This is a genomic window from Amphritea sp. GJ51-11, assembly GCF_055808735.1.
In genome coordinates, this window is the sequence record NZ_CM147881.1 from 3081942 (window position 1) to 3197284 (window position 115343).

General features: G+C 48.9%; 103 protein-coding genes, 1 tRNA gene and 2 pseudogenes (2 of these 106 cut by a window edge). 40 read left to right on the plus strand and 66 right to left on the minus strand.

Annotated features, from left to right (window positions below):
• On the plus strand, positions 1-94 hold the end of the coding sequence (locus tag AC0L4K_RS13770; protein ID WP_417226267.1) for a pirin family protein. The gene continues 587 nt to the left of window position 1, outside the view; only the last 94 of its 681 coding nucleotides appear in the window; its start codon lies off the left edge, out of view; its stop codon occupies positions 92-94.
• Between the two features lie 778 nt (positions 95-872).
• Here AC0L4K_RS13770 and hrpB read toward each other — a convergent pair.
• From hrpB to AC0L4K_RS13785, 3 genes are all read right to left on the minus strand, one after another.
• On the minus strand, positions 873-3395 hold the full coding sequence (gene hrpB, locus AC0L4K_RS13775) for an ATP-dependent helicase HrpB (RefSeq protein WP_473266715.1): 2523 nt from the start codon (positions 3393-3395) through the stop codon (positions 873-875).
• A 112-nt stretch (positions 3396-3507) separates the two neighbouring features.
• The gene (locus AC0L4K_RS13780) at positions 3508-4479 is read right to left on the minus strand and encodes a hypothetical protein (RefSeq protein ID WP_473266717.1); all 972 of its coding nucleotides are present in this window, start codon (positions 4477-4479) and stop codon (positions 3508-3510) included.
• Positions 4480-4573: 94 nt separating this feature from the next.
• Positions 4574-4987 (minus strand): phnA protein, encoded by a 414-nt coding sequence (locus tag AC0L4K_RS13785; RefSeq protein ID WP_417226272.1) that lies wholly within the window; start codon positions 4985-4987, stop codon positions 4574-4576.
• 527 nt (positions 4988-5514) lie between these two features.
• Between AC0L4K_RS13785 and AC0L4K_RS13790 the strand changes: the two genes are divergently transcribed.
• From AC0L4K_RS13790 to AC0L4K_RS13805, 4 genes are all read left to right on the plus strand, one after another.
• Entirely contained in the window at positions 5515-7044 is a 1530-nt protein-coding gene (locus tag AC0L4K_RS13790; protein WP_473266719.1) for an alanine/glycine:cation symporter family protein, read from the plus strand.
• Between the two features lie 204 nt (positions 7045-7248).
• Complete coding sequence (locus tag AC0L4K_RS13795; RefSeq protein WP_473266721.1) at positions 7249-8019, plus strand: substrate-binding periplasmic protein; 771 nt, start codon at positions 7249-7251, stop codon at positions 8017-8019.
• A 107-nt stretch (positions 8020-8126) separates the two neighbouring features.
• A complete protein-coding gene (locus AC0L4K_RS13800) occupies positions 8127-10499 on the plus strand; it encodes an AraC family transcriptional regulator (protein WP_473266723.1) in 2373 nt (790 codons plus the stop codon).
• Between the two features lie 23 nt (positions 10500-10522).
• The gene (locus AC0L4K_RS13805; RefSeq protein WP_473266724.1) at positions 10523-11260 is read left to right on the plus strand and encodes a hypothetical protein; all 738 of its coding nucleotides are present in this window, start codon (positions 10523-10525) and stop codon (positions 11258-11260) included.
• A 37-nt stretch (positions 11261-11297) separates the two neighbouring features.
• On the opposite strand, the gene AC0L4K_RS13810 is transcribed toward AC0L4K_RS13805, so the two are convergent.
• Positions 11298-12689 carry a sensor domain-containing diguanylate cyclase gene (locus AC0L4K_RS13810; protein WP_473266726.1) on the minus strand — a complete coding sequence of 464 codons (1392 nt, stop codon included), beginning with the start codon at positions 12687-12689 and terminating at the stop codon, positions 11298-11300.
• Positions 12690-13041: 352 nt separating this feature from the next.
• Here AC0L4K_RS13810 and AC0L4K_RS13815 point away from each other — a divergent pair, with 352 nt between their 5' ends.
• Positions 13042-14091: an ATP-binding response regulator gene (locus AC0L4K_RS13815; protein WP_473266728.1), complete on the plus strand. Its 1050-nt coding sequence runs from the start codon at positions 13042-13044 to the stop codon at positions 14089-14091.
• A 214-nt stretch (positions 14092-14305) separates the two neighbouring features.
• Here AC0L4K_RS13815 and AC0L4K_RS13820 read toward each other — a convergent pair whose 3' ends face one another.
• From AC0L4K_RS13820 to AC0L4K_RS13850, 7 genes are all read right to left on the minus strand, one after another.
• Positions 14306-14533: a hypothetical protein gene (locus AC0L4K_RS13820; protein WP_473266730.1), complete on the minus strand. Its 228-nt coding sequence runs from the start codon at positions 14531-14533 to the stop codon at positions 14306-14308.
• 126 nt (positions 14534-14659) lie between these two features.
• Positions 14660-19486, minus strand: a complete 4827-nt coding sequence (locus AC0L4K_RS13825) for an NAD-glutamate dehydrogenase (RefSeq protein ID WP_473266731.1) — start codon at positions 19484-19486, stop codon at positions 14660-14662.
• A gap of 317 nt (positions 19487-19803) precedes the next feature.
• Entirely contained in the window at positions 19804-21108 is a 1305-nt protein-coding gene (locus AC0L4K_RS13830; protein WP_417226287.1) for a TRAP transporter large permease, read from the minus strand.
• Positions 21108-21626, minus strand: coding sequence for a TRAP transporter small permease (locus tag AC0L4K_RS13835; protein WP_417226289.1), 519 nt, complete (start codon positions 21624-21626; stop codon positions 21108-21110). The genes AC0L4K_RS13830 and AC0L4K_RS13835 overlap by 1 nt, the downstream gene beginning before the upstream one ends.
• Positions 21627-21684: 58 nt before the next feature.
• Positions 21685-22665: a TRAP transporter substrate-binding protein gene (locus tag AC0L4K_RS13840; protein ID WP_417226291.1), complete on the minus strand. Its 981-nt coding sequence runs from the start codon at positions 22663-22665 to the stop codon at positions 21685-21687.
• Positions 22666-22874: 209 nt separating this feature from the next.
• Entirely contained in the window at positions 22875-24230 is a 1356-nt protein-coding gene (locus AC0L4K_RS13845; RefSeq protein WP_417226293.1) for a sigma-54-dependent transcriptional regulator, read from the minus strand.
• Positions 24227-26170, minus strand: a complete 1944-nt coding sequence (locus AC0L4K_RS13850; RefSeq protein WP_417226295.1) for an ATP-binding protein — start codon at positions 26168-26170, stop codon at positions 24227-24229. The genes AC0L4K_RS13845 and AC0L4K_RS13850 overlap by 4 nt, the downstream gene beginning before the upstream one ends.
• A gap of 163 nt (positions 26171-26333) precedes the next feature.
• Here AC0L4K_RS13850 and AC0L4K_RS13855 point away from each other — a divergent pair, with 163 nt between their 5' ends.
• Entirely contained in the window at positions 26334-27395 is a 1062-nt protein-coding gene (locus tag AC0L4K_RS13855; protein ID WP_473266735.1) for a TRAP transporter substrate-binding protein, read from the plus strand.
• A gap of 5 nt (positions 27396-27400) precedes the next feature.
• Positions 27401-29023: a sensor histidine kinase gene (locus AC0L4K_RS13860; RefSeq protein WP_473266737.1), complete on the plus strand. Its 1623-nt coding sequence runs from the start codon at positions 27401-27403 to the stop codon at positions 29021-29023.
• A gap of 61 nt (positions 29024-29084) precedes the next feature.
• On the opposite strand, the gene AC0L4K_RS13865 is transcribed toward AC0L4K_RS13860, so the two are convergent.
• The 6 genes and pseudogenes from AC0L4K_RS13865 to AC0L4K_RS13890 all read right to left on the minus strand — a co-directional run bounded on the left by AC0L4K_RS13865 (position 29085) and on the right by AC0L4K_RS13890 (position 35406).
• Positions 29085-30017, minus strand: coding sequence for an HDOD domain-containing protein (locus AC0L4K_RS13865; RefSeq protein ID WP_473266738.1), 933 nt, complete (start codon positions 30015-30017; stop codon positions 29085-29087).
• Between the two features lie 44 nt (positions 30018-30061).
• Positions 30062-31491: pseudogene (cysG, locus tag AC0L4K_RS13870) on the minus strand (siroheme synthase CysG).
• A 140-nt stretch (positions 31492-31631) separates the two neighbouring features.
• Complete coding sequence (locus AC0L4K_RS13875) at positions 31632-32396, minus strand: phosphoadenylyl-sulfate reductase (RefSeq protein ID WP_417226305.1); 765 nt, start codon at positions 32394-32396, stop codon at positions 31632-31634.
• Positions 32397-32414: 18 nt separating this feature from the next.
• Complete coding sequence (locus tag AC0L4K_RS13880) at positions 32415-32894, minus strand: DUF934 domain-containing protein (protein ID WP_417226307.1); 480 nt, start codon at positions 32892-32894, stop codon at positions 32415-32417.
• Complete coding sequence (locus tag AC0L4K_RS13885; protein WP_417226309.1) at positions 32878-34539, minus strand: nitrite/sulfite reductase; 1662 nt, start codon at positions 34537-34539, stop codon at positions 32878-32880. Before AC0L4K_RS13885 ends, AC0L4K_RS13880 begins: the two co-directional genes overlap by 17 nt.
• Before the next feature lie 81 nt (positions 34540-34620).
• Positions 34621-35406 carry a sulfite exporter TauE/SafE family protein gene (locus AC0L4K_RS13890; protein ID WP_417226311.1) on the minus strand — a complete coding sequence of 262 codons (786 nt, stop codon included), beginning with the start codon at positions 35404-35406 and terminating at the stop codon, positions 34621-34623.
• 386 nt (positions 35407-35792) lie between these two features.
• Here AC0L4K_RS13890 and cysD point away from each other — a divergent pair, with 386 nt between their 5' ends.
• From cysD to AC0L4K_RS13935, 9 genes are all read left to right on the plus strand, one after another.
• Positions 35793-36710: a sulfate adenylyltransferase subunit CysD gene (cysD, locus tag AC0L4K_RS13895; protein WP_417226313.1), complete on the plus strand. Its 918-nt coding sequence runs from the start codon at positions 35793-35795 to the stop codon at positions 36708-36710.
• A gap of 140 nt (positions 36711-36850) precedes the next feature.
• Entirely contained in the window at positions 36851-38551 is a 1701-nt protein-coding gene (gene cysN / locus AC0L4K_RS13900) for a sulfate adenylyltransferase subunit CysN (RefSeq protein WP_417226315.1), read from the plus strand.
• A 302-nt stretch (positions 38552-38853) separates the two neighbouring features.
• Positions 38854-39435, plus strand: coding sequence for an electron transport complex subunit RsxA (gene rsxA, locus AC0L4K_RS13905; RefSeq protein WP_215951799.1), 582 nt, complete (start codon positions 38854-38856; stop codon positions 39433-39435).
• A 9-nt stretch (positions 39436-39444) separates the two neighbouring features.
• Positions 39445-40041: an electron transport complex subunit RsxB gene (rsxB, locus tag AC0L4K_RS13910; protein WP_473266741.1), complete on the plus strand. Its 597-nt coding sequence runs from the start codon at positions 39445-39447 to the stop codon at positions 40039-40041.
• Complete coding sequence (gene rsxC, locus AC0L4K_RS13915; protein ID WP_473266742.1) at positions 40038-43001, plus strand: electron transport complex subunit RsxC; 2964 nt, start codon at positions 40038-40040, stop codon at positions 42999-43001. Before rsxB ends, rsxC begins: the two co-directional genes overlap by 4 nt.
• A gap of 150 nt (positions 43002-43151) precedes the next feature.
• Positions 43152-44195 (plus strand): electron transport complex subunit RsxD, encoded by a 1044-nt coding sequence (gene rsxD, locus AC0L4K_RS13920; protein ID WP_417226321.1) that lies wholly within the window; start codon positions 43152-43154, stop codon positions 44193-44195.
• Complete coding sequence (gene rsxG / locus AC0L4K_RS13925; protein ID WP_417226323.1) at positions 44195-44848, plus strand: electron transport complex subunit RsxG; 654 nt, start codon at positions 44195-44197, stop codon at positions 44846-44848. Before rsxD ends, rsxG begins: the two co-directional genes overlap by 1 nt.
• Before the next feature lies 1 nt (position 44849).
• On the plus strand, positions 44850-45566 hold the full coding sequence (locus tag AC0L4K_RS13930) for an electron transport complex subunit E (RefSeq protein WP_473266743.1): 717 nt from the start codon (positions 44850-44852) through the stop codon (positions 45564-45566).
• Positions 45567-45835: 269 nt separating this feature from the next.
• A complete protein-coding gene (locus AC0L4K_RS13935; RefSeq protein WP_289847218.1) occupies positions 45836-45958 on the plus strand; it encodes a hypothetical protein in 123 nt (40 codons plus the stop codon).
• A 151-nt stretch (positions 45959-46109) separates the two neighbouring features.
• Here AC0L4K_RS13935 and AC0L4K_RS13940 read toward each other — a convergent pair whose 3' ends face one another.
• Complete coding sequence (locus AC0L4K_RS13940) at positions 46110-46409, minus strand: DUF6172 family protein (protein WP_473266745.1); 300 nt, start codon at positions 46407-46409, stop codon at positions 46110-46112.
• Between the two features lie 100 nt (positions 46410-46509).
• Complete coding sequence (locus tag AC0L4K_RS13945; RefSeq protein WP_417226329.1) at positions 46510-46866, minus strand: hypothetical protein; 357 nt, start codon at positions 46864-46866, stop codon at positions 46510-46512.
• A gap of 239 nt (positions 46867-47105) precedes the next feature.
• On the opposite strand from AC0L4K_RS13945, the gene nth reads away from it, so the two are divergent.
• Entirely contained in the window at positions 47106-47738 is a 633-nt protein-coding gene (gene nth, locus AC0L4K_RS13950; protein ID WP_473266747.1) for an endonuclease III, read from the plus strand.
• A gap of 39 nt (positions 47739-47777) precedes the next feature.
• Here the strand turns inward: nth and AC0L4K_RS13955 are convergent, their stop codons facing one another.
• From AC0L4K_RS13955 to nrdA, 9 genes and pseudogenes are all read right to left on the minus strand, one after another.
• Complete coding sequence (locus AC0L4K_RS13955) at positions 47778-48125, minus strand: hypothetical protein (RefSeq protein WP_473266749.1); 348 nt, start codon at positions 48123-48125, stop codon at positions 47778-47780.
• A 524-nt stretch (positions 48126-48649) separates the two neighbouring features.
• Entirely contained in the window at positions 48650-50182 is a 1533-nt protein-coding gene (gene tnpC / locus AC0L4K_RS13960) for an IS66 family transposase (protein ID WP_473266751.1), read from the minus strand.
• 51 nt (positions 50183-50233) lie between these two features.
• Complete coding sequence (gene tnpB / locus AC0L4K_RS13965; protein WP_473266752.1) at positions 50234-50581, minus strand: IS66 family insertion sequence element accessory protein TnpB; 348 nt, start codon at positions 50579-50581, stop codon at positions 50234-50236.
• A complete protein-coding gene (gene tnpA / locus AC0L4K_RS13970; RefSeq protein ID WP_473266753.1) occupies positions 50578-50964 on the minus strand; it encodes an IS66-like element accessory protein TnpA in 387 nt (128 codons plus the stop codon). The genes tnpB and tnpA overlap by 4 nt, the downstream gene beginning before the upstream one ends.
• A 524-nt stretch (positions 50965-51488) precedes the next feature.
• The gene (locus AC0L4K_RS13975) at positions 51489-51752 is read right to left on the minus strand and encodes a VF530 family protein (RefSeq protein ID WP_473266755.1); all 264 of its coding nucleotides are present in this window, start codon (positions 51750-51752) and stop codon (positions 51489-51491) included.
• A complete protein-coding gene (locus tag AC0L4K_RS13980; protein ID WP_417226336.1) occupies positions 51749-51889 on the minus strand; it encodes a DUF2986 domain-containing protein in 141 nt (46 codons plus the stop codon). Before AC0L4K_RS13980 ends, AC0L4K_RS13975 begins: the two co-directional genes overlap by 4 nt.
• Positions 51890-52676: 787 nt before the next feature.
• The gene (yfaE, locus tag AC0L4K_RS13985) at positions 52677-52943 is read right to left on the minus strand and encodes a class I ribonucleotide reductase maintenance protein YfaE (protein ID WP_417226338.1); all 267 of its coding nucleotides are present in this window, start codon (positions 52941-52943) and stop codon (positions 52677-52679) included.
• A 10-nt stretch (positions 52944-52953) separates the two neighbouring features.
• Positions 52954-54083 (minus strand): annotated as a pseudogene (gene nrdB / locus AC0L4K_RS13990) (class Ia ribonucleoside-diphosphate reductase subunit beta).
• 96 nt (positions 54084-54179) lie between these two features.
• Positions 54180-56444: a class 1a ribonucleoside-diphosphate reductase subunit alpha gene (gene nrdA / locus AC0L4K_RS13995; RefSeq protein WP_473266757.1), complete on the minus strand. Its 2265-nt coding sequence runs from the start codon at positions 56442-56444 to the stop codon at positions 54180-54182.
• 442 nt (positions 56445-56886) lie between these two features.
• On the opposite strand from nrdA, the gene AC0L4K_RS14000 reads away from it, so the two are divergent.
• From AC0L4K_RS14000 to AC0L4K_RS14025, 6 genes are all read left to right on the plus strand, one after another.
• Positions 56887-56970: transfer RNA gene (locus tag AC0L4K_RS14000), tRNA-Tyr, on the plus strand.
• Between the two features lie 778 nt (positions 56971-57748).
• Positions 57749-57991, plus strand: coding sequence for a TIGR02647 family protein (locus AC0L4K_RS14005; RefSeq protein ID WP_417226344.1), 243 nt, complete (start codon positions 57749-57751; stop codon positions 57989-57991).
• Positions 57992-57998: 7 nt separating this feature from the next.
• The gene (locus AC0L4K_RS14010) at positions 57999-58661 is read left to right on the plus strand and encodes a TIGR02466 family protein (RefSeq protein WP_473266759.1); all 663 of its coding nucleotides are present in this window, start codon (positions 57999-58001) and stop codon (positions 58659-58661) included.
• 16 nt (positions 58662-58677) lie between these two features.
• On the plus strand, positions 58678-59319 hold the full coding sequence (locus tag AC0L4K_RS14015; protein ID WP_473266761.1) for an SGNH/GDSL hydrolase family protein: 642 nt from the start codon (positions 58678-58680) through the stop codon (positions 59317-59319).
• A gap of 66 nt (positions 59320-59385) precedes the next feature.
• On the plus strand, positions 59386-59895 hold the full coding sequence (locus AC0L4K_RS14020; RefSeq protein ID WP_473266763.1) for a disulfide bond formation protein B: 510 nt from the start codon (positions 59386-59388) through the stop codon (positions 59893-59895).
• A gap of 333 nt (positions 59896-60228) precedes the next feature.
• Positions 60229-60429 (plus strand): DUF2788 domain-containing protein, encoded by a 201-nt coding sequence (locus tag AC0L4K_RS14025; protein ID WP_417226352.1) that lies wholly within the window; start codon positions 60229-60231, stop codon positions 60427-60429.
• Between the two features lie 62 nt (positions 60430-60491).
• Here the strand turns inward: AC0L4K_RS14025 and AC0L4K_RS14030 are convergent, their stop codons facing one another.
• The gene (locus AC0L4K_RS14030) at positions 60492-60992 is read right to left on the minus strand and encodes a HugZ family pyridoxamine 5'-phosphate oxidase (RefSeq protein WP_473266764.1); all 501 of its coding nucleotides are present in this window, start codon (positions 60990-60992) and stop codon (positions 60492-60494) included.
• A gap of 113 nt (positions 60993-61105) precedes the next feature.
• Between AC0L4K_RS14030 and kdsA the strand changes: the two genes are divergently transcribed.
• The 3 genes from kdsA to AC0L4K_RS14045 all read left to right on the plus strand — a co-directional run bounded on the left by kdsA (position 61106) and on the right by AC0L4K_RS14045 (position 65517).
• Positions 61106-61951: a 3-deoxy-8-phosphooctulonate synthase gene (kdsA, locus tag AC0L4K_RS14035; protein WP_417226356.1), complete on the plus strand. Its 846-nt coding sequence runs from the start codon at positions 61106-61108 to the stop codon at positions 61949-61951.
• Between the two features lie 155 nt (positions 61952-62106).
• Positions 62107-64101 carry an SUMF1/EgtB/PvdO family nonheme iron enzyme gene (locus AC0L4K_RS14040; protein ID WP_473266765.1) on the plus strand — a complete coding sequence of 665 codons (1995 nt, stop codon included), beginning with the start codon at positions 62107-62109 and terminating at the stop codon, positions 64099-64101.
• A 3-nt stretch (positions 64102-64104) separates the two neighbouring features.
• Positions 64105-65517 (plus strand): DUF4139 domain-containing protein, encoded by a 1413-nt coding sequence (locus AC0L4K_RS14045; protein WP_473266767.1) that lies wholly within the window; start codon positions 64105-64107, stop codon positions 65515-65517.
• Between the two features lie 131 nt (positions 65518-65648).
• On the opposite strand, the gene AC0L4K_RS14050 is transcribed toward AC0L4K_RS14045, so the two are convergent.
• The gene (locus tag AC0L4K_RS14050) at positions 65649-66122 is read right to left on the minus strand and encodes a tetratricopeptide repeat protein (protein WP_473266768.1); all 474 of its coding nucleotides are present in this window, start codon (positions 66120-66122) and stop codon (positions 65649-65651) included.
• Between the two features lie 362 nt (positions 66123-66484).
• Between AC0L4K_RS14050 and cysK the strand changes: the two genes are divergently transcribed.
• Positions 66485-67453, plus strand: coding sequence for a cysteine synthase A (cysK, locus tag AC0L4K_RS14055; protein WP_417226364.1), 969 nt, complete (start codon positions 66485-66487; stop codon positions 67451-67453).
• An 84-nt stretch (positions 67454-67537) separates the two neighbouring features.
• Here the strand turns inward: cysK and AC0L4K_RS14060 are convergent, their stop codons facing one another.
• The 5 genes from AC0L4K_RS14060 to AC0L4K_RS14080 all read right to left on the minus strand — a co-directional run bounded on the left by AC0L4K_RS14060 (position 67538) and on the right by AC0L4K_RS14080 (position 71542).
• Positions 67538-67735: a hypothetical protein gene (locus tag AC0L4K_RS14060; protein ID WP_417226365.1), complete on the minus strand. Its 198-nt coding sequence runs from the start codon at positions 67733-67735 to the stop codon at positions 67538-67540.
• Between the two features lie 200 nt (positions 67736-67935).
• Positions 67936-68859: a Dyp-type peroxidase gene (locus AC0L4K_RS14065; RefSeq protein ID WP_473266770.1), complete on the minus strand. Its 924-nt coding sequence runs from the start codon at positions 68857-68859 to the stop codon at positions 67936-67938.
• 118 nt (positions 68860-68977) lie between these two features.
• Positions 68978-69358, minus strand: coding sequence for an MmcQ/YjbR family DNA-binding protein (locus AC0L4K_RS14070; RefSeq protein ID WP_417226369.1), 381 nt, complete (start codon positions 69356-69358; stop codon positions 68978-68980).
• A gap of 10 nt (positions 69359-69368) precedes the next feature.
• A complete protein-coding gene (locus AC0L4K_RS14075; RefSeq protein ID WP_473266771.1) occupies positions 69369-70226 on the minus strand; it encodes a sulfurtransferase in 858 nt (285 codons plus the stop codon).
• 32 nt (positions 70227-70258) lie between these two features.
• On the minus strand, positions 70259-71542 hold the full coding sequence (locus tag AC0L4K_RS14080) for a tryptophan--tRNA ligase (RefSeq protein WP_473266773.1): 1284 nt from the start codon (positions 71540-71542) through the stop codon (positions 70259-70261).
• 157 nt (positions 71543-71699) lie between these two features.
• Here AC0L4K_RS14080 and AC0L4K_RS14085 point away from each other — a divergent pair, with 157 nt between their 5' ends.
• The 3 genes from AC0L4K_RS14085 to yaaA all read left to right on the plus strand — a co-directional run bounded on the left by AC0L4K_RS14085 (position 71700) and on the right by yaaA (position 73279).
• Positions 71700-72035, plus strand: a complete 336-nt coding sequence (locus AC0L4K_RS14085; RefSeq protein ID WP_417226374.1) for a hypothetical protein — start codon at positions 71700-71702, stop codon at positions 72033-72035.
• Between the two features lie 116 nt (positions 72036-72151).
• The gene (locus AC0L4K_RS14090; RefSeq protein ID WP_417226376.1) at positions 72152-72397 is read left to right on the plus strand and encodes a DUF2789 domain-containing protein; all 246 of its coding nucleotides are present in this window, start codon (positions 72152-72154) and stop codon (positions 72395-72397) included.
• A 102-nt stretch (positions 72398-72499) separates the two neighbouring features.
• Entirely contained in the window at positions 72500-73279 is a 780-nt protein-coding gene (yaaA, locus tag AC0L4K_RS14095; protein ID WP_417226378.1) for a peroxide stress protein YaaA, read from the plus strand.
• Positions 73280-73375: 96 nt separating this feature from the next.
• On the opposite strand, the gene AC0L4K_RS14100 is transcribed toward yaaA, so the two are convergent.
• Genes AC0L4K_RS14100 through AC0L4K_RS14115 form a run of 4 tightly spaced genes read right to left on the minus strand, consistent with a single transcriptional unit; the run spans position 73376 to position 77288 of the window.
• A complete protein-coding gene (locus tag AC0L4K_RS14100) occupies positions 73376-74257 on the minus strand; it encodes a Tim44 domain-containing protein (protein WP_417226380.1) in 882 nt (293 codons plus the stop codon).
• A 47-nt stretch (positions 74258-74304) separates the two neighbouring features.
• Positions 74305-75204 carry a DMT family transporter gene (locus tag AC0L4K_RS14105; protein WP_417226382.1) on the minus strand — a complete coding sequence of 300 codons (900 nt, stop codon included), beginning with the start codon at positions 75202-75204 and terminating at the stop codon, positions 74305-74307.
• On the minus strand, positions 75204-76892 hold the full coding sequence (locus AC0L4K_RS14110; protein WP_417226384.1) for a potassium channel family protein: 1689 nt from the start codon (positions 76890-76892) through the stop codon (positions 75204-75206). Before AC0L4K_RS14110 ends, AC0L4K_RS14105 begins: the two co-directional genes overlap by 1 nt.
• A 12-nt stretch (positions 76893-76904) precedes the next feature.
• Positions 76905-77288: a DUF6394 family protein gene (locus AC0L4K_RS14115; protein ID WP_417226386.1), complete on the minus strand. Its 384-nt coding sequence runs from the start codon at positions 77286-77288 to the stop codon at positions 76905-76907.
• Between the two features lie 406 nt (positions 77289-77694).
• Here AC0L4K_RS14115 and AC0L4K_RS14120 point away from each other — a divergent pair, with 406 nt between their 5' ends.
• A complete protein-coding gene (locus AC0L4K_RS14120; RefSeq protein ID WP_473266775.1) occupies positions 77695-80538 on the plus strand; it encodes an insulinase family protein in 2844 nt (947 codons plus the stop codon).
• Here AC0L4K_RS14120 and AC0L4K_RS14125 read toward each other — a convergent pair.
• Both AC0L4K_RS14125 and sbcB read right to left on the minus strand, forming a co-directional pair.
• The gene (locus AC0L4K_RS14125) at positions 80517-81020 is read right to left on the minus strand and encodes a hypothetical protein (RefSeq protein WP_473266776.1); all 504 of its coding nucleotides are present in this window, start codon (positions 81018-81020) and stop codon (positions 80517-80519) included. The two genes, AC0L4K_RS14120 and AC0L4K_RS14125, sit on opposite strands and share 22 nt — an antisense overlap.
• The gene (sbcB, locus tag AC0L4K_RS14130) at positions 81020-82480 is read right to left on the minus strand and encodes an exodeoxyribonuclease I (protein WP_417226391.1); all 1461 of its coding nucleotides are present in this window, start codon (positions 82478-82480) and stop codon (positions 81020-81022) included. Before sbcB ends, AC0L4K_RS14125 begins: the two co-directional genes overlap by 1 nt.
• Positions 82481-82593: 113 nt before the next feature.
• On the opposite strand from sbcB, the gene AC0L4K_RS14135 reads away from it, so the two are divergent.
• The gene (locus AC0L4K_RS14135) at positions 82594-83019 is read left to right on the plus strand and encodes a YchJ family protein (RefSeq protein WP_417226393.1); all 426 of its coding nucleotides are present in this window, start codon (positions 82594-82596) and stop codon (positions 83017-83019) included.
• A 189-nt stretch (positions 83020-83208) separates the two neighbouring features.
• Positions 83209-85875, plus strand: coding sequence for a DUF349 domain-containing protein (locus AC0L4K_RS14140; protein WP_473266778.1), 2667 nt, complete (start codon positions 83209-83211; stop codon positions 85873-85875).
• A gap of 106 nt (positions 85876-85981) precedes the next feature.
• Here AC0L4K_RS14140 and phbB read toward each other — a convergent pair whose 3' ends face one another.
• The 14 genes from phbB to AC0L4K_RS14210 form a co-directional block, all read right to left on the minus strand.
• Positions 85982-86731, minus strand: coding sequence for an acetoacetyl-CoA reductase (gene phbB, locus AC0L4K_RS14145; RefSeq protein ID WP_473266779.1), 750 nt, complete (start codon positions 86729-86731; stop codon positions 85982-85984).
• Between the two features lie 313 nt (positions 86732-87044).
• Positions 87045-88373, minus strand: a complete 1329-nt coding sequence (locus AC0L4K_RS14150; protein WP_473266781.1) for an MATE family efflux transporter — start codon at positions 88371-88373, stop codon at positions 87045-87047.
• Between the two features lie 206 nt (positions 88374-88579).
• Positions 88580-88792 (minus strand): 2-hydroxymuconate tautomerase, encoded by a 213-nt coding sequence (locus tag AC0L4K_RS14155; RefSeq protein ID WP_417226403.1) that lies wholly within the window; start codon positions 88790-88792, stop codon positions 88580-88582.
• Positions 88793-88796: 4 nt separating this feature from the next.
• On the minus strand, positions 88797-89390 hold the full coding sequence (locus AC0L4K_RS14160; RefSeq protein ID WP_473266783.1) for an antibiotic biosynthesis monooxygenase: 594 nt from the start codon (positions 89388-89390) through the stop codon (positions 88797-88799).
• 17 nt (positions 89391-89407) lie between these two features.
• The gene (dmpH, locus tag AC0L4K_RS14165; protein ID WP_473266784.1) at positions 89408-90214 is read right to left on the minus strand and encodes a 2-oxo-3-hexenedioate decarboxylase; all 807 of its coding nucleotides are present in this window, start codon (positions 90212-90214) and stop codon (positions 89408-89410) included.
• Positions 90214-91242, minus strand: coding sequence for a 4-hydroxy-2-oxovalerate aldolase (gene dmpG / locus AC0L4K_RS14170; RefSeq protein WP_473266785.1), 1029 nt, complete (start codon positions 91240-91242; stop codon positions 90214-90216). The genes dmpH and dmpG overlap by 1 nt, the downstream gene beginning before the upstream one ends.
• A gap of 15 nt (positions 91243-91257) precedes the next feature.
• Positions 91258-92169, minus strand: a complete 912-nt coding sequence (locus AC0L4K_RS14175; RefSeq protein WP_473266787.1) for an acetaldehyde dehydrogenase (acetylating) — start codon at positions 92167-92169, stop codon at positions 91258-91260.
• 52 nt (positions 92170-92221) lie between these two features.
• Positions 92222-93007, minus strand: a complete 786-nt coding sequence (gene dmpE, locus AC0L4K_RS14180) for a 2-oxopent-4-enoate hydratase (RefSeq protein ID WP_417227488.1) — start codon at positions 93005-93007, stop codon at positions 92222-92224.
• Positions 93008-93031: 24 nt separating this feature from the next.
• The gene (locus tag AC0L4K_RS14185; protein WP_473266788.1) at positions 93032-94492 is read right to left on the minus strand and encodes a 2-hydroxymuconic semialdehyde dehydrogenase; all 1461 of its coding nucleotides are present in this window, start codon (positions 94490-94492) and stop codon (positions 93032-93034) included.
• 73 nt (positions 94493-94565) lie between these two features.
• On the minus strand, positions 94566-95489 hold the full coding sequence (locus AC0L4K_RS14190; RefSeq protein ID WP_473266790.1) for a catechol 2,3-dioxygenase: 924 nt from the start codon (positions 95487-95489) through the stop codon (positions 94566-94568).
• 38 nt (positions 95490-95527) lie between these two features.
• Positions 95528-95854 carry a 2Fe-2S iron-sulfur cluster-binding protein gene (locus tag AC0L4K_RS14195; RefSeq protein WP_417227493.1) on the minus strand — a complete coding sequence of 109 codons (327 nt, stop codon included), beginning with the start codon at positions 95852-95854 and terminating at the stop codon, positions 95528-95530.
• A 366-nt stretch (positions 95855-96220) separates the two neighbouring features.
• Complete coding sequence (locus AC0L4K_RS14200) at positions 96221-97000, minus strand: DODA-type extradiol aromatic ring-opening family dioxygenase (protein ID WP_473266791.1); 780 nt, start codon at positions 96998-97000, stop codon at positions 96221-96223.
• Between the two features lie 2 nt (positions 97001-97002).
• Positions 97003-97842, minus strand: a complete 840-nt coding sequence (locus AC0L4K_RS14205) for a glutathione S-transferase family protein (protein ID WP_473266793.1) — start codon at positions 97840-97842, stop codon at positions 97003-97005.
• Between the two features lie 174 nt (positions 97843-98016).
• On the minus strand, positions 98017-98442 hold the full coding sequence (locus AC0L4K_RS14210) for a DoxX family protein (protein ID WP_417227496.1): 426 nt from the start codon (positions 98440-98442) through the stop codon (positions 98017-98019).
• 114 nt (positions 98443-98556) lie between these two features.
• Between AC0L4K_RS14210 and AC0L4K_RS14215 the strand changes: the two genes are divergently transcribed.
• The gene (locus AC0L4K_RS14215) at positions 98557-99438 is read left to right on the plus strand and encodes a LysR family transcriptional regulator (RefSeq protein WP_417227498.1); all 882 of its coding nucleotides are present in this window, start codon (positions 98557-98559) and stop codon (positions 99436-99438) included.
• Between the two features lie 68 nt (positions 99439-99506).
• Here the strand turns inward: AC0L4K_RS14215 and AC0L4K_RS14220 are convergent, their stop codons facing one another.
• From AC0L4K_RS14220 to AC0L4K_RS14245, 6 genes are all read right to left on the minus strand, one after another.
• Positions 99507-100568 carry an NADH:ubiquinone reductase (Na(+)-transporting) subunit F gene (locus tag AC0L4K_RS14220; RefSeq protein WP_417227500.1) on the minus strand — a complete coding sequence of 354 codons (1062 nt, stop codon included), beginning with the start codon at positions 100566-100568 and terminating at the stop codon, positions 99507-99509.
• Positions 100569-100629: 61 nt separating this feature from the next.
• Positions 100630-100992 carry a phenol hydroxylase subunit P4 gene (locus AC0L4K_RS14225; RefSeq protein WP_417227502.1) on the minus strand — a complete coding sequence of 121 codons (363 nt, stop codon included), beginning with the start codon at positions 100990-100992 and terminating at the stop codon, positions 100630-100632.
• Positions 100993-101058: 66 nt separating this feature from the next.
• Positions 101059-102561, minus strand: a complete 1503-nt coding sequence (locus AC0L4K_RS14230; protein WP_417227504.1) for an aromatic/alkene/methane monooxygenase hydroxylase/oxygenase subunit alpha — start codon at positions 102559-102561, stop codon at positions 101059-101061.
• 12 nt (positions 102562-102573) lie between these two features.
• A complete protein-coding gene (locus AC0L4K_RS14235; RefSeq protein WP_473266795.1) occupies positions 102574-102843 on the minus strand; it encodes an MmoB/DmpM family protein in 270 nt (89 codons plus the stop codon).
• 30 nt (positions 102844-102873) lie between these two features.
• Positions 102874-103860, minus strand: a complete 987-nt coding sequence (locus AC0L4K_RS14240) for an aromatic/alkene monooxygenase hydroxylase subunit beta (RefSeq protein WP_417227507.1) — start codon at positions 103858-103860, stop codon at positions 102874-102876.
• A 58-nt stretch (positions 103861-103918) separates the two neighbouring features.
• The gene (locus AC0L4K_RS14245) at positions 103919-104218 is read right to left on the minus strand and encodes a phenol hydroxylase subunit (protein WP_417227509.1); all 300 of its coding nucleotides are present in this window, start codon (positions 104216-104218) and stop codon (positions 103919-103921) included.
• A 332-nt stretch (positions 104219-104550) separates the two neighbouring features.
• Between AC0L4K_RS14245 and AC0L4K_RS14250 the strand changes: the two genes are divergently transcribed.
• The 4 genes from AC0L4K_RS14250 (at position 104551) to AC0L4K_RS14265 (ending at position 110050) form a co-directional block, all read left to right on the plus strand.
• Positions 104551-106257 carry a sigma 54-interacting transcriptional regulator gene (locus AC0L4K_RS14250; protein WP_417227511.1) on the plus strand — a complete coding sequence of 569 codons (1707 nt, stop codon included), beginning with the start codon at positions 104551-104553 and terminating at the stop codon, positions 106255-106257.
• Positions 106258-106312: 55 nt separating this feature from the next.
• The gene (locus AC0L4K_RS14255) at positions 106313-107026 is read left to right on the plus strand and encodes a 16S rRNA (uracil(1498)-N(3))-methyltransferase (RefSeq protein WP_417227513.1); all 714 of its coding nucleotides are present in this window, start codon (positions 106313-106315) and stop codon (positions 107024-107026) included.
• A 216-nt stretch (positions 107027-107242) separates the two neighbouring features.
• Positions 107243-108274 carry a Fe(3+) ABC transporter substrate-binding protein gene (locus AC0L4K_RS14260; protein ID WP_473266797.1) on the plus strand — a complete coding sequence of 344 codons (1032 nt, stop codon included), beginning with the start codon at positions 107243-107245 and terminating at the stop codon, positions 108272-108274.
• A gap of 81 nt (positions 108275-108355) precedes the next feature.
• A complete protein-coding gene (locus AC0L4K_RS14265) occupies positions 108356-110050 on the plus strand; it encodes an ABC transporter permease (RefSeq protein WP_417227517.1) in 1695 nt (564 codons plus the stop codon).
• 411 nt (positions 110051-110461) lie between these two features.
• Here AC0L4K_RS14265 and AC0L4K_RS14270 read toward each other — a convergent pair whose 3' ends face one another.
• The 3 genes from AC0L4K_RS14270 to ampD all read right to left on the minus strand — a co-directional run bounded on the left by AC0L4K_RS14270 (position 110462) and on the right by ampD (position 113189).
• Positions 110462-111508: an ABC transporter ATP-binding protein gene (locus tag AC0L4K_RS14270; protein ID WP_473266798.1), complete on the minus strand. Its 1047-nt coding sequence runs from the start codon at positions 111506-111508 to the stop codon at positions 110462-110464.
• Positions 111509-111675: 167 nt separating this feature from the next.
• The gene (locus AC0L4K_RS14275; protein ID WP_473266800.1) at positions 111676-112521 is read right to left on the minus strand and encodes a hypothetical protein; all 846 of its coding nucleotides are present in this window, start codon (positions 112519-112521) and stop codon (positions 111676-111678) included.
• Entirely contained in the window at positions 112518-113189 is a 672-nt protein-coding gene (gene ampD / locus AC0L4K_RS14280) for a 1,6-anhydro-N-acetylmuramyl-L-alanine amidase AmpD (protein ID WP_473269227.1), read from the minus strand. The genes AC0L4K_RS14275 and ampD overlap by 4 nt, the downstream gene beginning before the upstream one ends.
• A gap of 75 nt (positions 113190-113264) precedes the next feature.
• On the opposite strand from ampD, the gene nadC reads away from it, so the two are divergent.
• Entirely contained in the window at positions 113265-114110 is an 846-nt protein-coding gene (gene nadC / locus AC0L4K_RS14285; protein ID WP_473266801.1) for a carboxylating nicotinate-nucleotide diphosphorylase, read from the plus strand.
• A 282-nt stretch (positions 114111-114392) separates the two neighbouring features.
• Here the strand turns inward: nadC and AC0L4K_RS14290 are convergent, their stop codons facing one another.
• A complete protein-coding gene (locus AC0L4K_RS14290; RefSeq protein WP_473266803.1) occupies positions 114393-114752 on the minus strand; it encodes a hypothetical protein in 360 nt (119 codons plus the stop codon).
• 88 nt (positions 114753-114840) lie between these two features.
• Positions 114841-115343 carry the 3' portion of a pilin gene (locus tag AC0L4K_RS14295; RefSeq protein WP_473266805.1) on the minus strand. It continues 7 nt past the right edge of the window, so 503 of the gene's 510 nt are visible here — the last part of the coding sequence; the start codon falls outside the window, past its right edge; its stop codon occupies positions 114841-114843.

Below are 115343 nucleotides of genomic sequence, written 5' to 3' on the forward strand. Positions count from 1 at the left end.
AGAAGCCGGTGATGCAATGCTGTTTGAAGATGAGCCGATGATCTCACTAAGGGGTATCAGTCGAGCCGAAGGTTTTTACTTCACCCTTCCCTGAGCCTTTAACCCCTTCCCCACGGCCACCGCTAATAAGCGCCTACCCCATAGGCCGAATCTCCCCGTGTCTAGCCGTGCCCCATATCCACAAGACAACGCGTTGCCCTCCCTAACAAACGACGATGAAAGTAACAACAACGATCAAATTGTGATCACATAAGACTTAATCTGGTATTCAAACAAAGCGGGCGAGATATCCATGAAAAGTACGATGTCATAAAAACTTTACCAAATTTATTTTGCATTGCACAAAAAATTCGCTATATTGTAGTTGCACTTTGCTTTTTGAGCCACTAATTTGGCTTACTTCGACCCGGCGCCCGCCGGGTCATTTTTTTCCGCACCGCAACAAACAAGCATCAAAAAAGCCTTAAACATCGTTTTTTATGAATATTTAAAGCCCAGATATTCAAACTAGTTTATTTAGTGATCAAATAACGATAAACGCTAGCAAAGCTCAGACACATCCATTACCAATGATTTTCAGCTGACTGATTAGCAAACGACAGTGCTGATGAAGAGGCACGATCGAATTGTTACGCCTCAATAAGCTCACCAAAAGCTCATCTCAAAAAGCCCATTAGCGATTGTCTATGACGACACTTAAGCCAATGAGAAAGCCCCGCGCTGGCGGGGCGACATGAAGCATGTAAGCTCGTTAACACACTCTCTTGGTGACCCCAACGGATTGGGGCTATAACCCTCTATCAGTGCAGAGTAACTACATACTAGTACAGCAAAAACAGGGGTATCTTGAAAATTATTAAAGGCCTCACCGATTATTTGCGAATTTTTCGTTTTATACCGTCCCCCGGGCGGCTCTCTTGAGGGTTGTCAGGCCATTGGTGCTTCGGGTAGCGCCCTTTCATATCTTTTTGGACATCACGATAACTATTCGCCCAAAAACTCGCGAGATCCTGCGTCACGGCTAATGGGCGGCGAGCCGGGGACAGCAAGTGTATTTTTAACGCCACCCCATAACCGATTACCGGCGTATCCGTTGAGCCAAACATCTCCTGTAACTTCACCGCCAACACCGGTGGGTTGTCACTGTAATCAATCGCCGCCGTATGGCCTGAGGGCAGTGTTAATCGCGTCGGTGCCAATTTCTCCAGTTCATTGGGCAGCGGCCAAGGCAGTAACCCCTGTAGGATCGCGGCCAGGTCTAGGCGGGAAAAATGATTTAAATGATTAACAGGATCAAGATAGGGCGCTAACCATTGCTCTAAGCCAGCCAGTAACGCTTGGTCCGATAGATCCGGCCAGGGGCCGCCTGCGGGTTGTGCTTGGTAAAGAAAATTAACCCGCTGCCGCCAACGGTCTATCCCATCACTCCAAGGTAGCAACGCTAATCCCTGTTTGCGAACCTGCTCGATCAGAACCTGATTTTTCTCCGCCAAAGGGATAGTTTGTAATACTTCCCGCCGCACCACTAACACGCCAATACGGCACTGTAATTCACAACACATACGGTTCTGCTGACGATCCCATTCAACCACCGTCTGCTGCTGTACCAATCCCGCTAAGGCGGTCTCAAATAGTGCTTCCAATAGCGGGCTAGCGAGAAAAACACGGTCGGCGCTCTGCCCCTGCATACCGCCACAGTTGGCTACCGCCAGCCAACGATGCTTGGCCAACGGATCAGCATCGTTGAGGCGTACGGCCCGACCACCACTTAACTGATAGTCACGACCGGATGGCCGCCGTGCGGCAATACGATCCGGATAAGCCTGAGCGATCAAGACTCCGACCAGTGCCGATGGCGATAGTCCAGACGAGGATTGAGTCAGGCCCTTTAAATGCTGACAGCAGAGTCGGTAAAACTGCTGACTGAGCTGCCGAGTCCGCTGTAACGCCCCTTTTAGCCGCGCATCGCAGTGACTCTCGCCCTTCAACCAGCTCAGGCGGCGAGCGAAATCTGCATCGCCATTAAGAGGATCACGCTCACTCAGCAGTGCCGCCACATCACAGGCTAGCTGCGCGGCATCGGCTTCCCAGCCCACCAGCAAAAGGTGAGCAAGCCGAGGATGCAGTGGCAGTCGCGCCATCAGTTCGCCGGCGCCGGTCAATTGAAACCCATTATCGGTTGCCGTTAACGCCCGTAAACGCACCAAGAGGTCCCGCGCCTGACTCAACGCCGCGTCGGGTGGTGGATTCAGCCAGCGAAGCTCCGCCGGATCATCCACGCCCCAACGGGCTAATTGCAACGCCAGTGCCGTCAGATCGGTAGACATAATCTCAGGGGTGGCATGGGGCGCTAACTGCTCCTGCTGGGTCTGGGACCAAAGCCGATAGCAACAACCGGGCTGCATCCGCCCTGCCCGGCCTGCACGCTGAATACTCGCGGCCCGTGACACCCGGCACGTATGCAGCCGAGTCATGCCACTAGCAGGATCTAGGCGGGCTTCACGGCTTAAGCCGGCGTCGATAACAACCCGAATACCCTCAATGGTTAAACTGGTTTCGGCGATATTAGTTGCCAAGACCACCTTGCGCTGCCCTCCGGGAGCCGGGGCAATCGCCTGCTGCTGCGCCTGAATACTAAGATCCCCGTAGAGAGGCGCTAATACTATATTGTTAGCCAACTGCCCCGCCAGAGCACTCATTACCCGTCGAATCTCTCGCTGACCGGGCAAAAACACCAACAAACTGCCCGGCTCATCATCCAACGCCTGTAACACCGCCCGGGCAACTTGCTGCTCTAAACCCTGTTCACGACCGACAGCGCCCAGATAGTGAATTTCAACCGGATACATGCGCCCTTGACTACTGATCAGAGGCGCCGTAGGGAGTAATTGTTCAATCACCCGCTTATCCAGTGTCGCCGACATCAGTAATAATTTAAGGGGCTGATCATCGCGGAACAGTTCTCGCCCTTGCAAGGTGAGCGCCAAACCAAAATCCGCATCCAGGCTGCGTTCATGAAACTCATCGAAGATCACCAAACCATAACCCTCAAGGCTAGGATCATCTTGTAACATCCGGGTAAGGATACCTTCGGTGACTACCTCAATACGGGTCTGCGGGCCGACCTTTGAATCCATCCGTACCCGATAGCCTACGGTTTTTCCCACCGTTTCACCCAACTGTTCGGCCATCCGTCCCGCCGCCATACGTGCAGCAAGTCGACGCGGTTCCAACAATAGAATTTTTTGTCCCACCAGCAGTGGATGACGCAACAGTTCTAACGGCACCAGCGTGGTTTTACCAGCCCCTGGTGGCGCTTCAAGCACTACATCATGATGCTCGTTCAAAACGCTATTCAGCTGATCCAGGACATCTGAAACGGGGAGAGTGGTCATCGGTAGAGTGCTTCCGGGTTAGCGATAAACAGAAGCGGCTATTCTAACAGCCAGATATAGAATTTCAGGCAAAAAAACGCCATCAAGAAGATGGCGTTATAACAAGATGGAATTAAGCGATGATATCGGTCGGCTCAACCGCAGCCTGATCACTGTCTATAGTCTGTCCCTCATGGCGAGCACGACCCGACTCATGCGCGTCATGTCGATGTTCGTGCTTGAGTTCATCCTGCCCACTATTGTGTTCTCGCTCACCCGAGGCTTTATGCTCGCCATGATGACTCGGATGATCCTGATGAACCCGATCACTCAGTTGGGCTAGATTCTCTTTCATACTGCTCTGTTCAACATCACTGGCACTGGTAAATCGCAGGTCATGCTCCACCAGCGTTACCAATAGTTTCATCGACACGCTCGAAGCACTCTCGATATAGGTTTCACTACGATTTACCAACCCTTGTAACTGCTCAACAAAGGGAATTAAACCATTTTCAGTAACGGCCGCCGAGGGTTCACCTATCGACTGCACCGACCGATACTGCTCAACCGCGCGGTACTCCATCGACTGCTGCATCGAGAGATCCATCTGTGCCAACTGGGTTGAATCAAACGACAGATCACCGGCTTGCTGCATAGCCGTTTGCAGATCACCATTAAAAAAGTTCGCCGCCAGCGATGATAGATCCTGCACCAAATTAGCAATGGCATCCAGTTCATCCACATCCAGCTCGCCAGCCACGCTAAAACCAAACTCACTGCTTTGTGCTTTATCGATACTATAGCGTTGCTCTTGCTGCCCCTGACTGCTGCGTTGGGCATAGTCAGACTGGTAACGTGTTTCACTGTTAAAGGTTATTTCAACCTGATCGCCATCCTGCGTGGTCAAACTGAGGGTAAAACTATCATCCCGACTAAAGCGCTCTGACAACGAGTAGCTTTGTTGCGTTGCGGCGACGCCATTATTCGCGGCTAGCCCTGACAGTTTTTCAGCGGCGGAAAACGTCGAGACACTGCTCTGTTGAGAGCCAGAAGAATGACTCAATGCTGGATTAATAACGAAAGGAAATGAACTGGGATTAAACATCGCCGGGACCCATTTTATGATTCAATTACTCAGTTATCGCCCGCAAAACTGAAATCTATAATGAAAAAATCATCATCAGCCGTTTCACTATGAATCACCGCCCTGAAAACAGATCGATCTGATCCACCCAAGCCTGCTCCTCAGGTTCGATATACAGCTGATCTAAGAGGGCGGCGGCCCAACTCTGCTGTTTTGCCAGCTGTTGCAACAGCACTACCGAGATCACTTTGACAGGCATCAGCGTGCTCCACATCGACGTAGCAAGAAAGCGCCAATAGCTGGGGTCGATCTTTTTCGGCCGATTTAACTGGGCACTGCAGTTTTCACAAATCATAATACAGTGATCGTAATCAGGCTCTACGGCCTCTGGCGGCACTTCATAAATGCCCAATTTCACACCGTGCGCCTCACAGAGTTCACATTTAGAGCCACAACGGCGTACCAAGTCTTTGCCAAACAGCGACAGACTATGATCCCTTTCTTGATGTTTTGAATGGCCTTTTGACATAACAACACCCTTTATAATCAACTCTCTATCCGGTGCTCACCATAGGCCTAATAAGCTAAAAAGTTAAGCCTGATCAGCCGTATTAAATAGACCTTCAGCCAATGAGCCGATCTGCTTGCCCGATTGGCAAACTCATCGATAAACAGCGCAACACAGCATTTGGCACAGAAGGAGGTAAACAAGGCACGACAGGATATTCCCTCTCCCAGACAACCCCACTAAAGTTTTAAGCATGCAGATAAGCGATGAAAACTCGGCACATCTTGCATCCCTTTATGGCGTTATCGCCAATCGGGGATGCGACACCGGGCTGCATCATAGGGCTATCTTCTAACCAGTGCTCTGGTTATATCCAATACGCCATAGAGAAAATGGATCTTTCTTTCGGCAGTTTTAGCAAGCTATTCGTGCGCAACCTATTTCGCGCCAAACGCCGCTAAAAGCCATCCACCTTAACCCGTGGATAAAACAGCAAGACAATAATTCTAATTTCGTGCACAGCACGCTGCTTTCGGAGATATTTACACATGCAAGCATTTGTCGACTTCACAAACGGCATTATCTGGAGTCCCGCTCTGATCTATCTGTGCCTTGGCGCAGGTCTTTTCTACTCCATCCTGACACGCTTTGTGCAGGTTCGTATGTTCCGTGAAATGTGGGTACTACTGTTTTCAGGCAAAGCCTCTGAAAAAGGTATTTCATCTTTCCAAGCTCTGGCCGTATCACTTTCAGGTCGTGTCGGTACCGGTAACATTGCGGGTGTGGCAGCCGCCATCGGTTTTGGTGGCCCGGGTGCAGTTTTCTGGATGTGGGTCGTTGCCTTCCTCGGCGCGGCAACCGCTTACACTGAATCAACACTGGCTCAGATCTACAAAGAAGAGCACGAAGGCCAATACCGTGGTGGCCCCGCGTTCTACTTTGAAAAAGCGATGGGACAAAAATGGTTTGCATGGATTTTTGCCATCGCTACCATCATGGCTTGTGGTGTATTCCTACCGGGCGTTCAGTCCAACAGTATCGGCAACGCGGTTGAAGCGACCTTTGGTTCGGGCGCAATGATCGACACCGCGATGGGCACCCTGAGCTTTGCGAAGATCCTCACCGGTACCATTGTTGTGCTGATCCTTGGCTTCATCATCTTTGGTGGGGTTAAACGTATTGCCAGCTTCACTCAGATTGTTGTACCTTTCATGGCACTGGCTTACATCATCATCGCTGGCGTTATCGTTTTACTGAACATCGATATGCTGCCAGGCATTATCGGCATGATCTTCCAAGATGCCTTTACACCCATGGCCGGTATGGGCGCAGCCATTGGCTGGGGTGTTAAACGTGGTGTTTACTCCAACGAAGCCGGTCAAGGTACTGGGCCACATGCAGCCGCTGCCGCTGCCGTAGAACACCCGGCACAACAGGGTCTGGTTCAAGCGTTCTCAGTTTACATCGACACACTGTTTGTCTGTTCTGCCACCGCGTTCATGATCCTGATTACCGGTGCATACAACGTACACGGTGCAGGGGATACCTTCTTGGTACAGAACCTCGGAGCGGATATCGCTGCCAACGGCCCACTGTACACACAGAAAGCGATCGAAAGCGTGCTGCCTGGCTTGGGGAATCCATTTATTGCCTTTGCCCTGTTCTTCTTCTCTTTTACCACTATTTTGGCTTACTACTACATCGCCGAAACCAACATCGCCTATATCCAGCGGACAATTAAAATCCCAGGTATGGTTGGTGCACTGAAGCTAGTACTGATGGCTGCAACCTTCTATGGTGCGGTTAAAACAGCCAACCTAGCATGGGGACTCGGTGATATCGGTGTTGGCCTGATGGCCTGGCTGAACATCGCCGGCATCCTGATCATCTTCTTTATGTCTAAACCTGCGCTAAAAGCACTGAATGACTATGAAGCGCAACATAAAGCAGGCGTCGAGCACTACACCTTTAATCCGCTGAAACTCGGTATTAAAAACGCCACTTTCTGGGAAAAACGTTACGAGAAGAAAATGGCCGCGGCTAAAAAAGCGCCGAAGAAAAAAGCTGAAACGGTATAACCCTTTTCATCTCTGACTCATATCGGATGTAAACTAAAGCCCGTGCTGGTAACAGCACGGGCTTTTACGATTAGTCACAAACAGAACCCGTTGCGCCGAAAAAAGACGGTTGCTAGGCAAGGCCCCTCCTCCCTATAATCAGATCGAAACACGCTCATGCTCTCCCAAGCCTAAGCGGCCACTCGACTCTATTTAGGCATCTCTGTGAACTATCCCTCTGTTATTATAAAGATGCTCACCCGGGCGCTACTGCTTATTTTGCTTAGCCCCCTTACTGTTCATGCCGCTTGCCAAACAACCTTCTCCGTTGCCTGGTTGGAATGGAAGCCCTATCAAATGCTAAAAGACCGACAGGTAACCGGCATCGATATTGAGCTACTAAAAGCGATCATGGATAACGCCGGTTGTGCCTATCAACTTAAAAAAATTCCTTGGGAGCGCACTAAACGCTATATTCAATCCGGTGAGCTTGATCTCGCCATTGGCGCATCAAAAACCGCTGACCGGCGCCCATGGGCCTATTTTTCTGAACCTTATCGCTCGGAAACCACGGCTATTTTTGTTCGTAAAGATGAATATTCTATCTGGAACGCGGCAGAAAATTTTACCCAACTGGCCAGCTTAAAACCCCGTGCAGCAGTGATACATGGCGCATTTTATGGTGAAGCGTGGGATCAAATAAAAGACGCCCTGCCCGTCCAACAGCTGAGTAAATATGAACAACTCTTCAAGATGTTGCATAGTCAGCGCACCAATATTGTCCTCAATGATCTGTATAACGGTAAAGAACTGATCAAAGAGTTCGGCTTGCAAGCGCAGATAACGACTTTAGATTGGAACGCCAGTATTGATGAGATACACTTAATGTTCAGTAAAAAAACCGTGCCACAGAAGGATATTGATCTGATCAACCACTCTATTCGACAACTACGGGCATCCGGCGAAATTGACGCCATTATTAGCCGCTACCGTTAAGGCCGCTGTTAACCGGCACGCAGGGACATACTTTAAAAACAGGCTATGTTAATCTTATCGCCTAACAGTACCGTCAAAATACGTCCAGCCATGCCAGATCTACGCGAATGTCCGTAACCACTGCCTCTGCTAAACTTTTAGAACCCGTACTGCAGCTCATCCAACATTTTAGGCTGGATCAAGCACAGATACTCGATATCGCCGCACTCACATCGGCGGAATTAGCCAAGCCAGATGCGCGCTTTCCAACCTCAACCTATGGCCAAATATTACAGGCCCTCGCACAGGCGACCGATAACCCTCGTATCGCCCTAAATTTAGGCGAAGCGACCCAACCGCGAATGCTCGGCTCCATTGGCTTTCTCATGTCATCCGCTGAAACCTTGGGCAAAGCTTACCAAGCCCTAACCGACTACCTTCCGGTGCTGCTTGAGGGCGCACTGATTCAGATGGAACAAACCGTTGATGGCACCCTGCTCTCCCTCGAACTGAATGACCCAGAACTGCCACCGGTTGAATATCTACTGGCTTGCATGATCAATTGGCCGCGTCGCTTAACCGGTCATCAGGTCCCGGTAAGACTGGTGCAACTGGCCTTCCCCGAACCGGAAAACCCACTGCCCTATCAACAGTTTTTTGCGGCCGAGGTGCGTTTTGATGCCCCCCGTAACCAGCTCTTATTTGCCAGTGATTACCTCGCCTTAGGTTGCCTAGACGCCAACCCCGAAATGCACCAGTTACACCGGGAGTTCGCCGATTCACTCTTGAGTAAATCAGCCCAGCAAAGTGCCCTGACCGCGCAGACCCGCAACCTGATCCGCCGCCAACTGGCGGAGGGGCAAGGCTGTGTCAGGCGCGAACAGATCGCCGAGGCGGTCGGCCTCAGCTTACGCACGCTGCAGCGAAAACTCGGGCAGTTGGGCACAAACTTTCAAGATATTTATGATCAAACTCGCCGTGAAGTCTGTCTACAGCTAATTCAGCAGGGCCGTTTAAGTTTTGGGGAGATCACCTTTCAATTAGGTTTTTCCAATCAATCGGCCTTTCAGAAAGCCTTTAAACGTTGGATGGGCGTCGCCCCTAGTCATTACCGGCAGCAGATTAAACCCTTGGCGGTCATCGAAACCTCCTCACTAACAACCTCGGCTAATAGCCAAACCAAATGGCTTGAAGAGAGTAACCATCGGCTGCGAAGTAAACGCATTGAGCAGCGGATCGACCAACTCAGCCGCTTTACGCTGGAACTACTGGAATGGGCGGCACTGCTCGGCGAACAGTTTAACCTCACCGAGCTAGAACAGATGACCCAGCATCAGGTGGCGCGGTTAGCGATCCATCTATGGCCTGCGGAACAACTCGGTTTAATTGATTTAGGCTCCGCCAGCACCGCTGACCGTCCGCATCCACACCGCGATCTAGGTTCGCCGGATGGGCAGAGCCCCTGTCGCTTTAGCCACCCAGAGATTCGCAGCGCCATCTATCAGCGGCTCAATGAAGCAGAAAAATGCCAACTGCACCACCAGTGCGGCAGCACACTATTGGCGCGTATCCCCGCTGACTTTACCCTAGAGCAGATTACACCCGCATTACTGCATCTCAACCGGGCATATCAGCAGACGAACCCCAAGCAGAAAAAACAACTGCGCCGACTCAATATCCGCGCCGCCACCCTCGCCCAGTATGAACAGCAGTTTGGCAGCGCCAGCCGTTATCTGTCTAACGCCTATCGCCTACTCCGTGGGGATCAATACAAGAAGAAGCACCAACTACTGCTACAACGGGCCAAACTGCACCTATTGGCCGGCGAAGTCGTGCTTGCAAATCAATGCCTGCAACAACTGCCGAATGATAAAGTTCAACCGGTGGCGCGGATCAAATCAGCCTTGATGAGCGCCGAGATCTGTCTGCACCGTGATCAGTATGCACAGGCGTTAAACCATCTGCAGGAAAGCCTCAAGCAACTGACTGACACACCTCTACCCGACAACGAAAATGAACAGCTGTTACTGCTATTATCACAACACCAAGCGATCAGCGAATTAATAGGTGAGCGACTCATACCGCCACTAACACCGCTAACCGACGAAACAGATCAACTGCAGCTACAATTGCTAGAAAAAATCAGCCTCATCGCCCGTCGACAGGGCCAGCCTTTGTTGGCCGCCTGCGCCATTGGCCTGATGACCGCACTAAGCTTGCAACAGGGTCGTAGCCACCTGACGGCATTTGCCTTTGTTAGTTACGCCTGGGTGGCCAGTTGGTTCTGCGCCGATGTTCGACTGGCGCAGATGTTCTCGGTGCAAGGGATGCAACTGGCGCATGAGTTTGGTGGTTTAATCGCCACCACAGCCTTACCTTCGAACACCGAGCCCGACACCGATATCGCCACCCATGCGGCGCTCATACAATCCAGTCAGGTACAGCACTGGTTTACCCCCTTCGTCAGACCAAGGAGCCGCTGCAACAGATCGATTCCTTAGCCGAAAAACACGGCCATTGGCTGGTGCAGAGTGAATCTCGGCTACTACAACATCAACTATCGATTCTAACCAGCCGCTCTTTAACTGAGCAGCTAAGCCTCTGTCGTCAGCATTATCAACAGATGCTAACACAGCAGCAGTCCCATCAAGCGGCCCGCTTACAGGCGTCATCATTACTGCTAATGGAGCAACTCAGTGGTCAAAAGCCACTGCCGCAACAGCTCGACTATCAACACGGGTGGCAAGGCTTCAGCTCGATTATGGCCGCCTTCTTGCTCAATCAACAGCACCTATGGCCTGATTTATACGCTTGGGAAGCTCGACTGGAAAATGATCTGCCCGGTTATTTCTGTGTCAGTGAAGCCCTATTTTGCACCGCGATGATGCGACTAATGCTGGCCCAGCAACAACAAGCACTGCTGCCCCGCCGACGGATTGAAGTTGAGCAGATCGAGTCTCGCTTCGAGCTGTGGGCCACCCACTGTCCCGAAAATTTCAATACCCAACGCTTATTACTACAAGCCGAAAAAGCCCGCCTGCTAGATCAAGACCCTTATCCATTATTTGAGCAGGCGATCACCTGTGCAGAACAGCACGGCGTGAATTATCATTCAGCGCTGTGCTATGAGCGCTACGGGGCGTTTTTACAGACGCAACAACAGCAGCGATTGGCACAGTTCTGTCGCGATAAAAGCCGGGATATTTATGCACAATGGGGCGCTCAGGCAAAAGTTGAACAGTTAAATCAGCTTCAGCACTAAGCCTTTGAATCAGCCTTGCATCACCATACGGTTTAATTCAAGCAACACTGACTCGATTGCGCCCCTGATCCTTGGCGGCGTAAAGCGCTTCATCACTGCGAACCATCAAACGATCCAGTGCTTCTTCGCCATCCCAAACAGCAACACCGATGCTCACGGTACATTGAAGGAAGCTGCCCAACAAACTGGGGAATGCATGCTTACTGATAACGCGCCGAATTCGCTCCGCCGTTTCCTCTGCTTGTGCCAGATCAGCAGCCACCAGCAGCACGGCAAACTCCTCCCCACCAACACGCCCGAAGATATCAAACTCTCTGATATTCTCCTGCACTAGCCCGGCAAACTCTGCGAGCACATCATCACCGGCGCTGTGCCCTAAGGAGTCATTGATTTTCTTAAAGTGGTCAAGATCCATCATGAGTAGTGCTAAAGGTGCCTGCTCACGGTGACTACGATTGATCTCATGGTTAGCCCGAAGATAAAACTCCCGCCGATTACTAATATTGGTTAAAAAGTCTTTCGTCGCTAACTCAATCAAATGGGATGAATAAAGTTGACGATTGGCATATTCACGCGCAAGCAACCGCCATGTGAGCCAAGACATCACGATAAAAATCAGTACGACCGGGAGTAGCAATTGAACAAAATACTTCTCGCTGGGAGAGGCCTCATCCCAGTTTAAACTCGCTAGCGCCCTCCCTTTTGAGTTATATAAAGACACCTCAAGAGAGCCAGCATTCTCACTACTGGGTTTCGTGGATAGACGTAAACCAGGCAACAGATAGACATCGCCGACATTCTGAATATTTTCCCTATCAAGGCGATCTGCGAACAACATAAAAGCATCATCACCTCTTTTTTGATCGTCAGACTCATCCAGAAACATACCAATACTAACGAGATAGGGTGAGCCAAAAAACTCGCGATAACCACTCGTAATATGTGGCATATCGTTATCAATCGCAGCCTGTACCAGGGTTTGCAAATCGCTATGTTGCAGTTCAGAAGCGCTGATCGTCACCCGCTCGCCATCCTTAAAGGTCAAGACGGTTTTCATATCGGCGGTGAACACCCAGACGAGGTCGATTCCGTAATTATCCTGTAGGTATTCGCCTATATGATCCTCCGCCCAATCCTCATCACGTTCAACGATCAGCTTTTGATGCGCTTCGTCCCAAAAAGAATATTCTTGCAACACCGTTTGCTGACGCATCGCTTCGATATCAAAGGCTGTTTTGACGCGCAGTTTAAAGTTATCCTCCGTCAGCCCTTCCATACTAACGAAGGTCATAATCACCAAGCCGATAATCGATACGAGGCTGATACCAAACAGAGATAGAATCAGCGGTATCACCGAGCGAGAAGGCAACGAATGAGTCAGTTGATAGTCTTCATCGGGTGAATTCATTAAGCTGCGCGGTTCACTCATTGGAGCTTCCATTGGCATAACAATTGATTAAGTTGATTAGCTGGTACTTAATCAGCGACCTCGTTGTTAAGTACGACTCGCCAGAATAGGTAGATATAGTATGACATAGCATTAGCTATTAACCCACGCTGCGCTATAACCGTTATGGTGACTTTTGGGCAGGCTCAAAAGCAGCCACTGTCACAATACTGCCGCGAGAAAAGCCGAAAGAGTGATATACAATGACGCGCTCAAATAGAAGCGAGCTAAACTTAACCGTCTGTTTAGCGGAAACTGGCTGCTTTTTCTAGCACATTACTCACCTTTACTGGCAAAATAGCCGTTCACGCAAAGCACTAATATGTAGTAATTTATGACTCCATGGAAAGTATTGGTCGTTGACGACGAAGAAGGTATTCACGGTATTACCCGCATGATTTTCCGCGGGTATGAATTTGAGCAGCGGCCAATTGAATTGATCAGCGCCAAGAGTGGTTACGAAGCGCGCACACAATTAGCCGCGCACCCGGATATTGCCCTAGCACTACTCGATGTTGTGATGGAGAACGATGACGAAGGATTACAACTGGTCGAATATATCCGCAACCAGCTCAATAATCAGGATATCCGGGTCATCCTACGGACCGGACACCCCGGTTATGCCCCCGAATCACAGGTCATCGTCAATTATGATATCAACGATTATTTAAGCAAAGCAGAGCTGTCAGCCTCCCGTCTGTTGACCTCAGTGGTTGTGGCGCTGAGATCGTTTCGTGATATCAAGAATGCCCGCACTCAAGCCACCCAAGACAATCTTTCTAGCGCCCCCGATGAGCAACGTCTTGCAACAATATCACAACAGTTAAATCAACAGGTGCGGCCACTACTCAAACAGAGCCAACGATTACAGCAGATGGATCTCAACCCGGTGGCTAATGATTTAGCCGTGGGCCTGCATGCCCATCATCAGCGGCTGGATAATAGCATCACCATGCTCAACCCCGGCACATCAGTCACTCAAGCCGACACAGTAGCCTTAGCACCGTTGATGGATGAGATACTGCATACTTTTTTACCCCAGAGTCGCCAAGATGGCTGGCTATTAGATTACAAACTCGATACCGCGCTAGCCGCAGAGATTCACTGTGATTCTATCCTTATAAGGCAGATACTCATTAGCGCGATTGAACTGGCGATTCTGCAAGCCAACGGTGCCGACCTGAAACTCAGCCTGCAACCAGCCGCGCAGCAAGGGCAACTACTCATCAGCGTCAGCTTAAACGATGGTCAGCCCGTGTTTCCATCGAGCCACTGGTCACAATGTTTGCAAAACCACCTGCAACGCTTGTGTCAGCAACTGCAGGGACGCTTAAGCGAGCCAGATGAGCGCGGTACCATTAACTGCCAAGTAACGTTGCTTTAGTGCGTCAACGATTGAGTAGGCCGAAGATTAAGTACGCCAAAAGCGTCAGACGATATTCTCAATCGCATAGCAAACGCTAACCGACGGCCTTCAGTGACCGACCTTAGATGGCGGAAGACCGGGCCTTAAAACAGACCCCGCCCTCCTGGTGCTCCTGTACCGATGGCCCCTCAGGCAACCGAGGTTGATCGGCAAAAATATCGGCAACGACAGGCTAGTTGTCAGACAACATATACACCGTTGCTTCTTGTCGTTGGGTATCGACCCAGCGCTCAACATCATTTCGGGTGCGACCAAAGAAGACCACCCGAGACATCGGTTTGAGTGTGCCGTTACCACTAATTTCATGACGATAAACCCACCAGCTATCGGCGGCCATCTGTTTGATATTAAGTGCGTATTGCAGCGTGTTTATCGCTAAAAGCGCGTTAGCATTTTTCATAATTCTGCACGTTTATTATTAATATTATTCGCTTGTTGCCAAGCCTGTGGGTATTAACTCAGTTTTACTCATATTTCATACTTAATAGTAGCAGAGGGCTAACAGTAGCCCCCTGCCCATTTAGTATTACTGCGCCTGAGCCAGCTCTAACAGTTCACGGATTGCCACGGTAATAATCGCGAAATCCTGCTGTGCACTGCCTCGCACTTCGTTCAGCAGCGACTGCCACCGATCTAACAGACGATCATTACTGCTCAGCCAACGTTCAACTAGCGCATCACCATCTAACTCAGCGTCGGATGCCGTCCCATCGGCGGCCATCAACACACTGACTGTAATCGCTTGCTGATGGCTGGTCAGATCTTCACGGAAGCCATCCCGTGCCATCGACTCCCAATGGTTACTCGCCGCAAGCTCTTTCACTTGCTCATCAAACCATTGCAACTGCAGCCGCTCACCCAGATCAAAGTGAATCTGTGCAACCTGCTGTGGTGATTTACCAGTCTGTTCGGCTGACCGAATAACACTGAGTAACGCGTAGAGGCTGTCGGCACCGGCAACAATCGCCGCCAGATCGCCAGGCACACCTGCGCCCGTGAGTTGATCATGCTTGTGCTGCCAGAGGTTAAGCGGTTCACCTTTGAGCAACTGCGATAGCTGACCGCTCAGCGTCGCGACACCCTCACTAAACTTATCCACCGCACCGGTGACATCCAAAGGCCGTTGATAGCGCAGGAACCACTGGGTGGCACGCCGTATTAAACGAATAACATCCGCCATCATCTGCTGTTGTAGCGCCGAATCCACTTGGTTATCCAAGGATTCAATCTGGTGCCACAGGGCATCGATATTAAACACATCTCGGGCGATCACAAAGGCCGCCGCGACATCACCAAAACCAGCACCGCTAATTTGACAGAGCCGATCCGCAAAGGTGATCCCCATGCTATTGATCATGCCATTGGCAATTTGGGTGGCGATAATTTCAGAACGCAGTCGGTGCTGCGAGATCTCAAGGCCAAACTCATTCACCAGCCGTTGCGGGAAGGCCGAGACCGCCTCACGACTCAAGTAGCTATCCTCGGTAATCCAGGATTCGCTCAACGCCTCTTTCAGCTCCGCTTTCACATAGGAGATCAATACCGAAAGTTCTGGCCGGGTTAATCCCTCTTGGGCTTGTTTACGGTGCTGCAGTAGCTCATCGGAAGGCATGAACTCGAGTTCTCGATCCAGCTTACCCGAGGCCTCGAGACGATGGATCAAACGAATGTATTCATCCATCGAACGACGCGCATGGCTATGGCCGATACTGATCGCCTGTGCCTGCTTATAGTTATTCTGCAACACCAGATCACCGACTTCATCGGTCATCTCACGCAGCAAGGCGTTACGCTGCTTGACGGTCATATCACCGTTAGCAACCACCTCATTCAGCAGTATCTTGATGTTTACCTCATGGTCGGAACAATCCACACCACCGGCATTATCAATAAAGTCGGTATTGGATTTACCGCCATTAGCACAGAACTCTATCCGACCTAATTGAGTAAAACCAAGGTTACCGCCTTCGCCTAACACCCGACAACGCAGCTGATTGCCATTGATACGCAGGCCATCATTGGCCTTATCACCCACCTCGGCATGACTCTCATGGGAGGCTTTCACATAGGTGCCAATCCCACCATTCCAAATCAGATCAACCGGTGCTTTCAACAGCGCGGTAAGCAGGTCATTAGGTGATAAGCGGCTCTCCTGAATATCAAAACGGGCTTGCATCTGCGGGCTGATATCCAACCACTTAGCCCCACGGGAGAAGATTCCACCGCCGGCGGAGATTAGCTCTTTGTTATAGTCTTCCCAGCTAGAACGTGGCAGCTCAAATAGACGCTTACGCTCAATAAAGCTGCTGGCGGCATCCGGGGTCGGATCGATGAAAATATGCAGATGGTTAAAGGCCGCACAGAGCTGAATATGCTCGGACAGCAGCATCCCATTACCGAAAACATCTCCGGCCATATCGCCAATCGCAACCACCGTAAAGTCTTCCGATTGAATATCTTTGCCGAGTTCACGGAAGTGCAATTTAACCGACTCCCATGCGCCCCGTGCCGTGATGCCCATACCTTTATGGTCATAGCCCTGTGAGCCACCGGACGCAAAAGCATCGCCTAACCAAAAACCGCGTTCTTCGGCGATAGCATTAGCAATATCAGAGAAAGTCGCGGTGCCTTTATCGGCCGCCACTACAAAATAGGGATCATCTTCATCATGTCGTACCACTTCAATGGGCGGAACCACTTCGCCGCCCACCAAATTATCGGTGATATCCAGCAACGCCGAGATAAAGATCTGATAACTGGCGATACCTTCCGCCTGAAAAGCTTCACGGCCACCGGTTGTGGGTAACTTTTTCGCGACAAAGCCGCCTTTCGCACCGACCGGCACAATCACCGAGTTTTTCACTTGCTGCGCTTTAACCAGCCCCAGCACCTCGGTACGATAATCTTCTAATCGATCCGACCAACGTAGACCGCCACGGGCAACTTTACCGCCGCGTAAATGCACCCCTTCAACCCGCGCCGAATAGACGAACACTTCAAACATGGGGCGAGGCTGAGGAATACCAGCGATCGCCCGAGGGTTGAGTTTAAAGGCAAAGTAGTCCTTCAACTCACCGGCGGAATCACGCTGAAAATAGCTCGTACGCAGGGTGGCTTTGATTAACTCAAGAAAGCGTCGCAGGATCTGATCTTCATTGAGATTGTCCACCTTCTCTAGAGCTTCGAGAATACTGTTGCTAATACGCTCCACCAGCGCCTCAGCTTTAGGATTGCCCCAACGGCTCGGATCAAAACGCGCCCGAAACAGAGTCACCAGCAACTTAGTCACATGGATATGTCGTGCCAGTGTACCGGCGATATAGGATTGTGAGAAGCCGAACCGAATCTGCTTATTATAACGAGCATAAGCTCGCAGCATCGCCACTTCTCGCCAATTCAGGTTAGCGCCGATGACCAGATGGTTAAACTCATCATTTTCGGCACAACCGCTCCAAATATTAGCGAAGGCCTCATGGAAAACATCTTTCACCTCTTCCAGCACAACCGGTTCAGCCCCCTGACTAATCAGGGTGAAATCATGCATCCAGAACTGCTTGCCATCACTACGGCTCACCGCATAAGGATGCTCACCGATCACCCGCATGCCGAGATTTTCCAGCACCGGGATCACATCCGACAGTACCAACGGCTCATCTGCGTGGAACAATTTAAAACGCAAAACATCTTGGCTCTGCTCCAGCACCCGGTAAAAGCTCATGGTCACCGGGTTAGTATCACTCAAGGCTTCGATACGTTGAATATCGTATACCGCACTCAAAACCGGGAAGTGCTCTCGGTAAGCGCTGGTAAAGGCATGACCATAATAGTTATGCAGTCGATTGCCCCGCTCTTCGCCACAGAGTCCCGTCAGTGCTGAATGCAGTTCATCGCGCCAGTCACGGGAAATATTAATCACATCCGCTTCCAACTGAGACAGATCAAGAGCGTCAGCCGTCTCTGGATCGATACGCAGAACATATTGCACCCGTGCCAGAATAGACTCACTGAAGGTGGTGGTAAATTCAGCCTCATCCGCATGACAAGCCTTTACCAGCAGGTCCTGAACCTGCAGCCGCAACGCCGTGGAAAAAATATCTCGCGGGACATAGTAGAGAAAAGTAATAAATTGATGACAGCGGTCTTTACGCACCAACAGTTTTACTTTGCGGCGATCGTGTAAGCTGAAAATACCCATCGCCGTATCGAGCAGGTCTTGCTCACTGGAGAGAAACAGCTCATCACGGGGCAAATCACTCATGATTTGCAGAAGCTCTTTGCCATTATGACTACGACGCTCAAAACCCGCACGTTTCAACACCGCTTCCGCTTTACGGCGGATCACCGGGATCATCAGCATCGGTTCGGAATACACCGATGAAGTATACAACCCATGGAAACGGCACTTAGCAATGACATTCCCCTGCGCATCAAAACGCTTAATGACCACTCGATCCATATAGGCCGGTCGGTGCACTAAAGAATAATGATAATCTTTCGCAAACATTAGCCGGCTAGGCTCTAAGAGAAAATCCCGCTCATCATCACGTAAATCATCCAGCAGGCTCGAATGCCCCTGGCCGGCATGTTTATGTAATTTTAAGGTGCCTAACTCGCTGCCTTCGCAACGACGCACACGTTCACCTTCGACACTCAGCTCATCGTAACCGAGAAAGGTAAAATGATTATCGAGCATCCAACTTAAAAATGCCTGAGCCTCGACATCATCGGGCTGGGCCGATGCTTGGGATAACTCATCAAGCAAAGTCTGAGCCTGTGTCTGCATCAAGTCGTAATCAGCAACCGCAATACGGACATTCTCGAGTACCAACAACAATGATGTGAGTATCGCTTTCAATTCAACCGGATCGCTGGTGCGGTCAATTTCCAAATAGATAATCGATTCCGCCTGGGCCGCTTCATGATCAGCATCAACAATGCTGACCAATTTGCCCTCATCTCGCTCAACGTGAAGCACCGCGTTATGAACGGTGTGAATGCCCAACCCACGACGGTTCAACTCCATGCGTATAGAGTCAACCAAAAATGGCATATCCCGTTGTACAATCTCGATCACAGTATGTTGTGACCACCAACCAAACTGCTCAAGATCAGGGTTATACACCCGCACTTTCGGCTCGCTGCCTGCAAAGCTTTGCAGGAACTGCCAACAGGACATGGTTGAGCCATAGAGATTATCTAATGAGCGTTCTTTGAGCTCGTCATAGGTCGACGTCTGGTAGTAGTAATGAGCGAAATTGACCGCTGTACTGGCCATCTCTGCTGGGAGTTTTTCGATAACTAAGTCATTCAGCGGCGTAAGCAACACTGATTTATCAGATGAGCGATCAGGCATTTTTAAACCTTCTTATTATTTTATATAAGTTCAGACAGAGAGCTGCCCAGAAGATACTAATACAATATAGCTGACAAGCACTTTTAATAACCCCCTTTCATGCCAATTAAACCTCCTTGTATGCCAAACAGGCTTAATAAGATGGAAACACGGCGAATAAACCACTGACAACACACAGACTCCTCCTCAATAAAAAAACCGGTTGTCACTCTCTTGATGTAAATAGTGGAGGACAACCGCTTTATAGCTCAACGGTGCAGCATAGTGCCGCAGCATTGTTAATCGTCTCTGGCTCTAAGTTTAATTGACTCTAAGCTTCACTGGCTCATAGACATCGGCAAATAGGTAACGATCTGCGGGAACAGATAGATCAATACCACCGCGAACATGATCAGCAGAAAAAACGGCAGTGCCGCACGAGCGACATATAAAATATTCTTACCGGTTAATGCCTGAATAACGAACAGATTGAAACCGACCGGCGGGGTGATTTGCGACATTTCAACCACCAACACGATGTAGATACCAAACCAAAGCAGATCAATACCGGCCTGCTGAACCATTGGCAACACCACCGCCACCGTTAACACCACCACCGAGATACCATCGAGAAAGCAACCCAGAGCAACAAACAGCACCGTCAAATAGATCAACAGCATGCCCGGTGACAACGACATATGCCCAATCCATTCGGCCAAAGCTCGAGGGATACCGAGAAAACCCATCGCCAATGTGAGGAAGTGCGCCCCGGCGAGAATCATCCCAATCATGCAGGAGCTCTTAACCGCGCCAGTCAAACTCGCCCCAAAGCTTTGTGCATTTAATGAACCGGTTACAGCCGCTAAAAAGAGTGCACCAATAACCCCTAACGCCGCCGCTTCAGTTGGGGTGGTAAAACCACCGTATATTGACCCCAGTACAAAGCCAATCAGACACAAAATAGGCAGCAGTAAACGCAGCGCTTTAATCTTTGCCGCCAGTGAAACATGGGTTTTATCATGCGGTGGCAGTTCGTTTTTATTCAGCAACGCCCAAATTACCGTATAGCCCATAAATAGCGTGACCAACAATAATCCCGGCAACGCACCGGCAATAAACAAACGACCAATGGAAACTTCCGCGGCCACACCGTAAACAATCAAAATTATCGACGGAGGAATCAATAGCCCTAAGGTGCCCGACCCCGCCAAGGTGCCGACCGCCATACGGTCGCTATAGCCCTGTGCCTTTAATTCCGGCAGCGTCATGCGGCCGATGGTCGCCGCTGTCGCCGCCGATGAACCAGACACCGCGGCAAAAATGCCACAGCTGAGCACATTAACGTGTAGCAGCTTACCAGGAAGACCGCTTAACCAAGGCGATAGACCTTTGAACAGATCCTCCGACAGTCGGGTGCGAAACAGTATCTCGCCCATCCAAATAAACAGCGGTAGTGCCGTCAATGACCACGAGGTACTGGCGCCCCAAGTAGAGGTCGCAAATAACAGGCCGATCTGATCATTGCCCGATAAAAACAGCCCTAGGATGCCCACCCCGAATAACGCCAGTGAGACCCAAAAACCCAACGCCAGCATAACCAACATAAACACAGCAAGCGTGATGCCTATCACGGTGATATCCATTACACATCCTCCAGTTGCAGTTCATTTTCCTGTACTTGGTAGGACGGGTTTTGACACCTTAATAAGGCGATAACATCATCCACAATAGCGATATTCAACATCAAGATCCCCAACGCAACAGGCACCTGAGGTAACCAGATAGGTACCGATACATAACCGGACGACACCTCTTCAAAAATGTAGGATTCCCATACCATATGAACCGCATAGAAAGACATAAAACTCACCAGCGTCAGCGCCAATAGCAGCACTAACAGTTCCTGATAATATCGGCTCCCTTTGCGCCAGTTCTGAATCACCAACGTCACTCGGATATGCCCCCCTTCACGGAAGGTATAGGCCAAGCCAAAGAAGGTAGCGGCAGCCAGTGCATAGCCTGAAAAATCCTCGGCTGACGGCACAATAAAGCCAAATAACCGAGCGACAATTTGGGCGGTGATAATCAGCGTAATCAGGACAATGCAGCCTCCCGATAGATACCCGGATGCCAGATAAAGCTTGTTCAGTAGAGAACGCATAGTACTCCCCTATTGCCTGGAAGCCCTGCCAGTATGACAGGGCTTGTTGGTCGCAAAATTACTGTTTGAAATTAGCCAAAATAGTTTCGATTTCAGGCGCTTCGGCTTGCCACTCCTCGATCATGGTTGCACCGATCTTATTCAACTCGCTCATTAACTCGGCAGAAGGTTCAGTCACAACAATACCGTTGTCGGCTAGGGTTTTCGTGTCTTCTTTCGCTTTCTCCCGCACACCGACCCAGCCTTTCGCTTCGGCATTCGCCGCCGCAGCTAAAATGACCGCTTGGGTATCTTTATTGAGACGTTTAAACGCACGCTTATTTACCACCACGATGTTCTTTGGAATCCAAGCACGAATATCGGTGTAGTGGCTAAGATAATCCCATGCTTGACCATTCACGCCGGTAGACGGTGAGGTGATCATCGCGTCGATAATGCCGGTACTGAAGGCTTGTGGAATTTCCGGCACCTGAACGGTAGTCGGTGAAGTATTCATCAGATCAGCCAAGCGCGAGGTCGACGGGCTATAGGCGCGCATTTTTGAACCTTCAAGGTCGGCTAATGAGTTGACCGGGGCTTTGGTATAGAGGCTCTGAGCAGGCCATGCCACCGTATACAGCAGCATCATGCCCTCTTTGTTCAGTTGCTTTTCAACTTCGGGCTTAGCCGCTTTCCAGAGTTTTTCAGCGCTATCGAAAGAGGTCGCCAGAAACGGAATATTATCGTGCTTAAACACCGGATGGGTATTACCCATGATGCCAATAAAGACTTCGCCAAGCTGTACCTGACCGGTTTTGACCGCGCGTGGGATTTCTGGGTGTTTGATCAACGAAGCACCGGAATGCACTACAATATCTAACTCACCCCCGGTCTTATTTTTGATCTCTTCAGCAAATTGATAGGCAATCTTTGTCGGCAAGTTTGCATCCCCATAGGGGGTTGGCATATGCCATTGAGATGCGGCTGAGGCCATACTGGCTGAACCCAACATCACGACAGAGGCACAGAGTACAGCGGCTCGCTTAATTACATATTTCATTTTTATTCTCCAAGTACAGGTTAGCTTGCGATAGCAGTGGCATTAACGACCATTAACTAACACTGACTAAAGCAACAGCTATACCAAACAGATAAAAATAAAATAAATAGTTAAAATACAATTAGTTAGATAAACCTAAAACAAGCCAAACAAACACTAATGAGTTACTTTTGACTCAACTAATTTAAAGCCAATGAGTCACTTTTGACTCAATCGCTGATAAAGTCGCTTCGCTCGATAGCGTGTTTCTTCATACGTAGATAGAGCTTCTTCCGTGGGATACCCAGTTTATCGGCAGTTAGCTCCACTTGCCCCTTGTTGGCTTTTAATGCCGCCGTAATTACCTGCTTTTCATAGCAGGCAACCATCTCATCCAACTGACCATCGCTGTCGATAGGGGCCGGTTCATTGTCATCAACAATCCCCAGACCCAAGACCCAGCGTTCCGCCACATTACGCAGTTCACGCACATTCCCCGGCCAAGTCCGCGAAGCGAGCGCTAACAGAAGGGATTCCGGTATCGGCTGACTATCGCGATTAAAACGTTGAGATGCCAGATCGGCAAAATGACTGAACAAAAAGGGAATGTCCTGCTTGCGCTGATCGAGGCTGGGAATATCAATACTGGCAACATTTAAACGGTAATACAGATCTTCTCGAAAAGAGCCTTCATCTGCCGCCACCCGTAGGTCAACCTTCGAGGCGCCGAGCACCCGGATATCCACCTTAATATCCGCATTCCCTCCCAATCGTTGCAGCACTCGCTCTTGCAGCACCCGGATTAAACGCACCTGCAACGAAGCCGGCATACTTTCAATCTCATCGAGAAACAGGGTTCCACCGCTGGCATACTCGATTTTACCAATACGTTTGTTATTCGCCCCGGTAAAAGCGCCGGCTTCATGGCCAAACAACTCACTCTCTATCAGCGTTTCCGCCAGCGCACCGCAGTTAAGCGCAACAAATGGCTTATTGGCTCGCGGGCTGAAGTCATGCAAACAGCGGGCGACCACCTCCTTACCGGTACCCGTCGCACCATTGATGATCAGGTCAACATCCACCTGAGCCAGCTGTATAACGGTTTCCCGCAGCCGCGTGATACTAGCGGTCTGACCAATTAAGCGATTATGAATTTCATGCTGGCCTTCAACCACTTGCCGTAAAGCACGGTTTTCCAACACCAGCTGGCGTTTCTTCCAAGCACGCTGAACAGTATTCAGATGGTGTTGGGGGTCGTCATTCTTTTCCAGAAAATCATAAGCCCCCATTCTAATGGCCTGAATCGCAATAGCGATATCCGAATGGCCACTAAACATGATGACCGGTATTTCGGCATCCACGTCGATTATTCTCTGCAATACCTCAAGCCCACCCATGCTCCCCATCCGCACATCGCAGATCACCACACCGGACCAGCCTAACGAACATTCAGCGATAGCCTCCAAAGGGTTTTCGAAAGCTTGGGCGTTATAGCCCTCTAGCTGCAGCGTCTGAATCATCGATTCACGGACGATCTCTTCATCATCGATAACGATTATCTGGCCATCATAGGTCGATGAGGTCATGACTTACTTCTCCGATATTCGGGTAACTGGATAGAAAATGAGGCACCTTGACGGGGTTCAAGATCGACGCTCAACTTGCCACCAAAACTATTAATGATGTTATAGGAGATCGATAACCCGAGCCCAAGACTCTGCCCCCGACGTTTGGTGGTAAAAAACGGCTCAAAGATCTGCTCCCGCAGCTCACGACTAATACCCGGGCCATTATCACTGACATGGATGGTTAACCAATCATTATGATGCCGACAATCAATATTGATCTGCTTCTCCGGTTGCTCATGTATGGCATCCAAAGCGTTCGTAACCAAGTTCAAAACCACCTGCTCCAACTGGATCGGGTCGGCATTGACCCAGTTTTGCTGGGCTTCAAAGGTAACGTGGATATCGGTTAGCTTTCTGACCTCATCCCCTGCCAACATCAGCAACACATTATCCACCACCTGTTGCAGTTCAACCGCCACCAGATTCTCTTTTTGTGGTCGAGCTAATGACTTCAGCCGGGTAATAATGATCGCCGCACGTTTCTTTAGGTTAGAGATCTGATTGAGGTTTTTCTCGACCTCCTCAAGCTTGCCGGCGTGAAGAAAACGAATGCCGTTGTGGGAGTAATGCCCAATGGCAGATAACGGCTGATTAATCTCATGGGCAATACCCGCCGAGAGCTGACCAAGGGCGGCTAATTTACCCGCCTGAACCAACTCTTCTTGCAGATTAGAGAGCTGATCCCTAAAGCTAACGAGCGAGCCCGCCATTGTGCCAATCTCATCGCCCCCTTTAACAACCACCTGCTGATCAAGATTACCACTCGCAATTGAACGCATACTGGCATCTAAGCTAGTGATTCTGGCCACCATATTTCGGCCAACGTATAACCAAACAATCAAAATAGATAACATTAAGCTCATGGCCACCAACAGCAGCATCCACACGCGACCTTTCTTGATCGTTGCTCGCACATTATTAGCCGAGCTCTGCGCCGCGGCTTCGGTATTCGCGGTCTGCACCGCAATCAGCTGATTTAAATCATCCAGTTCTTGACTGATCGCTAGCAACAACTGTTCACCAGCCTGCCCCGTCAGTCGCTCTTCACGCCTGATGGTGAAAATATTCCCCTCTCCCTGAGCCAACCGCACAATATTGTCCACCGACTGTTTTAGGTTTTGCAGCGCATACAGTTCATTCACGGCCTGCAAATCTTGCTGGATGCGCTTAACAATATCGGCGGAATGCAACTGGGTCGCGATCAGGGAATTAAGGTCTGGCAGGTGTCCCGCGCGATCAACTAAGTTAGTCAGCAAATTGACGTCCGCCTCAATACGGTACAAACGTTGCAAATCAGTATTGATCTCTCGCACCGACGCGTTACCAAAATAGTTTGTTACCGCCCAGCCATCGGGATAATTCTCATTAATACGACTAAACAGGTGCAGCTGCGCATTTTCAGTGACCGTTTTGATATCCGCTAGGAAACTCGCACCTGCCCATCGAAGACGCTGATTTTCCTTTGCTTTGTGCTGCTGTATGGCGAGATTATTGACAACATTCTGATCGAGTTCTGACAGGGTCATCTGCAGCTTTGTTATCTGTTTCAGCAAAGAGCCTTGCCGTTGCGGGTCGGGCGTCACCGCAGCAATCAACGGTAACAAGCCCTTCATCATGGTGATATTGAGATCAAGATCCGCCAAGATTTGTTGACGGCTCACTTCATCCTCTACCGCCAGCAGGGTCGGCGCCATAAGGGTTATTTTGGTGCCGCCCTCCTTTAAATCAGAGATCAGACTGAGGGTCTGGATATTGCCTTCAACCAAACGGCTCAGTTCATCCCCTAAACGGTCAAAGGAGATCCAACTAATAATCGTTGCCAACAGGGTCAGCGCACTCAAGGCACCAAAGGCTAAGAAAAAACGTCCTCGAATACCTAACTTATAACCACTTTTCATAAAAAGGACGCCATAATAAAACGATACTGAATAATAGCTATTTCAGCGGTTAATTAAAAATCCACCTCACCTGCCTAAGACAGTAGGTTATACTCAACCCTTATCATAATAGGCTAGGCGACATGACGCATCGAGCGCCCCCTGTGTATAAAAAACGGCAGATATGAAAACCATTAAACACTACATAGCGGTACTGTTAATCGGTCTAGTCATCAGCGGCATCAGCCGTTTAAGTGTGGCTAACGATACCATCATTATCAAAGCCGTGGGTACTTGGAGCTATTTCCATAACTACCCAAAACATGAAGGGCCTTTTTGGAATCAACATATTGCCGAAGTGTCCGAGGGACAAATTGTTGGTGAGATAAAGCCGCAGGATGAACTCGGTGTACGGGGCTTCGAGATCATGCGTCTGCTAAAGAATGGCGTGTTCGATTTCGCCTTTGGTTTGCCCGCTTACACCATGGAAGAAAGTGAAATATTCGAAGGCGCCGATCTCTCCTCACTGGTGCAGAATATAGCCATCCAACGAAAAGTTGCGAATGCTTACTTCCCGACGTTAGAGCGGGCGTTTTCCGAGAAATACAATGCTAAGTTAATGATGCTCTATCCGTTTCCAAGCCAGATGATCTGGTGTACGGAACCGGTCAACAACATTAAGGATCTGCAAGGGCGGCGCATCAGAGTCTTCTTAAAAACCCTTGCTGACTTCGTTGACGGAGCCGGCGCGATTCCGGTTAGTGTGCCCTATCATGATGTACCTGAAGCACTGGCCAAGCACAAAATCGATTGCGTCATCACCGGCAGCATGTCCGCTTATACTGCCAAACTGTATTCACAAACACCCTATGGTTTTACCCTCAGAGTCGGCTGGGGACTGGCATTCGGAGCCATGAACTTGGATAAGTGGAACCGCTTAAGTCCCCCTCAAAAAGCGTTACTGCAACAGGAGGTTGCCACCCTCACGGACAACATGTGGCAGGAAACCGCGACCGTCGATGACAGCGCGCTGACCTGTTTATCGAGCGGACCTTGCCCGATCGGCGACATGGGTAATATGACGCTCGTTGCTCCTTCCGAAACAGATCTCGCCATTCGTGACCAGATTGCCAAAGACGTTATCTTACCCCGCTGGACGCAGCGCTGTGGCCCGGAATGTGCCGCTAACTGGAACCGCACGGTCGGCAAGGTTATTGGCTTAAGGGCTGAGATTAATGTTCGGTGAGCCGGTTGAATAGATCACCTCTAAGCCAGCGTTTTTATGAACTGTGCAACCAAAAACCGTTGGGGCTACGCCTGCTGACAGCGATTTTGCTTTACAGCTCCGTCATTACGCTGATTGCCACCGCCACCCAACTGTGGCTCGATTATCGCTATGAACGATCGGCCATCGAGGAACGCTTACAACAGATTGAAGCCAGTTCACTTAACAGCCTCGCCAACAGCCTATGGGAGATAAGCCCGACTCAGATTCAGGTGCAATTAGATGGTATCTTGCAGTTGCCCGATGTCCGTTATCTGGAACTCAAATCCCAGTTTGGTGATCAATATACCGCCGGTGATAAACCCCATGTCGGCGCAACCGTCGAGCGGCATTACGCCCTAAACTACACCGATAGCAGCAACGAAGCGGTTAACGTGGGCGATCTGACCCTCATCGTCAGTCTTGATGAAGTGTACCGCCGCCTCGCGGATAAAGTGCTACTGATTCTCGCCTCCCAAGGCATCAAGACCTTTCTGGTATCGATCTTTATTCTGGCCCTGTTTAATCAGTTGGTTACCCGCCACCTCAGTACCATGGCGCAGTACGCCCAACGACTCAAACTCGATCAACTAAATACCCCGCTGGTGCTGAAACGTAAACCACGCCAGCGTGAAGATGAACTGAGCCAGGTCGCCAATTCGATGAACAGCATGCGTCAAGCCATGCTGATTGATATGGGCAAACGGGAGGATGCAGAACGTTCACTGGCCCGCTTAAACGCCGAACTGGAACAGCGTGTACTTGATCGCACCCAAGCGTTAGAACAGAGTAACGAAGAGCTGCGCGCGACACTGGAAAAATTACAAGAAGCCCAGCAGCAACTGGTCGAATCGAAAAAGTTGGCGGCATTAGGTGGTTTAGTCGCCGGGGTCGCCCATGAGATTAATACACCGATTGGCATCGGCTACACCGCCGCCTCCTTTCTTGCCGATCAAGCACAACTGTATCAACAGCAGCATCAAGATAATCCGCTCGCTCAAACGGCGGTCGAAAGTAGTCAATTGATCTGCCAAAATCTAGAACGTGCCGCTCAACTCATCCGTTCATTCAAGCAAGTATCGGTCGATCAGGCCAGCGAGCAACGCCGCCGCTTTGACTTGATTCAATACCTTGATGAAATCCAGCACTCATTGAGACCCAAATTGAAGCAGTCTAACCCTGAGATTAGTGTACAGGGCCCCTCGCTGCTGATGCTCAACAGTTATCCAGGCAGTTACTACCAGATTTTTACCAACCTGATACTTAACTCTTTATTACACGGTTTTGATAACCAAACCGGCGGCAAAATATCGATCACCATCACCCCTTATGCCGAGCGGATGATCATTGAATATCGAGATAATGGTGCGGGAATTCCTGACGGCTGGCATACGCGACTTTTTGAGCCCTTTATGACCACCAAACGCAACCAAGGCTGCAGCGGCTTAGGTATGCATATTGTGTATAACTTAGTCAGCCAGCTGCTTCAGGGCCATATACGCAGTCTGCCCGATAACAACGGGGCTCACTTCCAGATAGACCTACCCCTCACTCCGGACCAAACAGTCTTTAACCAACCGCAGAACAACATTGTAGGCGAACACACGTAACACATAAGTTGACGTCAGCAACGAAATAAACAAACTCAACTCGCGCAGAAAGAGCTAGTGGTCAGCGCCACTGACATTGCTCCGACAATGCCGGCAATTGCTCAATCAGACGTTCAAGAGGAAACTCAATCGGCGGCCAACTTGTATGGATACAATGATCTTCTATAGCGCCTTTAAGCTGGGTAGTCGACCAGGCAGGCCATTCTGGATTTTGCATCGTTAAAACACTGAGAGCATCGGCAAATTGAACGATCGTTAGCAACTGCTTAAACGCCACCGATACTGTTTTAAAAGCCCACAGATCATAGTGCTGATGAAACCGTAGCATATTAGTGAGCGTGCGCGGCAGATTCCAACGCTGGGCAACCCGATAGCCCATATCAGCATGATTAAAACCGTAGTGTTGTTGTTCCAGCTCGGACTGTTCATCCGCTGTATTCCAACTCAGAGTATCCCTGCTTTCACCCGCATTCAAGGATATATGCAGGAGTACAAAATGACCGATATCATGGATTAAGCCAGCCATATAGGCCAGATCACTGCTAACATTGAATGCACTGATATTCTCAGCCAAAAAACGGCTGTAGACAGCCACTTCAATCGAGTGACGCCAGTTGAACGGCTCATCCGGCATAATGATATCGGGATCGATAAGACTCAGCTTATCGATCAGCTTGAGGGTATTGAATACACCGATGCGCTCAAGGGCTTTTTCGATATTATAAACCGGCTTGAGCGGCCCACAGGGAACTGTATGGGCGGCACACAGAACTCTAGTCGCCAATAGAGGATCATGTTCAGCCAGCTCAGCAATCTTAGGATAAAAATCAACCGACTCCTGACTCAACTGCTTTAGTTGAGTCGCGACGCGGGGTAATAAAGGCAGTGTATTAATACACTGATCAATAAACTCAGGGCTAAATACTGTCGTTTGTTGCTCCTGCACAATGCCTGCCTCCACGCCATAGACACTCTTATTATAGTTATTATTCACCTATCGTCCGTTTATTCGGCATCATTCAGCATAAACTCAAACCCTTAGACCATCGTGGCATCCGGCAGAATTAAACCGTGATTATGCAAAACCTCCTCGCCAAACCATGCCAGATTGTCATGCAACTGCACTACTTCACCGACGATAATCAACGCGGGCGCCGGCAGTTTCGCCTGTGCCTGTAGCTCCGGCAAACTACTTAAGGTACCGGTTAACACTTGCTGATCCGCACGGGTGCCGTTGGAGATAATCGCCGCCGGCGTCTCTGGCGGTTTACCATGGGCGATTAACTGCTGAAACAGTGAGGGCAACGTGTGCAGCCCCATATAAAATACGATGGTTTGGTTGGGATGCACGAGTTCGTCAAAATTCAGATCGGAGGTGCGGTTTTTCAACTGGCCCGTTACCAATCTGACGGACTGTGCATAGTTACGATGCGTCAGTGGAATACCCGCATAGGTTGAACAGGCACTGGCGGCGGTAATCCCCGGCACCACTTGAAACGGAATATTATGCTGTTTGAGTGTTTCGAGCTCTTCCCCTCCGCGACCAAAGATAAAAGGATCCCCCCCTTCAAGCGCAGCACCCGGCGCCCCTGCAGAGCATGTTTAACGAGTAACTCGTTAATATCATCCTGGGGAACGGCGTGGTTATCACGTCGCTTACCAACAAAGATACGGTCGGCATCTCGACGACACAGATCGACAATGGCGGGCGATACTAACTGATCATAGAGCACCACATCCGCCTGTTGCATCAGCCGGAGCGCTTTAAACGTCAGTAGTTCAGGATCACCCGGGCCACCACCGACCAGATAAACTTCACCGACCTGATGGTCAGGATCAGCCGTCTCTAGTGCAGATTCTAACAACGCTCGGGCCTCTTTATCACGCCCGGCAAACACCTTTTCGGCCACCTGGCCTTGCAAGATTTTTTCCCAAAAGATGCGACGACGATCGACATGACTAAAGGTCTCTTTCACCTGCTGGCGGAACTGCCCCACCAACTTACCCAACCGGCTATAGCCTTGCGGAATCCAGGTTTCCAACTTAGCCCGCAACAAGCGAGCCAACACCGGCGACTCGCCGCCAGAAGAGATACCAATCACGATGGGCGAGCGATCAACGATCGCGGGGAAAATAAAGGTACACAGCGGCTGATTATCAACAACATTAACCGGAATATGCCGTTCAACCGCATCAAAATGAACCCGCTCGTTAAGCTGATCATCATCGGTCGCGGCAATCACCAGATAAGCATCGGTCAATAAACCGCTGTGATATTCCCCAACAATAACCTGACCATTGTGCTGCTCAATCAGCTCAACCAGCTCCGGCTCGACCCGATGCGCCACTACAATCACTCGCGCACCGGCCCGAGTTAACAGACTCGCCTTGCGCAGCGCCACTTGGCCACCCCCAACTAACAGAGCTGTCCGGTCGTTCAGCTTAAAAAATAACGGCAAATAGTCCAATGTGTCGTCCTCAGCAAGCGCGGTAAAATAACCTGATATAAAGATATTAAGGAAATACTGCTATCTAAAATAGCATACAAAAAAGCGATGCAGAAAAGAGCCCGCTAATAGCGGGCTCTTTTAAGTGATACAGGATCAATTTACTTAGGGAGAAAATCCATAATATTGACCGGTTTAGCCTCAACAGAGTGATCCACCGGGGTGCCAGGGTGTAAGCCACACTCCCGGGTTTCAGGGTTCTCCCACCACCAGCGTCCGGCGCGAACATCTTCGCCCTCGGCAACCGCTCGGGTACAGGGGGCACAACCGATACTCGGATAATGCTGATCGTGCAACGCGTTATAAGGCACTTTATTGGCTCGAATATAGGCCCAGATCTCTTTCTCAGTCCAATCCGCTAAGGGGTTAAACTTATCGATGCCGTTGCCTTCATCAAACTCTTTAAAACCGATCTCATCACGGGTCACTGATTGCTCGCGACGCAGGCCGGTGATCCAAGCCTCTCGATTAGCCAGTGCCCGCTTCAACGGTTTAATCTTACGGACAAAACAGCAGCCTTTACGCATCGCCTGACTTTCATAGAAAGCATTGACGCCGTTAGTCTGCACATACTCTTCGACATCGGCCGCGTCAGGATAGTAAACCTGCACCTTCAGATTACCGTAAAGCGCCTGCACATCGGTGAGCAACTTCAGTGTTTCTTCCGGCAAACGACCGGTATCGAGCACAAACATACCAATTTGTGGCGTATGTTTACTAATCAGATCAGTAATCACCACATCTTCCGCGCCAAGGCTGTTGGCAAACACAAGACCGGTATCTGAATACTCCGCCGCGGCCTGCTGTAGTACCGCAATGGTATGGGCAACTTTAGCGTCCAGTTCTGCGGTTAATAACTCACTCATGACTGATATCCTAGTCTGTTACTGGCGGAAAATAGGCCGCTCATCATCGGCACTGCCCTGATAATGGACTGGAATCTCGCCAAATGCGTTGAGAATATCATCGCTGTAGCGATCAGCCGGGATAGCAAAAGCATCGAAGCCACAACGCTGCATATGATCGAGACGATCACGACTGACATCACCTTCGGCACGGATCTGCCCGGTGAAGCCTGCACGACGCAATATCCGCGCAAAACTAAAACCCCGACCATCGGTAAAGGCCGGAAACTCAATCGCCACCAAAGACAAAGCAGTCAGGTGTTGCAACAGTAGATCAAGATCTTGATCACCGTTAATACGCACACCGAGTTTTCCCTTCGCGTTAAGCAATGAGTCGAGGTGCTGTGCAAACAGCTCATAGGGAACAACAATATCTTCGTTGATATGAGCCGTCAGATTATCTTCGTCAACCAGTAACCAGCTGTCTTCAACAACCGCTCGATTAATTAACAGTGGCATAAACTCTCTCCTTAAACGGTGCAACACCTATACGTCGTACGGTCTCGATAAAACGCTCTTCTTCTAGGCGATTTTCTACATACACTTGCAGGATCTTTTCAACAGTATCGGCAACCTCAGCTTGAGGTACTGATTTACCAATAATCTTACCCAGTGAAGCATCTTCGCGAGATGAACCACCGAGGGTGATCTGATAATAATCTTCACCGCCTTTATCAACCCCGAGAATACCAATATGTGCCACGTGGTGATGGGCGCAGGCATTGATACAACCGGACATATTCAGTTTGATATCGCCGATATCATAAAGGTAATCGAGATCATCAAACTTTGCATTGATCTGCTCAGCCACACCCAGTGTGTGGGCATTCGCGAGTGAACAGAAGTCAAAGCCTGGGCAGACGATCATATCGGTCAGGGTGCCAATGTTGGCGCGTGCCAAATTCAGATCACGTAATGACTGCCAGAGGGTGTACAGATCACCGGCGGCCACATGGGCGAAGACTAGGTTCTGATCGTGGGTACTGCGAATCTCACCAAAGTTAAAGGTATCGGCTAGATCTGCCACCGCATCCAACTGCACATCGGTGATATCACCTGGCGGTTTCAGATGAGGTTTTAGCGAAATAACCACCGCCCGATAACCAGCGATCTTATGTTCGCGGGTATTACGTTCATACCAAGCACGGAATTCAAGATTATCGGCCAGCTGATTTTCCAGCACAGACAACCCATCGACCGCATCAACCGCATAAGGATGAGGCTCAAAATAGCCTTTAATTTTGGTGATGTAATCATCAGTCAGCGCTAGCTCGGTTTCGCGAATGATGTCCCATTCGGCTTCAACACGCTTGCTAAACTCTTCAATACCTAACGCATTGACTAAAATTTTGATACGCGCTTTATATTTGTTATCCCGACGACCATTAAGGTTATAAACCCGCAAAATCGCTTCGAGATAGGTCAATAGATCACGCTTGGGCAAAAACTCACGGATCCGTTTACCAATCACCGGGGTACGGCCAAGGCCGCCACCGACTAACACTTCAAATCCCACTTCACCGTCAGCATTTTTAATCAAATGCAGGCCTATGTCGTGAACCTGAGATGCCGCCCGGTCTTCAGGGCCACCGGTCACAGCGATTTTGAACTTACGCGGCAGGTAAGCAAACTCAGGGTGGAAAGTAGTCCACTGACGGATAATTTCACACCAAGGACGTGGATCTTCAATCTCTTCCGGAACAATCCCGGCAAAGTGATCAGTGGTGGTGTTACGTAAACAGTTACCACTGGTTTGGATCGCGTGCATCTGCACTTCAGCCAATTCAGCCAGAATATCCGGCACCTCTTCCAGCTTCGGCCAGTTCAACTGAACATTGGTCCGTGTGGTAAAGTGGGCGTAATTTTTATCATACTTACGGGTGATATCTGCCAGTTTACGCAGCTGTACAGAGTTCATCAGGCCATATGGCACAGCAATCCGCAGCATCGGCGCTTGGCGCTGAATATAGAGGCCATTCATCAGGCGCAGGCCACGGAATTCCTCATCGGGAATTTCACCAGCCAAGAAACGGCGGGTCTGATCGCGGTATTGCTCAACCCGCGCATTGATCAGAGTCTGATCCTGTTCGTTATATTGATACATGTCTATTACCGCCGGCTAACCGGCCCTCACCCTATAAAAATTACAATTCAGAAATTTTATTTAATTCAGACTATCCAGCTATTAGCCAACCAGAACAAAACGCATACCGATGGCTAATAACAGGGTTCCCATAATTGGCTGGATAACCCTAGGAGACAGTTTGCTACCAAAATGGCTGCCCAAAAACACCCCTGGCAATGAACCTATTACCAGACATAAGAGCAGCCAAAGATCGACACTGCCCATACCGTAATGACCCGCACCAGCAATACTGGTTAACACCACCGCGTGAACCAGATCGGTCCCGACCAGTGTCTGCATGGTCATCCGTGGATAAAGCAAAATCAGCATCGCGGTGCCCAAGGCGCCTGCGCCTACTGATGAAAGCGTCACTAAGCCACCTAAGGCAATCCCCACGAGCAATGTCACATAGGGACGATATCGCCGCCCATGTTTCTCAAAACGTGTGCCTTCCAGTTTGACCACTGAGGCACGAATCTTCGCCCGAAAAAACACCGCTACCGAGGTCAACACCAGTGATACACCCAAGGTAATATTCATTAGGTGTTCAATTTGCTCGAGGCCATCTAAACCATCGAGGTAATACAGTGTCAGCAGCGCACCGGGGATACTACCACCGAGCAGTAAAAACACCACCCGCCACTCAACCAATTTTTTCCGGGCATAGGAAACACTGCCGCCTAACTTGGTGATCGCCGCATAGATCAAATCGGTACTGACCGCCGTCACCGGGGGAATACCAAAACCGACAATCAAAATTGGCGTCATCAATGCGCCACCTCCGATTCCCGTTAGACCGACGATAAAACCAACCACTAGGCCGGCAAAGCTGTATGCTATTTCCATCAACGTTCTCAGCTGCCTTACAAAAGTTACCCGTCGTGCTTCAGACGGAATACCGCAAATTCAGAGTGGGCTATAATAGCGACCGCTTCTTATAACGTAAAATAATAATTATTAATTTATTAATTCCTTTTTTGCATAAGCAATATTAGCACACAGTGCTCCACTCCATATCCCCCTCTGGCAAGCTCGGTGTTATACAGGAAACTCCATCTTATTCCAAAAAGTTACTAAAACATTCCAACATATTCTTTTTGATTTTAAAGATAGTTCTGCCATAATGGCCGCCAATATACGGTGCCGCGCGATTGATGCTGTCTAAATCCAATAGGATTTATCATCCCACGCCACCTCGACATTTTTCAGGTATGTAAGAAGAGCTAATCAATATGAGTCAATTGCCGGAACACAGACTGACCCATCTGCGTCAGCTGGAAGCAGAAAGCATCCACATCATTCGCGAAGTTGCATCGGAGTTTGAAAACCCGGTAATGCTTTACTCCGTCGGTAAAGATTCTGCGGTCATGCTGCACCTAGCTCGCAAAGCCTTCTACCCAGGCAAACCGCCGTTTCCCTTGATGCATGTAGATACCACGTGGAAATTTAAAGAGATGATTAGCTTCCGCGATAAGATGGCGGAAGAAGCGGGTATGGATCTGATTGTGCATATCAATCAGGAAGGTGTTGATATGAATATCAGCCCCTTCACCCATGGCTCGAAAAAACATACTGACATTATGAAGACGCAGGGCCTTAAACAGGCACTGAACAAATACAAATTCGATGCGGCCTTTGGTGGCGCGCGTCGCGATGAAGAAAAGTCTCGCGCCAAAGAGCGAGTGTTCTCTTTCCGTGATAAGAATCACCGTTGGGATCCAAAGAACCAGCGTCCAGAATTGTGGAACACCTTTAATACTCGCATTGATAAAGGCGAAAGCATCCGGGTATTCCCACTGTCCAACTGGACCGAGCTGGACATCTGGCAATATATCTATCTTGAAGGCATTCCTATTGTGCCGCTCTACTTTGCTGCAGAACGCCCGATTGTGGTTCGCGATGGCGTAGAAATCATGGTCGATGATGACCGTCTGCCGCTTGAAGAGAACGAAGTGCCTGAAATGAAGATGGTCCGCTTCCGCACCTTAGGTTGTTACCCTCTCACCGGGGCGGTTGAATCATCCGCACAAACCCTACCTGAGATTATTCAGGAGATGTTGTTAACCACCACATCAGAACGTCAAGGTCGGGTTATTGATAACGACGGCGCAGGCTCCATGGAACAGAAAAAGATGGAAGGTTACTTCTAATACGCTTAACCGAGGGTGGTATAGCATCATTTCCCTCAGTTAAGACGGAGGCATAGCTGGCTCATTGAATCTCAGCCGCTATACCCCGTGAATAGATCTTTTACTGCACTGTACAGAATTTAAGAATACGGAACACAATCATGAGTCATCAGTCCGATCTGATCGCCAGCGATATCGAAGCTTATCTGGCACAACATGAAAACAAAGAATTATTGCGCTTTCTCACCTGCGGTAGCGTGGATGACGGCAAATCAACCCTGATTGGCCGCCTACTACACGACTCTAAAATGATCTATGAAGATCAATTAGCCGCCCTGCACTCTGATAATGCCAAAATGGGTAATGCTGGCGAAGAACTCGACCTAGCACTCCTCGTTGATGGCTTGCAGGCCGAGCGCGAGCAAGGCATCACCATCGATGTTGCTTACCGCTACTTCTCGACCGCTACTCGCAAATTCATCATTGCCGACACCCCGGGGCATGAGCAGTACACCCGTAACATGGCAACCGGTGCATCAACCTGTGACCTCGCCATCATCCTGATTGATGCCCGTCATGGTGTGCAGGTGCAAACCAAGCGTCATAGCTTTATCGTTTCTTTGCTGGGCATTAAGCACACCATCGTTGCCGTCAACAAAATGGACTTAGTCGACTTTAGCGAAGCCCGTTATGAAGAGATCAAACAGGATTATCTCGATTTTTCTGCCGATCTTGATCTCAACGATATCCAATTTGTACCGATGTCAGCCCTAAAAGGCGACAACGTCGTTAATCTAAGTAGCGATATGCCTTGGTATAAAGAAGCGCCGCTGATGGAGTATCTGGAAACCATTCAGATCGCTAATGATCAGAACTTCGACGAATTGCGCTTCCCGGTACAGTATGTCAACCGTCCTAACCTCGATTTCCGGGGTTATTGCGGCACACTGGGGTCCGGTATTGTCCGCCCAGGTGATGAAGTGACAGTTCTGCCATCAGGTAAAAGCAGCCGGGTTAAGTCGATTGTGTCATTCGATGGTGAATTGCCAGAAGCGTTTCCGCCGATGTCCGTCACCTTAACATTGGAAGATGAGATCGATATTAGCCGTGGCGATATGATCGTACACAGCAGCGATAACATCAAAGTCGGCAACCGCTTCGATGCCATGCTGGTGTGGATGGCAGAGCAGGAACTGGTGCCGGGTCGTCAATACGATATTAAGCTAGCAACACAAACCGTCGCTGGCGGTGTCAGCAGTATTCGTCACTGTGTCGATGTTAATACGCAACAACAGCATCCGGCGGCAACCCTGAAGCTGAACGAAATCGGCCGTTGTGAGATCACTCTGGAACGTTCAATCGTCACTGATGATTACCGCTCCCACCACACTACCGGCTCTTTTATTGTTATCGACCGCCTGAACAACATCACGGTCGCGGCTGGGATGATTGTCGCCGATTCTGACGCTAATGACCTCAATAATGATGAGATCAGCCACAATGCGAGCATTAGTAAAGCCGAGCGGGAACAGCGTTTTGGGCAAAAAGCGATCACACTAGCGATTCAGGGTGGCACTCAAGAACAGCGCAACACTCTGCTATATACCCTTGAGCGACAGTTGTTCAATCAGGGACGGGCGATCTCTGTCCTGCTGAACGATGGCAGCCTACCTGGAGAGGTTGGCCAAATCGCGGCCCTGTTTAATGATAATGGCCTGCTGGTACTGACCGATGCATCCACTCAACTGCCAGAAGGCTCAATTCAGGTTGATCTCGACAGCGCAGCCCTGAGCGGACAAACATCGATTGCTACGCAAACCCATGTAATTTTGGAGCAGTTACGCGATAACGGCGCTATCTGAGCCAACGCAAAGTGGACTGAATGTTAACCGGGCTAAACATTGTTTAGACCCGGTTTGGTTTTATCCCATGCATTTTACAGATTGCTAAGATCCATTAAGCATTAACGGATTAGCCTGATATAATGCCTCGCCAAAACATTCGGCCCTTTAAGATGCGGTTTTCTATGATGCAGATCCACAAAAGTTGTGACACATCAACCATAAAGCTATACCGGAAAGTCGCTAAAATCGGTAAACTTTAGCACTTTCTAATTTCCAGGCAGCCCCGGTACGCAAATGCCGGCGATGATGTAACGAGTATTATGACTGATTATCTGTTAATTATTATCAGCACTGTTCTTGTGAACAATTTCGTACTGGTTCAGTTTCTTGGCCTCTGTCCCTTTATGGGCGTGTCCAACAAGCTCGAAACAGCGATGGGGATGTCCCTAGCAACGACCTTTGTTCTTACCCTATCATCGGTGTGCAGCTATCTGGTTTATACCTATTTACTTGCCCCGCTTGAAATCACCTATCTGAAAACGATCTCATTTATTCTCGTGATCGCCGTGGTGGTGCAGTTCACTGAAATGGTGGTGCGTAAAACCAGCCCGTTGCTTTACAAATTACTGGGTATCTTTCTCCCTCTGATCACCACCAACTGTGCGGTGCTGGGTGTCGCACTGTTAAACATCAAAAAGATGAACGGCTTTGTCGATTCAATCGTTTATGGTTTTGGTGCCGCAGTGGGCTTTTCCCTCGCCCTGATTCTATTTTCCGCTATGCGGGAGCGCATCACCGTTGCCGATGTCCCCGTTCCTTTTCAGGGAACGGCTATTGGTATGGTCACTGCGGGCCTGATGTCACTCGCCTTCCTCGGTTTTACCGGTCTGGTTCAGTTTTAAGGAGTTACCGTGAGCGCTGTATTAGTCGCCGTGCTGGTATTGTTAGGGCTGGGTCTAGTGTTCGGCATACTGCTGGGCTATTCCTCTATTCGTTTTAAGGTCGAAGGCAACCCGTTGGTTGATCAGGTCGACTCCCTATTGCCCCAAACCCAGTGTGGCCAGTGTGGCCACCCCGGTTGTCGCCCCTATGCGGAAGCGATCGTTAACGGTGAAGCCATTAACAAGTGCCCGCCGGGAGGGCAAAGCACCGTTGAAGCCCTCGCTGACTTGCTGGATGTCGAAGTTTTGCCGCTGGATGCTGAAAATGCAGAAGAGCCGATCAAAAAAGTCGCCTATATCCGTGAAGATGAGTGCATCGGCTGCACCAAATGTATTCAGGCCTGCCCAGTAGACGCCATTCTGGGTGCCGCTAAACAGATGCACACCGTCATTATCTCGGAATGTACCGGCTGCGACCTCTGTGTTGAACCCTGCCCTGTTGATTGTATTGATATGTTACCCCTCGAAACGACCCTCAATAACTGGCAGTGGCCAGCCCCTAAACCCGGTATTGAACTGATCGCCACCGACCGTCAGCCGGGCATTGCGCTGGAGGTTAAGGGATGAAAAATACCATTCGCGTACATCAGTTTCATGGCGGCATTCATCCACCAGAGAACAAGAAACAGTCCACCGGTGCACCCATTACACTGGCACCGTTGCCAACTCGGGTGGTTTTGCCACTACAGCAGCATATCGGTTTACCGGCAGACCCAGTGGTTAATGTCGGCGATCATGTTTTAAAAGGACAGTTAGTTGCCGAGGCGATCGGCCGTATCAGCGCTAATATTCATGCCTCAATTTCTGGCACCGTGGTAGCGATCGAGCCGCACCCTGTCCCCCATATGTCGGGCATGGATGCCGGTTGCCTGATTATCGAATCAGACGGTCAAGATCAATGGATCGAACATCAGGGACTAGCGGATTACACCCAACTGTCCAAGCCTGAACTGATCGAATATATCCGTCGAGCCGGTGTCGCTGGTATGGGTGGCGCAGGCTTTCCAACCGATGTAAAACTACACCTCGGCGATGATCATATCGTCAATACACTGATCATCAACGCCGCCGAGTGTGAACCCTATATTACCGCCGACGATATGCTCATGCGAGAACGGGCAGATGAAATTCTTGGTGGTATTGAGATTATCGCCCATCTGCTTAAACCATTGCATATCATGGTTGGCATCGAGGACAACAAACCTCAAGCGATTCGTGCGCTGCATGCCGCATTGGATAAAAGCCACCTGAATCTCGATATCGTGATTACCCCCACGAAATACCCTTCCGGGGGTGAAAAGCAACTGATCAAACTACTGACTGGCGTTGAAGTGCCTAGCGGAAAGATCCCTGCCGATGTAGGCATTGTCTGTCAGAACGTTGGTACGACGACGGCGGTCTACCGCGCCGTTGCCCATGGTGAGCCGCTGATATCTCGAATTATTACCGTCACCGGTGAGTCCGCGGCCCATAAACAGAACTATGAAGTGCGTATTGGCACCCCGATAGCCGACCTGCTAAACAACGCTGATGTTAATCGCCAAGCTATGCAGCGGCTGATTATCGGCGGACCGATGATGGGCATTACCGTCACCAATGAGCAGATTCCGGTCATCAAAACCACTAACTGCCTGATCGCTGCCAGTATCGATGAGATGCCAGCGCAACCGCCGGCACAAGCCTGTATTCGTTGCGGTATGTGTGAACAGGTTTGCCCAGCAGAACTGCTACCGCAACAGCTTTACTGGTTCGCCAAAGGCAAAGAGTTTGATAAAGCACGTCATCACAACCTATTTGACTGCATCGAGTGTGGTGCGTGCTCCTATGTCTGCCCGAGTAACATACCGCTGGTACAGTATTATCGCTTTGCTAAGGCCGAGATCCGCAAAGAAGATGACGAGCAGCGTAAAGCAGACCATGCACGTATTCGTTTTGAAGCTCGTGTTGCCCGCCTAGAACGAGACAAAATCGAGAAAGAGGAACGCCGCAAACAACGGGCGATCGAAGCGGCTGCGGCTCAAGCAGCGAAGAAGGATGCAGCCCTGAGCAAAACGACTTCATCAACCACGAGTACCGCTGATGCCGGTATCCCTGACCTGAAGCAACTTAAAAGTAATGCGGCAATCGCCCGTACGAAGCTCAAAAAAGCGGAAAAAGCCTTGGCTAACGCCCAAGACAAAGGGCTCGACGGCATTGAAACCCTACAGAACACTCTAAAGCAACTGCAGTTGAAATCAGATCAGGCCGAAAAAGCCTACAGCGAAGCACAAAACGCACCGGCAAAAAGCGCCGCGCCTCCCGTGACCGATCTGAAGCAGTTAAAGAGCAATGCTGCCATCGCCCGAACCAAGCTGAAGAAAGCTGAAAAACTACTGAGTGCCGCGCAATCCAGTGGCGAAGGTGATATTGCAGCACTCGAAGCCCAGGTTAGCGCTCTACAGGAAAAGTCAGCCCAGGCTGAAGCGGCTTACAAAGCAGCCGAAAACGGCACTAACTCAGCGAGTATTGCTATCGACACCTCGGCACTGGACGCTGAAATCACCGCTCTACAAGGTAAGATAACGAAAGCAGAAAACGCCTGGAAAGCAGCGGTTGAAGCCGCCAGTCCAGCCGCCGACAAGATGGCTGCCGGGGTTGATAAGCTGAAAGCTAAATTAATCGGCCTTGAAGCTGAGCGCCAACAAGCTCTCACTTCTGCCGCACCAAGCACGCCCATCGACACATCAGACCTCGAAGCCGAGATCAATACCTTACAAGGTAAAATCGCTAAGGCTGAAAGTGCTTGGAAAGCCGCCGTCGAATCGGCCAGCCCTGCTGCCGATAAAATGGCCGCCGGAGTTGATAAGCTAAAGGTTAAATTAACCGGTCTAGAAGGCGAGCTGCAACAAGCCCGCGCTACGGCACAACCGAGCACAACCATCGACACTTCTGCTCTCGAAGCTGAGATCGCCACTCTGCAAGGCAAAATCGATAAAGCTGAAAACGCTTGGAAAGCGGCCGTGGAATCCGCCAGCCCTGCCGCCGATAAGATGGCCGCCGGCGTTGATAAGCTAAAAGCGAAGCTGAAAGAGCTGCAAGATGAACTCGCGCACACCAGCGGCGCTCAATCTGTACAGTCGGCGCCAGATGCAACACCTGCGGTTATTGACGTTAAAGCGTTGAAACAGCAGGTATCGATTATGCGCACCAAACTCAAGAAAGCGGAAAAGCAGTTAGCAGAACAGCCCGAAGACGGGGACAATAGCGCTCTAATCGCCGAGATCGAAGCACTCAAAGCACGCCACGATGCAGCCAAGGCTTCCTTTGATGCTGCCGAAGCGGAAAAAATTGCGGCGGCAGCGGCACAGGGCATCAATTTGAAACAACTCAAAATTGATGCGGCCATGGCGCGGGCTGCAGTGACGAAAGCGGAACGGGCCTTGAGCAAGGCAGAACCAGACAAGCGACAAACCCTAGAAGCAGAACTGCTCACCGTTCGTGCGGAGGCGGAAAAACTAAACGCCACCCTCGAACGTTTTTCCGACTAACCTCCCCAGACACCGCTGTCGTACAGCACAGTCTGAAGATGTCAGTCAGGAGAGTCAGTTTGGATTTTTTAATCATATTAAACACAGGTTTAGTGAGATCTCCTTAACTAAACCTTCTGTTAAATAAAGCGGCAGACCTGAGTAAACAGAATGGCACTGATCCGAATCACATCACCCCACGCACACCGGGCAGGCAATACCGGTAACGTGATGCTTACCGTGTTGATGGCAACCCTCCCTGGGCTGGCGGCCATGACCTTCTTTTTTGGTTGGGGCACGCTGATCCAAGTACTCTGGGGTTCCCTCTTGGCCGTCGCGCTGGAAGCGATCTGCGTTAAGTTGCGTCAACGCCCCGTCAGCTTTTACCTAACCGACTACAGCGCGATTGTGACCGCCGTACTACTAGGGCTGGCACTGCCACCCTTCGCCCCGTGGTGGGTGATGACGGTGGGCATTATTGTCGCCATTATCATTGCCAAGCAACTCTACGGCGGTATGGGCAGTAATCCCTTTAATCCCGCGATGGTTGCCTATGCATTGCTGCTGGTATCGTTTCCCGTACAGATGACCAGTTGGGCTGGCCCCTTTGTGATGATCGGTGATGGCTGGTCGGTGCTTTCCTTAGGCGATACCTTGGCGGCCATTTTCGGCACCGCGGGGCCCGCCGTCGATGCCCATACTATGGCGACGCCGCTGGATATTATGCGTCACCGTGGTGGTTTTACGACAGAAGAGATGTGGGTTGAAAATGCCTTATTGGCCAATGGTATCGGTGCTTGGCACGCCGTCAGCGCAGCCTACTTTATGGGTGGCGTATTTCTGCTATATAAAAAAATCTTCACCTGGCACACTCCGGTCGCGCTGTTAGGCAGCCTAACCCTACTGTCAACCCTGTCTTTCCTCTTGATGCCTGCCCAGTATCCCGATCCGTTTTTCCACCTGACCACCGGTGCCACCATGCTGGGGGCGTTCTTTATCGCCACCGATCCGGTCACCTCAGCCACTAGTAATAAAGGCAAGCTATGGTTTGGCGTAGGGATAGGCATACTGATATTTATTATTCGCACTTGGGGTAACTACCCCGATGCCGTCGCCTTTGCGATACTACTAATGAACCTCTGTGCCCCCTTTATCGATCAATACACCCAGCCCCGCAGCTATGGTCATGCCAAACCCAACCGGGGGATGAAATAATGGACATGTTAACCGCTATCCGCAACAGCGCACTCGGGCTGAGCATCTTTGCCGTGATCACTTCTGGCGCTATTGCCCTGACACAGATCTCGACCCAAGATCAAATCAAGCTCAATGAACGGGAAGCACGTGCCAAAGCACTGTACCAGATTGTACCCAAAGACAGCATTGAGAATAACCTGCTGGAAGATACCCTCTCGATCAATGAGCCGGCTTTAACCGGCAGCACCGTACCGGTCGATCTATTTCGGGCGCGTCGCAATGGTCAGGTGACCACAGTGATTATCCCCGTCACCGCACCGGATGGTTATACCGGCAATATCGATATGATTGTCGGTATCAATGCCGATGAGTCCGTCGCCGGCGTTAGGGTATTAGCCCATAAAGAAACCCCCGGACTGGGCGACAAAGTCGAGCTGAAAAAATCGACCTGGCTACATGGCTTCGATGGCCAGCGCTATAACGGCGATGACGATCCTTCCTGGGCTGTCAAAAAAGATGGCGGACGCTTCGATCAATTTACCGGCGCAACCATTACCCCCCGAGCCGTGGTTAACGCGACGGCTCGGGCAATTCACTATTTTCGCGAACACAAAACCGCGCTATTAGAAGCCAGATCTAATCTGAATTCAACGCCGGCTGGAGCAGAATAAAATGGCGAATGATTATAAAAAAATCACCCTCGATGGGCTCTGGGATAACAATCCAGCCTTGGTACAACTGCTCGGCCTTTGTCCGCTGCTCGCGGTTACTGGCACCGTTGTTAATGCCATGGGCTTAGGCCTTGCCAGTACCATCGTACTGATCGGATCAAACCTTAGCATCTCGATGTTCCGTAAGCTGATTCCTGAATCCGTACGCTTGCCGGTTTTCGTTATGATTATCGCCTCGTTCGTCACCTGTATTGAGCTGCTCATGCAGGCATACACCTATGAGCTATACACTATTCTCGGCATCTTTATTCCGCTGATCGTCACCAACTGCGCCATTATGGGCCGGGCCGACGCCTTTGCGATTAAAAACCCCGTCGGCGCTTCGCTACTCGATGGCGCCATGATGGGGCTTGGTTTCACCTTGGTATTGATGGTATTGGGGGGGATACGCGAAATTCTTGGCCTAGGGACACTGTTCAGCGATATGCAATTACTATTTGGTCCGGCAGCTGAAAGCTGGAAAATAGTGATTGTCGAAGACTATGTCGGCTTTCTGTTCGCTATCCTACCACCGGGAGCCTTTGTTGGTATGGGATTGCTTATCGCCGTGAAAAATATTATCGATAAGCGCTTAGAAGAAAAACGTAAAGCACCGGCCGCCCCTACGGAACCAAGCGGTGAAACTCGCCGGGTACGGGTAACCGGTAATATCTCTTAGATCCAATGACTTGCTGCGAGCCCTGCAATTCTAGGTCTCGCAGCGAGCAGTGAATGATCCTCACGGCCCGCCCCTTTGCGTGCTATGATGGTCTGTCCTTCCTGCACATCATGACAATCCTTCCTGTGTAGCCTCGGCTAAGTTCAAAAGCTCCATGATTACTCTATCCATTTAACAGACCCGGCACCTCTCTGTGGCGCCTAATCGTTCGGTTAAAACGAGTAATGGTGGTTGTTCTGTAAATATTCAATATTTCCTGGAGCACTAACATGAGCAAAGATAAGAACAGCAAGAAAGAGTCGAAGAAAAAACCACTCATGACCGCCAAAGAGAAAAAAGCGGCGAAACGAGATAAGGGCGAAGCAAGTGGATTATTAGGTGAGCATCGCTAAAGGCAACGGCAAGCCATCATCTGCCACCTGAGTAGCTTTACGCATCACCGATGACAGAGCATTTACTACCCTAGCGATAGCAAAGATAATTGCCATCGAGTAAAGACAAAAAAAGCGACCACTGGGTCGCTTTTTTTAGCTAATTATCGCGTTATTCAGCCTGATCAGGCTTTTCAGTGCGGTAACCGGGTTTAGCCAGAATCTCTAAATAGAACGATTCTTGGTTTTTAGCTTCAACTTCAGAGATCTTTTTCGAGATCTCAGATGAATGAATAACCGAACTAGTGGCTTCATCATCGCCGAAACGGCAATCAAAATCCCAGAAATCAGCATTTTCGGGCAGCGCCTTGTTGCGCTCTCTTTTTAAATATTTTTTAACTTCATGCTTAATCGCATCAACATGCCGCGGAACGGTGAGCTTAGGGTGCGCTAAGTGAAACGTCTTTTTCATTGTAATTCCATAAGGGTGACTGGTATGGGTTCTCAATACCATTTAATCGTGTGGCTAAACGTATCAGCTGAGGTGTAAAGAAGCTGTATTGATGAGACGATCACTGCCGACTCATAAAATCCTCTATAAATAATGCAATCCTTTCACCCAAATGGCCTTCGAATCCATCAAGGCTTTTACCGAACAACGCTAAGTACCGTACAGCTTGAGCATAGCTTAATCTCTTGCCGACCACATTATATTCTATTTCAGGCAGTGTTTTACTGTTTCTCGGCACGATATTCAATCTTATAATATCGCCATCCTGTGATTGGCTATTTAACTGGGCAAAGCGACAGAAAGCATCGACTAAGTTTTTACCATTGGGGCCCAAGCATCCGGGTTCAACCCGATAGATAACCAACAGTTTTTTATCCTCAGCTAACGGCGAAGCACTCACCATATAGACAATCTCCAAGTCAATAAACACCGCTGTTAACTATATCTCAGTCATCCAACTGATAGCTATCATCACAGAGGTATTAGAGCAACGCTGAACGATTTTCATCACCAACACTGATTTGATGCACCCGTTTGATTAAGATTAGCGCAGTATTGGATGCTGACAAGACAACCTTGCCCAAGAGCCGGCGCTTGCCCGAACCCACTCAGCCCGATACCATACGGCTCCCGACAACTGCTAACGAATGTTAATCCATGAACGCTGCCAAACGCTACGAAATATTTGCTCGCCTACGTGAAGCCAATCCACACCCAGTGACCGAGCTTGAATACAGCAGTCCATTCGAGCTATTAGTGGCCGTTACGCTATCAGCTCAAGCAACAGATGTAGGGGTCAATAAAGCCACCCGTAAGCTGTTCCCGGTAGCTAATACACCGTCAGCGATCTACGCATTAGGTGTGGATGGTTTAAAGCAATATATAAAGACCATCGGCCTGTATAACGCCAAAGCCGAGAATATAATCAAAGCCTGTAAAATATTGATCGAGCAACACGACTCCATCGTGCCAGATAATCGGGAAGATCTTGAAGCTTTACCGGGCGTGGGTCGTAAAACCGCTAATGTCGTGCTCAACACCGCCTTCGGGCAGCCAGCAATGGCAGTAGACACCCATATTTTCAGAGTAGCGAATCGCACTAAAATTGCACCGGGCAAAAATGTATTGGAAGTCGAGAAAAAACTCATGCGCTTTGTGCCAAAAGAGTTTCTTATTGATGCCCACCACTGGCTTATTCTACATGGACGCTATACCTGTATCGCGCGTAAACCCCGTTGTGGCTCCTGCCTGATTGAAGACCTGTGTGAATATAAAGAGAAGGCAGAATAACCCTCTCTTTAACCCACTCTCAAAGCAAAACAATATTGATCAGTGTGAACCTTTATACTCCCGTAACTGCGTGATCTCATCCGCACTAAGCCAGTCATCTACCCAAGCACTGACGGCACCATTGGCCGACACCGCTTTACACCAATCATTGTAAGCCTGCACATGTAGCAATGTGATTGCGTAATTGGTGGTTTCATTCAATGTACAGCGTGCCGGAAACCGGCCATTACATTCAAACTGCTGGTTAACCCAGTCAATCGTCTTGCCACTATGCACTTGGGCAGATACTGCTTGAAAAGATTTTTGACTGAGCTGACTCACTCCTTGTGCCGTTGCTTTAATCAGCGCTGGCTGGGTCCCTATTTGAAGCTCTGAAATTGCATCCATAAATCCTCCCTCACCGATAAACCTGACTCACCGGCAATGACTAAACTCTAGTCGCTTTAATGTACATAATAATTGATCTGGATCAGCGCAAATCTAAGCGTCAAGAAGGATTCATTTAGTAGCTATTTAGCCACATCGATACCCGACGGATGCGGCCAACATGGAGCGGTTATACACCGGACTAGTTGTACACATTTTCTGTGGATAAAACTGTTAATAGTATTGGGGCAGATGGCTAAAACGCCCGTGGTTATTGGCCCTGACACAAATCGTACACATAAACGACACACAAATTTAACTTATTATTTTTCAATAAGTTACGTATTTCAACAGGAATTTATAAAACTTTTTAGCGAACTTTAACCCGGCTGGGTAAAAGATTTTATTTTGCTGTGAATTAAATATTGCAATTTAGCTACAGCGCTGCTTTCGCCGTGTATAAAGAGAGTAGTTACTAACTATTTTTATGTAGCAACTTAGCGCCACTTATAGACGAAAATATGTAAGCGTAGACTGCTCACACCCTAGATCGCTTCGGTTACCTGAGAGTCATTGAGATTGATATTCCAAGGCAGCAGACTTTCAATATCTGTGGTCTTGGTATTGTTGATCCGTTTTAGCACGGCTGTCAGGTAAGCCTTTGGGTCGATACCGTTGAGCTTCGCTGTGCCCATGATGCTATAAAGCGCAGCACCATAATGCCCTCCATCCTCAGAACCGGCGAATAGGTGATTCTTCCGCCCCAGCGCTAGTGGGCGAATAGCCCGCTCAGCGGCGTTGTTGTCTATTTCTATACGGCCATCATCAAGATACCGCGTCAGGCTATCCCATTGTTTGCGAGCATAGTTGATCGCTCGTCCCAAAGCCGAGCCTTTAGAGCATTGTCGAAGGGTCTGATCTAACCAGGTATACAGATCATCCATCAAAGGTTTGGCATTTTTCTGCCTATCATATTGCCGTTCATCCGGCGGCTTACCCTTGATCTGTTTTTCAACCTGATACAACGCGTTTATTCGTTCAACGGCTTCCAGCGCAACAGGGCTTTTTGTCGATTCAGCAAGCTCGAAGAACTTTCTGCGGACATGAGCCCAGCAACCCGCTCGCGTGATGCCGGACTGAACGGCAAGGTTATAACCCGCATAAGCATCAGTCTGGATGATCCCGCGATAACCCTTCAAGTGAGCGGCAGGTTCTTTTCCTGACCGGGTGGTACTGTACTGGAACCAAACAGCAGGCGCTGCATCGCCTCCCCAGGGACGATCATCTCGTACGTAGTTCCAGTAGCGCCCCGTTAGGGTTTTGTTATTTCCGGGCTTGAGCGTTGGTGCCGTTGTATCATCCGCATGGAGTTTGTGTGCTGACATCACATGCGTGCGGATGGCCTGCACCAAGGGCTCTAACAGCGCACCGGCACGGCCAACCCAACCCGCTAACGTCGAACGATCCAGTTCGATATCTGAACGCTTGAAGCGTCCTTCCTGACGATAGAGTGGCAAGTGATCTGCGTATTTATCAACGATGACCTGAGCGATCAGTGCAGCCGAGGCGATCCCTTTATCAATGACGCGTTCTTGCGCAGGTGCTTGAGCGATCTGATCGCAAGCACTACAGCCATACTTAGGGCGAACCTGTTGCAGAACCACATACTGTTCCGGCACCACGTGCAGCATCTCAGAGAGGTCTTCCCCGATTAGTTTCATCTTCCCTCCACAGTCAGGACAGTGACAGCTTGCGGGTTCATGACGGCGCTCTTCACGCGGGAGTGATTCGCTAAAGCGTTTACGGCCGCGCGAGGTGGAAGATGACCGCGCAGACACTGTGGAGTTTGGCGATATCTGAGCGATCGCTGTTTCGGTATCTTCGATCAGAAGATCAAGCTGATCAGTACTATCCGTGCGTTCACTGGAACGGCCAAAACGGTTCCGAAGCAGCGCAGCAAGACGTAGCTCAAGATGCTCATTTCGGGTCCGCTCCACCGTCAGATTCTGCTGCATAGAAAGCACTATCTGCTTGAGCAGTTCAGGATCATTGGGCAGGGAATCAGCGGTCATTTTCATGAGGTATATTTTATCAGAATACCCTCTGAAATCCGCGTATTTATTAGATTTTCAAGCAGACAAATGTGGTCGATTAGTACGTTTGGGAGCTCTCCAGTCTATCCCTTCGAGCAGCATAGAGAGCTGCGCAGTCGATAGGTGAATAACGCCATTTTTCGCCTGAGGCCAAACGAATCGGCCCTGTTCAAGACGCTTATAAAACAGGCAGAGTCCTTGACCGTCCCACCAGAGCACTTTGATCCGGTCACCACGCCTTCCTCTGAACACAAAGAGCTGCCCTGAAAAGGGATCTTTATCAATCTGATATTGGACAACACCAGCAAGACCATCAAAGCCTTTGCGCATATCCGTATGACCGGCGATCAGCCAAACACGTGTACCTGAAGGTAACCCCATCATACCAGTGCCCTCAAGATCTGACCGAGCTGGGTATCCGTCGGATTACTCAAATTGAGCTGATGGCCTGAGTTAAACCGGATACTCATAACTGACATAGAGGGCCGTGTCGACTCTGGTGTCTGCGCACATGGTTGGTGATTTGGCGCGTGCTGATCAGTTGAATCATCAACAACAATCATAGGTATCATGGGCGAGTTTGCTTTCTTAACCCAGCGAGCCTCGTTCCGAAACTCTCTAATCCAGTTCGACAACATATTTGCGTTGATGTCATATTCACGCGCAATCGCCGCCTTAGACTCAGGGCCTGTAATCGCTTCATGAACTATCTTGAGTTTCAGTTCGGGGGAATATCGACGTCGTGGCGGTAGTGTGGATTTATGCATGTTACGTTCCCATCTATTTTTAAATGGGAACTTCGCATCTCACTTATTTTCAGGCAACGTGTGAGCAGTCGACGCTTACGAAAATATTTACCTAAATACAAGTGGTAAAACGTACAAATTCACACCAAATACAACCCCAATAAACGGTGAGTTCAAACGCCCCCATGAGCCTTAAACTGGGAAAATGGATGGCCGGTTACATTGCCAATGTAACGAGAGAAAATAGGTAAGCTTGGACTCAATACCAACCAAGCGAAAATTAACGCTGCTTCCAACCCCGTAATAAAGACTCTCAGTCACTATTCACTCGACGGCAACGTGACAAGCATTAAGGTTGGATCGCAGTGCTGGGCAATAAGAATAACGAGGGTTTAAAACGCGTAGACGCCCGGCTCTTACAGAACTAAGCAGAGCGTGCGACAAAGATGAAGGATAATGATATATATCGCGCTGTGCAGATAACAACGCAGCTAAAGGGCCTGTTTATAATCCAACCCTTTTTATAAGGCGTCAATGCTTAACGATTAAGCCTTAGTGCTGGCCCAAACAGTTTTGCCCTTCTGCAACAGAAGCCACAACTGTTCCACCTTTTCTCTGGCCCAGGGCGTCTTACGTAAAAACTTCAGACTCGACTTAATGCTCGGGTCACTCTGAAAGCAGCGAATATTAATCCGTCGCCCTAACTCCTCCCAGCCATATTCAGCTTCGAGATCAGTCACGATCTGTTGCAAGGTAACCCCATGCAGAGGATTATTTTTTTGCGTACCCCCGGTGGTATTCTCGATCATTGTTCAGCATCCTGCGGGTCCATTTTGGCACGCTCATCCTTTGAGATATAACGCGGCTTACCCGATACATGAACTTTTGCATTGGCTTTCTTCGCCCGCTTTTTCAAAATACTGTTTATCTTCTTTTTTCTGTTCATCAATACGGCGCCTGAAATATGATCGGGTACAAAAGTAGTGTCTATTCTACCGAAGTTTAGCTCTCGGTTCAGAAGATCGTTAACTGAAAATGTCTGAAGCGCCTCTAACACGACAGAGACTCAATCTCATCAGCAGGGTCTAGCACCGCTAAATCTTAGCGACTTAGCTTTACATTGCTAACGGTGTATTCCTAGAGGCTTATTCTTACTAGATGCTTATTCCTAGAGGCTTGGCCTTAAGGCTGCACTGTCAACCGACACATCCATGCATTACCGTCAGCACCCACACAACCGTTGCCTATAAACTGTCACTTATTCAAGCTTTTTGTCATGCACAAATTCTGTGGATAACTCAGTGCATTACTTTTTGGTAAGTCGCTGGGAAGGTGATAGTACGGGGCTTCAAGAAAATTGTCTATAAAAGCATCACAACAGAACAACTCTATTTATTTTCAATAAGTTAGGCTCTAGCCCCCCCGCAAGACGGTATAACTTAACAACATTGATACACTATCATCGCTGGCAACTCTAAGCTGTGAAGAACTTTTAAGCCTCGCCTTTTTTAACCTCGCGCTACGCTGGCTAAAATTTGCCTATCCGATAGCATCATATTGTTATCCACTAGTAGCCCTTTAGACTCATTCGGTAAGAAATTTTAGATCATAAAAAGAGAATGGCCGCTATCGCATCGGCGTCGCACGACGCAACTAGCGAGCAGGAAATGATAGTTCTAGCTGATAACTTAAGCTTAAAAAATCAGCGACGAGAATTTAGAGGATTAAATCGATCAATCTTCTAGTAGCTCAATTTCAACATGGGATACCGGTTTACAACAACAGGCAAGAATCTCATCACCTACCGTGTCATACAGTGCATCTTGAACTTCTTCGACCTCGCCTTCGATCAAACGCACCCGGCAGCAACCACAGTAGCCGCCGCGACAGTTATAAGGCGCAGGAATTTCCTGAGCTTCCAACGCGTCCAGCAAGGAGTATTCATACTGATAATAGAAGGTGCTGTGATTATTGACCTTTATTCTCGGTATTCCAGACATGACCTTTTCCTTAGAGGTCGAAACCATCGAAGTCATCTTCACCCATTTCATTATCAATCGCTCCCACTAGATAGGAACTAATTTCGGCTTCCTGAGGTGCAACCTGCACATTGTCACTCACCAGCCACGCATTCATCCAAGGTAGTGGATTTTGCTTCGCTGGGAACATTTCGTTTAGGTTGAGCGCTTTCATCCGCACATTGGTAATATATTCAACGTAATCTGACAAAATACGCGCATTAAGACCGATCATTGAGCCATCTTTAAAGAGATAACCCGCCCACTCTTTCTCTTGCTCAGCCGCTTCACGGAAGATCTCATACACCTGAGGCTCACACTCTTTAGCGATCGTCTTGAACTCAGGGTCGTCGGCACCGGACGCCAACATATTAAGCATAAACTGAGTTCCCGTGAGGTGAAGTGCCTCATCCCGAGCAATCAATTTAATAATTTTGGCGTTACCTTCCATAATGGCCCGTTCAGCAAAGGCGAACGAACAAGCGAAGCTAACGTAGAAGCGAATCGCTTCGAGCACGTTTACCGAGACCAGCGTTAGGTACAGCTTGGTTTTAAGATTATACAGGCTAGTATCGTAGGTTTTGCCATCAATAAGGTGCTCACCCGGCCCCTGTATCATATAGACGTTCACCAATTCGATGAACTCATCATATAAACGAGTCACGCTACGTGCCCGCTTGACGATCTCTTCGTTGGTCACGATCTCGTCAAACACCTCTGACGGTTCGGTCAGGATATTACGGATGATATGGGTATATGAACGACTGTGGATCGTTTCACTGAAAGACCAGGTTTCTAGCCAGGTTTCTAACTCAGGCAGCGATACCACCGGTAGGAACGCAATGTTAGGCGAACGTCCCTGCACAGAATCCAACAGCGTCTGATACTTCAGGTTACTAAGAAAGATATGCTTCTCGTGATCCGGCATCACCATAAAGTCTTTACGGTCAGTCGAAAGATCGACCTCTTCAGGACGCCAAAAAAAGATAGCTGCTTATCGATTAGCTTCTCAATAATTGGGTATTTCTGTTTGTCGTAACGGGCGACATTAACGTTATGGCCAAAAAACATCGGCTCTTTAGTGGCATCGTTGAAAGTCGGATCAAACGTTGAATATAGCATGTCGCGTCATTACTCTTACCCTGATAACAGGGTCAAAACTGATTGCCGGCGGATAACCACCGGGCCTGAAATTGATTAACGTGGAGCCTTACAAGCCTATAGCTTGCAAGCACCACTGTCACAACCGGTCATATCATCATGTTGGTCGGTCGCACCATCACGGGTGTTATGGTAGTAGAGAGTTTTAACACCGTATTTATAAGCGGTTAACAGATCTTGAAGTAACCGTTTCATCGGCACTTTTTCGCCCGGAAACTTAGCAGGATCGTAGTTAGTATTTGCCGAAATAGACTGATCGACAAACTTTTGCATAATGCCTACCAGCTGCAGATAACCTTCGTTATTAGGAATTTGCCACAGAAGTTCGTAATCATCTTTCAGCTCGGCATATTCCGGCACAACCTGCTTCATCACACCATCTTTACTGGCTTTCACACTCACATAACCACGTGGCGGTTCAATACCGTTGGTTGAGTTAGTGATTTGAGAAGAGGTTTCGCAAGGCATCAAGGCGGTCAAGGTACTATTACGCAGGCCAAATTCGCGGATATCTTCACGCAGCGTTTCCCAGAAGTAGTGCAATGGTTCATCACAGAACTCATCAACTTCGCGCTTATAAGTATCGGTCGGCAAGATCCCTTTAGCGTAATTAGTCTCGTGGAATAACTTACAAGGCCCCTGCTCTTTCGCTAACTGATTCGATGCCTTCAACAGGTAATACTGCACAGCTTCAAATGTCTTATGTACCAAACCGTTAGCCGAACCATCAGAGTAACGAACCCCATTTTTAGCGAGGTAGTAAGCAAAGTTAGTAACACCTACGCCTAGCGTACGACGATTCATCGAGGCAATTTTAGCCGCCTTGATCGGGTAGTCCTGATAATCCAGCAGACTATCCAGTGCCCGCACAATCAGATCGGCTAGATTTTCCAATTCATCCAGATTATCCAAAGCGCCAAGGTTAAAGGCAGACAGTGTACACAGGGCGATCTCGCCCTCTGGGTCATTAATATCGTTCAACGGTTTCGTTGGCAACGCAATTTCAAGACAGAGGTTAGACTGCTTAACGGGCGCAACCTTGGCATCAAATGGGCTGTGGGTATTACAGTGATCCACGTTCTGAATATAGATGCGACCGGTAGAGGCGCGTTCTGATGCCAGAATACCAAACAGCTCAATCGCTTTAATGGTCTTCTTACGAATAGATTCATCCTGCTCATACTTCACATACAGACGTTCAAACTCGGCCTGATCGGCAAAGAAGGCATCGTAGAGCCCTGGCACTTCATGGGGACTAAAGAGGGTGATATCGCCCCCCTTAATCAAGCGGGTATACATTAGCTTGTTTAGCTGCACACCATAATCTAGGTGACGCACCCGGTTCTCTTCTACACCCCGGTTGTTTTTCAACACCAGCAGGGATTCAACTTCGAGATGCCAAAGCGGGTAAAACAGCGTTGCCGCACCACCACGAACACCACCCTGTGAACAGGATTTTACCGCCGTTTGGAAATACTTATAAAAAGGAATACAACCGGTGTGGAATGCTTCACCACCACGGATAGGGCTACCGAGTGCACGAATACGGCCGGCGTTGATACCGATCCCAGCCCGCTGGCTAACATACTTAACAATCGCACTGGCAGTGGCATTAATCGAATCGAGTGAGTCACCGGATTCGATCAGCACACAAGAACTGAACTGACGAGTAGGAGTACGCACCCCAGCCATAATCGGCGTTGGCAACGACAGTTTAAACAGTGAGCAGGCATCATAGAAACGACGCACATACTCTAACCGAGTATCTTTCGGATAGTTAGCAAACAGGCAAGCGGCCACCAGCATATAAAGGATCTGAGGGCTCTCATAGATTTCATGGGTGACCCGGTTCTGAACCAGATACTTACCTTCCAGCTGTTTAACGGCAACATAGCTGAAGTTCATATCCCGACCATGATCGAGGTATTCGTTAAGCAAATTAAATTCTGCTTCGCTGTAATCTTCTAATAAGTGCTTATCATAACGACCGGCATCCACCATCTTAGCCACATGGGTTAAAAGGTGGGGAGGCTCAAAACTATCAAAGGCACGCTTACGCAAATGGAAGATAGCCAGACGGGCAGCCAGATACTGATAATCAGGCGCATCCTCTGAGATAAGGTCTGCCGCTGACTTAATCAGGGTTTCATGGATATCAGCGGTTTTAATACCATCGTAAAACTGAATGTGAGCTTTGAGTTCTACTTGTGAAACTGAGACATTCTGCAGGCCATGAGCGGCCCAGATAACGACTCGGTGAATTTTTTCAAGGTCTAGAGTTTCCTGTCGACCATCCCGCTTCGTTACCAATATGTCTTGCATTTCGCGTTCCCAAGTATGAAAAAATAACGTTTACGAAGGCTTCTTAACTGAACCTTTTCGAGTGGCCGGATACGAATAAAGACAGATATACATGTCGAATTTTCCGATCTCCTCAACACCCTACCCAAATCTTGTGTTGATTCCGCCTGTGTCACACTACATGTTGTGCGCACCTAAATAGCAGGCACTAAATATAGTGATAAACAACAAAATTACAACTCTTGATTTTGGCCTTTTATGGGTGTAGTCGACCCGTAAAAATAGGTCAAAAGCCCGTGCCATCGGCATTGTAGAAAACAGCCCTAAAATAAGAAAAATTTTAATTAAAAAGCACATGTTGATTAATTCTAATAATCACAGAAAAGACCTTAGCTAATCTAAAAAAGAATCATCTTTTCGCTTTACAGCAGCGCCACAAATCAATAGTATACGCGCTCTCTGTGGTGGGGTTCCCGAGTGGCCAAAGGGATCAGACTGTAAATCTGACGCGCGAGCTTCGGTGGTTCGAATCCACCCCCCACCACCATCTCATTAAAAATAAATTAGCCTCGTTTATAGCGAGGCTTTTTTATGTCTGCGATTTATGAGAATTAGGGGGTGGGTGAGAGCCGCCGATGTGGTTCGAGCCGAAGTGAGCTTGCGAACGAAGACAACGTTGCGCGCTCTTTGCGCAACGGCCCGAAGGGGAATAATCCCCCCACCACCATCTCATTAAAAATAAATTAGCCTCGTTTATAACGAGGCTTTTTATGTCTAGGATTTATGAGAATTAGGGGATGGGTGAGAGCCGCCGATGTGGTTCAAGTCGAAGTGAGCTTGCGAACGCAGACAACGTTGCACGCTCTTTGTGCAACGGCCCTAAGGGGAATAATCCACCCACCACCATCTCATTAAAAATAAATCAGCCTCGTTTATAGCGAGGCTTCTTTATGTCTGCGATTTATGAGAATTGGTATGGGTGAGAGTCGAACGCAACGAGACAACATTGACGCTTGCGGCAATGGCCCTGCAAGGGTGAGCGATGCTCAGCGAATAATCGCCGATGTGGTTCGAGCGAAGTGAGCTTGCGAACGAAGACAACGTTGCGCGCTCTTTGCGCAACGGCCCGAAAATAACCTGGTGATTTTTCGATCAAGACAACACAAGCCAATCGCAACAAAATTTACCGCGATTCAAGACGCAACCCCTTCCCTAAAACAACACCTCAAATCAATATCTGACAGATTAATTAGCTCTCCCTCTGTACCTCACCGTTATCCTGTGCCAATGTGTGGGAAAAATGTAATAGCACGGAGACTTACATAATGCCTTATACAAACGATATTTTGGAAGAAGTTAACATGCTCATTCGCTTTAGCCAAAGCAGTGATCATCAGGGCCTCAAAGTGCATCACGACGTTGCCGCACCCGCATTAGTGGAAGCGACTCAGCGTCTGTTTGATAAAAAGCTGATCACGCTATTTGATGGTGGCTACCTGACCCCCCTCGGCCATGAAGCAGCAGATCATGCACATGCACTCATGAACATTCTTAATACAGCTGAATAAGACCACTATGCATCAACCGGATGTCCTTATCGAAGATATCAGTGTCTGGGAAACCCAGATGTTTACTGTGCAGAACCCATTACACAGTGATATCCGTGCCCCGCTGCTAGAACTTATCTACCACTTGCGGGATAACCAACAACAGGCGATAGAGAGCGAGGTTGCACCCACGGCAAAACACGCTCTTTATGAAAGCACCCTCGACCTGTTACAGCGTCCAGATGAGGTAATTTCAGAGCTGCGCGAGTTTATTGAAGCAATGCTCGTGACTGTTGCCAGCGCTGTTAATGAACCCTTCTGGCCTGAAGGCGCTCAGGCTAGAGCCGACATTGTCGAATCTTGGTTTCATATTACCGAGGATGGTGGCTACCACGACACCCACGCACACCCTAACTGTTCTTGGTGTGGTATCTATTATATCGACGCCGGAGAGTGTGATATCAATAGCCGCAATGGTATCAACCGTTTTTATGATCCGCGCCACGGTGCAGACCAATACCTTGATGCAGGTACCGCTTATCTCAACGGCACTGGCAGTTGGGATTTTTCACCAATTGAAGGCCAAGTGGTTATTTTCCCCTCCTACCTCAAACATGCCGCAATGCCCTATTTCGGCCAGAAAGATCGTGTGATTATCGCCTTTAATAGCCAGATACACTTTCAGGAATAAACTCGAGGAGCCCCCAATGAAGCAGATTCTGGTGTACGCCGATTCACTCAGCTGGGGGATTATTCCTGATACGCGTCATCGGTTCGACTTTTCACAACGCTGGCCCGGTAAACTCGAACAACGCCTCAATGATCAACATCAGCCAGTCCGTGTTATCGAAGATTGCCTCAACGGGCGCCGAACGGTACTCGAGGATCCATTCAAACCCGGGCGCAATGGTGCCGCCGGTATACAACAAACAATCGAAATAAACACCCCACTCGCATTAGTCATTATCATGCTCGGTAATAATGACTTTCAGAGCCCTCATACCTTTACCGCAGCCGAGGCCGCCCAAGGGGTTGCCACGCTGGTGCAGAATATTCGTCAAGCTCCGATAGAGCCCGGCATGCCAATAGCAGATATTTTAATCTTAGCGCCACCGCCCATTATCCAACCCAAAGGGAGCATCGCAGCTAAATTCAACGGCGCCGAGCACAAATGGGTTGGGTTTAATGACGCGTTACAACAGGTCGCAGCAACGCATAACTGTGATTTTTTTGATACCGGCAGCGTTATTAGCGCGAGCCTTAAGGATGGAATTCACCTCGATCTGGAACAACATCAACAACTGGCGCTATCGCTGCAATCGGTTGTCGAGGTAATATTAAACCGCTAGCTGAACTTCTTTTATAATCTAGCATCAGACCAATAATCTCTCACTTTTTTATGAACAGGATTTTCAATGCTCAACGCTCTCAGCTGTTTTGTACGCAGCCAATGGTACTGGCTAGCCATGATTTTTGGCGGGCTCATCATGGAGGCTGTCGCACTCTATTTCCAATACGGCCTAAACTACGGTCCCTGTGTTCTGTGCATCCATATCCGCATCTGGGTCATGGCCTTTATTATCCTCGGTATTGCGGGGCTACTGTGCCATAAGCGCCGCCCTCTAAGCCTGCTGATTAGCCTGCTAACTGTCATCGTAGCGATAGGCTTCACTGAACGTTCTTGGATGACCTTTGCCATTGAACGCAACCTGATTGATGGCAGTTGCTCCATGGGCTCGGGCTTGCCCGACTGGTTCGCCCTGGATAAATGGTTCCCCGCCATTTTTGAACCCTGGGAACTCTGCGGCTGGACTCCAGAATTACTATTCGGCATCACCATGGCTGAAGCACTAATGGTGGTTGGCCCATTCGCCATTATTGCCACCCTTTTCACTACCTATACCTTATACAAAAAATCAGTCTAACCGGTTGTTGTGCCAACCTAGGCAATAAACCGCGCCGATGAATAACCCACCACGGGGTTATTCATCAGCACTAATCATATTTATTGGATACCCTAAGCCTGCCTGCCATTATGCGAGGAGGTCTGTACGGTAACACAGCAAACACGCATGATGTGTAGTCTGGGCATAAGGCGTTATTTTTTAGCGCTACATCGCTCACTAACAACGGCACGCATAAGCTTAGAGCGAATATATCCAGTCAATCGAACGTTTTTGTACCCATACGATTGCACTCTGCCGGCCTGAATCGGTAGAATCCGGGGCCTTTCTCATTTATCACACAAGGATTTCAGCGTGCGCCTGGCAGAAATTGAAGCGATCTCTCTCAACGTCGGCATCACCATCTTTGCCGCTTACATCTTTTTTATCATCTATGATCTCGCCAAAAAATCGAATGCTGGTAAGTTTGGCACCATCGTGCTGTTCTTTGCATTAGGGCTAGGGCTGGCGGCCTTTTTGGTCAAAACGGTGATTATCTACATGATGGAAGGCTAAAACGATGCCAACCTAAAGCACCCACACCGGCTTATCGAAGCCCCACCAACGAGCCCTTATTGTCAGGGTTGTTTGGCCGTGATCGGTTGTAATTGAAAGCCGGGCAGCTGGACGTTAAATGCCCGACCAAAGCCGATAACTAAACGTCCTTTTAGTGGTTTCAAGCGAAATAACATAAAGTCTGGCAAGCTGCGTAATAGATCTACGGTGGCGCCATGCCTGTGCCGATACCGCTGCATTATCGGTTCATACTCGGGCGCAGTAACCTCGACTACATCAGCGCGACAGTGCAGCGCTAGCCGGTTTCGGGCAAACTGATTACGACTTTGAGCTTCATCCTCAATCAACATAACCCCCACTGCCGATGAATCTATTAAATTTTGTGTATGGCCAGCCAACTGACTAATAAAGATATACAGCTCATCCTCAAACAAAATAAAGGGTGCATAACTGGCTTCTGGTCCGGCCTCCCCCTGCGTAGCCAGCTGGACACTGTAACTCGATTCAAGCAAACGCTTTAACCACTCAAACGCCTCATCGTTCAGCCCCGCTGACTGCGCCATACGCGCCTCCATTAATTATCTGTTTAAACCTACTGACTATAAATATACCCTACAATCAGAGCAGATTGACGTATAATCAAACCCGTATAAAAAACTGATCAGGATTTGTAAATATGCAACAGAAAGTGGTTAAAGCCGGGGATATTTCAATCTCAAACGAGATGCCGATGGTTCTGTTTGGCGGCATGAATGTATTGGAATCAAGAGATCTAGCGATGCAGATCGCAGAACATTATGTTGAAGTCACCCGTCGGCTCAACATCCCCTATGTATTTAAAGCCTCTTTCGACAAAGCTAATCGCTCATCACTGACCTCTTTTCGCGGGCCTGGCCTAGACGAAGGTCTGAAAATCCTACAGGAGATTAAAGAGACCTTTAATGTTCCTTTGATCACCGATGTTCACGAACCCCATCAAGCGGCTCCGGTAGCCGAAGTCTGCGATATTATTCAACTGCCCGCCTTTCTATCCCGTCAAACCGATCTAGTGCAGGCCATGGCGGAAACCGGCGCAGTGATTAATATCAAAAAAGCTCAATTTCTTGCACCACAAGAGATGCGTCACATCCTTAACAAATGTGAAGAGGCCGGCAACAGTAACCTGATTCTGTGTGAACGCGGCAGCAGCTTTGGCTATAACAATCTGGTCGTAGATATGCTCGGCTTTTCTATTATGAAAGAGATGGGGTATCCCATCATGTTTGACGCCACCCATGCATTGCAAATGCCCGGTGGTCGCAGTGACTCCGCCGATGGCCGACGAGCACTGGTCGCGCAGCTTTCCCGAGCCGGCTTAGCCCAAGGGATTGCGGGTCTATTTTTAGAAGCCCACCCTGATCCAACTAAGGCTAAGTGCGATGGCCCCTGCGCCTTGCCATTAGACAAACTAGAGCCTTATCTCGCTCAAATGAAAGCCGTTGATGAACTGATCAAAAGCTTCCCACCGCTGGTTACTGAGTAATCAATAAGGCGGCCCTTTCAGGGCCGCTCAATCCGTTACCTAGGCAAACCGCCAACCCGTTCCTTGTATCTAAATGACAATGACACTTAACTCTTTGTTAGTCATACTCTATTATCGAATAAAACCGCGAGGATTCTCGATTACGGGTGCATGCAATGGCGACTTCACTAGAACCGATTTACGACGGACTCAAACCGGATCAGATCATTGGCCCGGATCATCATCAGTTCAAACTGACCAGCCTGTTACAACCTAACCGGTTTGGCCAACTTTGGTATGCAGAAGATCTATCCACCAGCCGTTCAGTGCCTGTCACACTGCAGATCTTCGACCCCTCGTTATTGAAACATCAGGGTTTTATCGACTCAGCACAAAAGCATATCGTCCTCAGTAAAAAATTCAGACACCCACATCTGGCAGAATATTACGGTATGTTCCGTCATAAAGGGGTGCTGCTATTTTTTGCCATGGAACTGATGGATGGCCTGACACTGGATAAATTGATTAACAGTGGCCAGATTAGCAAACTCAAAGATAATCAAAAGAAAGGCCTGTTACAGCAACTAGCAACCGCGATTGATAATGCCCACGCAGGGGCCGGACAGGCACACAAAGCAATCTGCCCTGAGTCGATCTTTATCAACAAGCAAGGTGGGGTAAAGCTGGCCAATTTTGCCTTTGATGAAGCGATGATCACTACCGGTGAAATGAGCAACACCCCCTCCTCTCATTTAGCCTATCAAGCACCCGAGTCATTTCATCCGACGCCGGTCACAATGAAAGCGGATATTTACGCTTTTGCTTGCATCGCCTATCAACTACTCAGTGGTAAAGCGCCCTTTCTCGTCAGTGATGATGAATCCATTCGGGTACGTAAAGAGCTTAAAAAACCGACCTCCCTCAATGCAGAACAGTGGGCCCTGTTACAAACAGGCTTAACTACCGATCCTGAGAACCGCCCTAGTCAGGCAGGTACATTACTCAAACAGATTCTCGATGCCGCCGACAAACCCAAAGAAGAAGACAATGATGACGAGGAAGCCCCCGCTCCACTGCTAGAACCTGAGGAAAGCAAAGGCCGCCGATGGCGTTTAAGCATGCCCCGTTGGGCAGTGCCTGTTCTCATTTTCGGGTTCGGCTTTTTATTGGGTTTCAGCATCGCCTTCTTTTTAGGCCTTAACAACACCCATAAAGTCGAGCTAGCACTGAATCAAACCCAAGCAGCATTACAGAAAGTCCAAACCGATATTGCCGACCTGCAAAGCACCCTGCGTGTTGAACGGGAACAGCGCTCCCTCGAAACCGATGCCCTTCAAGCAGAACTCAATGAGAAAATCAATGAAGTTAACAGTCTGCATAAAGAGCTATTGAGCGTAAAATTTTCCGACCCGGATAAGCTAACCGTCTTCACCGATCAGTTAGAAGATGGATTTAAAGGCCCGCAGATGATCATTATCCCCCGAGGTAGTTTTACCATGGGTGATCAAAAATTGGTGGGGGATGATAATGAACTACCCGCACATAAGGTGACCATCAGCCACCGGTTCGCCCTCGCACGCAATGAAGTTACCTTTAATGATTACGATTACTATGCTCGATCAATGGGGCGCCCGCTGCCCGACGATGAAGGTTGGGGACGTGGTAACCGCCCAGTGATCAATGTCAGTTGGAAAGATGCCAAAGCCTATGTGCAGTGGCTGGCCCTGTTAACGGGACAACCTTACCGCCTGCCAACTGAAGCCGAATGGGAGTATGTCGCGAGGGCCAATACCGACACCAACTACTGGTGGGGTGACAAATTAGAACCGCAGCGTGCTGTGTGTGGCGAGTGTGGCACCGAATGGGATGGTAAAAAAACCGCACCGGTGGCGTCCTTCCCACCCAATTCATGGGGCATTCATGATATGAACGGTAATGTCGACGAATGGGTCGAGGACTGCTATCAAGATTCCTATTTTGGCGCCCCGGATGACGGCTCAGCCATGATCGATGGTGAGTGTAATTTCCGAGTGATGCGCGGCGGCTCCTGGTTTGATATTGGCAGAGTGATCCGTTCATCCAGCCGCTATCGTTATTTACCGGAAAGCAGCAAAAATAGCTGGGGGTTCCGCATCGCTCTCGACCTGCCTAACAATACAACTGAGGAATAGTTGATGTTTAACCAAACACACGTTAGTGCGGGAGTGGTCGCCACACTGACCCTAAGCACACTATTAACCCAAGCCACAGCCGCTCCCTTGACGGTTGATGCGCAAAAACAGCAGGATCTATCGATCACGCTATACAACCAAAACCTCGGACTGGTCAGGGACGTGCGCGCGTTGCCCCCGATTAATGAGGGCCAAATACTCTATATCCGGGATGTTAGCCACCAGATCATGGGGCAAACCCTACAGGTTGAAAATGCCGGTAAGATTCTCGAACAGAACCTCAATAATCATCTAATCTCAGTACCGGCGCTGCTAAACGCCTATAGCGGTAAAATGATTCAATTAGCACGTTTTAACAGCGTTACCGGCACCGAAACCGTCAGCGCCGCACGTCTGTTAAGTGCCGATGGCAACCAAGCGCTGATCGAACAAAACGGTCATATCGAAACCTTGCCGGTTAACCAACAGGGCTGGCGCTTTATTTTCCCTACCCTACCTGAAGGAATGCAGGCTCGCCCAAGCCTAGAGATTCGTTCCGCAGGCACCACCAAAGCAAGCGATGCCGTGCTGACCTACTTGACCCAGGGGCTAAGCTGGCAGATGGATTATGCACTGATACTCAACAGCACCGGGGACCGACTTAAACTTGATGGCCTTGCTACCCTCAATAACCATACCGGGGTCGATTTTCGCAATACGAAAGTTCTCTTGATGGCAGGCCAAGTTAATCAGACTCAAGCGCCGATGATACGACAAAAAACGGTGATGCTGATGGCCGAATCAATGGCCGATAGCGGCGCACCACAATCTTTTCAAGATTATCAGTTATATCGCTTGCCACAACGCGCCAGCCTACTGAATGGACAAACCAAGCAGGTCAGTTTAATCAGTGCTGATCATGTGAAAGCGAGCAAAAGTTATCACTATCAATTTCAAGTATCCCCATCCTTGGATCGTCAGATCCTTGAGCAGAAACCAGATATCAATATTAGCTTTCTAAATACCCAAAAAGAGGGATTAGGATTTCCTCTTCCTGCGGGCACCGCTCGCGTGTTTAGTCCCGATGCTGACGGGGCACGCCACTTTATTGGCAGTGCCGCCATCGCCAACAGCAGCCAAGGGCAAAAGATTGATCTGCCGATTGGCAAGGCTTTTGATCTAAGTATTAAGCAACAACAAACCCAGTTTAAAAAAACCTATGATAGTTACCTCACCGGTTACCAACTGGCAATCAGTAACAGCAGCGACCAAGCTAAAACCATTGAGATTACCGCGAACTTTCATTATGACTGGAAGGTGAACGAGAGTAATCACCCCTATGACCGCGTTAATGCTAGCCAGTTACGTTGGCAGATCGACGTCCCGGCTGATAGCCAAACGTCCCTCACATTTACCACCGAACTGAAAAAACCTTAAAGCCGATAACCTGAGCCATATCAACAAAACCCTACCGCGATCCGATAGTCTGCCGGATCGCGGTCAATGATGATTAGCATAATACTGTGCCCCAGAGCGTGACCGGCCATAGAGCAAACACCGAATGGTTACTAAGCGCTTCCCGTCTCCAGTTTCTTCAACCACTGAGCCGCTTCAGCGCCTGACTCAGCCTGTTCCAGCTGACCGTGAGTGAAGATATCCACCATGCGCTTAATCGCCAAGACATGACCGCTCTGCGCCGCCTGACGATAATATTTAACCGCTTTAATCGGATCAACGGGATAGGTTTGATAACCCTCTTCAAACACTTTGGCTAACTGATAGGCCGCTTTGCTATCGCCTTTGTCGGCCGCTCGCTCGAGATAGATCAGCCCCTGTATCCGATTGGTCATGCCCTCACCTCGGAAAAACAGTAAATGGCCATAAACCGATAAAGCGCGCACGCTGCCATAATCGGCGGCATAGCGAAACAGCTTCATCACTAACTGGTGTTTTGCGCGGGAGCGTTTCATAAATCGCAAATGGAATAGGCGGAAAGCGACCCACCCCAGCAGTGGAGCAATCAGTGTCATCAATAAACGCATCTGAATACCTTATCTAAATACCTTAGGCGGTAGAGGATAAAAACGACACCATATCAGAATTTGCTAATATTTAAACCGATAAACTCAAAGGTTAAATGAACCGGGCATCAATTATCACCCTACCGACCTGCTGAAAAACAAAGACAACAAAGCAAGCCTAGACCCACGACAAGCCTCAATCCTTATACTTGATATATATCGATTATTGCGCTTAAATCAGTGCCAGTTTGGATATAGAAAAACATTTTTTTATTCCCTAAGGAAATAAGTTTAATCCGATTAATAATCTTTTACGTGCGGTCGACAGGCGCCTACTGACTAAGCGCTGCAGCGGCCGATGATGAGTCGTTACTGGTACCTATATGAAAATATTTGAAGATAACTCCCTGACGATCGGTGAAACCCCACTGGTCCATCTGAACCGCTTAGCTCCCGGCAAAAAAATCTATGCCAAGCTGGAAAGCCGTAACCCTGCGGGTTCAATTAAATGCCGTATTGGTGCCAACATGATCTGGGCCGCCGAAAAAGATGGTTCGCTCAAGCCGGGGATGACACTGGTCGAACCCACCTCAGGCAACACCGGTATCGCGCTAGCCTTTGTAGCAGCGTCTCGTGGTTATCAACTAAAACTCACTATGCCCTCGTCAATGAGTATCGAGCGACGTAAGTTAATGAAAGCACTCGGTGCCGAGATCGTCCTGACTGAACCGGCTAAAGGGATGAAAGGCGCCATTGATAAAGCCCAAGAGATTGTTAGCAGTGATCCGGATAAACACCTGATGCTGCAACAGTTTGAAAATCCAGCCAACCCACAGATCCATGAGCAAACCACAGGCCCGGAGATCTGGAATGATACCGATGGTCAGATCGATATTCTGGTCGCGGGCGTTGGCACCGGCGGTACCATCACCGGTATCTCTCGCTACATTAAACAGCAGCAGGGTAAAGCGATTACCAGTGTGGCCGTTGAGCCCACGGCCTCTCCGATTATTACTCAAGCGATGAACGGCGAAGAACTGAAACCTTCACCGCATAAAATTCAGGGCATTGGCGCAGGCTTCGTGCCGAAGAACCTTGACCTGTCCATCGTTGATCAGGTTGAACAGGTTAGCAACGAAGATGCCATCGAAACGGCCCGTCAATTGATGCTGAAAGAGGGTATTTTGGCCGGTATCTCTTGTGGCGCAGCCCTGAATGCTGCCCTCAAGGTTTCAGAGCAGCCGGGCAATGAAGACAAAATGATCGTGGTTATCCTGCCAGATTCAGGCGAACGCTACCTTTCAACGGTTCTTTTTGAAGGCACTTTCAGCGACAACGAAACCGTACAGTAAACCTTTTTTATCATAAAAAAACCGGGCGATTGCCCGGTTTTTTAGTGGTTATATTTAGCATTTCATCAGCTAAATAACTCCGATTTAAGACACCATTCTGCGAATTTCATCATGACTTGGGAAGGTTGGCAGATGGTCAACAAAGACCTGACCATCACTGAGTTTCTTTACCGTATACCAACGAGCCTTTCGTTCATCACCATCAAAGTGGCCATCCACTTCAAAGTTTTCACCATCAACGCCCAGCACCGCAATCGTTCTTTTTATCGCCTCATTTTGCATAGTCGGCTCCGCTTTTATCATTGCACTTTACTTTTTACAGCACGCGCATTGTGCCTATCTACGTAGACTACACTGTTTGCACTGCCACTTTTTTATCTCCAGATAATCCAGAATATTGCTATCCCTTAAGTGTAGTCTATGGAATCAATTTGACAAACCGATGACACTTTTAGGTCGATGAGGTGATATCAAAAAAAGGCTCAAGCCAACTGTTCTAACCAATCAACAGAGGGAGCGAAAAAAGCCTGCCCAGTTAATGCTTGAGTATAATCCATCAAATGATCATGGTGACCGGCATCGTCGCCCATAATCATACTTTCAAGCATTTTGGTGAAAGGCACCGGAGAACAGCCGTAAGCGATAAACATCAGCCCGCGTTGGTTAAGGTCGCCATAAGGCATACTGTGGCGTAAAATTTCAATCGAGTTGCCATCGTCATCTTTCAATGAGGTACGTTTAGTATGTGCAAAAGCGGCTTTATCGGCACTGGCATACTCAATATTATCCTCTTTGGTGCGACCAAAGATATCTTCCTGCTGTTTAACACTGATCTTATTCCAAGCTTCAAGATCGTGCTCAAAACGCTGCAGATGAATATAGCTACCACCGCTGAAGTCGGGGTCTTCATCGCCAACTACCGCCACACTGATCCGATCATCCCCTTGCGGATTTTCTGTGCCATCAACGAAACCGGTCAGATCACGCATCTCTAAATAGCGAAAACCATGCATCTCTTCTACCAATGAGGCATCCGCGCCTAAACGCTGCATCAACATGACGCTGGCTAAGTAATTAAGATCATGACGTTCAGAACGGATATGCAATAACAGATCGACTGGGGTATAAGGGGCATGAATATCCCCATTACTGAACGCAGGAAAAGCCGTCAATTGAGCCGGGCGCTCCGTTGGGCTGAGTTGATCCCAATACTCACTGCCAATGGCAACCGTGATATGTAAATCGGCATCGGGATATTGCTGTCTAAATTTAACTTCCGTGGCGGGAATTTCCGCTAGCACCTTGCGCACATGCGCCACCGCATCGGCTGAACGAACTACATTTAGAGTAATAAACTGGGCATCGCTGTTTGCCTCAGCAATAACACCTGACTGAAAGCGGGACATAGAAAACTCCATTATGTGGATAACTTTCTCTCAGTATATAAATCTATTAACTAATTGTAAGTACTGGTTTTCAATGGATGCCATAAAACATGACTATGGTATTTATCTTGGCCCAACGTTAGCGATATAAGCGTTCGGGGCCATATTGAAGCTCTAGCGGCAAACGGTCTTTACGGGGCAACCCCTTCACCACCAAACCATAAGAGCGATCGATCATCCGCTGCAACTCACCGGCAGGAATGCTGCCATCGAGTAACACCGTATTCCAATGACGTTTATTCATATGATAACCCGGCAGAACAGCACTAAAGACATCTCTTAACATCTGCGCTTCGGCCGGATCACACTTAAGATTCATACGCCCAATATCGCCATCCATAGACAGTGTGGCAAACATTTTATGACGAACTTTCATGACCGCGATATGGGGATAAAAGGGAAAGTCCTCCCAAGCCTCGGGACGACTTAACATATAGTGACGGGTAGCCTGATAATCCATCTAAGCGTATTCAGCTTCGAGGCTCGGCACCGGTTGCCACCGGCCGCTGTGGATCACGGATCCACTCACTCCAAGAACCAGGGTAAACTTTAGCGCCCACTAAACCAGCGTGTTCCATCGCTAACAGGTTATGACAGGCCGTCACCCCTGAGCCACAATAGTGAACGATCTGTTGCGGCTGATAATCACCCATAAAATGTCGCCACTCCTGCTGTAATACCGCCACCGACTTAAACAGCCCATCGGCCGTTAAGTTTTGCTGCAGTGGCCGGTTAACCGCTCCCGGAATATGTCCGGCAACCGGATCAATAGGTTCCTGCTCTCCACGATAACGCTCGGCACTACGGGCATCGATCAGCATCCCTTTCGCGGGTACATCGGCCACCTGTTGTAACGGCTCGATCATACTTAGATCAGGCACGCCGGAAAAATCGCCCGGTATCACCTCTGCAACCTGATCCGTCACTGGAAAACCTGCAGCCAACCACGCGGGATAGCCACCATCCAATACCGCTACCGCCGCATGGCCAAGCAGACGGATTAACCACCATGCACGCGCGGCCATCGCCCCACCACAATCATCATAAACCACAACCTGAGTGGTTGAATTGACACCGGCACCACGCAGTATCGCTGCTAGCGCGGTAAAATCTGGCAATGGATGACGGCCACTCTGCGCAGTAATGGGGGACGATAGCTCAGTTTCTAAGTCGATAAAAACGGCCGAAGGAATATGACCTTCCCCATAGAACCGTCGACCTTGAGCAGGGTCCATAAGCGATGAACGACAATCCAATACGACCGTTGTCATATCGTTACCATCCAGCCGATCAGCCAACGCTGATACTGATATCAGGGTAGTCAACATGGAACCTTCTCCTTTCAGTCTAACGAGCGTTATTAGCCGAGTAAGCCTGCCAGTTCTTCGCGCAGCAGGTCCAGCTCGTTCTGAGCTTTCTGTTTGGCTTTCTTTTTCAAACCAGCGACTTGCTGTTCTTTTTCGGCTAACAGTGAAGCGGCTTCTTGGGCCTTGTCAGCAGCGTTGTTAACCCGGTCCAGTAATGGTTTCAATTGCATCAGAATTGCGCGACGACGCCCCTCTTCAGCACGGGCGATCTGCTCTGCCGATTGCTCTTTCTCTTGCTTAGCTTCCTGTTGCTGATTCGCAGCGCCCTGCCAGTTTAAGGGTCGAATACCGACAGCAACCCGCGCTTTTTCCAGCATTGGCGAAGCAAACTGGCGGGCTTTGTCCGCGCCCTTCAGTAACTGCTCTTCGACATAACCAAGATCGCCCATGAGACGATTATATTCCTCTCGCGGATGGCTCAGGTAGCTGTCCAAATATTCGAATAGCTCTTTTTTGGCATCGCCCCAGCCAATACCGTTGTCAAACTTAGTCCGCATCAGCGCCTGTTCTGCCGGCGATGCAAAGTTACTGTATAACTGGAAGATGGTGCTGTTATCCGCGTCTTTTGGCTCGCCCGGTTGCAGGGCATCGGTTTTGATCTGTTTAATCAATTTATACAGATCATCCGAGTGACTAAACAACGGAATGGTGTTGTCATAACTCTTAGACATCTTGCGACCATCTAACCCGGGAATCAGTTGAGTTTGCTCATCAACCTGAGCTTCCGGCAGGTTAAACAGCGTGCCATAGGTGTGGTTAAAACGGCCCGCAATATCCCGCGCCATCTCAATATGTTGGATCTGATCTTTACCTACCGGAATAATATCCGCGTTAAACATCAGAATATCGGCGGCCATTAGAATAGGATAACTGAACAACCCCATGGTGATATCGTCATCATCTTGACGTCCGGCTTCACGGTTCACATCAACAGAACCTTTGTAAGCGTGCGCTCGGTTCATCAACCCCTTTGAGGTCATGCACGTGAGAATCCAAGCCAACTCGGTAATTTCAGGAATATCGGTCTGACGGTAAAACGTGGCTTTATCGATATCCAAGCCCAATGCTAGCCAGGTCGCGGCAATTTCACGGGTAGAACGGGCAACCCGCTCTGGATCGTGGCATTTAATCAGTGCATGAAAATCGGCGAGAAAAAAATAGCTGTTATTATTGCTATTCAAGCTCGCTTCGATGGCTGGCTTAATGGCACCTAGATAGTTACCAATATGTGGAGTACCAGAGGTTGTAATCCCTGTCAGAACGGTCTGTTTGGTCATCTGCTTATCTTTTATACTGAAGCTAACGAAAATTGCGCTCTATAATACAAGAAAATTCGCCCTCTGGCCTAGGTAATCGCGGTTGAGATGACGCCTGAGGGTTTTTTCAAACACTGATCGGTGGTACAAATAGCCATCTCTTATGTAAGGAATCACTATGTCATCGCTTATCCCTTCCTCCATTGTACTCGGCTCACTGCTCATAACGCTGTTTCTAATGCTCAAGCGCGCGCCCAATTACCAACCGGGCACGATTGTGAATAACATTATTATGACCGCACTGTGCTTTGTTGGCGGCATGTTAGTTTCTGCGATGTATACCCGTGCGGTTGGCAATGAGAATTCCAATCCTTACATTATCGCCATTCTAGTAGCGATTGGCACCTTTGGCTCATTAGCCATCTATATCAAACTGGATGAAAAACAAAAACGCAGCCAACCTAAGCGCAACGCCCCAAGTAATCCTGCGGAGTTGCCTGACGGCAAGGGCTAGATCAAGCCTTAGCGAGATAACCGCCAAAGGACTTTGACAACGCCACAATGGTGATCAAAACTTGAGACACTGAATTTCAACGGTATGTAAACTGAAATGTTACAACAGAGGTCACAATGGACAGATCAACACATACGATGAATGCCCTGTTTGCCCAGTTGGGAATGCCCAGTGATGATGCCTATATCGATCAATTTATTCGCACGCATACACTGTTCAGCCAAGATGTAAAACTGAGCGAAGCAACTTTCTGGAACGATAGTCAGGCTGACTTTATCAAAGAGTGCCTAGACATCGATTCAGACTGGACTGAAGTGGTAGATGAGCTGAATACTCGGCTACATTCCCAACCCTGCGGCTAAAACTATCATGCTGATTAACAGAACTAATTGGGCCAACTCTTTCCAGAGCTGGCCTTTTTAGTTTAGGATCAAGACATCATCAGACAATGACATGAAAATACTATGCTACTGGTTATCTCACCTGCAAAAAATCTTGATTACGATACCCCGGCCATCAGCGATCGCGCCACACAGCCACAACACCTAGATCAGTCTCAACAACTGATAGAGCAACTGCGGGGTTACTCGGTACAGGATATTGCTGAACTCATGAAGCTCAGCGATAAGCTATCAGCACTCAATGTGGCTCGTTATGAAAGCTGGTCCGAACCCTTCACCCAAGAGAACGCCAAACAGGCACTGCTAGCTTTTAACGGGGATGTTTATAGCGGCCTGAATGCAGCAGACTTCAGCGATGATGATCTGACCTTTACGCAACAGCACCTGCGTATTCTCTCCGGGCTCTATGGGGTGCTCAAACCCTTAGACCTTATGCAGCCTTATCGTTTAGAAATGGGGACTAAGCTAAGTAACCCTCGCGGCAAAGACCTGTATAGTTTCTGGGGCGATATCGTTACCGATGACCTAAACCAAACATTAGCCGCTAACGCTAGCGAACCAGCGGTACTGGTTAACCTCGCGTCTAATGAGTATTTTAAAGCCGTTAAACCTAAATCATTACAGGCTCGTATCATTACGCCGGTGTTTAAAGATTGGAAGAATGGGCAGTTTAAAATCATCAGTTTCTACGCCAAAAAAGCGCGCGGATTGATGTGCCGTTACGCGATCAAAAATAAGCTTGTCGATGCCGAACAGCTAAAGCAGTTTGATTTAGCCGGTTATCAATATGATGAAGCATTATCTAAAAATGATACCTGGGTATTTACTCGCAAAGAAGCCTAGCCGCTAGTTTCCGCCAAAACAAAAAACGCAGCTCATGGCTGCGTTTTTTAGTTAGGCTTGCTGTTAAGCCTTATTGTAAAGCATTGACCTACTCAATCAGGGCTGTTGGATACCAACAATCACCCAATTGGTATCCGCACCATCCATATCCCGGCGCAGGTGCCAGATTTCGCTAAACTCGGTGGTTTCATCACTGTCTTCTTTCAGCCAGCCATAAAAGTTAATCGACGCGACAACATGATCACCGTTATCGATAAAGTTCGCCAACTCTGCCATAACCGAGACAACTTCGGTCTTCTGACCATCCGCTTGCTTTGCCCGCTCCGCTTGCAGTGTTGCCAGCAATTCAGGCGTGGTGTAAGTCTTAATATCATCCCAGTCGCTATTATCCCAAGCATTCTGCAGATGACTAAAGTGACCTTTAGCCCCTTCCAAAAATGCCTGTTCATTAAACCATTCGGGCAGCTGCAGCTCTGTGGCAAAATCCATACCGCTAGCACTGCTGGCCGCAGGCGCGCTTTGGTAGGCAGCCGGTTCTGATGTATCCGCTGTCTCAGTTGCGTCAGCTTCTTGCGCTGCCTGACGATGCTGAGCACCGGCATACTGCGGTTGAGCCGGTTTTTTCATCGCCGAGAAAATTTTCACTGCGGCAAAGATCAGCAAACCGATTAACAGGATATCCATAAATTGAATGCCATCGAAGGCACCACCCATAAACAGCGCACCGAGTAAGCCACCGGCTAACAAACCACCCATCAAGCCACCGAAACCACTGCGACGAGGCTGACCTGCAGCATTTGCACTACTTCCTGTTGGTGCGGCTTTTTGCTGCGTTGGTGCTGCAGGTTGAACGCGTTTAGGGGTTGAATAGGATTTTCCAAAACTAAAACCACCACCAAACCGTTTCGCTTCAGCATCAGGGACGATCAGACCAAAACTGATAATCAGTGCAAAAAATGGAACCAACAGTGTACGCATAGAAACTCCTTCGTTTCGTTTTAATAAACCACTCGGCTAGTTATCAATTATGCCGGTGACTTTTTATCATTATGGTTGCGACCGGTAATGATCGCTAGATAGATGCCGCTGAATATTAGCCCCATACCTATAAAATGGAAAGGTTCCACGGCTTCATTGAGAAAGATAACTGACAGAATTAAACCGAACAGCGGCATTAGATGGATAAACAACCCCGCTTTGGCAGGCCCTAACTGAGCAACCCCGCGATTCCAGAATATATAGGAAAGTATCGATGGACAGATCGCCATGTAGACAATTGCCGAGACCGTCTGTTCATTCCAGCTCGGTCGAGCACCGGCAAAATACTCCCATAACATAAACGGGAAGAGCACGATAACACCAACCACCACGGTAAAACCAAAAAAGGTGAAGCCATCTAATTCAATCGGTTTCAGGCGTAACATCACCGAATAAGCCGACCAACTCAGCACCCCGGCCAAAATCCATAAATCACCGGTATTAAACGAGAACGTGAGCAATACTTCAGGATCGCCTTTGGCCACCAGCATTATCACCCCGGCCAGCGAGATACAGACGCCTAACCACTGGCGACGCACCACCGTCTCGCCCAAAAACAGCGACGTAATCACCAAAATAATAATCGGAATAGCCGATTGCATTAGGGTGGCATTCGTCGCCTGAGTGGTCTGCACCCCTAGGTAGATAAATGAGTTAAAACAAACCACACTCAATACCGATAAAACCACCAGAATCGGCAAGTTAGGCATAATAACTGACCACTTACGTCGTAAACGTGGCAGTACGAAAGGCAGAATAATTAATAGCGCCAAGCCCCAGCGCATAAACGACATTGTCAGGGGAGGAAAATCAGCATGAATACCTCGGGCAGTCACAAAGTTACCGGCCCAAAAAAGCACCGTCATAGTCAATAGGAAATATGGCATTAGATTCGCTTCAACAGTTTGGCCAACAGATTATGACTCGGCTCTTCACCGGTCTGGAGATAAAACAGAATATTGTAATTATTGATACTCCAGCTCATCTGGTTGCTCGCCTCGGCAAGCCCACAGAAGAGTATCTCATCACCTTCTTGCAGCACCATCAATTCACCCGGTAACAGTTTACGCTCACCGTCACGGCTAAACATTAAGGGGAAACAGGGGAGCTGATCTTTGCGATGGCGAGGATCCTTCATCAGATTACTCAGCTTCACTTCGAGCCCTTCCGCGGTAATCGCACAGATCGCCGGGGTTGTCGTCGGGCTTACCGTGATCGACCAGCTATCTAACTCTTCATCCGAGGCGACGCTGCTCATCCGATTTAACAAGGTATGCGCCCAAACATCATCTTGCTGCTTCATCTGTTCAATAAAAGCAGGCAGCAGAGGTGTTTTCAGTTTAGCCAGTATCCGGTTAGCGATAATCCTTCCCGGCTCCATAATAAAATCAGCTTTGGAATTTTGATAAATCAAGGTATTACTATTTAGATTCTGACGTACCACGGTAATCAATTTAGGATTCATTTCCCGGGCCGTCATAATAATCGACAGATTATCCGCATCATTGTGCGTTCCGGCGATAATACCCACGGCATCCATAATACCGGCGCTCTGCAACGTAGTCGCCTCCGTGCCTAAACCGATCACGGTATTGTTATAACCTTTGAGCTGGGTCGCATCATCATCCAACAGCACCAGTTCGACATCCTGCCGAGCAAACTCTTTGTACAGCGCCTTACCAAAGCGCCCTAAGCCGCAAATAATCCACAGACCACTGGCTTTCTTATAAACACTCGATAAGGGTCTATGAAAGGGGTTGACCAGCCAATCATAAACCAAATGGGTATAGGGCGCGTGGGCCGCCAGCGAGAGGTATTCAGCATAATCCTTAAAAGGATCGATAATATGATCGGTGCCGAACGAGGCTAAATTGCGGGCATTCACGTCGGATTCGGTGCGGCTGACAACGATCCGCTGCGGCACTAACAGCTTGCTCGCAATAGAGATCGACAGGTTAACATTGTCATCATTGGTCAATGCTAGCACACCGATGCAGTCGGGATGCTGTAAGCCAGCATCATCCAACGCTTCGGGTAAGGAAGCGTCGGCACATAACCCTGGCACCCTTAATACGAGGCCATCAATTTCCAGCTCATCGATCCGTTCTTGATCAATATCGATGACCACTGAACGAACCCCTCGATCGCAGAGCTTCTTAATAATGGCACTGCCGGTGATACCATAACCACATACGAGATAGAATGGCTCGTTAAAGTGCTTCACTTCATTCGCAAATGAGCGACGTCGTAACATACGGCGAAATACCGGCTCTTGAAACAGAGCCAGTAATGAACCAATACAGTATAACCACGCAATCACCGTGCCGTAGATGGTAACTAAGGTCCACGCTCGTTGTCCCGAGGTAAAGGCATAGGGGATCTCACCAAAACCAATGGTAGACCCCATAAAACTGACGAAGTAGATCGCGTGGAAAAAATCCATGCGCCAAGGGTTACCCTGATCATCCTGACCGGGCACCATGACAAAGCCTAAAATCGACACCGAATAGACAACAATCAGCGTTATCAATGGGTGCCGCAAGCGGCGTAACATCAAATAGAAGATATCGTTCATAACAGCGAACGATTAACGGCGCACGACAATGGTCTCAACCATCAGCAGAATCACCGAGACAATGTTAGCCAGCAATGCGCCACCCGACATCGAAATCACACTGCTAAACATCTCAGGGGTAACACCGTTCGCCGATAACTGAGACCCGTAACCCCATATCATGGCAGCAATAACCAACTGCAGATCAGCAACCAAACTCGTCGCCATCATCAGTGCGCCCAGATGGGTACGATCACCAAACTTCAGTACGGTACAGATGATGCTGATAACGATAGCGGCAAAAAATTCAAACACATTATGATGTGCCGGATCATCGATTTCGCCGATAAAAAAACCGAAGTTCATGGTTAAGGCAAGCACTATAAAGAAAGCGTAAATCACCTTTTCGCGATTCATAGAATCCATCCACCGTGTAAAAAACAGTTATAACAACAAAAACTTACTGAGATGATTGTAAAACATCCTAAGCGAATAAAGAAACAATCGAACCTAGTCAGAAAATCTCTGTCCAATTTGGTTACCGTTGGTATATATAACCAGACAACAATGATATATAACAGAAAGGGCTATAAATAACAGGGCCTTAAGGATAATGATTTTTATGACCGAGGCGAGGCGCATAGCGAATCGACTAAAGCAGTATCGCAAGACGATATAAAGCTTTAGATCTGCAAACGCTATCGAGCGACCCTCTTCGCGTCCCCCTGTTATGCCATTTGCAGGCATCGTAAGGTTGCCATGATTAGATAGACGTTTAGATTGTATTTTTAACGACCGCTTTAACATCCAGAGGCCTGAGTGTATGCGCAACACCCGACATAATAAAAATATCGTTTACAGCCTTTTCTTGCTGCTATTGTTTACCGTCAACACCGCCTACGCTGCCATCCAAAAAAGCCCTACGGACAACCGCGACTACCTTGCTTTCACCTTACCAAATGAGATGAAAGTACTGGTCATTTCAGATCCAACCACCGATAAAGCGGCCGCTTCCGTCAATATTAATGTGGGCTCAAATGCGAATCCAAAAAACCGTCTCGGACTGGCTCACTTTCTTGAACATATGCTCTTCCTAGGCACCAAAACATATCCGCAGGCGGGTAGTTATCAGGAATACATCAGTAATCATGGTGGCAATCACAACGCCTTTACGGCATTCGAGAACACCAACTATTTTTTTGATATTAAAGCCGATCAGCTAGCCCCGGCACTGGATCGCTTCTCACGCTTTTTTGTCGAGCCTTTATTTGCTGAAAAATATGTCGACCGTGAACGCCATGCGGTGAACTCCGAATATCAATCAAAATTACGCGACGACGGTCGGCGGGGATACTCGGCTGGCAAACATCTGATCAACCCTCAGCACAGTATGAGCCAATTTGCTGTGGGTAGCCTAGAGACACTATCAAATAAGGATGGCAAACTCAGAGATGATCTTATCGCCTTCTATGAACGCTACTATTCTGCCAATATGATGTCCGTTGTGGTGTTGGGCAAGGCGCCGGTTTCAGAACTAAAGCAGCTCGTCGAAGAAAAATTTTCAGCGGTTAAAAATCGTCATACCACCCCCTTTCTATCCGCCGTTCCGCTATATACCAACCTGCCGGAACAGCAGAATATTAAAACGCTGAAAGATATCCAACAACTCACGTTAACCTTTCCGATTCAGGCCACCCGCGCCTATTATCGCGAAAAGCCCGCCCACTTTATTACCTCGATGCTTGGCTATGAAGGCAAAGGCAGCCTTTTTTCTGCCCTTAAAGCGAAAGGTTGGGTCAATGGTCTGAGCGCATACCGCGGCACCGATCTACCAGATCAATCCTCAATCGAATTATCAATTTCACTCACAGACGAAGGCCTTGCCCACTATAATCAGGTTATCGAAACCACCTTTGCGGCGATTCAGCTATTAAAACAGCAGGGAATATCTGCGGCCCTTTATCAAGAAGAGCAACAACTCAGCAATATCAGCTTCCGCTTCAAAGAGCAATCAGAGCCGATTCATGAAGTCACCAGGCTGGCACACAATTTACAACTCTACCCTGCCGATGCCGTTATCAGCGCCGACTATTTGATGGAAAAGTTTGAACCGGCCTTAATTAATCAAATTCTAGAGCAGTTAACCCCAGAGAACCTACTCATCACTCTGCAAGCTAAAAACCTCGAAACCGATCAACAAGATCCTTGGTTTAAGGCTGAGTACAGTGTTACGCCAATCTCACCCGAGCGCCTGCAACAGTGGCAAAACCCGTCTATTGACCCGGCCTTACAGGTACGTCAGCTTAACCCCTTTATCGCCGATAATTTCACTCTTAAACCCCTCGAGCATGAACAGTCACGGCCCGAACGAATTCTGCAACGAGATGGCTATTCCCTCTGGCATAAACAGGATGCGACCTTCAAACTGCCAAAAGTAGACTTTTTCTTCTCAATTATTTCAGAACAGGCTAACCAAACGCCGGAGAACGCGGTCATGACCGCACTCTTTACCAAGCTCATCAATGATCAGCTAAATGAAACCTTTTATGATGCTTCGCTGGCGGGCCTAAATACCCAGATCTACCCTCATATGCGGGGTTTGAGTGTTCGTATCTCTGGCTATGATGATAAACAGCAACAGCTGCTGCAACAGGTTATGACTAGCCTGCAACAGGCACAGTTTACTGACGCTAGCTTTGCTCGGCTGAAAGAGAAATATACCCAGGAACTGGAGAACAGCCGTAAAGATAAGCCCTTTAACCAAACTCTCGGCGAAATCTATAACCTACTGCTGCAAAGCTGGAGCACCGATAAAAAACTAGCGGCCCTCAATACGGTCTCCTTACAACGTTTACAAGCCTTTGTGCCGCAGCTACTCGATCAAGTTGAAGTGCGTATGTTGGCACACGGCAACCTGACTGCGGCAGAAGCCTTACAGATGGCCAATACCGTCACCACTGCCCTGCCATCGGCTAAAACCTCGGCCAGCGGTCATGCACTACCGGTTATTCAGTTGCAACAAGAACAGCAACTCACCCAGACGTTACCGTTAGAGCATAATGACTCGGCTATCAGTGTCTATTTCCAAGGTGAGAGTAGCGATATGAAAACCCGGGCTGAATACGCCCTCTTAGCTGAGATGCTATCCGCGCCGTTCTACAGCAGCTTACGCACCGAGCAACAACTCGGTTATGTGGTCTTCGAGACATCCCTGCCGATGCGTAAAGCCCCCGGACTAGCCTTTGTGATTCAATCACCCAATACCAACCCCATCGGACTAGAGCAACAGATCGACCAGTTCATCCAAACCACAGCAACCACCTTGGCCGCCATGGATGAACAGCAACTCGAAGCGTTTAAGCGAAGTGTTATCTCACGCATCAACAAGAAAGAAAATCGCATGTCGGAGCTCAGTGAACGCTACTGGCATGAGATTGATCGGGGAGAACTCAATTTTGATAGTCGGGCGCAATTGACCCGCGCCATTAATGAGCTGACACGGGAAGACTTAGATAAATGTTATCAGCAACTGCCTCTACGACGCCTAACGGTACGTTCCTTCGGAGAACAGCACCGTGACGGCGTTGATCAGCAAGCACTCAGAACCATCTGTGATGCTGATATTAGTAAACTCAAACAAACCCATCAGTTTGTGCCAGAGGCCTGAAGCTGACGATCGATAACCCTGCGCGAGCGGGGTTTCTTTTCCTGTGGCGCCGGCCTAACCTCGATTTCAATGCCTTCACAATCGGCCAAAGAATCATCCAGCGCACATTTTATTTCTAACTGATCACGCGCAATTTGAGCAAAAACCTTATCTTCGCCGGTTAATGGCGGCGGTTTTTGCTCTACGCTAACCACCCGTTCAACCTCAGCCGGTTCACTGTAGGGCACCACTGTCGGGGGCGGCAATTGTCGTTCAGGAATGTCGTAGGGCTTAATTTCAGACATCGGCTCACTATCCACATAACCCCGCCGCCGATACTTATACACGTTTTCGGGATCCACTGGCGAGTCCATATAGCCGTCAGGCTTAACCACGTCATATGCGATCGGATTGATAAGATCCTCTTTTCTGTCAGCCATAACACTCGCGCTGACCACCAAGGTCAACAGGGCGAATGTCTTTGCGCTAACAGAAGAGTTCATCAATACACCTCATCCATCGGATAGATCGCTTCAGCATACAACGCCAATTCTTCAAGAATCTCTTTATGAGAGGCCGATAGATCCGGCTGTTGATATAGTTCATTCAATTGACTAAAGAGCTCTGTCATCGTCAGATGGCCGCCATTATCAGGCCCAAGCAGCCGCAGGTGGCGGAACTCTTCCCAACGGGCCCGTTCCTCTTCATGCAAACTAAAGGGATAGTTACGGGCACGATAGCGCAGAAACATCTCTTCCAACCGGGTATCTTGAAACGCCAAGTCCAGCGTAGCTAATTGATCCGGTGGGGTACTTCTGATGATCTCCATATTCTTCTTATCGGCATCCCCGAAGAACCCGCCACTATAAAGCATATGGTCTGGGTCAAAATCATCTGCAAAATCCGCGGCGGAAAACACCTCGGCCAATTTTTGCTTCAAATCAGAGCTGCTGCGTAACATCGCTAGGTGCGTACGACACAGATCACCCGAGATATTTAACCGTTCTGCCTCTGCTGCGGTTAACATCGACGCCGGAGCAATAATTGGCGATTTATTGGTATGTATCTGTTTTAGTGGAATACGCTGTTCACCTTCGGCCAGATCCTCAACCCGGGTGTAGATTAACCGACGCACTTCATCTACTGGCAAGCTTAGCAAGGGGGTCGGATCACAACGCAGGTCAAAGGCTAACACCGCGTTCTTATTAGTCGGATGTTGGGCAAGGGGAGCGACCACAGCCGCATTACCCCACTCAGAAGGATACATAGATGAGATATGCAGTACCGGCTTCATCGTCATAACATCCAGCAGCCCCTGAATGGTCCGTTTATCACGATTATTCAGCGCATATTGGTATAACTTAGGCTGCCGCTCTTTAACCAAGCGAGCCATCGCAATCGTGGCATACACATCTGCTAAGGCATCATGGGCATTGCCATGATCGATACCATTGGCTTTGGTTAAATCTTCGAGGCGCATACTCGGGCGTCCATCCTCGTATACCGGCCATTCGATACCCTCAGGACGAAGTGCCCGGGTCAATCGCAACATATCGATAATATCCCAACGGGAGCAACCATTCTGATATTCACGCCCGTAGGGGTCGAAAAAATTGCGATACAGTGCATAACGGGTAATTTCATCATCAAAACGAATACTGTTATACCCTACGCCGCAAGTGCCAGGGCGGGCTAACTGTTCGTGTACCATAGCCATAAACTCAGCTTCGCAATAACCTTCTTGTAACGCTTTTTGCGGTGTAATACCGGTGATCAAACAGGCTTGTGGATGGGGCAACAGGTCTTCTGCTGGCTTACAATAAAACATCACCGGCTCTTCGATGATATTCAGCTCCTGATCGGTTCTGATACCGGCAAACTGCAGCGGCCTATCACGTTTTGTGTCCGCGCCCGACGTTTCATAGTCATGCCAGAAAAAGGTGGGTGTTGAGGATGCCGCCATTCTATTCGCCTTTATACCGGATTACCGGCTAATGCTTTTGATCAATAGGTTTAATTTTCGCGCCCCTTATAATAGCCTATCAATAGTTGATTTCTATCTTAGCCGGGGCCCATATGCTTCACGATCATAAAGATACCACGCTTGCCTGCCCTTGTGGCTCAAATAAGCCATTTTCATTCTGCTGTGAAGCGGCCATTGAAGGACATAAACCGGCGCCCACCGCCGAAGCATTGATGCGTTCACGCTATACTGCTTTCGTTCTTGGTGCCGTCGATTATCTCATCAGCACCACCGCGATTGAACACCGCGACCCCGATGATGCCGCACTGATTACAGAACAAATAAAAGCCACCACCTGGACCGGACTGAAGATCCTTAACACCGAGGCGGGACAGCCGGATGATCAAGAAGGTATCGTGGAATTTATAGCCCATTTTGAAACCTCTGAGCAAAAAGCTGATCTTCACGAGCGCTCATTCTTTAGAAAACAGGATAATCACTGGGTTTACGTTGATGGCGAAGTCGAAATAATAAAATAACCATAAATAAATTTTACCTCGATAAACCACTGTGAAGCCCCACAGACAGGCAAACAACCACCGCCGTCGCCGTAAAGAGACGTTATTTCTTTTCTGTCAAGGCTTTTCCTGCACCGCTAAACGCCGGTAGAATACGGCCTTTTGCCACCAGTACCGTTGTTTTTAAGTGGCCCTTGCAGGATCGATGTAATGTTTGCAAAGTTTTTCAAACCCCGTTGGCAGCACAATAAAGCCACTGTTCGCATTCGCGCAGTGCACCGATTAAGCCCTGGTAACACCGAGCACCGTGAAGTGCTTGCTCAGCTTGCCCGGCAGGATCAGAGTGTTGAAGTTCGTTTAGCGGCTGTCGAAAAAATTGCCGCACCCGATCTATTATCCGACATTCTAGCCCATGATGTGGATCCCGATATCCGTCGTAGTGTCGCTAAACGGATCTGCGAAATCATCTTAGACCCCGGCTATACCTACAGCCAGCAACATGAGTGCATTAACTGTCTCCAGGATGAGAATATGCTCGCGCATATTGCCCTGCACAGTGAAAACGCAGAGATCCAGCAACATGCGATACGTCGCATCAACGATCAACAAAGTCTGATTTCAGTCATTCTTAATGGCAACTGTACTCAACTGCGCCAACTCGCAGCAGAAAAGCTCGAGTCTCCAGAACTATTAGAACAAGCCGGTAAAGCGATCCGAGGACGGGATAAAACCGTCTATCGGATTATTCGCAATAAACAGCAGCAACAGCAGGAGCAAGCCCGTCTTAAAGAACAATGGCTGTTGCGTAAAGAAGAACTGCTTTGCAGTCTTGAACAGCTCAGTAGAACCGAGTACTTCCCTCTTTATGGCGCCAAACTGGAAGCCCTTTGTCAGCAATGGGCAGGTCTAAAAGAAGCCAACGATGACAACCAAGAGCAGCGTTATAACACGCTGGTTGAATGTTGCCAGAAAACGGTCAATGCCGAACAGCTAAAATGCCAGCAACAACAGGCAGAACAGCAAAAAGTTCATAGTGAAGCGTTGCAGCAATCAGCGCTGTGCCAAACCTTAGAAGACACCGTTAACCGTTGCGCCAGTCTGATCTCCGGCGAACTCTTTTGCAAAGCTGATCTGGATGCCGAACAAACCTGCTGGGATAACACCATCGAGCAATTACACCGCATCGATGCGCAAAAAGCCCCAATCCTGATCAAGCCGCTGAAACAGCGTTTTGATCACTATCAACAGGCTGGCCGTACATGGTTGCAACAGCAACCAGTCATTGCCGCTTTACTCGATGACGAACAGCCCAATGACGCCGATAAAACCCTCTTGCTGAGCCAGCTTGAACAGCGGAATAAACTCATCAAACAGTTAAATTGGCCTAGCGACATAAAACCGCCCGAAGGGTTACATAGCCTTGGCGGACAACGTGACAACATCCAACAACAGATCAATCGCTTAAAACAGGAACAGCAACATTGTTATCAGGATCTGACTGAACTGCTGAACCAACTCGAACAACAGATCGAAGCCGGGCAAATCAAACATGCCTGCCAACTGGCACAGCAAGCCGACACACAGTTGAACGATATGGGCGGAAATCCTCCCAAATCACTGCAGCAACGCTATAAAGGACTACTGGCGCAACTCAACGAACTGAAAAACTGGCAGGGTTTTGCCGTAAAAGAAAAGAAAGAAGCCTTATGCGAGGCGATGGAAGCCCTAATCGACAGCAGCACCGAGGCACCGCTTCTGGCAAAACAGATCAATTCGCTACAGCTACAATGGAAAGCGCTCGACAGCGATGACCCGCTACACTCACATAAAACCTGGCAGCGCTTTAAAGCCGCATCAGATCAGGCCTATACGCCCTGTGAGCAATATTTTCGACTACAGAAGCAGCAACGTACGGATAACCTCAACAAACGCACCGCGCTGGTGTCAGAGCTTGGCAACTTCCTCCAACAGATCGACTGGCAACAAGCTGACTGGTCTTTGATCGAACAGGTCAGCCGCACCGCTAAGCGAGAATGGAAAGAGTATGCACCGGTAGATCGAACCCCTGGTCGCCAAGTGCAAACCGAGTTTAATGCTCTACTCAAACAGATCGATCAGAAAATTGCGGCCCACCGAGATGAAGTAGCCAATGTGAAGAAAGCCCTGCTTACGCAGGCTGAGCAACTGCTAACAGAAGAAGATCTCAGCACCGCGGCAGCCGACGTGAAGGCCTTGCAGAAGCGTTGGAAGGAAGCAGGCAATACTTTCCATAGCCTCGAACGGGAACTCTGGCCAGCGTTTCGTAAAGCCTGTAACCAGATATTTGAAAACCTCAATAAGAACAAACAGAACGAGCAACAACCAAATCCGACTGGCGTTAAAAACACATCTCTGGCTGACAGCCAAACCTATCCCGCCCTATTACAACGCATCGAATTGTGCGATCAGTTGGAGCACTTTATTCAGGATGGCACTCTCGACCAGTTAGCACTGGATGAGATTGAAGCCGCATGGCATCAGTGTGATGCAGTAGAGGGCGAGTTTGGACCGATGATCAATGCCCGCTACGAGCAATTGCTGGCCTTCATCTCAGACGAAATTGAACTGGAAGATCTGCTTAAAGTTACCGAGAAAGCGCTGCGCCAACTCTGTATCCGACTGGAAATTTTACTCGGATTAGAGTCACCTGAACAGGACCAGACCTTACGCATGGAATATCAGATGGACCGACTGCAAAAGGCCCTAGAGCAACGTCAAACCTCAACCAACAGTAACGATCTTAAACAGTTAGAGCTAGAGTGGCAGTGTCAGCCACTCACCCTGCAACATGAAGCTCTACAGATCCGTTTCTACAGTAACCTTCAGCAGGCTCGTTGAAACCCTGCGTAAATTGTCCTCAAGTGCTCATTAATTGAGCACTTGAAACAAAAAATGAAACACAAAAAAACCCGCAAAAGCGGGTTTTTTATCAGCTGAATACAGCTTATGACATGTGTTGACCACCATTAATGGAGAAGTCAGAACCGGTTACATAGCCACAATCATCGCTAGCCAAGTAAGTAACCGCTTTACCGATCTCAGAAGGCTCACCTAGACGACCGACAGGTACCTGACGAATAATCTTTTCCAGAACTTCTTCAGGAATTTTAGCAACCATCGGTGTCATGACGTAACCAGGAGAAACAGTGTTCACTGTTACGCCTTTAGCGGCCACTTCTTGCGCCAATGCTTTAGTAAAGCCATGAATACCCGCTTTAGCCGCAGAGTAGTTACACTGACCAAACTGACCTTTCTGTGCATTAACAGATGAGATATTGATAACCCGACCCCAGCCTTTATCCAGCATAGGATTGATAACCAAACGGGTCATATGGAACATGGAGTCTAGGTTAGCGGATAATACTTCGTTCCACTGTTCCCAGCTCATTTTACGGAAAGTACCATCACGGGTAATACCCGCATTATTGACCAGAATGTCGACGCTACCGCCGGCGACTTCTTCTACCGTTTTAATACAGGCAGCACATGATTCTTCATCGGTAACATCACCATAGGCAACCAAAATATCATAGCCATCGTTTTTCTGCTCAGCCTGCCAAGCTTTAGCTTTTTCATGGTTACCGCCAGAATTATAACCAGCAACAACTTTTACGCCTGCGTCAGCCAATGCCCGACAGATAGCGGTACCAATACCACCCGTACCTCCTGTTACTAGAGCAATTTTCTGTGTCATGCTCGTGTCCCCTTTGCTTCTTGAGAGTTGATTGTTTCGAGTCGTTGTATAGCGTTGTTATTATTTAGTTATTATTAACACTGCGCGGATAATAGCGTTAACAGCACCGCAGTGTAATATGACTTTGGTTGAGTGATAAACAATTTGATCGCAAACCAAACGAGCAGTATCACCCAAAATCATTCAATATGCAGCCCTATAACAGAGACTTACATAAGCTCTATAACTAAGCTTTGACTTAGCTCAAGAGTTTAGGTTTCGTCTGTTACGGCCTTAAGACAAGATACAACTTATTTTACTGAAGTCAAAGACTTTACAGACGTTTGAGATGTCGCTGCATCCACCAATACGACATTGCTGCAGTGCACATATTCGCAATCACAAAACCGATAAACATCCCTTGTAAATCGGCCAAATAATTACCTAATAGCCCCAACGGCACATAGAGACAAAACAATCGAAACACGCTGATCCGCATCGCTCTAATTGGCTGATGTAAAGCGTTGAAACTGGACGCAGTCAGAAAGGTGACGGCCTGAAAGCCAAACCCAAGCGGCACAATAAGAATCCACAATCCGATTAAGCTAATCACCGATTCATTGTCACTAAACAGCGAGCCAATGCCACCGGCAAAGAGGAGTAATAGTAGATAAACAATGGCTTGCCATAACAGCGCGAACTTCACTGCGGACAGGTAAGCCCCGCGAACACGCTCAATATGACCGCGCCCAAAGTTCTGACTGATAAAGGGTGGCAGGGTCATCGACAGAGCCAAATTCGCCAGTAAGGAGAGTGATTCTAAGCGGCTGCCAACACCAAATGCCGCCACCGCTTCAGGCCCGTGAGTTGCCACAATCGCCGTCATAATAGCCGCGGCAATCGGTGTCATCATATTCGACAGCGCGGCGGGAAAACCGATCTTCATCACCATCAACCAGTGCTGCAGTGCAGCAGAAACCGATTCAATCCGCAGCACCAATAAACCTTTATTAAAATAAAGATTTAATAAAGCAAACACCGCCGTCACACTCCAGGCAATCACACTGGCAATCGCAGCCCCTTGAATCCCTAGCCCAGGCACCGGCCCCCAACCAAAAATCATCAGTGGATCGAGTACCAAGTTAAGCAACGATGAGATTCCCATCAATAAGGCGGGTGTGCGAGTGTCACCGCTGGCCCGTAATGAACTGTTAGACACCATAATCAGGACATAGAAAACCGCCCCAGCAAACCACACCGACATATACTGGTCGATATAGGGAAGTAAATCGTCCCCTGCCCCTAATAAACGAAACAGCGGATCGATCACCTGAATAGCCAACACTGCGATGGTGATCATCAACAAGGTGGTCATTAACAGATTGTCGGTGGTTAGCTGTCGAGCGCCGGATTCGTTGCCCGAACCGATCAGCCTAGCGATGGTTGCAGAAGTACCAATACTCAAGCCGATCGATAGGCTGATCACCGTAAATGAAACAGGAAAGGTAAAACCCAGTGCCGCCAGTTGGTGGGTACCTAGCTGACTGACAAAATAACTATCAACAACATTAAACAGCATCAGGCTAACGATACCGAGCATCATCGGCAGCGTCATTTTAATCAGGGTAGGACGAACATCATCGTTCAGCAGATCGGATTTCACTCAATACCTTTATAGACGGGAGTTATCGAGCCGCCATCATACCATCTCTCGCGGCCCAGTTGAGTGCTGTTGCCGCTAAACGCAAAAACCTCCCGCAGGAGGTTTTATCGATATGATTTTAAGCAACCACAACTTGAATCCATCAACTTCATGACTGACTCAAAGTGTTGATCGAAACCACGGATGCCAACAGCTCATGTTCACAGTTATTTGCCCAGTTTTTTAGCCGACTGGCCCGCAATACCGAAATGCTGTTTAGGCATCTCGTTAATCAATACCCGAACACTTTCAATCGGTGCACCCAGCGAACGCACCAACGCATCACTTACTTCCGCTATCATCCGCTCTTTCTGTTCATCAGAGCGTCCTTCCATCATATTAACCGTCACGATAGGCATGCCGTTTTCCTCTTTCTTAATCGCCCTATTTAGGCCCCTGACGAAACAGCCAGGATTGCAGCAACCGGGTGACGCGGGGCATTACGATATAGGTCAGCAATAACACCTGTAACAGCACAATCACGACTGACCTCAACCATAGATCGAGACTATTAAGGAATGGCCCTAATAGCACATTGATCGCCATCACCAAAGCATATACCACCACCAGCAACACGAACGTCATCTTGTGGGGCGAAGGTTTGCTGACCGGTAGCTCGGGCAGGTCAAACCAAAACTCGAGTCCAGTGCCACGCTGTACTTCAGGCTCACCCTCAATGATTGGCTCAAGTTTTTTGAGCCACGCCCGGCGAACTTCAGAACCTTCCCAGTTTTGACAATTCTGATAATTATCAAACCGATAGATAAGCACGTAGCAGTTGCCCGTAGAAGCCGAGGGGCGCAAAACATTACTGCCCTGATGACCCGGATAGACCGACGCCTCTTCAACGACAGCTGAAACCCAGCGTTCAAAGTCCGCTTCTTTCCCCGGAATCACCTTGCGGGAGATGCTGACGGTGACGGGACCTTCCTGACCCGGTTCGGTCAGTTGTTGCTCAATACCACTTTCGCCCGTCACTGTTCCACCCCAATCAGTTATACAAATTTACCACTGATTGTACCCAAACCCTGATAACGAACACAAAAAGAATCACCTTTGTTCACTTGCACCGCTGCGGTAATCGCACCGATCATGACAAAAGACCCGGCAGGTAGCTCTTCACCACGCTCGCCCAGCATATTCGCCAGCATCGCCACCGATGAGGCCGGATGCCCCAGCACCGCAGCGCCTGCGCCTACTTCAACCACTTCGCCGTTGATCTCCATCACCACGCCAAGGGTTTTCAGATCAAGATCCGCCACATCGGCCATACGACCACCGGTGATAAACCGAGTAGACGATGAGTTATCGGCAATCACCGATTTAAGGTCGAATTTGAAGTCTTTATAACGCGAATCAATCACTTCCACCGCAGGCATCACAAAATCCGTCGCCCGCAGCACATCACCAATATGGATACCGGGTCCTTTCAACGGCGCTTTTGTGACAAACGCCAGCTCCGCTTCAATTTTCGGATGGATCAATTCGTCAATCTTGATTTCACCGCTTTCGGGCACGGTAAAATAGTCGGCTAGAAAGCCGTAACAAGGATGTTCCACTCCCATCTGGGACATTTTCGCCCATGAGGTCAGTCCCATCTTCATACCGACAATCTTATGACCGCGGGCTTCTTTACGACGACGAATCTCCCATTGGATGTCAAACGCATCCTTATAGGTCATCTCTGGATAATCATCGGTAATTTTAGTGACTTCATACGCCTGTAATTCTGCGTTTTCCAGGTGTTCGGCCAGTGCTTCAATCTGCGCGGTGGTCAGCTTATTTTCGTTTACTTCGGACATTAAATTAACCCCTTTTCTTTGGCCATGGTCAGCGCCAAATCTTCAATCATATCTTCCTGCCCACCGACCGTGCCGCGACGGCCCAGCTCCACCAGTAGATCCCGAGCTTGAATGCCATACTTCGCCTCAGCGCGCTTGGCAAACAGTAGGAACGAGGAGTACACACCGGCATAACCCAGAGTTAGTGCATCTCGATCAACCCGAATGGGCTGATCCATCAACGGCACCACTAAGTCTTCCGCCACATCCATAATGCTGTAGAGGTCGATTCCATGATCTGCACCCATTCGATCAAGCACCGCTACCAGTACCTCCAAAGGGGTGTTACCGGCACCGGCCCCTAAGCCAGCCACCGAACCATCGATACGGATCGCACCGGCATCAATCGCCGCGAGTGAATTAGCGATCGCCATCCCCATATTATGATGACCGTGGAAACCGACTTCCGTGGTTGGGTTTAATTCTGCCCGCAGTAGACCGATTTTTTCAGTCACTTCATCCGGCAGCATATACCCAGCGGAATCGGTGCAGTAGATGCAGTTGGCGCCATAGGATTCCATCAGCCGCGCTTGTTCTAAAATCTTTTCTGGGCTGGCCATATGGGCCATCATCAGAAACCCGACCGTGTCCATTTCGAGCTTAGCGGCCAGGCCGATATGCTGCTCGGTAACATCCGCTTCAGTACAGTGGGCCGCGACACGAATGGTGTTCACGCCCATATCGTTGGCCATGCGCAGATGATCAACCGTGCCGATCCCGGGCAACAGCAGCGCTGATACTTTGGCGTTTTTCAGCTTTGGAATCACCGCACCGAGATACTCTTCATCACTGTGGGCCGGGAAACCGTAGTTAACCGATGCGCCACCGAGACCATCACCGTGGGTGACTTCGATCAGCGGCATACCCGCCGCATCTAAACCAGTTGCCACGGCAACCATCTGTTCCAGTGAGATCTGATGACGTTTAGCATGCATACCATCTCGCAGGCTCATGTCGTGGAGTACTACTTTTTTACCGTTCAAATTCATCTTCTTTTCCTCCACTTAGCCGCGGGCTGGCAGGGTGATATTGCCGTTGGCCGCTTCTTCAGCAAACATCTCAGCGGTACGCAGTCCGGCGGCAGTCATAATATCCAGATTGCCGGAGTATTTAGGCAGGTAATCACCCAGCCCTTCAACTTCCATAAACATGGACACTCGATTGCCATCAAAGACAGGGCCATTCACCAGACGGTAACCCGGCACATATTTCTGCACCTCTTTGACCATCGCTTGAACCGATGCGGTGATCGCCGCTTGATCGGGCTCACTTTCGGTCAGACAGTGGACAGTATCGCGCATCAACAGCGGTGGCTCGGCTGGGTTAATGATGATGATCGCTTTACCCTGCTTAGCGCCACCCACTTTTTCCACCGCGCTGGCGGTGGTGCGGGTAAACTCATCGATATTTTTACGGGTGCCGGGACCCGCTGATTTAGAGGAGACTGTGGCGATAATTTCGCCATACCCAACCGGTTGGACTTTGGATACCGCCGCGACCATCGGAATTGTCGCTTGGCCACCACAGGTCACCATATTGACGTTCATCTCCAACTCTTTAGCGTGCTGTACCAGATTCACCGGTGGCACACAGAACGGGCCGATCGCAGCGGGTGTTAGATCGATCATGATCACCCCCAGCTCGTTCAGCTTACGGCTGTTCTCTGCATGGACATAAGCCGAGGTGGCATCAAAGGCAACCCGAATATCATCTTCAATAATGTGGGCCAGCAAACCATCAACGCCTTCCGCGGTGGTTTTAATGCCCATCTCTTTGGCCCGTTTTAGACCGTCGGATTCAGGGTCGATACCGACCATCCAAACCGGTTCGATCCAGTCGGAGCGTTTCATTTTCATGAGTAAATCGGTACCAATATTACCCGGCCCAATAATCACTGCTTTTAATTTCTTGCTCATAATTTTTCCCTTAAGCGCTGTTGCTAGGCGCTTCAAGCCATATCATCGGCCGTTAGACAAACCGCACTGAAGCAGAACCGATACCGCCGATACTGACGCTCATATAATCACCTGCTTGCACAGGCTCCAACGGCACCAAGGAGCCTGACAGAATCACTTCACCGGCCTTCAATGGAATACCAAACTGTCCCAGCGTATTCGCCAACCAGGTGACACAGTTCACCGGGCTACCCAGTGCTGCAGCACCGGCGCCGGTTGAGATAATCGAACCATTTTTCTCAACCACCATGCCGCAAGTAGCCAAATCGACTTTACGGGGATCAACCGCCTTATCACCGAGAATAAACAGACCACAAGAAGCGTTATCCGCCACCGTGTCCTGAATTTTGATATTCCAGTTTTCGATACGTGAATCGACCACTTCAAAACAGGGAATCACGCAATCCGTCGCGGCAAGCACATCGGCATTAGTAATTCCCGGCCCAAGCAAGTCTTTTTTCAGGATAAAAGCAATCTCACCCTCGGCTTTTGGCTGCATCAACTGCTGACTGATCGGCATCTCTTGGCCTTCAGAATAAGCCATCGCATCGGTCAGAAAACCAAAATCCGGCTGGCCTACCTTGAGCATGTTCTGCACAGCTTTTGATGTGAGGCCGATCTTTTTACCGATAATCTTTTCCCCGGCCGCGACCCGTCGCTCCATCATGCGCAGTGAGATGTTATAAGCATCTTCAATCGTGATATCTTCAAATCGTTCGGTAAAAGGACGCAGGGTGTGACGCTGTGTCATCGCCTCGTACAACTCATCACCGCACATTAGTATCTGTTCTTTATTCATCATGATTCTCTTGTAGTCAGACAGTTACAGCTTGATGCAGACGTTTTTCAGTTCGGTATAAAATTCCAGCCCGTGAACACCGCCTTCACGACCAATCCCCGACTCTTTAGCACCCCCAAAAGCAGTGCGCAGATCTCTTAGGAACCAACTGTTAACCCAAGCAATTCCCACATCCATCGCTTCTGCCACACGGGAGGCACGGGATGAATTCTCGGTCCAGATCGCTGCCGACAAACCGTATTTAGTATCATTCGCTAGTTCAATGACTTCGTCTTCCGTATCGAATGGACGGATATGGCAGCAAGGGCCAAAAATTTCCTCTTTGACAACCCGGGCGTCATCCGCAAGGCCGGTCCAAATAGTAGGTTCAACCCAAGCTCCCGCATTCAGTTCAGCACCCATCTCTGGTACACCGCCTCCGGTAACAACCGTGGCACCCTCTTCCACCGCAAGGCGGTAATAAGACAATACTTTCTCTTTATGCTCTTGACTGACCAGGGGACCAAAATCCACGTTAGGATCTTCCGGCACACCCAGCTTAAGTTGCTCGACACCCGCTTTTAAACGCTGCACAAACTCATCAAAAATAGGCCGTTCAACATAGATTCGCTCGGTACCCAAACAGACCTGACCGCAGTTCACAAAAGCCGAACGCATGGTGCCCTCAATTGCTTTCTCTATATCACAGTCGGCAAACACAATACCGGGATTCTTACCGCCACACTCCAAGGAAATATTACGCAGCCCAACGGAAGCGGCTCGCATAATGGTTTCGCCGGTACGGGTTTCGCCGGTAAAGGTGATCGCGTTAACATCCGGGTGAGCGGTCAAGAACGCGCCCGCAGAATCAGGGCCAAAGCCGTGCACCACGTTATAAACGCCTTTCGGCACGCCGCATTCGTTCATTACTTCGCCGAGTAATGTTGCCGTTGCGGGTGTTTCTTCCGACGGTTTTACCACCACGGTATTACCACAGGCCAATGCTGGACCGACCTTCCAGGTCATCAACAACAACGGCAGGTTCCATGGGCTGATGACTGCAATCACCCCTTTAGGAGAACGGTGGCCATAGTTAAGCGCACCACGGCCATCCGGTGTATCCAGTTTATAAGCTTCGGTGGGATGGTTTGCTAAGGTTTCGGAGAACGCTTTAAAATTTGCCGCCCCCCGGGGAATATCAATATGAGAAGCGATTTTGTGGGGTTTACCGGTGTCTTTACACTCGGCATCCAGAAACTCATCGAAACGCTCATTGATGCGATCAGCCACTTTGTCTAGCAAGGTAATTCGCTGGGCTTGGGTCATTTTGCCCCAAGGGCCTTTCATTGCGGCTTTGGCCGCCGCCACTGCGGCAGCCACTTCAGGCTCACCCGCTTCATGTACTTGACCCAGTAGACTGTTATCCACCGGGTTACGATTTTCAAAGGTTTTACCGCTGGCGCTGGTAACAAATTCGCCATTAATAAAGTTCTTAAATTGTTTCATTCTTAAGCCTCGGTGAAGATAACAATAGCTAACAAATCAAGCTGCCCGGCCACCAGCCGAGCAGCGCTGCTAATCAGGTTAATACACTCAGGAAGCGCTCATTCAGCACTCGGTCATGGTAGAAAATCGCCTTACCCAGATCTTCAGCTTTCCAGGTGACCGCCTCATGATCGGGATAGTGATAATCACCACCACAGAACACCTCATTACGATTACCCGATGGATCAAAGAAATAAATAGTCTGACCGTGAGTCAAACCGTGACGAGTCGGACCAATATCGATAGGGGTTTCGGTCATTGAGATCAGATCAGCCGCGCGTAACACTGATTCCCAAGTTTCTAGGTAGAAAGAGGCGTGGTGGAATTTATCCGGCTCTGGACAATCAATAAAAGCAACATCGTGAGCTTTCATGCCGACGGTGAGGAAAACGGCAACGCGATTTTGTTCGGGATCGACCACCTGTTCAGCCAGATCAAAGCCCAATACATCACGAAACAACGCATAGGTCTCCTCGATATTAGGCCCATACAGCAAACAGTGATCAAAGCGGGTGGCTTTCATCCCTTTCAAGTCGCGCGGCCAAGCCTCAGGATTAACCTTCGAAACCCCCCATTTACCGGGCTGCTCTTTCTCGGCAAATAGCTCAAAATGGTGGCCAGTTGGCGCTACAAAACGGATACGGCGACCGCAGCCATTTAACTCACCTGCGGCGATATGCTCCACTTCACAACCATAAGCGACCAGATCGGCCTCTAGCTGTTCAAGCACCTCGTTGTTAAGCACTTTGAAGCCCATCAGGTCCATACCTGGATGATCTGCTTCACGCAGAACAACCGAGAACTTATCAATTTCGGTCCAAGCTTTCAGGTAAACACGTCCTTGAGTGTCCCGCTCAACTTCGATCAAACCTAACAGGTCACGGTAATGTTTCAGCGCTTCTTCAATATCCAGTACCCGTATCTGCACATGACCGGGACGCATTACACCTTTTCTCATATTTTCCTCTGCACTTCTTATCAACTTTTATTATTTAGCTAACGGTCGTTCTCTGTGACCTTATCAGCCGCTTTACAATGATCAGATTCAATTTCTAGATCGGTTCTCGGGAAAACTCGACAAGCAAGAACAAACCCCTGCTGCAGCTCTTCCTCTGACACATGGACTTTACTCATCCGCTTGGTCTCATACTCTCCGCTGAGAATACGGATTTTGCAGACACCACAGCCCCCGCCTCGACAACCAATATTAATAGCAGCAGCATTGCGACGCTCCATTCCTATCAATAAGGCTTGATCCTCCCGACAACTGAAACATTGATCACGATTAACAACATGGATCTGATGCATAAGCGAGTCAGCCATAAGCATCTCCACTCGGTTCATTCGGTTGTACCACTATAAACATAGCAAGCACTGAGCCAGCATCAAACAAAACAACCTAAGTCATTGTTTATAAATACATTTATCATTCACATCAGAAAATAACGAAGTCATTGATACTGCAACAAGTCATCAAATGATCAATACCAGCCAAAACGAGTGATCATTTAAGCAATTGAACATCACCTCATGTCCAATAGATCACAGCGGCTGAACAAGCCAATAACAGGATTCGGTCACGATTAAATCGGCGATTAAACCTAAACCGATGAAATTGACGCTTCTCATAAGCATCAAAAAAGCCTGAACAGAGTCAGGCTTTTGAGAGAGGATTAACATCAAACAATGTTATTGCCAGAGGTAGGATTCCATTGATAGCGCACTATATAAAATAGGGCTTTGCAACAGGGTTAAACGGTCGGTTACACAACTAGCCCCCATGGCAATCAGCAGCGGTAGATAATGATCGGCTGACGGATGAGCTCTAGCAAACGTTTCCGTTTCAAGCTGCGGCTGACAGAGCGCCGAAATCTGCCGCTCACTCACCTGCTGCCGAACCCATGCTTGAAAGCGCACCACATAGTCCGCAGGCGGTGCATCTTCATGTCGCACAATATCGCGCAGATTATGGGTGATGCTGCCCGAAGCAATCACGGCAATATTCTGTTCTCGTAAGGGTGCTAATGACTCACCCAAAGCCACCAACTGCAGCGGTGATAAGCTCGCAGGCAGAGATAATTGAATCACTGGAATATCCGCCTGCGGCAATAAAAACCGCAGCGGCACCCAAGCGCCGTGATCCAAACCACGCTGGTGATTAAGGGATACCTTGATACCCGCACCACCTAGGCAGTCAGCCACTTGGCCCGCAATCGCCGCGCTACCGGGAGCCGGGTATTGCAGTTGATACAGAGCCGCCGGAAAGCCACCAAAATCATGAATGGTGTCAGGCTGCGACGACGTGGTCACTTCGGCCTCAGCGGTTATCCAATGAGGAGAGATAATGACCACGGCGTTAAGCTGTTCAAATTGCGCAGTCAGCTGCATCAGCTGCGCGCCTGCTTCGCCGGGGTCTAATGCCCACATTGGCGAGCCATGACTAATAAACATAACCGGTGCTGTAGACATTGTTAGCGATCCTGTAAATAACGATACCAGCTAAGCTGAGGCCCAGCGGGGACAAAACCCTGTGGGTTTAAAGCCTTGATCGAATAGTAACCCGACTTAATATGATCAATTCGAGTATTTTGACTAAAGGCATCGATCTGTAATAAACGCTCTAAATAAGCCGATAAAGCGGAATAATCGCCGATGCGCTGCCGGTTGGTTTTAAATAAACTAAAATAGACCGGATCGAAACGTACCAAGGTCACAAACAGCCGAATATCACTCTCTGTCAGCTGCTCACCCACGGCAAACTGATGCTCACTAAAGTGCTGTTCTAAACGATCTAGGGTTGCAAACACCCCAGTATACGCCTCTTCATAGGCCTGCTGCGACGAAGCGAACCCCGCCTTATAGACACCATTATTTAAGCTTTCATAGATCCCCTGATTAAATTGATCAATCTGAGAAGCCTGCGCAACCGGTAATAGATCGATCTCAGAACGGTGTAACGGCCGCAGGTCATGGTTGAAAATCCGTAGAATATCGGCCGACTCATTATTCATAATCGCACCGGCGCCCGCATCCCAGAGCACCGGCACTGTGGCCCGCCCGCTATATGCGGGATCAGTAGTGGTATACAGCTGATGAATATAGGTGATGGTTTCCTCCGCTACCGGCGTACTACCGGGAAAGTCTCCAAACTGCCACCCGCTATCGCTCAATACGGGTTCAACCACACTGATCGGGATATAGTGATCCAAACCCAATAGTGATCGCGCAATCAGTGTGCGAGTCGCCCAAGGGCAGATATACGCCACATACAACTTCAACCCTAACGCCTCGACATCATCAACCGCAGTCATCACGCGCGCAGCGCTGGGGCAGCTCTAAAAGCACTACTCTGGCGTACAAACCGCCCTTGAGCATCTTTACTCTGTACCGGATCCCATTTCTTTTGCCATTTGCCGTTAACTAACATCACTCGTCCTCCTTGGAATAGACCCCATAAATCGGGGCCTCGCCATAAACCAGAGTATTTAAACCGCCGCTTTCAAAGACCGTTGAGCCGCTTTGTGTTCATCAAACAACACCCAACGACCATTGCCTAATAAGCCCTGTACCAGTGAAGCAATGATGAGAAAAGCAGGATATTCCCAACCACCACCTTGATTACCAAAGCCCCAACCGTTTGCCCCGTGTACCAACACAATAGAACCGAGTAATACCGGCACCAAGGCCAACGCGATCCAGCGAGCATAAACACCTAACACCAATGCAGTGCCACCGGCAATTTCGATCGCCATGGTCAACGGCCCCATAAAGGCGGGTACACCTAAAGAGGCAAAATAGCCGGCGGTGCCCTCGGGTGAGAACACCAATAGCTTGAGCAAACCATGAGCCAGATACATCACGCCCAGTGCGATGCGAAGCAAGGTGGTTGCGTATTCCTGTTGTGTATTCATCTCTATCTGTTCCTTAAGCAAAACTATGTAATGGATAAGGTGATTTTTGACCACAGAGGAAAAATAAACAATAATCCATTCACTATACTTATTGTTCGGATATATTTAACAGTTATGGATAAGCTCAACCTGATGACCTCCTATATTGCGGTGGCTGAACAAGGCAGCTTTACCGCCGCTGCACGACAACTAGGTAAAACCAAAGCGCTGCTGAGTACTCACGTATCGCAATTAGAAGAGTGGCTTAAAGTTCGCCTGATTACCCGTTCGACCCGCAGCATGAAGCTGACCCCCGAAGGCCAGAGCTACTATGAACAGGCGAAGAAAATAATAGATGATATCGCCACGCTAGAAGCCGAGCTGCAGCATCAAAATCGCACATTAGTCGGACGCCTACGAATTGCCGCCCCCACCACCTTCGGCGAACTTGTGTTGATGCCCTATATCGCGCAGATACTCACAGACAATCCGGAATTAACCATTGAGTTAGTGCTGAATGATCGCTTTACGGACCTGATCGCTGAAGGCTTTGACCTAGGCATTCGTATTGGTCAGATGGACGACTCCAACCTTATCGCCCGCTCCGCCGGATCTTTACAGATGATGCTCTGTGCCAGTCCTGACTATTTAAAACGCTACGGCACGCCGCATCAGCTAACACAGCTGAACAAGCTGCCGTGCGTCTTTGATAGCAACCATCGAGCAGGTGCCAGTTGGCGCTTTCAAACGGACGACGGGTTAATTGAAGTCCGTCCAACATTTGTGGTCCGCGTTAACAGCGCCCTCGCCGCCGCGAATATGGCCCGCAGCGGCACGGTGATCGCTTACTGCCCGGACTTTGCCGTCAATGGGATGCTACAAACCGGGGAACTCGTCCCGGTATTGGCAGACCTCTGCCACAAACAGATACCGGTAAATATTATCTATCCGCACCGCCAACACCTTTCAGCCAAGGTGAAGGCCTTTGCCGATGGCTTGATCAGCTACCTTCATTAAAGCCACACAAGACGGCTCTCTCATTTCAGACCACTGGAACAATGCCGACAATCTGCCTTTTAGAGCCACTAGATGCGCTTAAACAATGCGGATCGATTTTGCTCTTCTGCGCCATCTGCAGCAGTTACAAACCGCTCCATATGGATATCCCGCTCGAATAAGCGTCCCTGCATTAAGGTGGTAATAGCCGCATCGATCATCGGTGGCGGGCCGCACAGATACGCTTTATTACCATCAAAGCGGCCATTAAAGTGGGCCTGTGCCGCTTCATGGACATAGCCGGTAAAGCCCTGCCAGTTATCCTCCGCTTGCGGAGCATTTAAGGCTGGCACATAGGTAAAATTGGCAAACTCTTTTGCCAATTGTTCAAACAAGTGACGGTTATAGAGTTCCCCTACATTGCGCGCGCCCTGCAACAACGTAATCGGACGACGGTCCCCCTCTTCTAACAGATCAAGAATCATTGATTGCGGACTAGAAAGCCCTGAACCACCGGCAATAAAGATCACCCCTTGTTGATCGGATTTACGCACAAAAAACTGGCCATAGGGTCCACTCACATCCAACGTATCCCCCACCGTCAATTGCTCATGGAGATACGCCGTGCCTACACCATCCGGCACCCGCCGCACATGCAACTCTAAGCAAGTGGCATCAGAGGGTTTATTAGCAATCGAAAATGCTCGACTCCCCTCCACTCCAGGAATATTCACATTAATATACTGGCCCGCCTGAAACGCCATCGGTTTATCTAGTTCAAAAAAGATCCCTTTAATCGTCGGAGATAGATCCCTAATATCGATCACCGTCGCGACAAAATCCAACACTGGATGACCAGCGAAGTCATCATCCACGTCAATATCCGCCTCAATCACCATATCGGATTCAGGCATACAGCAACAAACGAGGACTTTACCCTCTTCCCGTTCCATATCCATCAGCGCAAACGGCGAAGCATTACCAAGATCGCTTTCCCCTTCCAACACCTGCACCTTGCAGGTTGCACAGGTGCCATGACCACAAGCAAAAGGCAACCAGACACCTTGCCGCAAGGCGGCATCCAGAATCGTCTGCCCCTCTTCAACTTCAATGACATCACCGGTTGGTTCAACGGTTATTTCATAACTCATAATTTCACCTTGCTATAGGACCACGACAAATAACGTCGGCCCTACCTTAATCTGGCGGCATTTAAACACCGGCGTTTTTATAACCCAACAGTTCAGGGGTCTTAAAACGTATCAACGATTTATGCCCCACGCCCTGCGCCTCAAGACTGACCTCTAACTGCGGTTTAAACGACTCGCCATCGAGCAACCACTCAACGCTGTTCCAGTTGATCTGACTGAATTCGGGATGCTGTCCAAACGCCTCGGGCAGAGTGCTCTCGATCAGTTCACCAAATGTCATAGTCGGCGACAGCAAACACGTTTTGGCCGAACAAAACATCCGATGTTCATCCCACGACAAATAAACCAGCTGATTGCCATGAAAGTTCTCAACCCGGTCTCGTGTTTCACCTGTATAACCAGGATTCAATGAAAAAATTGGCATTGTTATATCCTCTTCTGCTACGGATATGGCCGTGCCATATCCGTTGTTATTGTTATTATTGGAGGCTTACGCGACGCCTTTCCATTTATTCCAACGCACCTCATCCGGCGAACCTTTTATATCCATATTGTCGTGGCCGACATTCATCTTGTAATAATCCTTCAGAATATCGCCAACATCTGGGCCGCCACAGTTGCCTTGAAAAATCTGATGTACGGGTAACCATGCCTGCACATATTTTTCCGGCTCATCGTTAAAGATGTCACAACAACCATCAGAGCAGAAATGATAGCGTTCTCCCTCGTAGACCGTCTCACGCATCGAGTTTTGGTTTGGATTCTCCATATCGGTAAATAACATAGGGATCTGACACACCTGACAAAGCTGTGGTAATCCTGAGGTATAAAAACGTTCGCCCTTAGCTTCCTTCTCTTTCGCCATCTCCCACAGCGGGCGGTAGTATTTATCAAAGGTGTCGGGGTACTGCTCTGACAACCAATCGAGTTCCTCATCCGATGGAATCCAAGTATGGAAACCAGCGGCATGGCCGTAGCTATAGAATGTCCACCACGTCTGATGCGAAACATGATGTTTCTCTTTTTCAATCACATCGGCATATTTCGGCATCCGAATGCCATAGCGGGCCAGATCCTTAAACAGCGCGCCACCGGCGTCTTCAAAATACACCTCCCAGGCTTCCTTCCACGACATCACCTTATTAGGCAACATATAGTCCATCATCATCGCCACTAGGCTTAACAAACGAGTGCCACGCCAAAACCACTTATCCAGCCACTTTTGCACAATCGGCAGATTATCTTCATGCTGTTCCAGCAGGAATTTAATCACTTCCAACCCCAGCGTCATATGCCGAGCCTCATCCGATTGAGCCGAAAAGCCAAACGTTACCGTCGCCATATCACCGTTATGGGCAGCACCCGACATAAAGGGCACAAATAGTAAATTGGTTAACACATATTCAAAGGAAAAGCCGATCGCCAACATAAACTCAAACGGCCCACCCGAACGCGCATCATGAAAGAACGATCGAGGTACCGACAGATACCATACCCGATCCTGCATATGGCTGAATTCTTGGAAACCATCAAAATATTTATTGTAGTGGCTCATCGCATGAATCTGGGTCTGCACATGACGTAACTCATCCAGTGCCTGCATCTGACAAGCAACTCTGGCACCCACACCACTTAATTGACGTCCCACGTGGGCAAAACCCTCGGATGCCTGATATTCCTGCGGCGAAATACCGGTCAGGAACAGTTTAATTGCGTTGACATAACGGGCATCTGTGACATTGAGGTGACCATTATTCTGTGAGAAGGCGTCCAGAATGGCATAGAGTTTCTTTTCTTTCTCAGCCTGATATTTCCAGTACGCATCCATTGTTAAGCGGAACGGATCTTCCCACTTATCCCAATCAGTAATTTTTATTCCTTCAAACGCCTCATAGGGAAACGCCTCTTGTCGGTCTTCGTAGGAAAACTCCCAATCAAGGTCACGGGTTAGTAAGCGATACTTATCTTTTATAGTTAGTTTTTTAGCAGCCATAATGTTTCCCCCTTACTGTTTCCACTCGAGCGCGAACTGATCATCATCTTCATCGACGTTGCCGCCTAAAGTGATTAGATTGAGGTGTAGCTCTTGCACATCCCAATCCCGACCCATTTTTTCTTCTACCACTTCACGTTCAATCACCAACCGCGCCTCCCGCTCAATACGAATCATGGCTGGTTGATGGATAATGGTGGCATCGGGATTACTTTCTTCTATGGCTTCGACAATATAGCGGGACTCATCATTGTCCTGCAGCACGATATATACTTTTGACATGGTATTAACCTTGTTATTTTTATAGGCGGTTTATTGGAACAAACCCGCTTTATTTAAGCGTTTAAGCAGCGCGCCTTCTGCCACATTGAGCGCCTGATCATCGATCATCTCTTGTGCCAACGGTTGCAATGCCTTAAGCGCTTTCTCTTTCCAAGCGGTAATCCAGAGTTCTAAGTGCTGCTGATTAGCGGTCGATTCCGCGGCGGCAATCTTCACCACCGCATCCACCCAGCGGTTCGTCTCTTTATTCCAATTTTGAATAAATTCGGTCAACATGCTGAAATCCTGTCCGCCGTTATCCGCTAGCCATTGATCAAACTGCAGATAGACAAGCTCATAGATCAAGCCATCGAGGACCACATCTTGGGCGACAAACGACTCAAACCAATCTTTGACGCAGATATTCGCCTCACAATAAGCGCGCATGCCCTGCCACACGGCATCACTCATCCAGAAGCCTTTAGCCTCCACCAGCGCATCACCAGAGTTACCATCCAGAATTAGACCGATACGAGACAGGTACTGTGCATTCCCCAGACGATCCATACCGTTAAATAGCAGCGCTTGAGAGATAGCGGTTCCACTGGCGAAGGAGTTGCCATACATATTGTTCAAATTCGCCGCCTGCTCGACATGACGAAGAGGCACTAACAAGCGGATAACCTTCTGCTGAATCGCTTCAGGGATAAGACGAGCCAGATCACGTTTTTCAAAGAAACTGTAATTACTCTCCGCCACTTCTTGCTGTTTGGCGCGGGCTTGAACATAAGAGCCGTAATAAAATTGGCGAGGGTCTTTAAAGGCATACCAATCCTGCATCACAATCGCGGTACGTGTGACATCATTCAACTCATATTCGGGCTGCCACAATGGCTTATAGTGAAAGTTACGTTCGGACGCCACGTCATAGGTGGCTTCTTGATAGCGGGTTGCTGGTTTGTCGCCAAAACGACGTTCGATATGCGCAAAGGTATGGCGCACGGGCTCCAGCATTGCAGTTTTAATCTCAATGGTCATTGGTTTTTATCCCATTCTTTGGATCATTATTGTTATTTTCAAAACATCCGCATAAGTATCAGCGGTTACGAGCCATCAATGTCGCTTCACCGTAGCGCCACTTCTTCATCTCAATATCGACAGCGTCCTGCTGCGCTTGGGTCATAAAGACCACGTTATTGGTCTGACAGAACTGATCAAATACCTTTTGAGGCATAATCAACTCAACAAATAACGCGGGATCACCGATAGCAAAATCAAACTCCACAAAGCGTGCATGCTCCGGGCTTCGCACCCGAACATAGCGGATTAGCTTTTCCCCAGTGTGGCTATCTAAACAATCGTTGCCCCCCTGATCGTCTCGTTGTGTTGTCACCATCTGTGCTCCTTGAAACTTAAATTACTCAAAACAGATAGAGCAAGCGCTATGCCAGACAGAAAAAAACAACAAAAAAAACCGCAATCCCTTGAAATAATTGAATTATTTATCTATTCCCATCAAATACAGTAGATTGTTGACGCGCCCATTTCCCACTTGTTCAAACCAACCAAATGGTTAAAAGTTAATGAAAAAGTTAAATTTTTCTCCGCCGCTAGCGAAGAACAACGCACACCGAAAATTTAGGGTGTTGTTTTTTTAGAAATAGCGCCACAATAAAAGAGTGGCCACCGGCTATCTAAAAATAACTATAATGACCATGTGCAAAAAATATGACCGAACAAAGCCTTGTACTTCCAAACCCGCAAGACCTGCTCAAACAGATTCGCTTTGAAACTGAAGAGGGTAAGATCTGGCTCGATGAGCAACGTATGCTGCTTATTCACTCATCCGTCATGGGCCTACTGCGTAATGAATTAATCCAAACAATGGGGGTTGAGCGCGCTAAAGGGTTCCTAATGCGTTTTGGTTACCATACCGGCTGGCGAGATGCGGAGCTGGCCAAAAAAGTCCGCCCGGATATGAGCGCTGAAGAGGCCTTTATGGTTGGCCCGCAGCTTCATGCCATTAAAGGCATGGTAAAAGTAAAACCTAATTCGCTAGATTTCGACTCCGATAGCGGCCATTTCCATGCAGAGTTTGACTGGTTCAACTCTTATGAGGTGGAAACCCACCTTTCCAATTTCGGCAACTCTGATGTTCCTGTTTGTTGGACACTCATCGGCTATGCCAGTGGCTTTTCAAGTTTCTATATGGGCCGCCAAATTGTTATCAAAGAAACCCAATGTGCAGCCACCGGTGCCCATCACTGCCATATTGAGGGCCGACCCGCAGAGGAGTGGGACGATGCTGATGAGGTGCAAAAATACCTATTACCCGATCCCATTATCGAGCAGTTGCTAGCGCTGCAGGATGAGGTAAGCACCCTGAAAAATCAGGTTCGCAGCTCAGAAAGCGAAGAAGATATACTGTTTAACAGCGTAGGACACTCTGCAGCATTTAAGAATGTCTGCCACCTAATCAAGAAGGCTTCAAAAAGCAAAGTGAGTGTGTTACTTCAAGGAGAAACAGGGGTGGGAAAAGAGATTGTCGCTCGTAGCCTACACGGCTCAAGTGATCGAGCCAGCCAACCCTTTATTGCGGTCAATTGCGCCTGTATTCCACCCGATCTAATCGAAGCTGAATTATTTGGCGTTGAAAAAGGCGCCTATACCGGTGCAAGCCAATCCAGAGAGGGAAAGTTTGAACGGGCTCATCGAGGCACCATTTTTCTCGATGAAGTAATCGAACTATCGCCTCGAGCGCAGGCCTCCCTATTACGGGTATTACAAGAGTCAGAATTTGAGCGAGTGGGAGATACCCACACCCGCCGCATTGATGTCAGAGTGGTGGCTGCCGCTAATGAAGATCTAGAGTTAGCGGTACAGGAAGGGCGCTTTCGAGCCGACCTCTTCTATCGCCTCAATGTCTACCCAATACATATTCCGCCACTGCGCGATCGAACGGAGGACATCCCCCTACTGATCGAGCACTTTCTTAAAAAATACTGCGCTCTGTATAACAAAAAAATTACCGGCGTTTCAGACAAAGCCCTTCAGGGGCTCACCCAATATAAATGGCCGGGTAATATCCGCGAGCTAGAAAATATGATTGAACGGGGTGTCATTCTGGCGGAAAGTAATCATGTCATTGGTTTTGAAAGCTTATTCCCCTCGTTATCTGAGCCCTCCCACCCACTCAACATCATTAATGGCCGGGTTTCATTACATAAAGAAGACTCGCCACAATCGGATCAGCAGCCTGACCCACAAACGGCTGAGCAACTGCTCGTCGACAACTTCAGTCTAGAAGAATTAGAGCAACAACTAATAGACGAAGCAATGGCTCAGGCCAACGGCAATGTGTCAAAGGCAGCCCGTAAGCTAGGCTTAACCCGTCCAGCGCTGGCATATCGACTGCGCAAACGACAAGATAGCTAAGTTAAAAAAGCTGCTTTAGAATGGCGAGCCTAAATTGATGCTACGCTGGGACACCATGAACCTGATTCTGCTTTTTGAAAGTGATTTTACCGCCGTTGATACCGTCGTCATCAGCGATCGACGTTTTCACCACATCAAACAGTTTCACCAACCGGTGCCAGCGCAGTCGCTTAAAGTGGGTTTGCTCAATGGCGAAATTGGCCAAGGCATTGTCCTCAGTCTGACGGAGCAAAGCATCACATTGCAGGTTAAGCTGACTCAGCAACCACCCGCGCCGCTCCCCCTGACTCTACTGCTAGCACTGCCTCGGCCGAAAATGCTTAAGCGCACCCTGCAAACCGTTACCAGTATGGGGGTCAAGCAGATCTACCTGATCAACTCATATAAGGTTGATAAGAGTTACTGGTCGACCCCTCTGTTGCAGACACAATCCCTAACAGAACAGTTACTGCTTGGCCTAGAGCAAGCAGGCGACACCCAAATGCCTGAAGTTCACCTACGCAAACGCTTTAAACCCTTTGTCGAAGATGAGTTACCGGTAATCGTTCAGCACAGCCGCGCACTGGTCGCCCACCCTTATAACGCCGCGATTTGTCCGCCCGCAGAGTCGGTTAAAACAACCCTTGCCGTCGGCCCTGAAGGGGGGTTTATCCCCTATGAAGTGGAAAAACTGCAGGATGTCGGGTTTGCAGCTATTCATATCGGCCCCCGTATCCTCAGGGTCGAAAACGCCGTGCCAGTGTTACTAGCCAAACTATTCCCGGTATGAAACCCTCTACAGCAGAGATTTAGAACTTAATTAATAGCCGTCAAACTGATTTCGGTCAATTTAATTGAGAATCATACGCATTACCATTGACATTAACCCCGCTATAAATAAGAATAGTTCCCATTAGCAATACACAATGACTCGACGCTCTCGAGCGTAACGCATTCGCCGTTACCCGGTAGCTGCATGCGGTCTCATAGATCAGGTATCCCTATAATGCGTAATAATTTGAAAAAACTGGCGTTTCTTACTCTACCTCTCACTCTAGCCGCCACTCATGTGTCTGCCGCTGATGAAGTGAACATCTACTCTTACCGCCAGCAGTTTTTAATTCAACCGATGCTCGATGCCTTTACTGAAGAGACCGGTATCAAAACCAATGTGGTATTTGCGAAAAAAGGCCTGATCGAGCGCTTAGAGCATGAAGGCAAAAACTCACCTGCAGATATCGTACTGACATCAGATATTGGTCCGCTTTACGATGTTGTCGCTAAGGGTCTAACCCAAGCGGTCCACAGTGATGTGTTAGAAGAAAATATCCCAGCTCATTATCGTGATCCTGATGCCCACTGGTTTGGTTTAACCAGCCGCACCCGCTTGATCTACGCTTCGAAAGATCGAGTCAAACCCGGCGAAATTGAAACCTACGAAGATCTCACGGATCCTAAATGGGAAGGCCGTATCTGCACCCGTAGCGGTAAGCACACTTACAACCTGTCACTGATCGGTTCAATGATTATTCACCATGGCGAAGCCGAAGCGGAACAGTGGCTCGAAGGTCTGAAAGCCAACCTCGCTCGCAAACCACAGGGCAACGACCGCGCTCAAGTTAAAGCCGTTAAAGAGGGGGTTTGCGACCTCGCACTGGGTAACTCTTACTACTTTGGCAAGATGCTGACCAATGATAAGCAGCCAGAACAGAAAGAGTGGGCTAATGCCGTTAACCTCGTGTTCCCGAATCAGAAAGACCGCGGTTCACACATGAGCATCTCTGGAGCAGCACTGACAAAATACGCACCGAATAAACAAGCGGCGATCCAACTAATGGAGTTCCTCAGTCAAGCCAAAGCACAATCCATGTATGCTGAAGCTAACTTTGAATTCCCAATTCGCCCAGGCACCAAACGTTCGGCGCTACTCGACGAATATATGGGCGACTTCAAACAGGATAACGTCAGCCTGCAAGAAATTGCCGAACTACGCGCAACCGCCGCACGTATGGTTGATAAAGTAGGTTTTGATAACTAAACCGACACCGACATATTTGGACAATTCGACATCAAAACGGTAGTCTGCGCGCTACCGTTTTTTGTTTAAGAAGACAGCGTTATGCAGGCAGAACAAGCCATCCCAAAAATCAAGCAGCCCCCAACTCTCATGACACCACAAAAAAACTATCTGTTTGGTTGGTACAGTGGCACCTGGGGCACCGCGTTGATGGTGGCACTGCCGATCCTCTCGGTTTTTTATCTTGCTCTGTTTCCCAAAGAAAATATCTGGTCACATCTCGCTGCCACCGTGTTACCGGTCTATGTCACGACGACGCTCGCATTGATGGTCGGCGTAGGCGCACTATCCATTGCGACCGGCGTTTGCGGTGCTTGGCTGGTAACCATGTGCCGCTTTCCTGGACGCAAACTGTTCGAGTGGGCATTGCTACTGCCCTTTGCCGTACCAGCCTATGTGATCGCTTATGTCTACACCGACCTACTGGAATACTCCGGGCCGTTACAGATAGCCCTGCGGGAGCTGTTTGGCTGGCAAACCGCGCGAGATTACTGGTTTCCCGATATTCGTACCCTTGGTGGCGCGATTCTAATGCTATCGATGGTGCTATACCCCTACGTCTATCTATTAACCCGCGCCACATTTTTAGAACAATCGACAACGATTCATGACGCTAGCCGGACTCTCGGCTGCACGCCACTACAAAGCTTCTATCGGGTATCCCTGCCAATTGCCCGCCCCGCAATCGCCGTGGGTTTATCTTTGGTTTCCATGGAAACCATTAATGATTTTGGTACGGTGGATTATTTTGCCGTCAAAAGCATGAGCGCGGGCATCTATGATACCTGGCTAAATATGGGCAACCTCGGCGGCGCAGCGCAGATCGCCAGCCTAATGATGATCTTTGTCGTGGTACTAATTTCACTGGAGCGCCTTGCACGCGCGAAGCAACGGCAATTCAATAGCTCTGATCGCTACAAAACACTCACCGGTTATCGATTAACCGGCTGGCGAGCTTGGGGCGCCACGCTACTCTGCGCGCTACCGGTAATCACAGGCTTTGCTATTCCGGTGTGGGTATTAGCGGGCTATGCACTGAAACATATCGATCAGCTCTGGACGCTTGAGTTTTTCACCTATGCGAGCCATAGCTTTATACTCTCCAGTAGCGCAGCGATACTAACCATTATCATCGCCCTACTTCTGGCTTATTCCAAACGACTGCATCGCAACAAGAGCCTCAAGATAGCCGTGCAGTTTTCAAGCCTCGGCTATGCCATGCCCGGAGCTGTGCTAGCGATTGGTGTCATTATTCCTTTGGCAGCATTCGATAATACCATCGACAATCTGATGGATCAGTTTTTTGGCATTTCCACGGGTCTATTGCTTAGCGGCACCGCTTTTGCTGTTATCTTCGCCTATGTCGTACGCTTTTTAGCGGTTTCCCTCGGGTCGGTAGAATCCAGCTTGAATAAGATTACCGAAAGTATGGATATGGCCTCCCGCTCATTAGGTCTCTCGCCACTGCAAACCCTACTGAAGGTACACCTACCGCTCATTAAAGGCGGTATTCTCACTGCGGCTTTAGTGGTGTTTGTTGATTCAATGAAGGAGCTGCCAGCAACGCTAATTTTGCGGCCCTTTAATTACGACACCTTAGCCACCTACGTTTACCAGTATGCCTCTGACGAAATGCTAGAAGCCTGCTCATTAGCAGCGCTATTGATTGTACTTGTGGGCATTATTCCGGTTATTCTCTTAAGCCGCACCATATCTGGCACCCGCGATATCCACTAAACCCAAACGAGATTAAATAACATCGCTGCCAGAGGCAATCCCAGCAATAACAATGCCCCCCCTGTGGGAGCCCTGTCCCGGGGCGATAAAACCAACCAAAAACCATCGCTGCCAGAGGCCGCTCCCATATTAATAAAGCCTCTGTGGGAGCCCCGTCCCGGGGCGATAAAACCAACCAAAAACCATCGCTGCCAGAGGCAGCTCCCACATTAATAAAGCCTCTGTGGGAGCCCCGTCCCGGGGCGATAAAACCAGCTAAAACCATCGCTGCCGGAGGCAGCTCCCACATTAATAAAGCCCCTGAGGGAGCCCTGTCCTGAGGGCGATAAGACCAACCAAAAACCATCGCTGCCAAAGGCAGTTCCCACATTAATAAAGCCTCTGTGGGAGCCCCGTCCCGGGGCGATAGATTTAGCTAGAAAACGCGATAGGGCGATGTGCAGCGACATGCAACGAAACCTGCGAACCAACTTCGAACATCAGCGGTTCAAATATTTCAGATTCAATTCGCCGGCCTGATGGCAGCAACAGATGATATACCACCGAATGACCCAAAAATTCTTTCTGCTCAACAAGGGCCATCACACTCCCTTTATCCATACTCGGACGGATATCAGCAGGGCGGATAAAGAGAGATAGATGCTTACCTGAAGCCCCACCGAAAGGCTCAGCAAAATCCAGCGTGCCTAGCTCGGTTTTCACTGAGGTTTCATTCAAGCACTCCCCATCAAACAACTCCCCTTTGCCGACAAAGCCTGCCACCAAAGGATTAACTGGCTGATAGTAGAGTTCGGTTGGCGAGCCCCACTGTTGCAGTTGCCCCTGTGCCAGAATCCCCAGCTTATCACTGATCGCAAACGCTTCTTCCTGATCATGGGTCACCATAATTGAGGCGATACCTTGATCTTTAAGAATAGCCCGAACTTCTAAGGCCAGCTGACGACGCAGATCGGTATCCAAATTGGAAAACGGTTCGTCCATCAATAGCAGGTTGGGCTTCGGCGCTAATGCTCGGGCTAGCGCCACCCGCTGCTGCTGACCACCGGATAACTCATGGGGGTAACGGGCAGAAATATCAGGAAGCTCCACCAGCTTCAACAGCTCAGCCACCGAGCGTCTTTTTTCAGCCGCACTGTGTTTCTGCAAGCCAAAAGCAATATTGTCAAACACGCTCAAGTGCGGAAACAGTGCATAATCTTGAAATACAACACCGATACTCCGCTGCTCTGGCGGCTGAGTGAAGGCGGCGGTAGAGATCGCTTGACCATTCTGTAGAATACGCCCAGCTAACACCGGATTGAAACCGGCAATCGCACGTAATACCGTCGTTTTACCGCAACCACTAGGGCCTAGCAGACAGGCAATTTCGCCCGAGTGCAGCTGAAAATTCAGCTGTTCAGCGATCACTGTATCGTCATAGCCACAACTAAGTGAGTTGAGTTCCAGTAGAGGGGTCATACGTTGGGTGCTCGCTATCCTAAATGAAAATGATTCTCGCTTATATCTGGTAATATTTCAACCATCTAACCGTTGTAACTCGAGCAATCAAAAGGAATATTTGACGATGGTGATTATACAGACCTCGCTATCAAGCTGAGGTTTTTCTTGATAGCACTAACATCGGTTCAATAAAAAGGCGACTCGATACCGAGCATGGTAAGCAGCCCCAACACCAGCAACCACAGAATCGCGGCACGTCGAATCAATTGATTGAGGCTAACAATCTCTTCTGCCGCATGATGCATAAACTGCTCATCGCCTCCATTAGCCCGTTGAAATTGATAAGTGCTATCCTCTCCGATAGCTCCAAGCGCGATCTGAAATAACCATTCACGCGGTTTTAACCCCTTGGATTCTGGGTGCTTCAACTGGCTATAGGCACTAAAGCCATTACCGACGATAAAGAATGTGAATCCTAACAGCCTAGCCGGTATTAAAATCACCCATTGCGCGACGCTATCCAACCGCTTAGCCGCCAACCGTTGTAGCGTCCAACCGGCCCACAGCGCGAGAAACAAACCCGGCACCCCTAAACAAACAAACCAAAACAGCACGGCAAAGAAGCCGGTCAATGATAGGTAGAGATACTGCTGACAAATAGCATAATGAGCTGCAGGAGTGTCGATCACATCATCGGTTCGCTGAAGCCCTAACAAACCGGCTAACTGCAACCACGATGCTTCAAAGTCGCCCCGACACCAATCCTGATAATATTTGCCGGTTATATCGCTGGGCGACCAGTTTTCCAAATAGAAGTACAGCGCTAACAACTCGGCTACCAACAGCAAGAAACCAAAGGACCAACTAAACCATTCGAGCAGCAGCACCTCTCCAACGAGCAAACCGAAAATAAGCAGCCACCAATAACGATCTTTTCCCGGTTGATTCGCTTGAGCCAACTCAACCGCCCGTTGTGAGCGGCGTTTATAACGCCCGAAGATCAGCACGAGCATGACCGCTAAGAATTTCATCCCTGTATCTCCATGGTTAGCAGCCGATTAAAATAATCCCGATTAAAGGCAGGGCCCGGATCGGTCTTACGTTGCGGCGCGATATCCGAATGGCCAGTAATCTGATCTGGTCTCATATCAGGATAGTAAGCAATCAGCGCTGCGGCCACACGCGCTAGCTGTTGATACTGTTGTTCCGTATAAGGAATAAGGTCGGCACCTTCAAGCTCAATACCAATAGAGAAGTCATTGCAGTTGTCGCAGCCAGCATAATGCGACTGCCCTGCATGCCAGGCACGCTGATCAAAACTAACGAACTGCACCAACTGCCCTGTGCGCTTAATCAATAGATGAGCAGACACCTTAAGGGTGTCGATCGTGGCAAAATAGGGGTCGGCATTCGCGTCCAGTTGATTAACAAAGAAATCTTCGATATAGCCACCGCCAAATTTGCCCGGCGGTAAACTGATATTATGCACCACCAGCAAGCGCGGTAACTGCTCTGCTGGGCGCTGATTAAAGTTCGGCGATGGGCAATGCACCGCAGCACTCAACCACCCCGCGTTGATCTGTAAATTATCCTTAGACTGCGTCATTTTTCCTCGAACAGCGACTACTTTACCCGACAGGTTTCCGTTAGAATAGCCGCCTGTGAGCGACCACTGACTGAATAGTACCACGCCGCACACATCAGACAAGCTATCAACACAGCCTTCGCCTGTGATAGCTGATTAACCGGAATCAGATCATTTAACGGAGCTCCCATGGCCAACACCCAACTACTCAGTGATATCCCCGCCACCGTGCGTACCGCATTGTTGGAAGATATCGGTGATGGCGATATTACCGCCCGTTTGATTCCAGCAGAGCAACAGGCTAAAGCACGGGTGATCTGCCGTGATGACGCGGTTATCTGTGGCGTTCGTTGGGTTAATGAAGTTTTTTATCAAGTGGATAAAAACGTCAAGGTTAACTGGTTAGTGGATGACGGCGACCGGGTGAAGCCAAATCAAGCCTTGTTTGAACTTGAAGGCCCAGCCCGTTCACTACTGACCGGTGAGCGCAGCGCCTTAAACTTTCTGCAAACCCTTTCCGGCACCGCCACCATCAGCGCTTATTATGCCTCACTGGTTGAAGGCACCGGCGTTAAACTGCTCGATACCCGTAAAACCATTCCAGGCCTTCGGTTAGCACAGAAATATGCGGTCAGCTGCGGACAGTGCTATAACCATCGTATCGGCCTCTATGACGCGTTCCTGATTAAAGAGAACCATATTATGGCCTGCGGCTCGATCGCCAACGCGGTGGCCACCGCCAAACAGAATGAACCGGACAAAGCGGTTGAGGTGGAAGTCGAGTCCTTTGACGAACTGCAGCAGGCGCTAGACGCCAATGCCGACATTGTTATGTTGGATAATTTTGATCACGCAGGACTGCGTTTAGCGGTACAGAAAAACAAACAACACCCCACCCCAGCCAAACTAGAAGCCTCCGGCGGCATTGATCAAAACACTTTACGTAGCATTGCCGAAACCGGCGTCGACTATATCTCTATTGGCCTGTTAACCAAGGATTGTAAAGCGGTCGACCTATCGATGCGGTTTGTGTAACACCTTAGGCACTCAGTGCTAACGCTATAAAGCCACAAAGCACACTGATTATTTATTGACCACTTGGTCTATCTACAGTTGCACAAACAGAATGAATCCGTTATTTAAGTGGATTCATTCTCGATGCAAACCAGTAATATTCGAAATACCGCTCAAAAAACTTATTCCAAAAAGGAAAGAATAAACCGCCAATATAAAATACTCATTTTGAGTATAAATCCCGCCATTTATCGCTTGATTTGCGATAAAAGATAGATTTTAGCGAATTATGAATCTAACATCTTATGGCGCTTTACGACGACAATCCGCTGCGCCGATCAGTTCCCACTCATCACTTTTCTGAATTTGAAGAATGTCATAAACCTCAACCACAGTTTTATTGACGTTATTATTCCACAGAATCTGGCAGATTTCGGTGGCACTATCATTACGTTTTTCACCATTCTCACGGGGCAGCATACCGATCGCCAAAATACCACCATCCGACCACCAAACAGGCGTAGCAGGATACTTTTCCAGTTGGGTCGCTAAGTCCGCCTCAACCGCGGCCCGCTTAGCCAGCGATAAGGGTTCATCATAAAGGAAGTAAGTCACTGCTGCGGTAATCGCAACCAATAAAATGAGCATTGTTTTTTTATTCATTAATCCAGACTACCTTGTCTGTAGCTTTATAAAAAAGACACACAATAAAAAAGGGACTATAAAGCCCCTTTAGGTAATGTTCGAAATTTTAAGGAGCAGATTTCACAGTCGGAGCTGTTGTAAACTTATGACTACAAGAACCAGGAAGTACGTTCAATACATCATCGTTAGACGCTCCACACCGCCATTCATATACTGGCTGACCCAAATTAGACGCAACCGTCATCGCAGTATTAGCTGTAGAAGTCATCGGTTCCAAGAAGACATATTCATCATCTAACCCAGTGCCAAGGCCTTGAATTTGAACTCCAACCGCACCGTTTGTACCAGTCCCTATAGACTTAACATATTTAGTTGTAGCTGTAGCAGATTCGCACCCCCAATTACCTGCAACTGGGGTTGTCGATGCAGTTTGATACTTCTCTGTAATCGTTGTCCGACATGAACTGGCAGCCAGGGTCACTTCAGACATTTTGGCTTTGAGCGTGTAAGTCTGATATGCCGGCAACGCAATCGCTGCCAAGATGCCGATAATCGCGACCACGATCATCAATTCGATCAGGGTAAAACCCTGTTGTTTATTCATCGTTT

Coding starts and splice junctions, on each gene's coding strand:
- AC0L4K_RS14210 (WP_417227496.1), bottom strand. CDS start 98,442: ATGAATACACAACAGGAATACGCAACCACCTTGCTTCGCATCGCACTG.
- AC0L4K_RS14215 (WP_417227498.1), top strand. CDS start 98,557: ATGGATAAGCTCAACCTGATGACCTCCTATATTGCGGTGGCTGAACAA.
- AC0L4K_RS14265 (WP_417227517.1), top strand. CDS start 108,356: ATGCAGGCAGAACAAGCCATCCCAAAAATCAAGCAGCCCCCAACTCTC.
- nrdA (WP_473266757.1), bottom strand. CDS start 56,444: ATGCAAGACATATTGGTAACGAAGCGGGATGGTCGACAGGAAACTCTA.
- dmpE (WP_417227488.1), bottom strand. CDS start 93,007: ATGAATAAAGAACAGATACTAATGTGCGGTGATGAGTTGTACGAGGCG.
- sbcB (WP_417226391.1), bottom strand. CDS start 82,480: ATGGCGGCATCCTCAACACCCACCTTTTTCTGGCATGACTATGAAACG.
- AC0L4K_RS14235 (WP_473266795.1), bottom strand. CDS start 102,843: ATGTCAAAAGTATATATCGTGCTGCAGGACAATGATGAGTCCCGCTAT.
- hrpB (WP_473266715.1), bottom strand. CDS start 3,395: ATGACCACTCTCCCCGTTTCAGATGTCCTGGATCAGCTGAATAGCGTT.
- AC0L4K_RS14220 (WP_417227500.1), bottom strand. CDS start 100,568: ATGAGTTATGAAATAACCGTTGAACCAACCGGTGATGTCATTGAAGTT.
- AC0L4K_RS13800 (WP_473266723.1), top strand. CDS start 8,127: ATGTCCGTAACCACTGCCTCTGCTAAACTTTTAGAACCCGTACTGCAG.
- AC0L4K_RS14045 (WP_473266767.1), top strand. CDS start 64,105: ATGTTTAACCAAACACACGTTAGTGCGGGAGTGGTCGCCACACTGACC.
- AC0L4K_RS14135 (WP_417226393.1), top strand. CDS start 82,594: ATGCTTCACGATCATAAAGATACCACGCTTGCCTGCCCTTGTGGCTCA.
- AC0L4K_RS14050 (WP_473266768.1), bottom strand. CDS start 66,122: ATGCGTTTATTGATGACACTGATTGCTCCACTGCTGGGGTGGGTCGCT.
- nadC (WP_473266801.1), top strand. CDS start 113,265: ATGGCCAACACCCAACTACTCAGTGATATCCCCGCCACCGTGCGTACC.
- yaaA (WP_417226378.1), top strand. CDS start 72,500: ATGCTACTGGTTATCTCACCTGCAAAAAATCTTGATTACGATACCCCG.
- phbB (WP_473266779.1), bottom strand. CDS start 86,731: ATGACACAGAAAATTGCTCTAGTAACAGGAGGTACGGGTGGTATTGGT.
- AC0L4K_RS14075 (WP_473266771.1), bottom strand. CDS start 70,226: ATGTTGACTACCCTGATATCAGTATCAGCGTTGGCTGATCGGCTGGAT.
- AC0L4K_RS14270 (WP_473266798.1), bottom strand. CDS start 111,508: ATGACCCCTCTACTGGAACTCAACTCACTTAGTTGTGGCTATGACGAT.
- dmpG (WP_473266785.1), bottom strand. CDS start 91,242: ATGAATTTGAACGGTAAAAAAGTAGTACTCCACGACATGAGCCTGCGA.
- AC0L4K_RS14290 (WP_473266803.1), bottom strand. CDS start 114,752: ATGAATAAAAAAACAATGCTCATTTTATTGGTTGCGATTACCGCAGCA.
- AC0L4K_RS14090 (WP_417226376.1), top strand. CDS start 72,152: ATGGACAGATCAACACATACGATGAATGCCCTGTTTGCCCAGTTGGGA.
- rsxC (WP_473266742.1), top strand. CDS start 40,038: ATGAAAAATACCATTCGCGTACATCAGTTTCATGGCGGCATTCATCCA.
- dmpH (WP_473266784.1), bottom strand. CDS start 90,214: ATGTCCGAAGTAAACGAAAATAAGCTGACCACCGCGCAGATTGAAGCA.
- AC0L4K_RS14105 (WP_417226382.1), bottom strand. CDS start 75,204: ATGCCATATTTCCTATTGACTATGACGGTGCTTTTTTGGGCCGGTAAC.
- tnpC (WP_473266751.1), bottom strand. CDS start 50,182: ATGAAAATGACCGCTGATTCCCTGCCCAATGATCCTGAACTGCTCAAG.
- AC0L4K_RS13855 (WP_473266735.1), top strand. CDS start 26,334: ATGAAAACCATTAAACACTACATAGCGGTACTGTTAATCGGTCTAGTC.
- AC0L4K_RS14260 (WP_473266797.1), top strand. CDS start 107,243: ATGCGTAATAATTTGAAAAAACTGGCGTTTCTTACTCTACCTCTCACT.
- AC0L4K_RS14020 (WP_473266763.1), top strand. CDS start 59,386: ATGCTCAACGCTCTCAGCTGTTTTGTACGCAGCCAATGGTACTGGCTA.
- AC0L4K_RS14110 (WP_417226384.1), bottom strand. CDS start 76,892: ATGAACGATATCTTCTATTTGATGTTACGCCGCTTGCGGCACCCATTG.
- AC0L4K_RS14230 (WP_417227504.1), bottom strand. CDS start 102,561: ATGGCTGCTAAAAAACTAACTATAAAAGATAAGTATCGCTTACTAACC.
- AC0L4K_RS14205 (WP_473266793.1), bottom strand. CDS start 97,842: ATGACTGCGGTTGATGATGTCGAGGCGTTAGGGTTGAAGTTGTATGTG.
- AC0L4K_RS14065 (WP_473266770.1), bottom strand. CDS start 68,859: ATGTCCCGCTTTCAGTCAGGTGTTATTGCTGAGGCAAACAGCGATGCC.
- AC0L4K_RS13955 (WP_473266749.1), bottom strand. CDS start 48,125: ATGGATGCAATTTCAGAGCTTCAAATAGGGACCCAGCCAGCGCTGATT.
- AC0L4K_RS14200 (WP_473266791.1), bottom strand. CDS start 97,000: ATGTCTACAGCACCGGTTATGTTTATTAGTCATGGCTCGCCAATGTGG.
- AC0L4K_RS14100 (WP_417226380.1), bottom strand. CDS start 74,257: ATGCGTACACTGTTGGTTCCATTTTTTGCACTGATTATCAGTTTTGGT.
- rsxD (WP_417226321.1), top strand. CDS start 43,152: ATGGCACTGATCCGAATCACATCACCCCACGCACACCGGGCAGGCAAT.
- AC0L4K_RS13890 (WP_417226311.1), bottom strand. CDS start 35,406: ATGGAAATAGCATACAGCTTTGCCGGCCTAGTGGTTGGTTTTATCGTC.
- AC0L4K_RS14080 (WP_473266773.1), bottom strand. CDS start 71,542: ATGACCAAACAGACCGTTCTGACAGGGATTACAACCTCTGGTACTCCA.
- AC0L4K_RS14245 (WP_417227509.1), bottom strand. CDS start 104,218: ATGGTGACAACACAACGAGACGATCAGGGGGGCAACGATTGTTTAGAT.
- AC0L4K_RS13835 (WP_417226289.1), bottom strand. CDS start 21,626: ATGCGTTCTCTACTGAACAAGCTTTATCTGGCATCCGGGTATCTATCG.
- AC0L4K_RS13780 (WP_473266717.1), bottom strand. CDS start 4,479: ATGTTTAATCCCAGTTCATTTCCTTTCGTTATTAATCCAGCATTGAGT.
- AC0L4K_RS14030 (WP_473266764.1), bottom strand. CDS start 60,992: ATGGCGCAGTCAGCGGGGCTGAACGATGAGGCGTTTGAGTGGTTAAAG.
- AC0L4K_RS14015 (WP_473266761.1), top strand. CDS start 58,678: ATGAAGCAGATTCTGGTGTACGCCGATTCACTCAGCTGGGGGATTATT.
- tnpA (WP_473266753.1), bottom strand. CDS start 50,964: ATGCATAAATCCACACTACCGCCACGACGTCGATATTCCCCCGAACTG.
- AC0L4K_RS13880 (WP_417226307.1), bottom strand. CDS start 32,894: ATGCCACTGTTAATTAATCGAGCGGTTGTTGAAGACAGCTGGTTACTG.
- AC0L4K_RS14115 (WP_417226386.1), bottom strand. CDS start 77,288: ATGAATCGCGAAAAGGTGATTTACGCTTTCTTTATAGTGCTTGCCTTA.
- AC0L4K_RS13980 (WP_417226336.1), bottom strand. CDS start 51,889: ATGAACAGAAAAAAGAAGATAAACAGTATTTTGAAAAAGCGGGCGAAG.
- AC0L4K_RS14190 (WP_473266790.1), bottom strand. CDS start 95,489: ATGAGAAAAGGTGTAATGCGTCCCGGTCATGTGCAGATACGGGTACTG.
- AC0L4K_RS14195 (WP_417227493.1), bottom strand. CDS start 95,854: ATGGCTGACTCGCTTATGCATCAGATCCATGTTGTTAATCGTGATCAA.
- AC0L4K_RS14120 (WP_473266775.1), top strand. CDS start 77,695: ATGCGCAACACCCGACATAATAAAAATATCGTTTACAGCCTTTTCTTG.
- AC0L4K_RS14225 (WP_417227502.1), bottom strand. CDS start 100,992: ATGCCAATTTTTTCATTGAATCCTGGTTATACAGGTGAAACACGAGAC.
- AC0L4K_RS14255 (WP_417227513.1), top strand. CDS start 106,313: ATGAACCTGATTCTGCTTTTTGAAAGTGATTTTACCGCCGTTGATACC.
- AC0L4K_RS14070 (WP_417226369.1), bottom strand. CDS start 69,358: ATGGATTATCAGGCTACCCGTCACTATATGTTAAGTCGTCCCGAGGCT.
- AC0L4K_RS13940 (WP_473266745.1), bottom strand. CDS start 46,409: ATGAAAAAGACGTTTCACTTAGCGCACCCTAAGCTCACCGTTCCGCGG.
- cysD (WP_417226313.1), top strand. CDS start 35,793: ATGAGTCAATTGCCGGAACACAGACTGACCCATCTGCGTCAGCTGGAA.
- AC0L4K_RS14040 (WP_473266765.1), top strand. CDS start 62,107: ATGGCGACTTCACTAGAACCGATTTACGACGGACTCAAACCGGATCAG.
- kdsA (WP_417226356.1), top strand. CDS start 61,106: ATGCAACAGAAAGTGGTTAAAGCCGGGGATATTTCAATCTCAAACGAG.
- AC0L4K_RS13930 (WP_473266743.1), top strand. CDS start 44,850: ATGGCGAATGATTATAAAAAAATCACCCTCGATGGGCTCTGGGATAAC.
- AC0L4K_RS13875 (WP_417226305.1), bottom strand. CDS start 32,396: ATGAGTGAGTTATTAACCGCAGAACTGGACGCTAAAGTTGCCCATACC.
- AC0L4K_RS14060 (WP_417226365.1), bottom strand. CDS start 67,735: ATGCAAAATGAGGCGATAAAAAGAACGATTGCGGTGCTGGGCGTTGAT.
- AC0L4K_RS13785 (WP_417226272.1), bottom strand. CDS start 4,987: ATGTCAAAAGGCCATTCAAAACATCAAGAAAGGGATCATAGTCTGTCG.
- AC0L4K_RS13885 (WP_417226309.1), bottom strand. CDS start 34,539: ATGTATCAATATAACGAACAGGATCAGACTCTGATCAATGCGCGGGTT.
- AC0L4K_RS14175 (WP_473266787.1), bottom strand. CDS start 92,169: ATGAGCAAGAAATTAAAAGCAGTGATTATTGGGCCGGGTAATATTGGT.
- AC0L4K_RS14005 (WP_417226344.1), top strand. CDS start 57,749: ATGCCTTATACAAACGATATTTTGGAAGAAGTTAACATGCTCATTCGC.
- AC0L4K_RS13810 (WP_473266726.1), bottom strand. CDS start 12,689: ATGAGTGAACCGCGCAGCTTAATGAATTCACCCGATGAAGACTATCAA.
- AC0L4K_RS13830 (WP_417226287.1), bottom strand. CDS start 21,108: ATGGATATCACCGTGATAGGCATCACGCTTGCTGTGTTTATGTTGGTT.
- AC0L4K_RS14185 (WP_473266788.1), bottom strand. CDS start 94,492: ATGAAACAATTTAAGAACTTTATTAATGGCGAATTTGTTACCAGCGCC.
- nth (WP_473266747.1), top strand. CDS start 47,106: ATGAACGCTGCCAAACGCTACGAAATATTTGCTCGCCTACGTGAAGCC.
- tnpB (WP_473266752.1), bottom strand. CDS start 50,581: ATGATGGGGTTACCTTCAGGTACACGTGTTTGGCTGATCGCCGGTCAT.
- cysK (WP_417226364.1), top strand. CDS start 66,485: ATGAAAATATTTGAAGATAACTCCCTGACGATCGGTGAAACCCCACTG.
- AC0L4K_RS14085 (WP_417226374.1), top strand. CDS start 71,700: ATGTCATCGCTTATCCCTTCCTCCATTGTACTCGGCTCACTGCTCATA.
- AC0L4K_RS14275 (WP_473266800.1), bottom strand. CDS start 112,521: ATGAAATTCTTAGCGGTCATGCTCGTGCTGATCTTCGGGCGTTATAAA.
- AC0L4K_RS14250 (WP_417227511.1), top strand. CDS start 104,551: ATGACCGAACAAAGCCTTGTACTTCCAAACCCGCAAGACCTGCTCAAA.
- AC0L4K_RS13820 (WP_473266730.1), bottom strand. CDS start 14,533: ATGAAAAATGCTAACGCGCTTTTAGCGATAAACACGCTGCAATACGCA.
- AC0L4K_RS13825 (WP_473266731.1), bottom strand. CDS start 19,486: ATGCCTGATCGCTCATCTGATAAATCAGTGTTGCTTACGCCGCTGAAT.
- AC0L4K_RS14240 (WP_417227507.1), bottom strand. CDS start 103,860: ATGACCATTGAGATTAAAACTGCAATGCTGGAGCCCGTGCGCCATACC.
- AC0L4K_RS14125 (WP_473266776.1), bottom strand. CDS start 81,020: ATGAACTCTTCTGTTAGCGCAAAGACATTCGCCCTGTTGACCTTGGTG.
- AC0L4K_RS13840 (WP_417226291.1), bottom strand. CDS start 22,665: ATGAAATATGTAATTAAGCGAGCCGCTGTACTCTGTGCCTCTGTCGTG.
- AC0L4K_RS13790 (WP_473266719.1), top strand. CDS start 5,515: ATGCAAGCATTTGTCGACTTCACAAACGGCATTATCTGGAGTCCCGCT.
- yfaE (WP_417226338.1), bottom strand. CDS start 52,943: ATGTCTGGAATACCGAGAATAAAGGTCAATAATCACAGCACCTTCTAT.
- AC0L4K_RS13935 (WP_289847218.1), top strand. CDS start 45,836: ATGAGCAAAGATAAGAACAGCAAGAAAGAGTCGAAGAAAAAACCACTC.
- AC0L4K_RS13815 (WP_473266728.1), top strand. CDS start 13,042: ATGACTCCATGGAAAGTATTGGTCGTTGACGACGAAGAAGGTATTCAC.
- AC0L4K_RS14140 (WP_473266778.1), top strand. CDS start 83,209: ATGTTTGCAAAGTTTTTCAAACCCCGTTGGCAGCACAATAAAGCCACT.
- rsxG (WP_417226323.1), top strand. CDS start 44,195: ATGGACATGTTAACCGCTATCCGCAACAGCGCACTCGGGCTGAGCATC.
- cysN (WP_417226315.1), top strand. CDS start 36,851: ATGAGTCATCAGTCCGATCTGATCGCCAGCGATATCGAAGCTTATCTG.
- AC0L4K_RS13850 (WP_417226295.1), bottom strand. CDS start 26,170: ATGAAAAGTGGTTATAAGTTAGGTATTCGAGGACGTTTTTTCTTAGCC.
- AC0L4K_RS14010 (WP_473266759.1), top strand. CDS start 57,999: ATGCATCAACCGGATGTCCTTATCGAAGATATCAGTGTCTGGGAAACC.
- AC0L4K_RS13845 (WP_417226293.1), bottom strand. CDS start 24,230: ATGACCTCATCGACCTATGATGGCCAGATAATCGTTATCGATGATGAA.
- AC0L4K_RS13975 (WP_473266755.1), bottom strand. CDS start 51,752: ATGATCGAGAATACCACCGGGGGTACGCAAAAAAATAATCCTCTGCAT.
- rsxA (WP_215951799.1), top strand. CDS start 38,854: ATGACTGATTATCTGTTAATTATTATCAGCACTGTTCTTGTGAACAAT.